This is a genomic window from Flavobacterium sp. FlaQc-52 (genome assembly GCF_044007495.1).
In the GTDB taxonomy this organism is placed as follows: domain Bacteria; phylum Bacteroidota; class Bacteroidia; order Flavobacteriales; family Flavobacteriaceae; genus Flavobacterium; species Flavobacterium cupriresistens.
The window spans coordinates 173,014-288,356 of record NZ_JBIPCV010000005.1 but is presented as its reverse complement, the minus strand read 5'-3'; the positions used below and the strand labels follow the sequence as shown (position 1 = coordinate 288,356).

Here is a 115,343-nt window from a genome sequence, read left to right as displayed (position 1 = left end):
CGTTCCCAACAAACCGACTTTTTTCAATCCTTGTTTCTTTATTGCATTTGCTGTGGCGGTCACTACATGTACAAATGGTAAATTAATTTCCTGCTCCAGTCTGTCTGAAACCGCATGAGCCGTATTGGCACACAAAACAATGGCATCGGCACCGCTTTTTTCGAGGTTTTTGCAGGCATTTAAAAGCAAATCAAAAGTGGCATCCCAATTTCCGTTGGTGTTATTTCTTTGAAAATCATCAAAATTCACCGAGTAAATAATGCATTCGGCGAAATTAAGTCCACCTAACTTTTCGTTGATGCCTTCGTTGATAAATCGGTAATAATCAATTGTCGAAATCCAACTGATTCCGCCCACAAGTCCTATTTTTTTCATAGTTGTATTTTTCAATTCTAAGGTTTTATTTTGGTTATTAAAATCGAGTACTCGCTAGATCGCTTTTCATTAACTGCAATTCACGCATCAAATTATTTCGTTTAAAATAAGCTGCGAGTTCGTTTAATCTTTTTTTGTTATCGTATTTTAAACCGGAATTTATTTTTTTCTGACAGTTTGAGCACAATCGGATAGAATGTTCGTCTGTCTCCGGTATGCTATTTGTTCCATTCATCACGCAATTGGCCTCAATACAATGCGCTAATCCAAACATGTGCCCGAGTTCGTGTGAACTTACTTTCAACAATCGCGATAAAAACAGATTAAAATTGGCTTCTGTTAATTTTTCATCCTGTAATCTATAAATGGAACTTACTCCTATTTTCTGTGTGTAAGATGCTAATCCAAAAACGTAATTCCAACTAGGGGAAGGAAATAAATCCAGTTCTGTCAATCCCATTACAGCAATTCGGTTTAAAGGCTTATCCTTTTTTAAAACACTGTCTAAAATATAACCTGCCAACAGCTCCTCCTGCTCTTCTCTTCCTATTCTTCTGGCATGAGCAGGAATAATATTATTTGAAGCGGTTTCCAAAATTTTGGTGTCCAATTGAAAATAGATTTGCAGATACTCCCTCGTCAATTCAATTTGTTTGGTTTGCAAAGCCGTAAAACTGCCAATTGGTTTTAGATAAATAATATTCGCCTCTTTGGTTGGAATAATGTGTTTTGATTTCATGAATTTTTCAAAACTCTGCCCTTTTTCGTCACGATCATACAACCAGTCACCGGGCGCAGGTGGAGCAAGCGCAACATCATTCTCTTTTATATCTTTAAAATAGGCATCCTCTTTATTTGAATTACAGGAATAAAAAAGTACAATAACTAAAAGAAAAAATTTTCTCATATAGGCCGTGGCATAAGGTTAAAGGATTGGAAATAGATTTACGGTTTATTTTTATAGCATTAAAGAAATAAAATAATTTTAAATTGACTGTTACCTGGCTGTTATGAATCATAAAAGCGCTTCCGAAATTCTATTCCGGGTCTTGGAATTCAAAAAGTAAATCTAGCTTTATTTATCAGAATTTGAATCATCAAAGTTGTCAAAATAGGTAAAATCCTGTGTTATTTTTCCTTTATCGATTGTAAAAATCTTGCAGATCGGAAGTTTGAATTTTGTGCTATCAGCAGCTGTACCTGTTGAGACAAGTTCTACAATTATATGTTGTTCATCTGAGGGATAAATTTTGACAATTTCACTATGCAAATCGGCAAACAGGGTATTTAGCTTATTGTATTTGTTAATGGTCTGTCTTCGGGTTTGAATGGTCATTTCAGGCCCAAATGACGGATCCTTAAAATCTGCTATTGGCGAATACAGCGTTGCCAGTTCGTTCCATTGGTGGTTATTGTAATATTCGAAATATTGTTTTACTATTTTTTCCTTCTTTGACGGATCCAAATTGGGTGTTTTTACCTGATCCTTGCAGGAGTACACTATAAAAATCATACTGAAAAGCAGTGCTACATTTTTCATACTAAAAGGATTATTTTAAGCCCGATCAACTTCTTCCTATTTAAATTAAAAATACTAAAAAACATTCAATAAATCTTCGTGTTATGAAATGTTTGCAGCCTATAATTCGATATTTACATCTTCAATTTTTAAATCTTTAAAAATTCGCTACTTTTTACTTTGTATCTTTGCCGCACAGAACTATTGAAGAAAAGAAATGCGAATTGATATTATAACGATTTTGCCGGAATTATTAAGAAGTCCGTTTGAGGCTTCTATTATGAAACGTGCTATTGACAAAGGTTTGGTCGAAGTACATTTTCATAATTTGCGTGATTATACGACAAACAAACAAAAAAGTGTCGACGATTATCCGTTTGGCGGTGGTGCCGGAATGGTGATGACGGTTCAACCTATTGATGCCTGCATCACACATTTGAAAAGCGAACGCGAATACGACGACATCATATATATGTCTCCGGATGGTGAAACTTTAAACCAAAAAATGGCCAACACCATGTCGATGTATGAAAACATCATCATTTTATGTGGTCATTATAAAGGGGTTGATCAAAGAGTTCGCGATCACTTTATTACAAGAGAAATCTCGATTGGTGATTATGTATTATCGGGTGGAGAATTAGGTGCTTTGGTTTTATCCGATGCTTTGATCCGATTAATTCCGGGTGTTTTGAGCGACGAAACCTCTGCATTAACAGATAGTTTTCAGGACAATTTACTTTCGGGACCTATTTATACCCGTCCCGCAGATTATAAAGGATGGAAAGTCCCGGATGTTTTAACCAGCGGTCACTTTGCCAAAATTGATAAATGGCGTGAGGATATGGCGTATGAGCATACTAAGAACAGACGTCCGGATTTGTTGGAGGAGAAATAGGTTTCACGTTTCAGGTTTCAGGTTTGAGTCTCAATCCTTGTCTCAGTTTACAAATAAAAAATACAAATGTCACGCTGAGCGAAGTCGAAGCGCTTCGCTCAGCGTGACATTAAATTAGTACTAAGCACTCGTGCTAAAAAACTTCAAAATAATTACTTGTACGTTTTTAGCTTTTTTCATACATTTATAAGATTGAATTACAGCAATTTAAAAAATAAAACTATGAAAAACGCACTACTAAAACTTACTTTTTGCCTTGTGTTTCTAATTTCGTCTGCGGGTATTGCACAGGCTTTAAACAAAAAGTCCTTAACCTCTGAATTAGGTAAAACAGAAGGAATTTCTTTAGATGCTAAACAGAAAAGCAGTTTTGACAAAGCCAATAATGACCTTGTTACCGGATTATTTGACATTGACAAAAAGAAACTCCCACAAGCAGACCGGGACAGTAAAATAGATGGTTTGTTTGACAAAAGAGATAAAAGCTTATCTTCTTCATTAGGAGCTGACAAATACACCGATGTGAAGAAAAAAACAGATAAAAACATCAAACAACTGAAACGAAAAGTTAAATTAGCCAAGCTGGTACTGTAATTTATCAATCAGGAAATTTCTTTGGCCGAAACGTTTGAGAACTAGTTTACAGTCTCAGTTCTCCGTCTCAGTTCACAAAATCAAAATTAACAACTGACAATCAGAACCTTACTCCTGATACACACTTAAAAATAGTGGCAATAAAAAAGTTGCAAATTAAAACTAAAGTTGTATTTTTGCAGCCGAATTAGACTAACCTCTGGCGAGATCCGTGAATGTTACTCTATAAAAAAACCATAATTAAAATTATCATGGCAGATTTAATGAAATTCGTTCAAACCGAATTAGTTGCTAAAAAAGATTTCCCTGTTTTCGGAGCTGGAGACACTATTACAGTTTTCTACGAAATTAAAGAGGGTGAAAAAACAAGAACTCAGTTTTTTAAAGGAGTTGTTATTCAAAGAAGAGGTTCTGGTAACACAGAAACTTTTACTATTCGTAAAATGTCAGGAGCTATTGGAGTTGAGCGTATCTTCCCAGTAAACTTACCAGCTTTACAAAAAATTGAAATCAACAAAAAAGGAGCTGTACGTAGAGCTAGAATTTTCTACTTCAGACAACTTACTGGTAAAAAAGCTAAGATTAGAGATAAAAGAAGATAATCATTTATCTTTTTGTCATAAAAAATCCGTTTCATATTATTTGAAACGGGTTTTTTTTATGCCTTCTTTTCAAATTAATAAAACCGTAATTTTTTAATATCAAAACGATCAATTTGATAATTTAAAGACTTCGAAATAACAATCTGATAATTTGTTTAATTCTCCTTAAAACGCAACCGTTTTCGGAGTGTTTTTATTATATTTGCTCCGCTCATTTTGAGCCGACTATACCTTTTAATTACCATTTCGCGGTAATACGATTATAAAAAAAAAGAAAATGACACAAAATTCAAAAATTTTTTACACCTTAACTGATGAGGCGCCATTGTTGGCGACTTACTCTTTTTTACCTATTGTTCAAGCGTTTACCGCAACGGCTGGTATTGCAATTGAAACAAGAGACATTTCGTTAGCAGGCAGAATTTTATCTAATTTTCCTGAGGTTTTGACAGATGCTCAAAAAACGGTTGATGCTTTGGCTGAACTTGGTCAATTGGCAACACAACCGGAAGCCAATATTATCAAATTACCAAACGTTTCTGCTTCAGTACCGCAATTAAAAGCGGCGATTACTGAATTGCAGTCACACGGTTATAACATTCCAAATTATCCGGAAGAGCCTCAAAACGATGCTGAAAAAGAAATCAAAGCTAAATATGCTAAAGTTTTAGGTTCTGCTGTAAATCCTGTTTTACGTGAAGGAAACTCTGACCGTAGAGCGCCAAGAGCGGTAAAAAACTTCGCAAAAGCAAATCCTCATTCCATGGGTGCGTGGTCTGCTGATTCTAAAACCAAAGTAGCTTCTATGTCAAATGGTGATTTCTACGGAAGCGAAAAATCACTTACTGTTACGGAAGCAAATGATGTAAAAATCGAATTCGTTGCTAAAGACGGTTCAACTACGGTTCTTAAAGCCAGTACTCCATTAAAAGCAGGTGAGATTATTGACAGTTCTGTATTACACTTAAAGGCTTTAAAAAGTTTTGTTGCTGAAACTATCGCAGAGGCAAAAAAAGAAGGTGTTTTACTTTCTGTTCACTTAAAAGCTACGATGATGAAAGTTTCAGATCCAATTATCTTTGGCGCTATCGTTGAAGTTTATTTTGCTGATCTTTTCAAAAAATACGAAACTTTATTCAATGAATTAAACATCGACACCAGAAATGGTTTGGGTGATATTTACGCTAAAATTGCAGGAAGACCTGAGCAAGATGAAGTAGAAGCTGCTATTGACGCTGCGATCGCTAACGGTCCTGCATTAGCAATGGTAAATTCTGATAAAGGAATTACCAACCTGCATGTTCCTTCTGACGTTATTGTTGATGCTTCTATGCCGGCAATGATTCGTACTTCAGGACAGATGTACAATAAAGAAGGAAAACAACAAGATACTATCGCTATTATTCCGGATCGTTCTTATGCCGGAATTTATACTGCAACTATTGATTTCTGTAAAAAACATGGTGCTTTTGATCCTAAAACAATGGGAAGTGTTCCTAACGTAGGTTTAATGGCTCAAAAAGCAGAAGAATACGGATCTCACGATAAAACTTTCCAAATGAAAGAAGAAGGTGTTGTTCGTGTAGTTGATAAAAACGGAACAGTTTTGATGGAACAAAGTGTTGAAGCAAATGACATTTTCAGAATGTGTCAGGCTAAAGACGCTCCAATTCAGGACTGGGTTAAACTAGCGGTAAACAGAGCTCGTTTATCTGATACTCCGGCTGTTTTCTGGTTAGACGAAAACAGAGCGCATGACAGAGAATTGATCGTAAAAGTTCAAAAATATCTTAAAGACTACAATACTGTAAACTTAGACATCCGTATTTTAAATCCGGTTGCTGCTACAGAATTTACTTTAGACAGAATTATCAAAGGATTGGATACAATCTCTGTAACAGGAAACGTTTTACGTGATTACTTAACGGACTTATTCCCAATTTTAGAATTAGGAACTTCTGCTAAAATGCTTTCTATCGTTCCGTTAATGAACGGTGGTGGATTGTTCGAAACCGGTGCAGGTGGTTCTGCTCCTAAACACGTTGAGCAATTTACAGAAGAAGGTTATTTACGTTGGGATTCATTAGGAGAGTTTTTAGCACTTGGAGCTTCGTTGGAGCACTTAGGTCAGACTTTAGACAATTCTAAGGCGCTTGTTTTATCTGAAACTTTAGATCAGGCCAACGACAAATTCTTGGCAAATGATAAATCTCCGGCACGTAAAGTAGGTCAAATTGACAACCGTGGTTCTCATTTTTACCTTGCTTTCTATTGGGCACAAGCATTAGCCGCTCAAAATAAAGATGCTGAATTAAAAGCGATTTTCACTCCAATTGCAGCTCAATTTGAAGCAAACGAAGCTAAAATTGATGCAGAGTTAATCAGTGCTCAGGGGAAACCTCAAACACTTGGCGGATACTATCAGCCGACTCCTGAATTAGTAAGCAAAGCAATGCGTCCGAGCGCTACATTCAATGCAATTCTTGCTGAAATAAAATCATAAGCAGTTTTAATTATATTGCTATTAAAGAAGACAACCTCAAACGGTTGTCTTTTTTTATTAACTCATATTTAACAATCGTTCGACACTATATTTTAATAAGAATTGTTAACTATGTATATCAAAACCACGACAATGATTCCAAAAAAAATTAACCTTTTTATTCTTCTTGTTCTAACGGCTCTCACTTCATTTTCTCAAGAAAAATTCACATTAAGCGGTACCATAAATGACTTTAAAAATAATGAAACCTTAATCGGGGTAAACATTTATATTCCTTCCTTAAAAATCGGAACTACAACAAATGAATACGGTTTTTATTCCTTAACCATTCCCTCCGGTAAACACGAAATCGAAATCAGTTATGTGGGCTATCAAACCATTCAAAAAACAATTGACTTAAATCAAAACACTAAAACTAATTTTTCGCTACAGGAAGGTGGTGAAGAACTTCAGGAGGTTGTAATTACGGATAACAAAGGGAAGATCAACATCAAATCGCCTGAAATGAGCACCAATAAACTCTCGATTTCAACCATCAAAAAAATGCCGGTTGTTATGGGTGAAGTCGATGTTTTGAAATCGATTTTGTTACTTCCGGGTGTTACCAATGCCGGTGAAGGTGCTTCGGGATTTAATGTCAGAGGTGGTGGAGCAGATCAGAATTTAATTTTGTTAGATGAAGCCACTATATTTAACTCTTCGCACGTATTTGGATTCTTTTCGGTTTTCAATCCCGATGCTATTAAAGATTTAAAACTATACAAAGGCGGAATTCCGGCACGATACGGCGGAAGAGCCTCCTCTGTCCTCGATATTTACCAAAAAGACGGAAGCAGCAAAGGTTTTCATATGAATGGCGGAATCGGATTGATCTCGAGCAGATTGCTGGCAGAAGGTCCACTGGTAAAAGACAAAGGTTCATTTTTGATTGGAGGAAGAGCTTCTTACGCCCATCTGTTTTTAAAATTATCCGAAGATCAAAAAGACAATTCTGCCTATTTTTATGATTTGAATACTAAATTGAGTTATAAATTAAATGACAACAACAGCTTGTATTTATCCGGGTATTTTGGTCGCGATGTTTTTAGTATTAATAAAAGTTTCTCGAATACTTACGGAAATACAACTTTAAATCTTCGTTGGAATCATCTGTTTTCCAGTAAAGTATTCTCCAATTTATCTTTAATTTACAGTGATTATTATTATGGTCTTGATTTAGATTTGGTAGGTTTCAAATGGGATTCCGGAATTAAAAACTACAACATCAAATACGATTTCAAACATTATATTTCAGATAAGTTCAAATTGAATTATGGTATAAACGGAATTTACTATGGATTTAATCCCGGAACGATCAAACCGACCGGTAACACTTCAGGAATTAATCCCGATCAGCTAGACAAAAAATATGCTTTTGAACCTGCTGTTTATATCGATGCCGAAAGTCAGTTTTCAAAAAGAATTACGGTTTCTTACGGATTGCGTTACAGCTTATTTTATCGTTTGGGCGAATCTACTATTAATTATTATGACAACGACAGTCCGGTTGTTTTTGACTCTAATACGCAGATTTATAAAAAAGGAACTCCAATCTCAACGAAGTTTTATGGCAAAAATAAGGTTATTCAGAGTTACGATAATCTGGAGCCGCGATTCGCAATTTCTTATCAATTAAACGATGATGAGGCCTTAAAAGCCAGTTACAACAGAATGGCGCAATACCTTCAATTGATTTCGAATACCTCATCACCTACTCCGCTTGACGTCTGGATGCCTAGTGACAATTACATCAAACCTCAAATCGCCGATCAGGTTGCCTTGGGTTATTTTAGAAACATCAACAACGGAGCTTACTCGCTTGAAGTGGAAGCGTATTATAAAAAAGTACAAAACCGTTTAGACTATATCGATGGTGCCGATCTGATTGCCAATGATGCTATTGAACAGGTTATTCTAAACGGACGTATGAGATCGTATGGTCTAGAACTAATGCTTAAAAAAAATGAGGGTAAATTTAACGGATGGGTTTCTTATACCCTGTCCAAATCAGAACAACAAACACCGGGAAGAACTCCTGAAGAAACCGGAATAAACGATGGTCGCTGGTACAACTCTGTTTATGATAAAACACATAATTTAGCGATTACATCGGCTTATAATTTAAACGAAAAATGGTCTTTTGGCGCTAACTTTACTTTACAGTCCGGACAGCCTGTTACCTATCCGAATGCGCAATACGAATATTTAGGAATAACGGTACCAAGCTACGGATTGAGAAATGAAAATCGTCTACCTGCTTACCATCACCTGGATATTTCGGCAACTTTGACACCAAGAAAAAACAAAGACAGAAACTGGAAGGGAGAATGGGTATTTAGTATTTACAATCTATATAATCGCCAAAATGCGGCCTCTATTAACTTCCGTCAAAATGTAGACACTGGTGCAAACGAAGCGGTGAAAACCTCCATTTTTGGAATGGTACCGGCAGTAAGTTACAATTTCAAATTTTAAAAATTATTTTCTTCCAAAGAAAAACAAAAGATAAACCATGAAAAAAGCAAGTTTTTTAATCGTACTTTTTATATCCCTTTTCTTCACAAGCTGTGAAGAAGTTGTTGATGTAGAATTGGATACTGCACCTCCAAAATTAGTAATCGAAGCTGCCATAACCTGGCAAAAAGGAACCTCCGGGAATCAACAAATTATAAAACTAACCACTACAACGGGTTATTTTCAAAACGTAATTCCAACGGTTTCGGGTGCTGTTGTGTCTATAAAAAATAGCAAAAACGAACAATTCAATTTTATAGAAAGCCCTAAAAAAGGTCAATATGTTTGTACCACTTTTAAACCTGAAATTGAGGAAAATTATACTTTGACAGTAGTTAGTGGCGGAAATACGTATACGGCGAGTGAGATTTTAAAATCGGTAGCTCCGATCACTCGACTGGAACAAAACAACGAAGGCGGCATTACCCGAAAAGATATTGAAGTAAAAGCTTTTTATACAGATCCTGGCGACGCAGAAAATTATTATCTATTTAAATACACCTATTCCAGCAAAGTAACGTCTACCTTTTATGCTTCCGAAGATAAATTTTACCAAGGAAATGAAATTTTCAGCAGCTCGGATGATGATGAATTAAAACCCGGAGATCAAGTTGAAATTGTCCATTACGGAATCTCAAAATCGTACTATAATTATATGAATATTTTAGTGAGTATTGCCGGTAATAATAGCGGTGGCCCCTTTCAAGCTCCTCCTGCAACAGTAAAAGGAAACATCATTAATACAACCGATAAACCGAATTATCCTTTGGGTTACTTTTCTCTTACCGAAACGGATTCAAAAAAATATACTATCGAATAACACCCAGACAAATGGAAGCCAGAATTGAAATTGCAGCAGAAAAGAAACTCATCGGAAAATACATTGCCATGTCTTTCCTGGACAATAAAACCTTTCAGTTGTGGTCGTCTTTCATGCCGCATCACAAAGAAATAAAAAACAAAATTGGAACTGATTTGTATTCGTTGGAAGTTTTTCCCGTCGGTTATTTTAATGAATTTGACCCCAAAAATGATTTTGAGAAATGGGCAGCGGTTGAAGTTTCTAATTTCAGTGAAATACCGTCAGGAATGGAAGATTTGGTCATTCCTTCCGGATTATATGCTGTTTTTATTCATGAAGGAGAAAATACGAAAGCCCATAAAACCTATCATTCTATATTTGTAGAGTGGTTACCAAACTCGACTTACACGGTTGACGATCGCCCGCATTTTGCCATAATGGGCGAAAAGTACAAAAAAGACGATCCGAATTCGGAAGAAGAAATCTGGATTCCAATAAAAAATAAAATTTAGAAACCATGTCAATCAAAACACTACAATCACTTTTTGAACGGGATCTTACTAAATTGAAACTCGAAATTGAATCGTATCAAGATGAATCTAAAATTTGGGTCATCGATAAAAACATTCTAAATTCAGGTGGAAATCTTTGTTTGCATCTTATTGGAAACATCAATCATTTTATCGGTGCGCAAATTGGCAAAACCGATTACATTAGAAATCGGGAGTTAGAATTTTCACAAAAAGACGTACCAAGAACCGTATTGGTTCAAAAAATTGAGGACACCTTAGCTGTAGTAAATCAAACTCTTGACACGCTGGACGAAGCTGATTTAGAAACCATTTACCCGCTAATTGTTTTTGAAAAAGAAATGACAACGGACTTTTTTCTGGTGCATCTTGCGACGCATTTAGCGTATCATCTAGGGCAAATCAATTACCACAGAAGATTGCTGGATACAGCGAAATAAAAAAAGATTTCGAAAAAAAATCTAAACCCTCAACCTATGTAAATGTTTTAAAAATTAGAATTAAGTAACCTTTGTCCTTCACAATTCTAATTTTTAAAACATGAAACATTTACTTTCAATCTTATTATTTATTTGCGGCTTATCTGCTGAAGCACAAACTTTCAAAAATCCTGAATCCCTATTTGACCCAACACCTTATGGTTTCAGTCATGCCTCTTCCGTAAAAGCAAATGGTAACCTCGTTTACATTTCGGGGCAAAGTGGCGGTCTAGGCAAGGAACATCTTTTGAGTTCCGATTTCAGAGAGCAAGTTCAAATTGCCTTAAAAAATCTCACAACGGTTCTGGACAGTTACCGTTTAAAACCGGAAAATGTCATGAAAGTGACTCTTCTGATCGTCGATCATTCTTCAGAAAAATTAAAAATATGGGAAGAAGAAGTTCGCAAAACATGGAAAAACAAACCCTTTCCTGCCAGTACCCTAATTCCCGTTACCAAACTGGCAATTGACGGAATGTTAATTGAAGTTGATGCCGTTGCTTTCCAACCAATAAAATAAATTGGTACCCAGTCAAAGCCTATAACTTTCGTACATTTGCAGCACATTTCAAATCAAAACGCTAAATGTCTTCACACCATATCGTACGCGACGACCAGGAACCGGCTTTAATCATTGCTAACGGAGCAGCTTGCCATCCGGAATTATTAGGACAACTGCTCGAATGGTCTCCATTGGTTATCGTGCTGGATTCTGCCATCGAAAGAGTGATTGAATTAGGCATAAAAGTCGATGTCCTTTTAGGCGATTTTGATCGTGGTTTTGATCCTGAAATTTACAAAACCACTCAATATCCGATTGAGATTGTACACACCCCCGATCAAAACAAAACCGATTTAGAAAAAGCTTTTGACTATTTAATTGATCGAAAAATCCCTGCAGCTAATGTTGTTTGGGCTACCGGAAAACGTGCAGATCATACGATAACCAACTTAACCAATATTGTTCGCTATCGAAATTTGCTTAAAATTGTTATTCTCGACGATCATTCCAAGATATTTCTGCTTCCGAATAAATTTGAAAAATGGTACACGGCCAAAACCCCCATTTCATTAATTCCGATTGGAGTTGTGAATGGTATTTTCTCCACTAATCTGAAATATCCATTAGAAAACGATACGCTTACAATTGGTTACAGAACCGGCAGCAGCAATTCTGTTGCAAAAGATGGGTTGGTTACGATTACACATTCCAACGGTGATTTATTGCTAATGGAATGTATGGATTAATTTCCTTTAAATTGCATTGCTTATGTTACTGTGCTAATTACCGCAAGGCTCGCAAAGTTTAATTATAACATTATGACTCCTTTTTAATTTAGGCCTAATTTTTTTTGCACGCAGATTTAGCAGATTGCACAGATTTTTTTTATAAGAGGCAAGGATCAGCCTAATCTGCTAAATCTGCGTGCAAAAGAAAACCTTTGCGAACCTTTACTTTATTTTAATTGCAAAGTTTAGTTATAGCTTTGCGAACTCTTTACTTTTAAATAAAACAGCAATAAAAATTCTTTGCGAACCTTGCGCTTAAATTTCCTAACCACAAAGCTTGCAAAAAGAAAACAAATGACCCGAAAAGCTTTAAAGAGTGGCTCTCTACACCATTATAAAGAAAACCTTTTCACAAAACTGACACTATTCTGTCAAGGCTAGGACAATCCTTTTCATAAGAGCATCTTCACAAAAAAGGAATGACTATCTTTGCACCCAAATTCACAAAATGAAAGCAATAGACAATTCCGAAAAAAACAATTTACATCCTAGAAATCTGCATCGCTCCCGATATGATTTCGAACTTCTTATTACCAATTGTCCGGAATTAAAAAAATACGTGGCCGTAAATGTTCACGGAGTAGAAACTATTGATTTCAGTGATCCAAAAGCTGTAAAAGCGCTTAATAAAGCATTATTACAAACCTACTACGACATTCAGAATTGGGACATTCCTTCTGATTATCTTTGTCCTCCAATTCCGGGACGTACCGATTACATTCACTATCTGGCTGATTTATTAGCCGAAACGAATAACGGAATCATTCCTGAAGGAAATTCTGTTTTAGGTTTAGATATCGGAACGGGAGCAAATTGCATCTATCCGATATTAGGGAACGCTATTTACGATTGGAGTTTTGTGGGTACCGACATTGACCTAAAAGCAATTCAAAACTGCAGTAAAATTATCGAAGCCAATCCAAAACTTATTGACGCGATAAGTTTACAGCAACAAACGGAATCCAGATTTATATTCAAAAACATCGTCACACCGGAAGATCGTTTTACATTTACCATTTGCAATCCTCCTTTTCATGCTTCTGCCGAAGATGCCAATCAAAGCACCGTTAGAAAAGTTTCAAATCTAAATCCGAAAGAAAAAAAGAAAACAAATCCTGTTTTAAACTTTGGAGGTCAAAATGCAGAATTATGGTGCGATGGCGGCGAAATAGGTTTTGTCACGCAGATGATTTATGAGAGTGCCAAATATCCAATGCAGTGTTTATGGTTTACAACTTTGGTTTCTAAAAGAGATAATCTTTCCAGTATTTACAGAACTTTAAACAAAGTAAATGCTGCTGCCATAAAAACAATAGATATGGCTCAAGGCCAAAAAACAAGTCGTATTATAGCATGGACTTTTTTGACTGAGGAACAAAGGAAAAACTGGAAAATTTAAATAAAATTCTTACAAAATAACTTTTGCTTTGATTTTTATTATATCTTTGTATTCAAATAGGTAATACCTGTTCAAACGTGGCGGTGAAACATCTACCATAAATGTATTGCTAATACATCGTTCACAGGGGCTATTTTTTAACAAAAATATCTAAAAGGGCTTAGGCCCTTTTTTTTATACAGATGAAAATATACATAGATGAAAGTGGTGATTTGGGATGGACTCTTGATAAACCAAATAGACATGGAGGTTCAAGTAAGTACATTACAATTACCGGAATTCTTATTTCTGCTAATGAGGAAAAATATATTTCGCGTTTCATCAATGATATTTATAAAAAATACAACTTAACACCTAACATCGAAAAAAAAGGAGCCAATTTTATCCCCGAACACTCCTCTTATATCACTTCTCAATTAACTACCAAAATAATCAACAAAAGCACTTCGTTTAAAATAATCTCGATTACCGTAAATAAAACAAACATATACGAATCACTACAAAAAGATAAAAACATATTTTACAACTATGTTCTTGGATTACTATTAAAACCAGAAATTATTCAACATAATACAATTGAAATTATACTGGATCGGAGAACGATAAAAGTCAGTCAGGGTGAAAGTTTTCCGGATTATATAAAAACAGAAATTTGGGGACAAGGCCATAATATAAATATCACATGTGAATTTTTAGAAAGCAGCAAGAATAAAATGATTTGGCTTGCAGATTGGTACGCTAATTTTATTTGGCGAAAACATGAGGATAATGAATCCAGTTCATATGAGCAATTAATAAATTTTCCCAAAGAACGATTTTTAGAGAAAAAACTCTTTTTTGAACTAAAACACACAAAGCATAAAAAAGTATAATTGTACTCCTAAAACCTTATAATTATGATAGTTTAAAATAAAATTCTAATACTATAATCCGTTCCATCAGCGTAACTTTATAGGATATTGAATTTTTCATTATGCTAAAACTATCTCTACAATTTGCGTTATTATTTTTATTGGCCGGCTGTGCTTCTTCCAAAAAAATAAAATTTGATGATTATATTTTTCAAACAAAAACGGAAAAGGGCGCTTACATCAACTCCTACGACAAAGCTTTAAAACTTTGGGATGTCCCGTATACAGAAGAAAATATTCAAACTGATTTTGGAATTGCTCATATTATAGTAGCCGGACCCAAAAATGGAAAAAATTTAGTTTTGCTACACGGCATGGATGCCAGTTCTACCATGTGGTATCCAAATATAAAAGCTTTAGCAAAAACACATCGTGTCTATGCCATCGACTTTCTGATGGAACCCGGCAAATCAACTTTAACGACAAAAGCGCTTTCATCAGAAGAGATAGTGATTTGGTACAATCAGATTTTCACTTATTATAAATTAAAAAACTTCGATATTGTCGCCGCTTCACGCGGGGGCTGGACGGCAACATTATTAGCTACTCAAAAAGAAAATTCAATTGATAAAATAGTTTTACTAAGTCCTGCACAAACGTTTAAATCTATTGATAAAATGAGAAAAACGACTTCTGCCTTACTGCTTAAGCTGTTCCCAAACGAAAAAAGATTCACTAAAACACTAAACACCTTTGCTACACATCCCGAAAACATAAATCCTGCTTATAAAAGACAATTTTATCTGGCGAATAAATATGCCAAATCGAATTCAAATATGCTTAATATGCGACCTTTTTCGGATGACGAATTGAAGTCGATTCAAAATCCGGTTTTAGTTTTAATTGGAGATCATGACGTTATCAATTCTGATGAAAGTTTAAAACGTGCACAGAAATATTTAGTTAATAGCAAGACCAAAATCATCAAAGATGCCGGACATTTCTTAAGTACTGATCAGCCTAAAGTTGTAAATGAGGCTGTTACTGACTTTTTAAATGATAAAAAACCTACTTCAAATCTCTAAAAAAAAATATTTTTAGCAACATAAAATAGAAATATGTGTCAATAGTCTAAAAATCAATCGTTTTCTTATACTAAGCAAGAATTTCAATACGAAATTACATACTTTTACAAATACAGTATAAACTTTTTAGAAGTTCGCTAAATAGAGCGAAGTATACCACCTCAATCTGCTGTAGATTAAATCAGTCACGAATTAGAAAAGTGACAATTACAATATTAGGTCAGAGACTTATTGAATAAAAATTCCAAAACAAATTCAAATCCAAAAATAATTTATAGTAGTCCCATCTTCTATTTAAAATTATTTTTTTGCTTTCATATTAATTAACCAAACTAATATAAACCAAGATTATGAAAAAGAATTTATTCAAAAACCAACTGTTTTTACGACTCAAAAAAGCGTCGCTTACACCATTTGTACTCGCTATTATTTTAGCAAACAGCAACAATCTTAACGCTAGTGAGACTTCGAAAAACGGAAAAAACACCATTCTAACAAATCAAAACAAAGAGATTGATCTGGTCAGAGGAAAAGTTGTTGATGACACAGGATCATCTTTACCGGGAGTTACGGTATTGGTAGTAGGTACCAAAAAAGGAGCCGTTACAGATATTGACGGAAACTATACTATTGAAGCCAAAGTTGGTGACGTACTACAATTTTCGTACGTAGGTTTACAAACCAAAACCGTAACAGTTGACGGACCAATCGTAAATGTTACGCTATCGGGAGGTAGTGGCGAAACGTTGGAGAATATCGTTATTATTGGATCACGTAATCCTACCCGAACTGTTACAGAATCTGCAGTTCCTATAGATGTTATTGCAATGAAAGATATTGCTACACAAGGTGCACAAACCAACCTGAATCAGATTTTGAACATGGTGGCGCCTTCCTTTACCTCCAATACCCAAACAGTAGCCGACGGAACGGATCACCTTGATCCGGCCCAATTAAGAGGTTTAGGCCCCGATCAGGTATTGGTTTTAGTAAACGGTAAAAGAAGACATACCTCCTCTTTAGTCAACATAAACGGAACACCGGGAAGAGGGTCTGTTGGAACTGATTTGAATGCAATTCCTGCTTTCGCTCTCGAAAAAATAGAAGTACTTCGAGATGGAGCTTCCGCTCAATATGGTTCAGACGCTATTGCGGGAGTAATTAACCTTAACATAAAAAAAGATACCAAAAAATTAGATGTCAATCTCTTTTCAGGAAGTAATTTTTCAAGAAATGCAAACGATCACAGAGGTGGAAATGATGGAAACCATTACCAAATGGACCTTAATTACGGAACTAATTTAGGCAAAGAAAAAAGTTTTATTAACCTGACTGGAAGCTTACAACTAAGAGATGCTACAAGCAGAGCTGATGATGCCGCAGGTACGATCTACAATGCTTATAATGCGATTGAACAAAGAGCTTCTGAAGACGGAATAAACATAAATTCTATGTTTGGAAATATTAATAACACCCCTAATTCTACTCAAATTTTAAACTTAATAAAAGGCTATGCTCCGGGGGTAAGCTATTTTACCTCTGCTCAACAAACCTCTATTGCCGGAGCAAATTCGTTATATGACGTTAAAGACAATCAAGGCAATATAATAACACCAGGACTACAAAGCATCTTAAATTTTGATGCCACAGACGGAGAGTTGGCTTACAGAAAGCTTGAGAGAAAAAACTTTAACATGAGAGTAGGTCAATCTGCATTTAAAAGTGTTCAGTTCTTTTTGAATGCTGCTTACCCTATTAATGATAAATTAGAAGTTTATGTTTTTGGAGGAACCAGTTACAGAGAAGGGGAATCTGCCGGTTTTTTCAGAAGACCGAATCAGTCCAGATCGTACACCGGTTTATACTTAAATGGTTTCTTACCCGAAATCCATTCTACCATTAATGATATTTCTGCCGCGACGGGACTTAGAGGTACCATTTTTAAAGATTGGCATTTTGATTTGAGTAACACCTACGGTCGAAATGCTTTTGATTATAATATAGAAAATACGGTAAATGCTACACTAAGAGAAGGCTCTCCTACTGAGTTTGATGCGGGAGGCTTACGTTTTGCTCAAAATACGACAAACTTTGATATGAGCAAAAAAATCAATACCCTAAACATCGCTTTTGGTGCCGAGTATCGCTACGAACTGTACGGTATCAATGCCGGAGTTCCCGATTCTTATAGTCAATACGACATTAATGGAAATGTAGTAACCGGTACGACACCTGCCAACATAAGAGTTACCGATTTCTATGGCGCAGCCAGACCTGGTGGAGCGCAGGTTTTCCCTGGATACAGAGCAGAAAATGCAAAAGATGAAAAAAGAAACAGTGTTGCTGTTTATACCGATTTAGAGCTAGATGTAACCGAAAAATGGTTGTTAAACGGAGCTGTTCGTTTTGAAAATTATTCCGATTTTGGAAGCACTACTAATTTTAAAATCGCGACCCGTTATAAACTTACAGACAACATCAATTTACGTGGTGCTTTCTCAACAGGATTTAGAGCTCCATCTTTACATCAGATTTATTACGAATCGACTGCAACGCAATTTACAGGTGGAGTTCCTTTTGAAGTAGGAACTTTTAGCAACGATTCCAGAATAGCACAATTACTTGGAATTCCGAAACTAAAACAAGAAGAGTCAACCAGTGTAAGTGCCGGATTTACTGCCAAAATTCCATCAGCCAACATTACAATAACGGCAGATGCTTACTATATAAAAATTGATGACAGGGTGGTACTTACCGATCAATTTACCCCAACACCTCTCACCCAATCTTTGTACGATGCAGCAGGTGCGAATGCAGCAACTTTTTTTGCAAATGCAATTGACACCGAATCCAAAGGAATTGATGTCGTAATTACCAACAAACTAAACTTAAATGAAAATCTGACTTTAAAAAATGATTTATCAGGTACTTTTTCAAAAACACGCAAAGTAGGAAACATCAATGCATCACCAATACTAGAAGCTGCAGGACAGGTAAATACTTATTTCTCAGAGTCTTCAAGAGTTTATTTGGAAGAAGCAGTACCAAGAGTAAAAGTAAACTTGACGAACAGCCTTACCTACAAAAAATTCGATTTCTTTTTAAGAAACGTCTATTTTGGAGAAGTAACAGATCCAAACGTTGCTGATGTAAATGGTGATGGCTTGGTAGGCGCCACTATTGTAAATGGAAAAGCAGTAGAAAACGAACACCCGGTTTGGGGAGGAAGAGTGATTACTGATATGTCGGTAGGTTTTAAAATTAGTTCTATTACTAAAATTATAATTGGTGCAAACAATGTTTTTGATATTTATCCGGACAAAAACCTGGGCCCACAAACGGCTAGAAGAGCAAATGGTGTTGATGCAAATGGAAATATAACCTATGCAGCAGCTCCGACTTCTATCGATTTATCCAATCAAAATCAATTTGTATATTCCAGAAATGTATCACAATTTGGTCAAAACGGACGCTTTGTTTTTGCGAGATTAAGCTTTAGTTTCTAAATCAATCCTGATTTTTTACTTCTTCAGAAAAGTCGTTAACATTAGTTTGTTAACGGCTTTTTTTGACTTCTACTTTGAGCCAAAAAAAGAAATCAAACTCGTATATTTGTAAATAAGAACTTTTATTATACGAAATGGATTTTAAAGTAGTTTCCGATTATAGTCCAAAAGGCGATCAGCCGCAAGCCATTCAAAAACTCACACAAGGAGTTGTTGATGGCGAAAAATATCAAACTTTATTAGGAGTTACAGGTTCAGGAAAAACGTTTACTGTAGCCAATGTTATTCAGGAAGTGCAGAGGCCTACTTTGGTTTTAGCGCATAACAAAACTTTGGCCGCTCAGTTGTATTCCGAATTCAAGCAGTTTTTCCCTGATAATGCGGTTGAATATTTCGTTTCCTACTACGACTATTACCAACCCGAAGCTTTTATGCCGGTAACCGGAGTTTTCATTGAAAAAGATTTATCTATCAATGAAGAACTGGAAAAAATGCGTTTAAGTACTACCTCTTCCCTGCTTTCAGGTCGACGAGATATTTTGGTTGTGGCATCCGTTTCTTGTTTATACGGTATCGGAAATCCGGTTGAATTCCAAAAAAACGTAATTGCAATAGAAAAAGATCAAGTTATTTCCCGAACCAAATTATTGCATAGTTTGGTTCAAAGTTTATATGCCAGAACTGAAGCCGATTTTACACCCGGAACTTTCAGAATCAAGGGTGACACTGTTGAAGTTTATCCGAGTTATGCTGATGATGCTTTTAGAATTCACTTTTTCGGAGACGAAATCGAAGAAATAGAATCTTTCGATGCCAAGACTTCTCAAGTAATAGAGAAATTCAATAAACTGACGATTTATCCCGCCAACATGTTTGTGACTTCTCCGGATGTTTTGCAAGGTGCTATCTGGGAAATTCAACAAGATTTAGTAAAACAAGTCGATTATTTTAAGGAAATCGGAAAACATCTGGAAGCAAAACGCTTAGAAGAACGTACCAATTTTGACTTAGAAATGATTCGCGAATTGGGTTATTGCTCGGGAATTGAGAATTATTCGCGTTATCTTGACGGAAGAGATGCCGGAACAAGACCTTTCTGCTTACTGGATTATTTTCCAGACGATTATTTAATGGTAGTGGACGAAAGTCACGTAACGGTCTCGCAAGTTCACGCCATGTACGGAGGCGACAGAAGCCGTAAAGAAAATTTGGTAGAATACGGTTTCCGATTACCCGCTGCAATGGACAACAGACCTTTGAAATTCGAAGAATTTGAAGCCATGCAAAATCAGGTCATTTATGTTTCTGCAACTCCGGCCGATTATGAGTTACAAAAATGCGATGGTGTTTATGTAGAACAAGTTATTCGTCCGACAGGACTGTTGGATCCTATTATAGAAATTCGTCCAAGTTTGAACCAGATTGATGATTTAATCGAAGAAATTCAGGTGCGTTGTGAACTAGACGAAAGAGTTTTGGTCACTACTTTAACCAAAAGAATGGCCGAAGAATTGGCGAAATATTTAACCAAAGTGAATATTCGTTGTCGCTACATTCACTCCGATGTTGACACTTTGGAACGTATCGAAATCATGCAGGATTTGCGAAAAGGTATTTTTGATGTTTTAATTGGAGTCAACTTACTTCGTGAAGGATTGGATTTACCTGAAGTTTCGCTGGTTGCGATACTTGATGCTGATAAAGAAGGATTCCTGCGCAGTCACAGATCGTTGACACAAACTATTGGTCGTGCGGCAAGAAATCTAAATGGTAAAGCCATTATGTATGCGGATAAAATCACTGCCAGTATGCAAAAAACAATTGACGAAACCAACTATCGAAGAACCAAACAGATCAATTTTAATACAGAAAACAACATTATACCACAGGCCTTAAAGAAAAAAATCGAAAGTGCCTTTACTAAAAATCCGTTGGTGGAATATGAATTGGGGCATACTCTGACTACTGCAGCAGAACCTAATACGGCTTATATGTCTAAGGCTGATTTAGAAAAAATGATTCGCGAGAAACGAAAATCAATGGAAAAAGCAGCCAAAGATCTGGACTTTTTACAAGCAGCCAAATTGCGTGACGATATCAAAAAACTACAGGAACAATTGCCTTAATTGTGTTGTTCCTGAAAAACTTTTAGCAACACTTTAGGGTCAATCAAAGCGTTTGGTGCTTTTTGCATCAGATCTAAAATTCGTTTTGTTGCAATTGGATTCAAACCCATCTCAATTGCGATCTGTTGTATTGCTGATGCTTCCTTTTCGTGTAAAACGCCATCACAATGCATAATCAAAGCCAATCTGTAAAATTGCTGAATACGCTGAAACTCCGATTTTATGGCTAACGGTGAAGTTTCCTGATGAAATAAATCCTGAAATTCTTTTTTATCGATATTCAATTCCTGCGCTACCAGCCACAAAAACTCCAATTCGCGTTTGTGCAACTGACCATCAACTGTTGAGAAAGCGATCATTTCTAAAAGTAAACTTCTCTTTTGTTCTTCGGTATTCATCAATTTATTATTTTTAGCTAAATTATTGTTTTTAAATCTAAAACACAAAAAAACACATGATTCGGCTATTCTTCTTTTTCGTATTCCTTGGAACAATCTTTAGCAGTACTGCGCAAGAAAGCACGGCATCAAAAAATGTTTCGACTTTCACTATTGAAGCTCCTCAGCTAAAAACCACTAAAAAAATATGGATTTATTTACCTGAAAATTATTCCACTTCAATAAAGAAAAAATATCCGGTATTCTACATGCATGATGCTCAAAATTTGTTTGACTCCAAAACTTCCTACGCAGGAGAATGGAATGTCGACGAAAAACTGGACAGCCTAAAAGCCCAAGTGATTGTTGTTGGAATTGAACATGGAAATGACAAACGAACAGACGAGCTAACGCCTTATAAAAATGAAAAGTATGGAGGTGGAAATGCCGATAATTACCTTGAATTTATCGTTAAAACCCTAAAACCGTATATCGATAAAAACTACAGAACCAAGCCCGATGTTAAAAACACCACTATTATGGGAAGCTCCCTTGGTGGATTGGTATCGTATTATGCGGCATTCCAATATCCGAAGGTGTTTGGGAAAGCAGGCGTTTTTTCACCTTCCTTTTGGTTTTCGAACGACATCTACACTTTAACAGAAAAAGCACCAAAAATAAAGACCAAATTTCACTTTTTATGCGGTGACAACGAAGATGAAGATATGGTAAAAGATATGACTAAAATGGAGCGGTTATTGGACAAAAACCGTTGCTACTGTCTGCATCTTACGCGATCAAAAATTGTGAAAGGCGGCCAGCATAATGAAAAACTCTGGCGGGATAATTTTGTGACCGCTTTTTTATGGTTGAATTAAAAAAACACAGCATATGGAATTGATTTTAAGAGCATACGATCTAAAACTAAAACACACCTTTACCATCTCCAGAGAGTCAATTGATTTTCAGCCATCGTTGATCGTTGAATTAAAAAGTGATGGTTTTTCGGGTTTTGGAGAAGCAACTTCGAATCCGTATTACAAAACGACAGTTCCTGTAATGATAGCGGATTTAGAAAAAATAAGACCTGTTATCGAAGCCACAGAAAACGAAACTCCCGAATTATTTTGGGCAAAAATATATCCTTATCTAAAACAGGATATGTTTGCTTTGTGCGCTTTAGATTTGGCTTATACGGATTTGTATGCCCGTAAAAAAGGCAAAAAACTCTACGATTTATGGGGCTATTCTATCGACAAAAACCCAATGACAGATTACACAATCGGGATTGCTTCTATCGAAAAAATGGTCGCCAAAATGCAAGAACTTCCATGGCCAATTTATAAAATTAAACTGGGAACTAAAGAAGATATTGCCATCGTAAAAGAACTTAGAAAACACACCGATGCCATTTTCAGAATCGATGCCAACTGCGATTGGGACATCGACGAAACCATCAATAATTCGATCGAATTAAAAAAATTAGGTGTTGAATTTCTCGAACAACCCATAAAAGCCGATAATTGGGAGGGCCACCGAGAGATTTTCAAACACTCAGCCTTACCCGTAATTGCAGATGAAAGCTGTATTCTTGAAGAAGATGTAGCAAAATGTCACCATCATTTTCACGGAGTAAATGTCAAATTGGTAAAATGTGGCGGACTAACTCCAGGGAAACGTATGATTGAAGAAGCCAAAAGACTAGGCCTAAAAACAATGGTAGGCTGTATGACCGAATCTACTGTCGGAATTTCTGCTATTGCGCACTTATTGCCACAACTGGATTATGTTGATATGGATGGGGCATTGCTTTTAGCACAAGATATTGCCACCGGAGTAACTATAAAAGAGGGTGTTATTCATTATTCTGAGCTCAATGGAACTGGTGTAAAGTTAATTCGTTGAACATACTAATTTAACACATAGACCCATAGCTTTTATGAATTTATAAAAAGACATTTCACTTGTTTGGAAGACACATAGCTGTATGTTCGAAAGAAGCATGTTTTTTTCACTAAATCGCCCAAGAAATCAACTAAAATATAAAGTTTAATGAAAGTCAATCAATTTCCGGATCGAATTATTGAGATAGACCAAGAATCGTATTTGTATTTTGGCGGCACGGCTTATTTGGGTTTATCTGTTCATAAAGCTTTTCAGGACTTGGTGATTAAAAACATACTGAAATGGGGCACCACTTATGGAAGTTCCCGAAATGCAAATGTTAAACTTACTGCTTATGATAACGGTGAACTTTTTTTGGCGAAACATATTAAAGCTGAAGCTGCCGTAACAGTCTCTTCCGGAATGTTGGCCGGAAAAATTGTAATCGATGAATTGAATAAAGAAACGGATTGTTATTTTCACTTCCCGGATGCACACCCTGCGATTAAAGCCCATAACAGCCTTCCTGTTTTTATTGATGCAAAAATCAATCCGAGATTAGCAGATGCAACGCCGGAACGCATTACGATTCTTACGGATGCAGTTCCTTCTTATCAGACAAAAGCGATTGACTTATCGATTTTAAAAGAAATCCCAAATCATAAAGCCATTACTTTGGTTGTCGACGAATCACATTCTCTTGGCATTTTAGGCAAAAATGGCTCTGGAATTTACTCTGAAATACAACTTCCGGTTAAACGCAAAATTTTGGTTTCTTCTTTAGGAAAGGCTTTTGGTTTGACGGGAGCAGTCATTGCAGGTGATTCATCATTCATCAATCAAATAAAAAAACTGGACACTTTTATTTCAGCCGCCGGAATGAATCCTGCTTTCGTACAAACGCTAGCGGAAGCTGCTGGAATTTATCAAAGTCAGCATCAAAAACTTTTAGAAAATCTGAGTTATATTGATTCCAAACTCCTTAAAAACGAAACGATAAAGTTCAACAAAACCTATCCTTTATTATACATCGAAATTGACAGAATAACGGAAATTCTTAAGGAAAATAAAATTATTATTGCCAATTTCAAATACCAGGAACACGCTAAAGACATCAATCGCATTGTGATTACGGCCAATCATTTGAGATCAGACTTAGACCGGATAATTAATGTTTTAAACGACTATAACTCTTATTCAAAGTAAAAAAGAGTTTGACACGAATTGCACGAATTATCACTAATTGCGTTGCGCTTAAAATTTAATTCGTGATAATTCGTGTAATTCGTGCAATTCGTGTCAAAAAATCATAAGCCCAATTCAATAAATTGCAATCTGATTGTTTTTAAAACGTACCTTTGTAAAAAATTAAACGATGACGAACAACGATATCCTAAAAAAACTTCGTGTAGCTTTAATGCTACGTGATGACCAAATAGTTGAGATTTTAGAATTAGTAGATTTTAGAATTTCAAAATCAGAATTAGGTGCTTTTTTTAGAGCCGAAGATCATGAGAATTACATGGAATGTGGTGATCAGGTTTTACGTAACTTCTTAAACGGATTGGTAATTCATTTAAGAGGAACGAAAGAAAATCCGAAAAATCCAAACGACGTTTTAGCGAAACATAAAGCTGAAATTCCAAAGAAAGAAAATACTAAAGACAGACCTGAATTTAAGGCTGCCCCGAAAGACAGTGAAAGAGCAAGAGGTGATCAAAAACCTTCAAAAACCGGAGCTGCTAAAAAGCCTTTCAAGAAAAACAACACCAAAACTGCTCCTAAAGTACAGGTGGTAGAGAAAGTAATTTACAAAAACGGGAAGAATAAAAATTCTTAGATTTGTGAGCTGTGAAATGTGTTTCTTTTTGCGTTTTACAGATGATTTCAAAAAAAATCCATTCGTTCAGCGAATGGATTTTTTTTTATATTTTATTTTCTTCTATTTTCTCAAAAAAAGCTTCTTTAAAAGTCGCTCCAATTGGCAGTTCTTTACCATTCATGAAAACCGAAAAACTATCCGTAGATTCAATGTGTTTTAAAGCTACGACATAGGATTTATGAATTTGAATAAAGTCATTTCCGGGCAGTGATTCCACTACATTTTTTAGAGACGAATGCGTAATAATCTGTTCCTTCGAAGTATGAATACAAACGTAATTCTGCAAACTTTCGACATACAGCATATCGCTCAGAAGTACTTTTTGGAACTTATTTTTTCCATCCGTTTTTACAAATATAAATTCCTTCTGATTATTAGGTACAATTTCTGTTTTAACCTCAGCATTGAGTTTTGAAACGGCTTGATAAAAACGTTCAAAAGCGATTGGTTTCAGTAAATAATCTACAGCATTCAATTCAAAACCTTCTAATGCAAAATCAGGATATGCGGTTGTAAAAATCACTTTTACCTCTTTAGAAATAATTTTGGAAAGCTGTAATCCTGTGAGTTGAGGCATTTGAATATCCAAAAAAATAACATCTACTTTATTGGAATTCAGAAATTCTAATGCTTTTAAAGAGTCATTAAAAATTCCTGCTTCCTCCAAAAAAGAAACTTTCTCCACATAATTTTTAAGAATTCGTGTTGCAGGCGGTTCATCATCAACAATTATACACTTAAAAGCCATAACTATTTTTTTAAAGGGATTTTCAGATACACTTTAAAGGTATCATTATTTACTGTTTTTTCGAGTATAAATTTGTCTTTATAAGCATATTCCAAACGTTTCATCAGATTGTCAAATCCAATTCCTGTAGAATAGTAATTTTCTCCTTCAATGCTATAATTAAAGGTTTCAATTTCTAAAAAATCTTCTTTTATTGCAATCGAAATTATCGCGCTTTTCTCGGGATCATTTAATTTCCCATGCTTGAAAACATTTTCAATAAAATGAATTAAAACAGATGGCAGAATCTTCTCAATTGTATAATCACCGTTGACAGAGAATTTCAAATACAACTGATCTTCAAATCTTTTTTGCTGCAAATGAATGTAGTTTTTAATGAATTGCACTTCTTTTGAAAGCAAAACTTCTTCTTTATCCGTCTCTGTGATAACATAACGAAGCAAATCCGATAACACCAAAACATCTGAAGCCATTTCGTCATCTTTCCCGATTAGCTGGCTGTAAAACGAATTTAGCGTATTAAACAAAAAATGCGGACTAATTTGGGATTTCAGTATTTGAAATTCGGCTTTTTTGTTTTCCAAAAGCAATTCTTGGTTTTGTTTCTGTGTCTCCTGAAACTGCCAGAACAAATAACTAAAAAAACTTAAAATCACTGCCGGTGAACCAAAGAAAAAATTGTCTCTGATGTAAAACCCTACTTCTCTTGATTCTTCTACATAATTATGAATCCCGGTAATTTCAAAAATAATTATTTCCTCAAACACATATCGAACTCCTGAAAAAAGAAGCAAGGAAACCGGAATGGTCAACAAATAAAAAAAGAATCTTTTTTTATTTAAAAGCCAAGGACAAAAAATATAGAAATTTAAAGTATAAATGGCAAAAACAGCCAACAAGTCACTGAACGAGAATAAGAAAAGCATCTTATCAAATATAAAAGTTTCGTATTTCTTGCCGACACCAATATCCCAGAGGTAAAAAGTGAAAAACAAACCCAAAAACAAAACAATATGATAATAGAAAGGGACTTTTAGTTTCATAACGACTTTTTAATAGCTCCAAAAATACAATTATACCTTTTAACGAAGTCATTATTTATATGAAACTGCCATTTCTAATGACGAACCTCTAAAAACGTTATATGACTTTTTTGTGACCTCAATTCGACTAGTTGGTAATTCAGAATAACCTGTTCATCAAAAATTAAAAAACTGGTTGTACATCCCGTCTACTTTTGCATCGAATTTAAACCAAACCATCATGCAAAAAATCATTTTATTAGCCATTTTTCTTTCATTGAATCTTATTACGGCTCAACCAAAAAAGAAACAAATCTTATTAATTGGAACCTTCCATTTTGAAAACCCGGGTCTTGATGTAGCTAAAATCAATACTTTCGATGTAATGAGCGAAAAAAGCCAAAAGGAATTGGAAAACATCACCAATAAAATTAAAGAATTTGGTCCGGATAAAATTTTCGTCGAATGGGGTTATCAAAAACAGGACAAACTGGATAAATTCTATGCTCTAAACACGGACAGTTTACTTCATAAAAAAGCGGATGAAAGAGTACAACTAGCCTTAAGAGCAGCTAAAAAACTAGGTCATAAAAAATTATTTGCCATTGATTATAATCAAACTCGTTTTCCTTACGATAGTTTAACCAAAGGTATGAAAGAAGCCAATCAACTGGATTTATTAAAAAGCAATGACGAGGAAATGAAACTTTTCGAGCAATCGCAAAACGAAAAAATGAAAAAATACAGTCTAACGGAACTTTTAGTAGACATAAATTCAGATAAATCAAATAGAGAAAATGTAGAATGGTATCTTGGAACAGCAAACAGAGCCGGGAAAAACGATAATTTCGTAGGTGCCTTTTTGGTTTCTGAATGGTATAAAAGAAATCTTTATATGTATTCCTTAATTCAAAAACTAACAGAAAGTAAAGATGATAAGATAATGGTCTTACTTGGAGCGGGACATACTGCTATGATTCGCGAGTTTATAAAATACGACCCTAATTTTGAAATTGTAGAACTGGCTACGATTCTGAAATAACAGACAGCGGGGGCTTTTAACCGCAAAGTGCGCAAGGGTTTTATTTTTATTTTGAACGCAAGGTTCGCAAGGCTATATCAATCATCATGGCTTTGCGTTTTTACGTAGAGATGCAGTAGAGATGCACAGCAGTGCATCTCTACATTACATATATAACATAAAAAAAACCATTCGCAGAACGAATGGTTTTTCTATTTTTATCGATATTGTTGCCGTGGAGATGCACTGCTGTGCATCTCTACAACGGACGATATTGTATTATTTAGATAATGCAGCCTTAACTTGGTCAGCAGCTTCTTGGAATTGAACAGCTGATAAGATTGGCATACCTGAATTGTCAATTAATTCTTTTGCAATTTCAGCATTTGTTCCTTGCAAACGAACGATAATTGGCACATTGATAGCATCACCCATATTTTTGTAAGCGTCAACAACTCCTTGCGCCACACGGTCGCAACGAACGATTCCACCAAAAATATTGATCAAAATTGCTTTTACGTTTGGATCTTTTAAGATAATACGGAAAGCAGTTTCAACACGTTTTGCATCAGCAGTTCCACCAACGTCTAAGAAGTTAGCAGGCTCAAATCCAGCGTATTTAATTAAATCCATAGTTGCCATTGCAAGACCAGCTCCGTTTACCATACATCCAACTGTACCGTCAAGATCTACGTAATTTAAACCTACTTCTTTAGCTTCTACTTCAATTGGATTCTCCTCACGGATATCACGCATTTCAGCATATTTAGGTTGTCTGTACAAAGCATTATCATCGATATTTACTTTAGCATCAACAGCCATAATTTTGTTGTCAGATGTTTTTAAAACCGGGTTGATTTCAAACATAGAAGCATCAGAACCAATGTAAGCATTGTATAAAGCATCGATGAATTTAATCATTTCTTTAAAAGCATTTCCTGAAAGACCTAAATTAAAGGCAATTCTTCTTGCTTGAAAACCTTGTAATCCAACATTAGGATCAACTTCTTCAGTAAAGATTAAGTGAGGTGTGTGCTCAGCAACTTCTTCAATATCCATTCCACCTTCAGTAGAATACATAATCATGTTACGACCTGTAGCTCTATTTAATAAAACAGAAACATAAAATTCAGACGTTTCACTTTCACCAGGATAGTATACATCTTCTGCTACTAAAATTTTGTTTACTTTTTTACCTTCAGCAGAAGTTTGAGGTGTAATCAATTGCATTCCGATAATTTGTTCTGCAATCTCTTCAACTTGTTGTAAGTTCTTAGCTAGTTTCACTCCACCACCTTTTCCACGGCCACCTGCGTGAATTTGCGCTTTAATCACGTGCCATCCTGTACCAGTTTCGGCAGTTAATTGTTTTGCAGCAGCTACAGCTTCAACTGCATTGTTAGCCACAATTCCGCGTTGAATGCGTACTCCGTAACTCGCTAAAATTTCTTTTCCTTGATATTCGTGTATGTTCATAATATAGAATTTGTCTGGTTCTGAATTTATTTCAGAATAAAAGTGCGACAAAAATAGCAAAATTCAACTGAATAGTAAAATCTTTTTCAATTAAAAATGTCTCAAATTTATATTAAGGAGTTATTCCTTTTTAAAGCAAATTAATCGTTAAACAATTGCTTATAAATTGTGAAGAGAAAAATACTATATCGTTTGAGTTTTAACAAAAATACCAACGGTATCAATAGCTTAGCGACGATTTTTCTTAAAATATCTTAAAGCCGATTATGATTTTGATAATTCGCAATGCTTTAAATAATAATATTGACATTTTAGAACCCTTTTTCTAATATTACAACAAAAATGTAAGTCAAAAAACTAATTCAATGAATTATATTTAACGAAATCTTTATTTTTGTAGAAAAAATATCAAGAATGAGAGTTAAAGAACAAGGGCTTTATTTGCCTGAATTTGAACACGACAATTGTGGTGCAGGATTTATTTGTAATTTGAATGGTATTAAATCTAATGACATCATTCACAAAGCATTGGATATCTTAATAAAATTAGAACACCGTGGTGCCGTTAGTTCTGATGGAAGAACCGGAGACGGAGCCGGAATTTTATTTGACATCCCACATGATTTTTTTAAGAAAGTATGTGATTTTGAAATCCCTGAAACACGTGAGTATGCAGTAGGAATGGTTTTTTTGCCAAAAAGTAAAAACCAGGTTTCTTTTTGCATGAATGCGTTCGAAGCAACTATTAAAGATCAAAATTTAAAGATCTTAGGTTGGAGAGATGTACCCGTTGACGTTGAAAATTTAGGGCAGATTGCCGCAGAAAAAGAACCAACCGTTAAGCAGGTTTTTGTTAGCAAAAACAATCAGGATTTAACGGAACAAGAATTTAATGCAAAACTTTTTGCAGCTAGAAAAATTGCCGAACATGCGATAAGAGGATCTAAAACCTCCGAAAGTCATATGTTTTATTTTACTAGCCTATCGACCACTACTATAATATATAAAGGTCTCTTGATGCCGGAAGACATCAGCCGCTATTATATTGATTTGAAAGATCCCGACTTGGTGACACGCCTAGCGTTAGTACACCAACGTTTCTCTACCAATACTTTTCCTTCCTGGGATTTGGCACAACCCTTCAGATACATGTGTCATAACGGGGAGATTAATACCCTTCGCGGAAATGTCAGCAGAATGCGTGCCCGTGAAGAACTAATGGAAAGCAAAATTTTTGGTGATGATATCAAAAAATTATTCCCGATTATCTTAGAAGGAAAATCAGATTCTGCTTCGATGGATATGGTTGTTGAACTTTTATTAATGACCGGTCGTTCCTTACCAGAAGCCATGATGATGGTCGTTCCTGAAGCTTGGGAAAAACACCAGTCTATGTCGGAGGAAAAGAAAGCTTTCTACGAATACAACGCTTGTATCATGGAACCTTGGGACGGCCCTGCTTCTATTCCGTTTACTGATGGAAATGTAATTGGAGCATTACTGGACAGGAATGGTTTGCGTCCTTCCCGTTATACTTTGACAAAAAGTGGTTTCGTAATCATGTCATCAGAAATTGGTGTTCTTGATATCGAGGCGGAAGACGTAATTCAGCACGGTCGTTTAGAACCGGGGAAAATGTTCCTGGTTGACATGAACGAAGGTCGTATCATTGAAGATGAAGAGATCAAAAAAGCCATCGTAACCAAACGTCCTTACAAAGAATGGGTTGAGGCCAACTTGCTTCCTTTGTCTAAAGTTCCTTATACCAACAACCCTACTCCGGTTGAGAAATTGGATTTCCAGACCAGACAACGTTTGTTTGGTTATACGATCGAGGATTTAAAAACAATTATCAACCCAATGGGATCCGATGGCGCTGAAGCGATCAGTTCTATGGGTAACGATACTCCATTGGCGGTTTTATCAGATCAGCCGCAATTATTATACAACTATTTCAAACAATTGTTTGCTCAGGTTACCAACCCGCCTTTGGATGGTATTCGTGAGGAGATCATTACCGATATTAGTTTAGCCATTGGTGGTGATTTTAATATTTTTGATATTGAAGCAAAACAATGCAAAAAATTAAAAATCCAAAATCCTGTTATCTCTAACGAGGATTTAGATAAAATTAAAAATATAGATCACGAAGATTTCAAATCGTCGACTATTTCTACCTTATATAAGATCGAAAAAGGAGTTAACGGTTTAGAGCGTGCTTTAGAAAAATGCGTTCAGGCTACTTACAAAGCGGTTTCTGAAGGCCATAACATTATCATTCTTTCTGACAGAGGTGTTAGCGAGCAATTAGCTCCAATCCCGATGTTGCTGGCTTGCTCTTACATTCACCATTCTTTAAACATTTTGAAAGTTCGTTCTAAATTCGGAATCATAATTGAATCTGCAGAACCACGCGAACCGCATCATTTTGCTTTATTGTTCGGATATGGAGCCAGTGCAATCAATCCGTACATGGTGAATGAGATCATTCACGATCAGGTAAACCAAGGATTTATTACCAAAGTTAAAGCTGATTATGCGATTATCAACTACAACAAAGCGATTGCAAAAGGGATTTTAAAAATCATGAATAAAATTGGAATCTCTACTTTACATTCGTACAGAGCGGCTCAGATTTTTGAGATTTTAGGTTTAAATAAAACATTCTCTACGAAATATTTCCCTTACACTCCTTCCAGAATTGAAGGAATTGGTCTGATGGAAATTGAAAAAGAAGTAAAGAAAAGATTCCAGAAAGCATTTCCAAATTCAAAAATCGCCAACTTATTGCCTTTAGAAATTGGAGGTATTTACAGATGGAGAAGATCTGGAGAGAAACACATGTTCAATCCGACTACGATTTCTAAATTACAACAAGCCGTTCGTTTGAACAGTCCGGAAAGCTATAAAGAATACTCCGATATGGTCAACGAGCAAAGTGAAAACTTAATGACCATCAGAGGTTTATTCGAATTCAATAATTTAGATCCGATTTCTATTGATGAAGTAGAACCTTGGACCGAAATTGTAAAAAAATTCAAAACCGGAGCAATGTCTTACGGATCGATCAGTAGAGAAGCACATGAGAACTTAGCTATTGCAATGAACCGAATTGGCGGAAAAAGTAATTCTGGAGAAGGTGGAGAAGATCCAAAACGTTTCCAGAAAGAAATTAACGGTGATTCCAGAAACAGTGCGATCAAACAAGTCGCTTCAGGAAGATTTGGTGTTTCGATCAATTATTTGACAAACGCTAAAGAAATCCAAATTAAAATGGCTCAGGGTGCTAAACCTGGTGAAGGTGGACAGTTACCGGGAGAAAAAGTAGTGCCATGGATTGCTGAAACCAGAAACTCTACCCCTTATGTAGGTCTGATTTCGCCACCGCCGCACCACGATATTTATTCTATTGAAGATTTATCGCAACTGATTTATGACTTAAAAAATGCCAATCGTGAAGCTCGTATCAACGTAAAACTAGTTTCTGAAGTAGGCGTTGGAACCATCGCTGCCGGTGTAGCCAAAGCCAAAGCGGACGTTATCTTAATCTCAGGTTACGACGGAGGAACAGGTGCAGCACCATTGACTTCTTTACAACATACCGGTATTCCGTGGGAACTTGGCTTGGCCGAAGCACAACAAACTTTAATCTTAAATGACTTAAGAAGCCGTGTGGTTTTAGAATGTGACGGACAGTTAAAAACAGGTCGTGACGTTGCTATCGCAGCATTATTAGGTGCCGAAGAGTTTGGTTTTGCTACCGCTCCATTAGTAGCCTCCGGTTGTATCATGATGAGAGCTTGTCACTTAAATACTTGTCCGGTTGGTATTGCCACTCAGGATCCTGAATTGAGAAAAAATTTCAAAGGAACTCCGGAGCACGTAATCAACTTCATGTATTTTATTGCTGAAGAGCTAAGAGAAATCATGGCACAATTAGGTTTCAGAACCTTAAAAGAAATGGTCGGTCAATCGCAAAAATTAAATGTCAATAAAGCGATCAAACACTATAAAGCAAATGGTTTAGATTTATCATCCATTTTATACAAACCGGAAAAAGCCAAAACGGTTCCAAATCACAATACGACAGAACAAGATCACAACCTTGAAAACGTATTGGATTTCGAAATCATCAAAGAGGCAATTCCGTCTATTTACAGAAAAGAAAAAACAAGAGTTACCTTTAAAATTAAAAATACAGACCGTTCTGTAGGTGCCATTTTGAGTAATGAAATCTCAAAAATATATGGCGCACAAGGTTTACCCGATGACACTATTTTAGTTGATTTTGAAGGTTCTGCCGGACAAAGTTTTGGTGCATTTGCAACAAACGGATTGTCATTTAAAATTCACGGAAACTGTAATGATTATTTAGGAAAAGGACTTTCGGGAGGAAAATTAATTATCAAAGTACCTCCTACTGCGACTTTCAAACCTGAAGAGAATATCATTATTGGTAACGTTGCCCTTTACGGCGCTATTACCGGAGAGGCTTACATCAATGGTATGGCCGGAGAGCGTTTTTGTGTGAGAAATTCCGGAGCAACTGCGGTTGTAGAAGGAATTGGAGATCACGGATGTGAGTATATGACGGGTGGTACAGTCGTAGTTTTAGGAAAAACAGGCCGAAACTTCGCAGCAGGTATGAGCGGCGGTGTGGCTTATGTTTACGATCCGAAGCAGCAATTTGATTCGAAATCCTGCAACATGGAAATGGTCGCTTTTGACCCAATCGAAACTGCCGATATCACAAAACTAAGACGACTGATTAAAAACCATTCTTTGTACACCAACAGTCCATTAGCCAAAAGAATTTTAGCAGATTGGGAGAATCAACAAAACCACTTCGTAAAAGTAATGCCAACTGATTACAAAAAAGCATTACAAAGAATTGCAGAAGAAAAGAAAATAGAAGAATTAATAGCAGATTAGATGATTTTAGAATTCAGATTTTAGATTTTAGATTTTAGATTATTTCAAATTTAACCACACCGCTTTGCTAGTCTTGCGGTTAAAAATTTTGGAATTTGGAATTTAAAAAATTGGAATTTGGAATTCAAAAATTGGAATTTAAAGAAAAAGTCATGGGTAAAATAGGCGGATTTAAAGAATATAGAAGAGCCGACGAAAGTAATATTGAAGTTATAGAACGTGTTAGCAACTATAATGAATTTACGATTCCGTTAGCAAAAGAGCAAATAAAAGAACAAGGTTCTAGATGTATGGATTGTGGTATTCCTTTTTGTCACAGTGCCTGTCCGTTAGGAAATTTAATTCCTGATTTTAATGACATGGTGCATCAGGAAGAATGGCAAAGCGCTTTAGAGATTTTACAATCAACGAATAACTTTCCGGAATTTACAGGTCGTTTATGCCCTGCTCCGTGTGAGAAATCATGTGTATTGGGAATCATAAAAGAGCCTGTTGCGATCGAAAATATTGAAAAAAACATTATCGAAAGAGGTTTCGCAGAAGGCTGGATCAAACCACAGACTCCTAAAAAAAGAACCGGAAAAACGGTAGCCGTTATTGGTTCCGGTCCTGCAGGTTTGGCAGCAGCACAACAATTAAACAGAGCCGGACATACGGTAACTGTTTTTGAAAGAGATAATGCCATTGGAGGTTTATTGCGTTACGGGATTCCGAATTTTAAATTAGAAAAAGGAATCATCGACAGACGTGTAGCGATCCTTGAAGCAGAAGGAATCACTTTTAAAACCAATGTTAATGTTGGCGTAAACTTTAGCGTAGACGAACTAAATGCTTTTGATTCTATCGTATTGTGCGGCGGAGCAACCGAAAGAAGAAGTTTGCCTACTAAAGGAATCGAAAGCAAAGGCGTTGTTCAGGCTATGGATTTCCTGACGCAGCAAACCAAAGTATTGTTCGGAGAATCAATTCCGGATCAGGTAATGGCAACCGGCAAAGATGTTATCGTCATTGGTGGTGGAGATACCGGTTCAGATTGTATTGGAACTTCTAACCGACACGGTGCCAAATCGGTTACTAATTTTGAAATTTTGCCAAAACCACCCGTTGGAAGAAGCGAAACAACCCCTTGGCCTTTCTGGCCGTTGCAATTAAAAACTTCCTCTTCTCACGAAGAAGGCTGTAACAGAAACTGGTTAATCAACACCAAAGAGTTCTTAGCAAACGAAAAAGGAGAATTGGTTGGATTAAAAACAGTCGAAGTGCAATGGAAAATGACGCCGGGACAAAGACCTGAATTAATCGAAAAAGAAGGTTCAGAAAAAATCTGGCCTTGCGATTTGGCTTTATTAGCCTTAGGCTTTACAGGTCCGGAGAAAACATTAAGTGAACAACTAGGCCTTGAAATTGACATGAGAAGCAATTATAAAGCTAAAAATTATCAAACCAATGTTCCTCATATTTTCACAGCCGGAGACATGCGTCGCGGACAATCTTTAATTGTTTGGGCTATTTCTGAAGGTCGTGAAGCAGCAAGAGAGGTAGATTTATTCCTAATGGGTTCTACTAATTTACCAACCAAAGGAAATGGCGATTTACCAAGTTTATAAATCATAAACGAATCTATTTTATAAAACAAAACCCCCTTTTTCAAAATTAAAAAAGGGGGTTTGTTATTTAATATCGGAAATTGATCCTAAAAAATAGGCTGTTTCTAAGCTGTGACGCTACTTAGAACTTAACTTCCATACCTAAACGGATTGTTCTTCCAGGTACCGGCATTGTGATCACAGTACCTACATCATAAGTATAACGATCTGTTACGTTGCCAATATTCAAATTCATAATAAAATTATCATTAAAACGATACATTCCGTACACATCCAAAATATAATCTGCCGGAATGGTCGTAGCAACAGAAGAAGCACCTGTACCTTCTAACCAGTCTTTTGGATTTTCTTTCAAACTGTGCCATCTTAATCTACTTCCAACGGTTAGTTTTTTATCCTCTGTACTTCCTCCAATTTCAGCCATAAAAGATTGTTTTGGCGGGATTCTTGCCGGTAAAAGACTCCAGGCAAAACCAAGTGAATTGGTTGGATTTGTTCCATCCTGAGCACCCAAAATATTAGAAGTTACTACTGCATCTCTATACAAAACAGCAGAAGCATTTAAAAAGAATTGACGGGAAATATACCCCATTGCCAATTCCAGTCCTTTTAATTTAAAACGATCATAATTTAAAAATATAAAATCATAATCCGGCATCATGGTTGCCGCTGAGATATATCCTCTTGTATTATTCTGAAAAACAGTGGCACCAAAATTAAAGTGATCATCCTCCAAAAGCAGGTTGTCAAAATTGCTCTCAAACCCAAGTTCAATAGTGGTTGTTCCTTCTGCTCTTAAAGGGTATTTTTCATTATAACTAAAAGTCTGAATTGATTCTGTCGATTCATATAAACTTGGGTTACGGTACGTATTAGACGCTTTTGCGAATAGGTTAAGTTGTTGGATTGGTGTATAAATCACTTTTCCTCCAATGTTCAATTTGGCATCGTATTTCAAATCTCTATCAGCATTGTAATCGGATACTTTTGTTTCATGCACTCTCATATTGGCCTGAAACAAAAACTTATTTACTACTAAGTCTCCAGCTACAAATGCGCTGTATTCCTCTCTCTTACCATTACGCGAAGATCCCGTTCTACCCTCAGGTACATCTTTTGGAACAATTTTTTCTATCTGTGTATTGATACCGTATTGCAGCGTAAGTGGAATTCCGGAAAACTTGGTTTGATTTGAAATCAATGCTCCTTTTCTATCATTTGTAAAACGATGTAAATACTGATCCCCATTGCCCGCACCCGGCGTTTGAATTAAACCGTTACGTTGAAAAAAATTAGCTTCATTAGCAAATACCGAAACATTTAAGTGAACCAAATCATTAGGGTTAAAGGTGTAATTTACGGTATAATTATTCAATTCAGCAGTACCCAATGCCCATTGCGGCACACTTTCTACATCATCCGGAAGATCCTTAAAATTTTTGTCATTGTTGTTTTTATACCAATAAGCCGCTAATACTTCACCTGCTTTTTGCTTGTGGTAACGGTAATTAAACTCCACACGATGGTGTGGTGCAATATTCCATCCTAATTTTGCAAGAGCCGACTGACTTTGATAACTGGTATTTACGACCTCTTCTCCGGGTTGTATTACCGGTTTTTTATATTTATCACTATTTTCAGGGTCAAAAGTATCGTAGTAAATTGGATCGTAGCCATATCGGTCAGCACCGTTTTCTCCTGCAAAATAATTTCCTTGTGTATGCACATTATAAGCAACAAGTGCGTCAAATTTTTTGTCCTTAAAAGCTATTGCAGCTGTAGCACTTCCGTTATTAATTCGGTCACGTTTAGAATTGTCCTGCAAAATATAATATACCTGATCGTCCTCATCCTTTGGAATAGTAGGAAGCTGGCTGTTATTAAAAATATTCCCTTTTATATATACTCCAAACTTCTTATTGCCCGATACTACATCTTCAGCGTCGATTGTTTCCATTTCAACAAATCCGCCGATAGCACCAATGGCGTTAGGATTAGTACTTGAGCCTTTGTCTACTTTGATTTTTTTAACCAAATCCATATCGATATACGTTCTGTCGCTAGACCCCATATATCCTCTGAAGGTCTGTGCAGATTGTAAACTTCCATCTACCATAATAGGCACCCTTCCATCTCCTTGCAAACCACGGATACCAATATCCAAAGCACCGGCTTCGTTTCGTATGTTGTTTACGGAAATACCCGGAATACCGTTCAAAACATCTCCATTGGCAGTACCTCTGTTTCTATTGATTTCGTTTTTCCCTATTTCTATACTCCCTGATGTTTTTTTTGATCCTGTAACAACGACTTCTTTCAATTTTTTCGCTTCTACACTCAATTGCAGATCTAACGTTGTGGTTTCGTTTTTCTTAATTTGAAATTTGTGTGTAACGATTTTATAGTTTAACATCGAAACATGTAAAGTATACTCCCCTTCTTCTAAATTTTCAAACTGATAAAAACCATCTCCATCCGTAATACGATGTTTCTTTAACTCATTAATATAGACCGAAACTGAGCCCGCTGGTGCTCCGTCGCTTGTTGTTATGTGACCGCTTAGTGTGCCTTTATCTTTTTCATTTCCTCCTTCATTTTCATTTTCTGCCGCCGAGGCGATCATAAATGAGGTCATGAAGCAGGCTCCAATTATTGTTTTTAGCAATTTTTTCATTCTTTAGTTTTAGTTGTGTTTAATTTGTATTCGTAATTATAGGGTATTATAAATTTTACAGACCTTAGTTTTTATGCTATGAATTTCAATCTGTATTTATCTTTATTTTCTTAAAAAATCCTGTTATTTTTTCAAAAAAGACAGTAAGAAACTACCCCGGAACTGAGTTCCGAGGTAGTAAGTCTAAAAAGTTGTTTATTGTAGTGGTAAAATCTCAGGTTTTCAAACAGTCCTGATTCAAAACAGTATTTTGAAGATTAAACCTGAAAGAAATTAAAAGTTGTATTGAACTTGTACGGTAGCACGTCTTCCGGGAGCGTTAACAAAATCTTTGTCTCTCGCTTGCCACCATGCCATATTTGGAGAATAATCTTTATTAAATAAATTCTCAACCCCTAATCCTAATTTTAATGCTTTGCCAATAAGATAAGAACTGCTTAAATTAAAAACAGTATATTTTTTTACAGGCCCTTCGTTAACACTATACAAATTTGTTGTTGGATTAGGATCAAATCGGTTTCTTTCAAAATTATGCAGACTGCTTAATTCCACATCTAATTTTTTTGTTGGACGTACTTGAATATAAGTTGTAAGTTTTGGAGCCATTATACGAGAACCGTTAATGTACTTTTCGTATGTTCCGTTATTATCATTATCCACTTTACCTTCTAACCAAGCGAAGGCTCCTCCGAAACTTAAAACCTCCAATGGTTTCAAATTTAAGACTGCCTCATATCCCCAAATATTCTCCGGAGCACGCTGCATCGCAAAAGAACCATTTGGCAACTGAACAGAGGTCGCTCCCAGTTTTGAAGTACTCCAAAAACTCGTTAATTCATAGTTAATCCATTTTTTAATAGTTCCCGCCACACCCATTTCGTAATTATTTACGATGATCGGATCAGTTGGTAATTTTGAAATAACACTTTCTGTAGAAGTTCTCAAAATACGTCCTACTTCATTGATCGAAAAAGACTGAGAGTAACTGGTAAAGACATTTACCTCCGGCATAATATTATATCGTAAACCAATATTGCTCACAAAAGCATTATATTCTAAATCACCCCCTTGTACAAAAATACTATTGTTGTAGGTATTGTTTTTAGCATTAAGTACTGGTAGTGTATAAAAATCATCTGCTTTAACTTTGATGTTTTCGTATCGCGCTCCCGCTTTCAAAGTAAACTTTTCCCAGGCATCAAATTTAATTAAGACGAATGGTGCCGTATTTTGCATTTTCATTTGTGGAGTCCAGAAACGCCCATCTTCTAATTTTTGAACAGTCTCATCCTGAAGAATATCTACTCCATAAATCAAATCTGCTTTATAAGTATCATTTGAAAAAAGACGGGAATCAAAATTCATCCTAAGTCCTAATTTCTTTGAAGCCACATTGGACTGTCCACCATTTAAAAATTGATCTCTGTCATACCCGTAGACCGTTCTGAAATCCTGTGAATAGATGTTTACATTTAATGCTGTATTGTTCCAAATCTCTGAATTGGTATAAGAAAGTCTAAAATTATGATTTCTTGGAGTTCCCTCCGGAGTTCCTAATCTTCTTTCGGACTCAACTCCAATAGTAGGAATCTCGCCCCACTTACCAATCTTAACATCCTGATCTAAAAAAGACCTGGAAGCATACCCAATATACGAGAACTCGAATCTTTGTTTATCGGTTAATTGATAGCCAATTTTTAATAATCCGTTGTACGTATTTAAATTAGACAAACTGTAAAAAGGAGAAGTATTAACCGAATTAGCATCTTTTATTACTCCTGTTCTTTCTTTAGTAAACCCGACAACATAATCAAATCGCTCTATCTTTCCTGTAAAAGAAAGCGATGCTCTGTATCCAAATGATTCTGCAAACGTTTTGGGTTGTGATATAAGACCTAATTGTGCAGAACCTGAAAATGGCCTTTCCTTATGGTTTTTCTTTGTAATATAATTGATAATCCCTCCATCGGCTCCATTACCGTAAATGGATGTTGCTCCTTTAATTACTTCGACTCTTTCAACAGAAAAAGGATCAATGACCTGTAAATCTCTTCCTCCGTTTCGCAATGGCGTAGATTGAGGCACTCCGTCAATCATAACCAAAAAAGGTCTTCCTCTTAAAGTCTGTCCGTAATTTGAAGTTTGATTTCCGGCAGTAGCTAAACTTGGAACCGTATATTGTAGAATATTGCTAATATTTGAATTAATTATAGTCTGGCTTTGAATTTTCTTTTCTCCTACTATAGTAATCGAAGAAACAACTTCTTTTATGCTCTCTTTTTTCCGGCTTGCCGTTACAATAATATCATCTAAATTATTTGTCGCTAAACTGTCTTTCGTCTTTTCTTGAGCAAATCCTATTGAAACTATAAGGTTTAATAGGCAAAATGTAGTAATTTTTTTCATAAATAATGATTAAAATGCAATTTTTGGGCAAATATAATCTTTATTTATTCTAAATAAGAAGTATTTATGTCGAAAAGTTACATTTTATTCAATTGTTGGTTTTATAACAAATTGTTATGATTTGTTATTTTTCATTTTAAAATTTGTCAATCCCCAAAAGAGTAATAAGTTTGCCAAAAATAGTTTACAAATGCAAGCAAAAGATCTACTGCAGTTAGCAGACCAATTTGGAAGTCCATTATACGTTTATGATGCCGAGAAGATTCAGTCTCAGTACAATCGATTAACTAAAGCTTTCTCTAAGGTAGAAAACTTAAGAGTTAATTATGCTATGAAAGCATTGTCTAACGTTGCCATTCTCCAGTTATTAAAAAACATGGGATCTGGCTTGGATACCGTATCCATTCAAGAGGTTTTATTAGGGCTTCATGCCGGTTATGACCCTGAAAAAATCTTTTTTACACCAAACGGAGTTTCTTTGGAAGAAATCGAAGAAGTTGCCGCAATGGGTGTACAAATCAATATCGACAATTTATCTATTCTGGAGCAATTCGGAACAAAACATCCTCATATACCAGTATGTATTCGTATCAATCCACACGTAATGGCGGGAGGAAATGCTAATATTTCTGTAGGACACATTGATAGTAAATTCGGAATTTCTGTACATCAGATACCCCATATATTGCGAATTGTTGAAAACACAAAAATGCATATTGTAGGTATTCACATGCACACCGGTTCTGATATTTTAGATATCGAGGTATTCTTGTATGCGGCCGAAATTTTGTTCGATACTGCAAAACACTTCAAAGAATTAGAGTTCTTAGACTTCGGAAGTGGTTTCAAAGTACCTTACAAAAAAGATGATATCGAAACAGACATCGAAGAATTAGGTAAAAAATTATCCAAAAGATTCAACACTTTCTGTGCTGAATATGGCAAAGATTTAACCTTGATTTTCGAACCTGGTAAATTCTTAGTGAGTGAAGCCGGATTCTTCCTGGCTAAAGTTAACGTAGTAAAACAAACAACGTCAACCGTTTTCGCCGGAATCGATAGTGGTTTCAATCATTTAATTCGTCCAATGTTTTATGGTTCTTCCCATCATATTGAGAACATCTCCAACACAAAAGGGAAAGAACGTTTCTACTCTGTGGTAGGATACATTTGCGAGACCGATACTTTTGCAAACAACCGCAGAATCCACGAAATTACCGAAGGTGATATTCTTGCTTTCAGAAACGCAGGAGCTTATTGTTTCTCAATGGCTTCCAACTACAACTCCAGATACAAACCTGCTGAAGTATTGTGGATGAACGGTCAGGGAATCTTAATCCGTGAGCGCGAAACCTTCGAAGATTTGCTTAAAAATCAAATTTCGTTACCACAAGAAGCCGCGGTAACGGCTTAAAATAAAAAAATATCATGCTAAAAATCCCGTTTCTTAATTGAGACGGGATTTTTTTATTGTAGATTTTAGAGTTCAGATTTTAGATTTATAACCGTCTGTCAGGCTGAGCGAAGTCGAAGCCCTCCCGTCGATTCGTGGAAATTCGTTCAATTCTTTGCGATTACTTTACATATAAACACGCAGATTAAGCAGATTAAACAGATTTTCACTGATCTTTTCTTCTACCCTCTTTTGTCAGGCTGAGCGAAGTCGAAGCCCCATTTTTGTGTCCTTTCGACGAAGGAGAAATCTTCGTTTGCTGAATCTATAATCTGATACTTTCTTTGTAGAGCTACTTGTGAAGATTTCTCCTTCGTCGAAAGGACAAGATTGCGGACGATTGAAATGGAAATGTACTGTCGTTTCTCTAAACTGCGTACTACCACGCTAATCTGTCGATTCGTGGAAATTCGTGCAATTCGTTGCGATTACTTTACATATAAGCACGCAGATTAAGCAGATTTTCACTGATCTTTTCTTCTACCCTCTTTTGTCAGGCTGAGCGAAGTCGAAGCCCCATTTTTGCGCCCTTACGACGAAGGAGAAATCGCATTCTATATTCCATAACAGTGCGTGCTCAACTTGTGTGATTTCTCCTTCGTCGAAAGGACAAGATTGCGGATAATTGAAATCGAAATACACTATCGTTTGTCTAAACCGTGTACTATCACGCTAATCTGTCAATTCGCGGAAATTCGTGCAATTCGTTGCGAAAATTTCATTCCATAAATCAAATAAAAAACCTATTTTAGCTTACCAAATCAAACCTAAAAACCATGAAACTTACGATTCCCCTGTCGACACTATTCCTTTTACTTACTACCAATTTATTCAGTCAGACGATCGAAGACTTAAAACTAAAAAACAAAGAAATTCCCAAAAGTTATATCGTAAACCAAGGCAATGTTTGTATTTCTCCTCAGGCTTGTACTTTTTATAATGATATTGAAACCTACAGCAACATTGTTGGAAAATTAAAGAGCAAACAAATTCAAAGTTTTAAAAGTAAAACAGACAGTGGGTCTATTATGTATTTCGAATTTGAACAAGTATTCAAAGGCGACAGGTTCCTGCAAGGAATGTTATGGAGAAAAGACGGTGAACCAACAGTGGAACATCCGGAAGAGTATCTTGCAAAAGGAAAATTTCTAATCATATGGAGTTTTCATTCTGACAGTCCAATTAAGGAAAAATCAGAAACCAAAGTAGAGACTCTTTTACAATAAACAATATAACCGTCACTCGTGCCGGCATAAAAGCCACAGTCGATCAAATCACATAACCATCAAACAATCCTATACAATTTCGATTAAAGGGAAATCACATACAACAGTTCGATAGTATTATATATTTTACCGGTGCCGCTCTCTTTCATCGAAAATGATAAAATTGTAAAAAATGGCAGACTGAAAAAAACAATATCCTAATCTTAGCTTCATCTTTAATTTGTAATTTCGACAACTTAAAAAACATAAAAATGAAACCACAAATACGAATCCTAATTTATTCTCTATTATTCTTCACTTATAGCTTTTCGACTTCGTTATTACTCGAACTAGGCGAAAAACTAAAGGATCACAGATTTATAACTTTAGGCTGCGGTTTCCTTCTTATAAATCTCATTTTTTCATTTTTTGTATTAAAATGGAGTCCTTTATTAAATATAGTCTCTTCCATTTTAATTGCAGTTTTAGCGCTATACTTGGCGTTAAGGATTGGAGATTTGCACCTGTTTAGAAAATATGATGCTTATGGGATCAAAACCGCATTAATGGCCAATGCCCTTTTTTCAATTTTATTTTGGGAAATTGTTTACCAGATAAGGCGTAGAAAACAATAGTAGAGACGCACTGCTGTGCGTCTCTACTATGAATTTAATCCCTCGATCAAAAATTCAGCTTAATGAATATCGAATAAGTACCATTACGGAACGAATTTTAATCTCTGAAAAAAGGCATCTCATCAAATTTTCTGATGAAAAATAAATTTCTAATCTAGCCCCGATAGAGCCGGTATCCTCGAAGTGAAACGCAGAGATAAAGGCGAAAGCGGGACTGCGGGTCATTTTGAAAACAAAAATTTCTGCTTCTGAAATTTGAGAAAAATCAAAAATTAATTTCCAAAAAAAGGTATAGTTGTTGAAAGTTAAAAGAGATATCTTTACACCTTCAAAAGTTACACCCATGCAAAAAATTACATTACTTGTTTCTATTTTATTTCTGGCGTTCTCTTGTGGCGTAAAAACTACACAATCGCTGATCAGTGACGGGGATTACGATGGTGCTATAAATCGTGCTGTCGACGCATTAAGAACGAAAAAGGATTCTAAAGGAAAGCAGGATTATGTGTATTTACTCGAAGAAGCTTATGCGAAAGCCAAAGACAGAGATTTACGCAATCTTGAAATGATGGATAAAGAGAAAAATCCCGCCAACTTAGAGCGCATCTACAATACTTATGTACAGTTAAATAATCGTCAGGAGAAAATCAGACCTTTATTACCGCTTCCTTTATTAAAGCAAGGTAAAAATGCCAGTTTTCCATTTGACAATTATTCCACTCAAATTGCAAGCAGTAAAATTGCTTTGTCAAAATACTTGTATGATAATGCGCAAATTCTTCTAAAATCAAAAAACAAACTGGATTCCAGAAAAGCTTATGATGATTTGGCTTTTATCGAAAGTATCAATCCAAATTACAAGAATGCGAAAAAATTAATGGACGATGCACAGTTTAAAGGAACTGATTTTGTAAACGTTTACGCTACAAACGAAACCAATATGATCATTCCGATACAATTGCAGAATGATTTATTAGATTTCAGCACTTATGGATTAAACGACAAATGGACGGTTTACCACAGCGTCAAACAAAAAAACATCACGTATGACTATGGTTTGATCCTAAATTTCAGAGACATTTTTATTTCACCTGAACAGATTAAAGAGAAGGAATTTATTAAAGAAAGACAAATTAAAGACGGCCTTAAAACGCTTTTAGACAGTAGAGGAAGACCCGTAAAAGACAGTTTAGGGCGTGCCATAAAAGTAGATAATTTTAAAACACTCAAAGTTAACATCTACGAATACAGACAATTTAAGTCTTGTGAGGTAACGGCGAAAGTAGATTATGTTGATTTAAAAACCAATCAACTTATGCAATCCTTTCCTATTACTAGTGAGTTTGTTTTTGAGAACATTTATTCGACCTATCGCGGAGACAGAAATGCCTGTGACGAAAATTATTTAGGCTATTTTAACAAACGTGCCGTGCCGTTTCCTAACAATGAACAAATGGTGTTTGATACCGGAGAAGATCTAAAAGCCAAATTCAAAAATATCATTGTCCGAAACAGATTCAGATAATCCGTTAAAAACAACATTCCGATCCCATTTGTTCAAAGCAAATGGGATTTTTTATTGCGTTTTTCGCACCAAAATTCCATTCCAAATAGCTCTATTTTCTATTCTCTTTCTTCTATTTTCTATTCTCTATTATCTTATCCTACTACTCTTCAATAAATCCGGTTAAAGGTTTTTTTTGATCTCAACTTCTTATTTAATCCTAAATTTAGAATCAAAAATAACTGCTGCAACGTCAACAGATAACAGCCGTATTGCAAGTATTCGAAGTAGGAATAGGTAAACTCAAAAAGAGATGCTAAAGCTATAACACATAAAAAAAACACCTTTTTATAGCGGTACTTATAAAAGTAAACAAACTGTAATAAAATAGAAACCGGCAGTGCCAAAACGATAAGAATACCCAGAACTTCTATATACGGAAATCGGTATGGAGGCTTGAAATTGCTAATAAAATTGTAACAATCCTGAAAATAATTAACGGAAAAAGAAACTGAATTATTGTCGGCATTATTTACATTTCCGATCTGATCGGAAGCAAAAAGGAAATCCATCGTAAACGGAAGAAATAACAATAAAAATCCACCTAAGATAATTAGAAGGAACCCTTGTCTATATAAAAACTCATTTTTAATCATCTTGTTTTTTTGCCTAAAAATGACCTAAAGATAAGGTATTAATTCACAATTGCCATCATCAAATTCATATCAAAACTCTTTAGCGATTAAAAAAAAAAGTTAAAAAAATAACGCGAAACCAAAAAGTTGCATATATTTGCAACTGATTGATTGCGTATTTAAACAAATAAAAATGAAACGAGATGTTTTTCAGGCCATTGCCGACCCAACCCGAAGAGCTATATTAGTATTAATTTCTTCCAGTGCATTAACCCCAAATGCAATTGCAGAACAATTTAATACTACAAGACAAGCCGTTTCTAAACACATTAAAATCCTTAATGAATGCGAATTATTAGAGGAAAAGAAAATGGGAAGAGAAATCTATTATCAGCTTAAAATTGACAAAATGAAGGAAATAGATAAATGGTTAGAACAATTTAAAGAGATCTGGGAAAATCGTTTCAATCAACTGGATCAAGTATTAATGAATTTAAAAGCTAAAGAAAATGAAAACTAATCTTTTAATGGATTTTACCGTTGACAAAGAAAATTGTACGGTAAACGTAAAACGCGAATTTAATGCTTCAATTGCAAACGTTTGGTCTGCCTGGACAGAAGCTGAAATCTTGGATCAATGGTGGGCGCCTGCTCCATACAAATCCAAAACAAAAAGCATGGATTTTAAAGTTGGAGGCCATAGACTATATGCAATGGTAGACCAGGAGGGCAAAGAAGGTTGGGCTTTGGTTGATTATATCTCGATTTCGCCAAAAAGCAATTTTAAAACTCTCGGAGCATTTTGCGATAGTGAAGGGAATATCAATCCTGATTTTCCTCGTTCTAACTGGAGTGTCTCCTTTTCTCAACAAGGTGATATTACAATTGTTGATGTGGTTATTAAACACAAACAATTGTCAGATATAGAAAAGTATATTGCAATGGGTTTCAAAGAAGGATTTACAAGTATTCTTGAGAATTTGGATAAAATCTTTGAAGCAAAAAAATAATTGCACATGCAATCCGTGGAGATGCACTGCTGTGCATCTCTACTGTAAAATAAATTTGTGGAATATCATTAAATAAGTTCCAACAGTTTTGTACATAGAAGCTTTGTTTTTCTTAAATTCGTTTACGTTACTAATTTTAAAAAAAACGTAATATGAATTCAAAACTAGTCAAACTCTTTTTACGTCTTGCGATCTCGGCAGGATTTCTTTCTGCTGTTGCGGATCGATTTGGATTATGGAGCAAAGAAAATTCGGTTTGGGGAAATTGGGAAAACTTTCTTGCATACACAAAAATATTGAATCCACTGATTCCAGATAGCTTGTTATCACCTGTCGGAGTTATTGCAACTGCACTTGAAATCATTTTTCCGGTTTTTCTTTTAATTGGTTTTAAGACCGAATTGTTTGCCAAACTGAGCGGGTATTTACTATTGCTTTTCGGATTATCAATGGTATTTTCTGTCGGAATAAAAGCACCTCTTGATTATTCGGTTTTTACCGGTGCCGCCGCCTGTTTTGCATTGAGTTTACTTAAAGAAAAGTATCTGGAGCTTGATACTGCGATTGCAAACAGATAAAAATGTTTCCGTTTTTTTTGATTACTGATCCCTTAAAACTAAATCATGAAAGCCAACAAAACAAGCCGAACTGCACAATATATGGCACTGTTCAGAGCATTAGAAAGTCAGCGTAATTTAAATGACAGGCTATTTTCTGATCCTTATGCCATTCATTTTTTGGATCCTAAACTTAGACTAACTGTACATTTATCTAAAAACAAACAGGTTAGTAAGTATATCAGTACTACGATTCAGAATAAAATTCCGGGTGCCTTTTCGTCGGGATTGGCGCGGACAAAATATATTGATGATTTACTTCAATCTACTATTTTGGGAGGTGTTACGCAAGTCTTCATTTTAGGTGCTGGTTTTGACACCAGAGCTTTACGTCTTGATTTTCTAAAATCCGTCTCTGTTATAGAAATCGATCACCCCAACACCTCAAATTTTAAAATTGGCACCTTCAAAAAACGAATTGGAAAACCGCTGGAGAACATCACCTACTGCCAAATTGATTTCAACAAACAAAGTCTTGATGAATTGGCAGTACAATATCATTTTGATTTCACAAAACCGACAACCCTGATTTGGGAAGGCGTTACCAATTATTTAACGGCAGAAGCAGTAAGCAATACATTTGCTTTTATTTCTAAATTTCCAAAAGGCAGCTCTATTATCTTTACTTATGTACACCAGGAAATCCTTACCAACCCCTCTTCTTTTTTAGGAGGCGAAAAACTTTTAAAAGATTTAGAAAAACTGGAAGAGCATTGGACATTTGGTTTTCTTCCGTCTGAACTGCCCGATTACTTAAAACAATTTAATCTGAACCTCATCGAAGATTTAGGCGCAAAAGAATATCGCGAAAAATATCTGCCCAATCGAAATGAAAAGGGCTATGAATTTTATCGTGTTGCTATTGCAAAAAAATAAGTACTTGTCAACGCACCAGCATGGTGCTTTTCAGATTTCAGAAAAACATTTGTATCTTTGCAGCAATTAAACTAAAAAGGTAATTCTTATGTGAAAAATAATTTCTTCCGGAAAAAATAGATAGAAAACCCAATGCGGTTCGCTATGATTATTCACCCCTAAAGAAGAAATTATGCTTACTTTACAAAACATTTCATACCTACATACGAACAAGGACTTACTGTTCGATAAAATTAGTTTTACAGCCAACCGTCAGGACAAAATTGCTTTAATTGGCAATAACGGCAGTGGAAAATCTACCTTATTAAAAATTATTTCAGGCGAATTACAAGCGTCAGAAGGCTTATTGAAATCTGATTTAAAGCCCTATTATGTTCCGCAGATTTTTGGGCAATTTAATCATCTTTCCGTTGCTCAGGCCTTACAAATTGACGATAAACTAAATGCTCTCAATGAAATTCTTCAAGGAAATGTAACCGAAACCCATCTAAACATTCTTGGTGATGACTGGACCATTGAAGAGCGTTGTACCGAAGCGCTTCATTACTGGCAATTACAAAACTTAGATCTAAATCAAAAACTGGAGCATTTAAGTGGCGGTCAAAAAATTAAAATTTTCCTTGCCGGAATTTCAATTCACAAGCCCGAACTTGTGCTGCTGGATGAGCCAAGTAATCATTTAGATTTGGCAGGACGAACATTGTTATATAATTTCATTCAGAATACCTCATGCACCTTAATTGTGGTAAGTCATGATAGAAAGTTATTGAATCTGCTGGACATGGTTTATGAATTAACCAAACGCGGCATTACGGTTTACGGAGGTAATTATGATTTTTATGCCGAACAAAAACAGATCGAAAACAATGCCTTAAATCAAGATATTCACAGTAAAGAAAAAGCGTTACGAAAGGCAAAAGAAAAGGAACGTGAAACTTTGGAACGTCAGCAAAAACTCGATGCACGTGGAAAAAAGAAACAGGAAAAAGCCGGAGTTTCCCGTATCATGATGAATACCTTGCGGAACAATGCTGAAAACAGTACTTCAAAAGTCAAAAACAGTCATGCCGAAAAAGTCAGTGGTATTTCCCGGGAGTTACAAGAATTGCGTTCAGGGGTAGCCGAAATCGATAAAATGAAATTCGGATTTGACACCACTAACTTGCATAATGGCAAAACATTATTTACCGCAATCGACATTAATTATATTTTTAAGAATCGGTATCTTTGGAATAAGGATCTGAACTTTCAACTTTTAAGTGGTGAACGAATTGCTTTAAAAGGAGCAAATGGCTCCGGTAAAACAACTTTAATTAAAATAATCACCGGAATGTTGATTCCGCAGCAAGGAACTATTTACAGGACGGAATGCAAATCCGTTTATATTGATCAAGATTATTCTTTAATTGACAATCGCCTTTTAGTTTATGAAATGGCCGAGAAATTCAATACTTCGGGTTTGCAGCAACACGATATCAGGATGAGACTTAATCGTTTTTTATTTTCTCAAAATGAATTAGACAAACCTTGCAGCGTACTAAGTGGAGGAGAAAAAATGCGCTTACTGCTTTGTTGTCTGACGATAAACAATCAATCGCCTGATCTTATTATTCTGGATGAACCGACCAATAATTTAGATATTCAGAATATCGAAATTCTTACCGCTGCCGTTAATGAATATCAGGGAACTTTGATTGCGATCTCACATGATGACTCTTTTTTAGAACAAATAAACATTCAAAAGACAATTGATCTTGACCACCAAAAAACTCGTATTTAATTTTTAAATTTGTTTGAATTAGCCGAAATTAACCTTAACTATTTTGAAGATGAGTGTAAATAAAGAAACCATAGAAGAATATATGAACGCCTTCAAGGTGAGTGATCACGATAGAGTTCTTGCTTGTCTTACTGACGATGTTGTCTGGGAAATGCCCGGGATTTATCAGCATGTTGGCAAAGAAGCATTTGATAAAGAAATTGAAAATGAAAACTTTATCGGCAGTCCAACGATTCAGATTATAAAACTGATTGAAGAAAACAATATCGTAATTGCAGAAGGCGCCGTACAAGGCATGATAAAAAACGGAAATATACTAGATGCTGTTTTTTGCGATGTTTTTGAAATGGAAAAGGGAAAAATAAAAAAGCTAACCTCTTATCTCATGTCAAAGAATGCTTCTCTTAAATTCGAATAACAAAGAAATGCAAATTCCAAATTTTTTAAATTCCAAATTCCAATGTTGGGGTTAACTGTTGGGGGCACAAAGCTAAAACTTTGTTTTATTTGATACTAAATAGTTGTCTTTTTGTAATGTAAAGCCTTTTTTCGAACTTAAAATATTCACAAAGTATTTCAAAAAACAACCTTGCGAACTCCTATGTTTAACTAGGCAAACATAGGAGTTCGCAAAGGTTTGACCTAGATTTAAATAAAAAAATCTAAAGTCTAAAATCCAAAATCTACAATCTAAAATCTAAAATCCAAAATCTAGAATCTAAAGTCTACAATCTAAAATCTGCAATCTAAACCCCTACCCCAGCCAACCTTCTCTATCCAGACTTCGGTACTGAATTGCTTCGGCTATGTGGGACGAAATTACGGTTGGTGCGGCCTCTAAATCGGCGATTGTGCGTGCTACTTTCAGGATCCTGTCGTAGGCACGGGCAGAGAGGTTAAGGCGTTCCATCGCTGTTTTTAATAATAGTTTTGATTGTTCGTCGAGTGCGCAAAATTCTCTGATTTGCTTGGTGTTCATTTGAGCATTGTAATGAATATTAGGCAGCTGATCAAAACGAATGGATTGTAGTTCACGCGCTGCGGTCACACGTTTTCGAATTTCGACACTGCTTTCTGCTTTTCTGTCGTCTGATAATTTTTCGAAAGGAACAGGAGTTACTTCTATATGAATGTCAATCCGGTCTAATAAAGGACCTGAAATCTTACTCAGATACCGTTGCATTTCATGCGGTGACGAAGTATTTGGCACGCTTGGATCGTTGAAAAAACCACTTGGACTTGGATTCATACTCGCCACCAGCATAAACGACGACGGATAAGTTACCGTAAACTTAGCCCGTGAAATTGTTACTTCACGATCTTCCAGCGGTTGACGCATCACCTCGAGAACGTCCCGTTTGAATTCAGGTAATTCATCCAGAAATAGAACACCATTGTGCGCCATCGAAATTTCACCGGGCTGCGGATAACTCCCTCCTCCAACTAAAGCTACATTAGAAATTGTATGATGCGGACTTCTGAAAGGCCTTTGATTCATTAGCCCCGCTTCTTTTAATTTTCCTGCAACACTATGAATTTTAGTCGTTTCTAAAGCTTCACGCAAAGTCATGGGTGGCAGAATACTGGGTAATCTTTTGGCCAACATTGTTTTTCCTGCACCGGGCGGGCCGATCAAAATAATATTATGTCCCCCTGAAGCTGCAATTTCCATACATCGTTTTATGCTTTCCTGTCCACGGACGTCTGAGAAATCAAATTCAGGAAAATCGAGTGTTTTATAAAATTCAGCTCTGGTATCAATTGTGGTGGGTTCAAGCGTGCCTTTTCCTTCAAAGAAGTCAATTACTTCTTGCAGGTTTTCAACACCATAAACATCTAAACCTGCTACAATTGCAGCTTCTTTTACATTTTGTTTTGGCAGGAAAAAACCTTTATATCCCTCTTCTTTGGCTTTTATGGCAATTGGTAAAGCTCCGTTTATAGATTGCAAACTTCCGTCAAGCGAAAGTTCTCCCATAATTATATATTGATCCACATCAAGTGCTTTTATCTGATGTGATGCTGCCAAAATCCCAATCGCGAGTGTCAGGTCATAGGCGGAACCCTCTTTTCGTAAATCGGCCGGTGCCATATTAATAGTGATTTTTTTTCCCGGAAAAGTATATGCATTGTTCTTTAAAGCCGCCGCAATGCGATAACTGCTTTCTTTTATGGCATTATCGGGTAAACCAACCAAATGATACCCGATTCCTTTATCCATATGAACTTCGACCGTAATTGTTGTAGCTTCTACTCCAAAAACGGCACTTCCGTAAACTTTTACTAACATAAACGCTTTTCATTAAATGTTTTTAAAGCTAATGAAAACAATTTAATTGTAGCTTTTTTATTACATATTTATTTTTTTTTTAATTTGCGATTTGATTTCATCTTAAAAAATAAGGTCTCAAACAATTTAAAAAAAAGCCCTGTAATCAGAGCTTTTGTATATGATGATACCAAATTTTTAAATTGAATCGACTAAATGACGATAATCGTACTTTTCATACTCTTTAGTATTAGCCTTTTCCTTATTTAACTCCATCATTTCATTTTTTAGTTGAACCTTATACCATTGTTCGGGTTTAGTATGAGAAAATGTACTAAGCTTTAATACTAACTTTGCATTCAATTTTCTCTCTCCGGAAAGATATTTATGAAGATTACTGTCTTTCATATCAAAGTAAGTTGCCAATCTTTTTTTCGAAAGATTAAGTACTTTCAAATACATCTTAACAAAATCAAGGATTTTTAAAATCTCTGTATCATTTTCATTCTGAATATAGTCTTCTAATTTGTATTGAATAGAAAGTAATTCATTCTTTAATACCTGCTCTTTTGATTGTTTAGAAGAATGAGATACTATAATTTTCTTTAAATCATCTTTCTTTTTATCATTCCAAATGTCATTGATTTGAATTTCTTTATTTCTCATATCTTTTAATTTAAAAACTCGGTAATTAATTTCTCTCCTCCTTCGGGAACTATTATCATAGTTGTTTCACCGTATCTTAGTGCGTTGTACTTGATTGAATATAATGCCATTAATTTAACTTCATCTTCTTTATTCTCCTCTAAAACATCAAATACCAAATAGCCTTTGTACGGCTCATTCGCTTTAATAAAACTTAACCTGCAAGCAAATGCAATCAAACAACCAGCAATTCTTTCATATCTTTTAATAGAATCTTTATTATGAGGTGCTACTTCAATAAAAGCCATATAGGGTTCTACTTTGCCTTTCATTTCAAAAATCAAACAACCTTCAATTATATCAGGTGTTTCATCCGACACTAAAATATAAGCTTCATGATTATACTCTTTTGCCTGTTTTTTAAAATTAAATCTCCAGCCGTCACTTATAGAAGGCAAATTTAATTTTGTTGATTTTGCATTTAAAATCTTAGCGTCAACTAACTCATTTTTGCTAATTCTTAATATTCTCACATTCATTAGTCCGTCATTCAAATATACTAAAAATAATTATACATTTTGTATAATAAATTCACATTATTAATATGAATTTACTATACCTTTATTTAAGTTTATTTGACTTATTAATGCAGATACTTTTTCTATAAACCATATTCATTAAATGTTTTTAAAGCTAATGAAAACAATTTAATTGTAGCTATTTAATTACAAATAAACATTCAGAATATTTTGCATTTAACTTTAACCTCTGCATTTTCTACAAACTCATGCAAATCTCAATTGTTCTGTTATATCCGAAATCATTCTTCTATTACCTCTTATCTACGAACATCCGTTATGTATAGTAGCAAACTGGCTTAACAAAAAAAAAAATCGATAAATCACTAAATAACAACTCACTCTGCTATTTTTTTATCAAAAATTTGTAATAAAATTCTATATTAGCACTATCCTAAAAAATCCAAAAACCACTATGAATCACACCTCAAAACCAATTCAAAACAAGGCTTTTTCTTTTAGTCGGCAGCTTGTTTTTATGCTACTTCTATCTTTTGGTATTGCCCTGCAAGTAAACGGCCAGCAAAAGAAAATAACTGAAAAGTTTAAAAAGGAAACTGTTTTAAAGATAGATTCCCTTCTTCAAAAAAACTATATCTTCCCTGAAAAGGCAAAATTGATCGGAGCCCATTTAAAAGGGGCATACAGAGACGGTAAATTTAAAAAATACGAACTGTTAGATTCTTTTTCAACAGCACTGACAAAAGAGGTAAGATTCATCAACGATGACAAACATCTGGGAATCAAGCCGATATTTGTTCCCACAAAGGAAAAAATAGAATCAAACCAGGATTCTTATGAAATTTACCTTCATAATTTAACCGATAATCGTAAGCTGGCAAATGGTTTTAGAGAAGTCAAAATAATAGACGGTAATATCGGGTATCTTAATTTTAATTTTTTCATACACGAAACGAATCAAACCATTGATTCCTATCTGTATTTACTAGAAAAAACGGACGCCATCATTATTGATTTAAGAACCAATGGCGGCGGAAGTCCAAAAACGGTTCAATATTTATGCAGTTATTTTCTTAAAGCTCCTTTACTATTAAATACATTGTATTTTAGAAAAGACAACTATACAGAAGAGTTTTGGGTAAAAGAGGTAAACGGAAAAAAGAGACTTGATGTTCCTTTGTTTATTATTACCGGCGCAAAAACCTTTTCGGGAGCTGAAGAATTCAGTTACAATATGCAAACTCAAAAAAGAGCAACATTAATCGGTGAAACAACCGGTGGTGGCGCCAATCCCGCTGAGTCATTTGAAATTAATTCCCTGTTAGAAATATTCATTCCTACCGGAACTGGTATTAACCCCATTACAAAAACAAACTGGGAAGGAATCGGTGTAATCCCGGAATACAAAACAACCAAAGACATGGCCTACGATAAAACTTTAGAATTAGCCACTAAAGCAGCCGAAAACTACAGAAGCAAAAACGCAGCGGAATCGAAAAAACTGTATCAGGAACTACAGACCTCTATTGACCAACAAACAAAACCACTCAACGAAGGTGATTTGGCTAAAATGGATCAGCAACTATTCCAGGTGATAAAAAAAATGACCGAATCTGATTTATTTAATGAGGATGCTGTCGATGTTTTATCAACTGATTACACCAAAACGAAACCATATATTGCAGAGTCCATTTTAAAAAGCAATGCCGAACTACATCCAAAATCTCCTATTGCCTTTTTAAAATATGGAGATCTTTTGGAACAAAACGGAAAAAAAGGCGACGCAACAGCTGTCTTAAAAAAAGCAGTAGAAGTCGCAACAGAAATCAAAGCGCCTTATCTGGAAGGATTAAAAAATCGCTATGAAAGCATTTTAAAATAAAAAACAAAACTTAGAATAAAACAGTCCAAAAACATTCAAAAACGACAAGCCAAAAAAGCCAGTACCTCGCTCAGTAGCTTGTAATGCCATAATTAGTATAATTTTTAATTTAAAACTTGTTCAAATATTAATATTTGTTATTTTTATTAAAAATTATACTAATTATCCATGAAAAAAACCTTACTACTGTTCTTTTTGACTGTTTTTTTAACAAAAACACAGGCACAAAGCTATTTCCCCGTTAACGAAAGTGTACAAAACAAAAATAAAAACTACACGGTTTTTACTAATGCTACCATTTATGTTACCCCAACACAAAAAATCGAAAAAGGAACTTTACTTGTCCAGGACGGCAAAGTCGTTGCGGTAGGCAATGCTGTTTCGATTCCTAAAAACAGCATTGTTGTTAATCTTGAAGGCAAAACTATCTACCCTTCCTTTATTGATATTTATACCAGTTTTGGAATTGAAAAACCAAAAAGAAATCTAAGCTCAGGAGGCGACCGTAGCCCGTTATATGATACCAAAAGAGTCGGCTACTACTGGAATGAAAGTGTTCGCTCTGAATTAAACGGTTCAGAAACGTTTAAATACGATACTGCAAAAGCAGAGGAATTATTAAAAGCCGGTTTTGGTGTTGTCGGTACCCATATTCCTGATGGAATCGCACAGGGAACCGGAGTATTAGTTGCTTTGAACAATACTGAAAACAGCAAACAAATTATAGCAGATAAAATTACCAATCACTTTGCTTTTACCAAAAGTAACGTGACCAACCAAGCCTACCCTAGTTCTTTAATGGGTTCGATGGCCTTATTGCGTCAGATGTATTTAGATTTGGACTGGTACAAAAAAGGAAATTCTGAAACCAAAGATTTATCCTTAGAAGCATTGGCTGCTAACGAAAAACTAATTCAAATATTTGCTGCAGAAGACAAACTAAACAGTTTGAGAGCTTCTAAAATTGCAAAAGAATTTGGATTGAACTACGTTTTGAAAGGAAGCGGAAATGAATTTGAAAGAATTCAGGAAATTAAAAACACGAATGCTAAATTTATTATTCCAATTAGTTTCCCGGAAGCTTATGATGTTTCTAACCCTTATTTATCGAATCAGGTAGAATTAACAGACATGCGTTTTTGGAATCAGGCACCGACCAACCTTAAAGTCCTTTCAGACAATGGAGTCGTTTTTGCTTTGACAACAGACAAACTAAAGAAAACGGAAGACTTTAAAACTAATTTATTAAAGGCCATAAAATTAGGCTTTGATAAAACAAAAGCTTTAGAATCATTAACGACAATTCCTGCTGCTATTCTAGGAAAAAGCAATGAAATTGGAAGTTTAAAAACAGGCGCTTATGCCAATTTTGTAATTACATCAGGTGAAATTTTTGATGAAAAAACAATTTTGTATGAAAACTGGGTTCAAGGAACTAAATACATCGTTAATGATATCAATGCAAAAGATATTCGTGGCAACTATGATTTAAACATTGGAAACGATACCTACAAATGGAAAATTGCAGGAACTGAAACGACTCCAAAATCTGAAGTTACTACAGCTGCTGCTGCCAAAGTAAACAGCACTTTAAACGTTTCTAAAAATTGGATTTCTCTTGTCCTTAAACCAAGTGATACAACGAAATCTAACTACACCCGTTTAACCGGATTTGTAGAAAACACGGAAAATCTATCCGGAAAAGCAGTCCTTTCAAACGGAAATGAATTGATTTGGAACGCAAAAAGAACAAGTCCTTTTACAGCTGTAAAAGACTCTTCCAAAGTAGAAAAACCAAATGTAATTATTCCGACCACCTACCCTAACGTTGCTTTTGGTGACTCAAAAAAATTAACGGCTCAAACCCTGCTTTTCAAAAACGCTACGGTTTGGACGAATGAAAAAGAAGGAATTTTAACGGAGACCGACGTCTTAATCAAAAACGGAAAAATTGCTGCCGTTGGTAAAAATCTTTCTGATGCAGCTGCGGTTACTATCGATGCCAAAGGAAAACATATCACCAGTGGTATTATTGACGAGCATTCGCATATCGCTATCTCAAAAGGGGTAAATGAAAGCGGACACAATTCGACTGCAGAAGTTACGATTCAGGATGTTGTAAATTCGGAAGACATTAATATCTACAGAGATTTAGCCGGAGGAGTTACAATTTCACAATTATTACACGGATCTGCAAATCCAATTGGAGGACGTTCTGCTATTATAAAATGGAAATGGGGTTCTTCACCAGAAGAAATGCTGTATAAAAACCAGCCTAAATTTATCAAATTTGCTTTAGGAGAAAACGTAAAACAAGCCAATTGGGGCATTCAGAACCCTACTCGTTTCCCACAAACCAGAATGGGAGTTGAGCAGGTTTTCACTGATTACTTTCAACGTGCCAAAGAATATGACGAAAGCTGGAAGACTTTTAATTCCGGTTCTAAAAAAGGAAAAGCACCAAGAGTTGATCTTGAATTACAGACTTTAGCCGAAATCATTAATAAAGACCGTTTTATTACTTGTCACTCTTATGTTGAATCGGAAATTTTGATGTTGATGAATGTTGCGGAGAAATTCAACTTCCGTGTCAACACATTCACTCATATTCTTGAAGGCTATAAAGTGTCTGATAAAATGAAAGAGCATGGCGTTGGAGCTTCGACGTTTTCAGACTGGTGGGCTTATAAGTTTGAGGTTAATGATGCCATTCCATTCAATGGTCCAATCATGCACAACCAAGGTGTCGTAGTTGCTTATAACTCTGATGATGCCGAAATGTCCCGAAGATTAAATCAGGAAGCAGCAAAAGCTGTAAAATACGGAAATATTTCTGAAGAAGATGCTTGGAAATTTGTTACTCTTAATCCAGCAAAATTATTACATATCGATGATAAAGTAGGAAGTCTTAAAGTTGGTAAAGATGCCGATGTGGTCTTATGGAGCGATAATCCTTTATCTATTTATGCTAAAGCAGAAAAAACAATTATCGAAGGAGTTGTTTATTTTGATATTGAAAAAGATGCCGACAAACAACTTGCAATCACTAAAGAAAGAAACATCCTGATCGGTCAAATGTTACAAGAAAAAAACAAAGGAGCAAATACTCAGAAGCCTACTAAAAAAGAGAAGATAGAGTATCATTGTGACACTTTAGAACAATAATCAAAGCACCTTTAAAAAACTTGTAAAGTTAAAAACAGATAAAATGAAAAATAAAAACATCTATATATTGCTGCTCTTATTTTGTGCATCATTTCAAATAAAAGCACAGCAAATACCAGCACCAAAACAAACAAAATCAATTTTAATTTTAAACGCAACAGCACACTTGGGTGACGGAACCGTGATTCAAAACAGCGCCGTTGGATTTAAAGACGGCAAAATCACTTTAGTAGCAGATGCCACCACGATACGATTGGCTGCTGATGCCTACGACACTACGATCGATGCCAGTGGCAAACATATCTATCCGGGCTTTATCGCTCCAAACTCTACTTTGGGTTTAGTAGAAATTGATGCGGTAAAATCTTCCGATGATATGGAAGAAATTGGAAGTTTTAACCCGAATGTAAGAAGTATTATTGCTTATAATTCCGAATCAAAAGTGGTTGAAACCGTACGTCCAAACGGGGTTTTAATAGCGCAGATAACGCCACGAGGAGGCACTATATCAGGAACTTCTTCTGTTGTTCAATTAGACGCATGGAGTTGGCAAGATGCTATTTTAAAAGAAAATGACGGAATCCATCTTAATTTCCCTTCCAGTTTTAAAAGATCAGGATCTTGGTTTGAACCGGGCGTAATTGAACCTAACAAAGACTATCCAAAACAAGTTGAAGAGATAAATGCTTTTTTGGTCAATGCTAAAGCTTACAATCAAACTGCTGCAAAAGAAAGGAACGTAGTTTTAGAAGCTACCAAAGCTCTTTTTGAGGGTACGCAAACACTTTACATTCATGCAGATGAGGAGAAACAAATTATAGACGCCATACAACTTGCCCTTAACAACCAAATTAACAAGATTGTTATTGTGGGTGGATTTGAAGCTTATAAATCAGCCGATTTATTGAAAAAGCATAATGTTGGTGTATTATTAAGACGCGTTCATGACATGCCAACAAACGACGATCAGGATGTAAACTTGCCCTATAAAATGGCCAAGATCTTAACAGACAAAGGCATTATTGTTGGTCTTGAAAACAGCGGAGATCACGAACGTATGAGTGTTCGAAATCTGCCTTTCCTGGCAGGAACCTGTGCTGCTTTTGGTTTAGATAAAGAGAAAGCTTTACAATTGATAACTTCAAATACAGCCAAGTTATTAGGCATTGAATCTACCTGTGGCACCTTAGAAACAGGTAAAGATGCCACGTTATTTATTTCTGAAGGTGATGCCTTAGACATGAGAACAAACAAACTGACAGCTGCTTTTATTCAGGGAAGAACAATTAATTTGGAAACCTTTCAAACCAAATTGAATGATAAATTTAAAGCAAAATTCAATCAGAAATAATTAGATTAATTCTAATAAGTTTAGGCGCCAATTGAGAAATCAGTTGGCGCTTTTTTTAATTAAAAGTTTTCGGTAAAAAGCCGTATTGATAGGCAGGCATATAACCTGATTTTTCCCAACGAATGGAAAATACGTCTTCACGACCTTTGAATAAGGAACGGAACTGATTGATGTCGTTGGGAGTAAACTCATTCATCATTACTAATTTTCTTCTTTGTGGTTTATCTACTACTCTTCTAAATCTTGGTTGGGTCTCGACAGTTTTCTCCAAATGCTGTGAGCTAACTCTATTTCCTTATTTATCAAGATTTGTCAAGCCGTAATGTTATTTTTAGATTACTTCGTTAATGATTTTTATAATTTCTTCAATGTCCGTTTTATTACCAATATTCACTAAATCCCTCTGAAATATTCTGATGGGTCGTGAGTATTAATATATTTAAATGTCTTTTTAATTCATTTTAATCGCTATCCTTCTCTTCAAAACTCTCCAGCTCTTTATTTACCTCATCCAAAAGCTGTTTTTCAGTTGGCAGGTAAAGTGTATACTGGCTGGTAATAATTTGTTTTTGCTCTTCTGGCAGCGTGAATTTTACTACCGCATCATTTTTATTTGCACAGAGCAAAATACCAAGTCTACAAAAAACTCATCGCCATCAATATGTATTCTTTTCTGCCTTGCTACAAAAGAAAACCCGTTACCCAATTCCAATAAAAAGTCTTGCAAATGTGTGATAATGGCACTTTCCAAGTCCTTTTCGTAGTATGACGCTTCTCTTTTTAACCCCAAAAACTCCAAATACATCAGGTCTTTAATAATTTCTTTAGCATCGGAAGGTTGTTTTTCATTTTGGGCTACTGCCAATACATTTTCTTTATCATTACTCAATAAAAGGCGCTCATACAAACTGCTATAAATTTGCCTTTCCAACTGCCTTACTGTCCAATTATTCTTTACCGTTTCGGCAATATAAAAAGCTATTTTATCTTGATTATCAATCCTTATGAGTAATTTATATTGGCTCCAACTCAATTGCGAATACAGTGTATTCGTAATTGGGAAATTGCGATAAAACTGCCGAAACAGTTCTAATTCCTTGCATCATCCAGCTTTTAACTGCAATACCAAAAAACGAAAAACAATTGTAAATCCTTTATTTGCAACTGTTTTACCTGTAATATATCCTTGATGTGTTTTATCTAATACTTTATTTAAAAAAAATCATTTTTTGCAGAAAAACTATTAAAGATTTCTACGCAAAAAGATTTAAAGTCAGATTATTTCTCTTTTTTTATGTTAAGATCACCTCAATATACCTCATTTCGCAGCTTTCAAATTAACAAATTGAAAATTTCACCACTTCATAAAGATTATACACTAAAAAATAGGGGGTCAAAATAAAAAATTAGCAAAAATAAAGAGCATAACCCTATTTTTTATACGGGTATTGAATCATTTTATATTTTTATAAAAAATTTAAAACGAATTAACTATGCGAAAAATTATTTTAAGTGTGATTCTTATCACTATTTTAGTACTAACCTTTGTCTCGAATTTTATGCTATCAGATAACCCAATTCCTGCTGAAGCTGTAAAGTTTGACACAGGAGATACAGCCTGGATGATTGTAGCAACTGCCTTTGTATTGCTTATGACACCGGGATTAGGATTTTTCTACGGAGGTATGGTCGGTAAGAAAAACGTAATCAGCACCATGCTACAAAGTTTTATGGCCATGGTTATTGTTACTCTCCTATGGGTATTCGTTGCTTTTGGACTGGCATTTGGCCCAACTATTGGAGGAATTATCGGTGATCCAATGCCTAATTTATTCTTTCAGGGGGTTGGTACTAATACCGCATGGAGTCTTGCTCCTACGATTCCTTTTATGTTATTCGCATTATTTCAGGCTAAGTTTGCCATCATAACCCCTGCTTTAATTACAGGTGCTTTTGCAGAACGCGTACGTTTCTGGGCTTATTTATTATTCATGGTTTTATTCATATTACTTATATATGCCCCATTGTGCCACATGACTTGGCACCCGGAAGGTATTTTCTTTAAGATGGGCGTATTAGATTTCGCCGGAGGAACAGTTGTACATATGAGTGCCGGCTGGGCTGCATTGGCAGGAGCCATCTTTTTAGGCAAAAGAAAAATTCAAAAAGTAAATCCCGCAAGAATTACCTATGTATTATTAGGGACTGGTTTATTGTGGTTCGGATGGTTTGGTTTTAATGCCGGTTCTGCTTTAGGCGCAAACGGATTAGCAGTACAGGCTTTAGGAACCACAACTGTCGCCGCAGCCGCAGCCGCAATGGCTTGGGTTTTCCTTGACAAAATTCTGGGTCATAAATTATCTGCTTTGGGAGCTTGTATCGGAGCTGTGGTAGGACTTGTTGCCATTACACCTGCTGCCGGTTTTGTAAGCATTCCGCATGCTATCTTTATTGGTCTATTTGCTGCTATTGTGAGCAACCTGGTTGTCAGCAAATTTCCTAAGGGAAAAATTGATGATGCACTGGATGTTTTTGCTTGTCACGGTGTAGGTGGTATGGTAGGAATGTTGTTAACCGGAGTTTTCGCTTCTAAAGCCATCAACCCTGCTGTTGGAGATAATCAGGGCCTAATTTTCGGTTCACCTACCTTGTTCATAAACCAATTAACTGCTTTAATAGTAGTTTCGCTTTTTGCTTTTGTAGGTTCATATGTACTATTTTTCGTTGTAAATAAAATCACTCCGCTAAGAGTCACAGAAGAAAAAGAAGAACTAGGTTTGGACATCTCTCAACACGGAGAATTTTTATAACAATTAATCCCTTCATTTTCCTAAACAAAAAATCCCTCCAGGTTTTAAACCAGAGGGATTTTTACTTTGAATTAATTCAACCTAATACTATATTTTCCTGTTCTCAGAACAAACAAACTCTTATTTAAAATTAGCGATTCCTCCTTTTAACCAATTCAAATACTCATCAGCCCCCACATAACTAATAGTTGGTTTATCATTATGTAAATTTTTACCATTTAAATCTGTAATAATGTATAATGGCTGTGTATTGGTTTTATACTTTGAGATCATAAAATCGGTCCATTTATCACCAACTGTAATTATTTCATCACCTGAAGCTGTTGTAAACTGTTCTTCTTTTGGTAATTCTCTTTTATCATCAACATAAAGAGAGATCAGAACCACATCATTTTTTAAGATTGGCAAAATTCTTTCATCAGACCAAACATTGTTTTCCATTTTTCGGCAATTTACACAAGCATAACCGGTGAAATCAAGCATTATAGGTTTGTTAACCAATTTTGCAAACGCCAATCCATCCTCGTAATCGTGAAAAACCATGATGCCATGAGGTCCCAATTCTGCTCCTTCCGGTAATCCTTCTTCCGATCCTGCATTAGAACCTGCTGATCCTCCAACACCAAATGGACTTTCACTATACTGTGGAGGTGGTGGAAACGCACTAATTAATTTTAAAGGCGCACCCCAAAGACCCGGAATTAAATAAAATGTAAATACCAAGGTAAGCAATCCTAAATACAATCTTCCTACTGAAATATGTTGCAATGGACTATCGTGAGGTAAAGTAATTTTCCCAAACAAATACAAAGTCAACGCTCCAAAAATGGCGATCCAGATTGCTATAAAAACTTCTCTTTCTAAGAAATGCAGCTGTAAAACTAAATCGGCATTTGATAAAAACTTAAAAGCCAAAGCCAATTCTAAAAATCCTAAAACCACTTTTACCGTATTCAACCATCCACCCGATTTTGGCAATGAATTTAACCATCCCGGAAACATCGCAAATAACATAAATGGTAAAGCCAAAGCTAATGAAAACCCTAGCATTCCAACAATTGGAGCAATTCCTCCATTTGAAGCTGCTTCTACTAATAAGGTCCCAACAATCGGTCCCGTACAAGAAAATGAAACAATTGCCAGAGCCAATGCCATAAACAATATCCCTATTAATCCTCCTCTGTCGGCTTGCTGATCGGCTTTATTTGCCCATGAATTTGGCAACATAATTTCAAAAGCCCCTAAGAAAGAAGTAGCAAATACAATAAGGATAACGAAGAATATCAAATTAAACCAAACATCTGTAGACAACGCATTTAATGCATCGGCTCCAAATATTTTAGTCACAATCAGTCCCAAAATAACATAAATAGCAATAATTGAAACACCGTAAATAATAGCATTTCGAATCCCTTTTGCTCTGCTTTTACTCTGTTTTGTAAAGAAACTCACTGTCATCGGAATCATTGGAAAAACACAAGGCGTTAACAATGCTGCGAAACCTGATAAAAATGCGATGAAAAAGATAGACCACAAACTTCTTTTCGAAGCCGGAGCCGGCATTTCTGCTTTTTCTGTTGTTGAAGTAACTTCTGTTTTTACGTTTTCTGTTGCAGGTCCCACTACCTCTTTTGTTAAGGTATCAACAGCCAATCCGGCGTTTTTAGTTTCGTCCAATTTTGATTCCGATACTGTCGCAACTGCCTCCATTTTAAAGGATGCCGGAATTACAATTGAGAACTTTTTACTGGAATTGATACAAACTTCTTTACAAACCTGAAAGTCAAAGTCAACATCAACTGTTTTTAAATCCGGGTTTGTAATTGTGATTTCCTGTTCGATATGTGCCTTCCCTTCAAAGAAAGTTTCATTCACACCAAAAATATCATTAAAAGCCGTTTTGGTTTTACCCTCTTTGGCTTTGCCAACTAAAGTATAATTCCCTTTTTGATTTTTAAACGCAATTTCCAACGGAAGCGGGCCTCCATCTGGCGTAAATTGCGAATACATATGCCACTCTTTTTCTATCACACCATCAAAAATCAAAACTGCATTACTTCCTGATTTCTTTTCAATTTTAGCCGTCCATTTTACCGGTTCTAAAATTTGAGCATTGCCTTTTGCAAAAGCAAAAATGAAAAATAACAAAAATACAATGGTTTTATGCCAACCATTTTTTGAGATAATCGTCTGATAAGATTGATTTGAGTTCATTATTGTAATTCTATTTTAAGTATTTTAGTAGTTGTGTTTTCAATTTTAAATCGTTCGTCCTGGCGGATTCCAACAACCCAGACAATTTGGTTGTCAGAACACAAAATCCATGTTTTTTCTTTTTCAAGCAGAGACAATTTTTCATCTTTAAAGAGTTTGCTCACTTTCTTAGATTTGCCCTGCATTCCAAAAGGATAGAAAAGATCTCCCTCATTCCATTTACGTAAAATCAGAGGAAACCGGATTTTTTCGACAGCAACAAATATAGCCTTATTTGAATCTATAGTAATGTCATCTACCTGACAAAGCCTTAATTTTAAGGGAAAATTAACGTCTGTATCTGTTTCATTAATTATATATTCCTCATTTTCACCCTCTTCTAAAATCGGGGATAAAATCAATGTATTTCTGTTTTTCAACAAGCGAAATTCCGCTGCAAAAACTTGCTTTCCGGATTGTCCATCCACTAAGTCATAAATATCATTCCAGGCAACAAATCCAAATTCATTCAACCATTGGTACAGATATGATTTATAATTGGGTAACTTTTTAAGCTGAACTAAATCAAAATGAATATCATCCTCCATTTCTTTGGCCACCTGTTGATAAATCATAATCGAAGCGTCTTCAACCATCACCTGTGCTTCCTGCAAAAAAGATTGTGTCTTTTGAAAAGCATTCAGAAAGTTAGGATTGATTTCTTTTAAAATCGGAACTAAATCATGGCGAATTTTATTTCTGAGGTATTTATTAGAGGCATTACTGCTGTCTTCTCTCCATTGGATATTATTTTCTTGAGCATACTTCAAGATTTCCTCTCTTGAAAAAGGCAAAAGCGGACGAATAATTTTATCATTTTCTTCCGGTATTCCGGTTAATCCATCCAATCCCGTGCCTCTTGCTAAGTTGATAATAAAAGTCTCCAGATTATCATCGGCATGGTGCGCTGTTAGAATATAATCGAAATTTTCGGTTTCCAAAAGCTCATAAAACCAACTGTAGCGCAACTCACGAGCCGCAACCTGAGTCGAAAGTTTATAGTCTTTCGCAAAAGCCTCCGTATCAAACTGTGTTATAAAAATAGGGATTTTATTTGTGTCGCAGTACTCCTGGATGAAATTCTGATCGCCAAAACTTTCTAAGCCACGAAGTTGGAAATTACAATGCAAAACCGCAATTTCATATGGTAATTGTTTGAGCAAATGCAGTAAAACCATACTGTCTAAACCTCCACTAACGGCAAGAAAGAGCTTTTTATCTTCTAAAAAAGAAAATCTGGAAGCGACATGATTTTGAAACTTTGAAAGCATTCGATAAAGATAAAGATTAAAATTTTATTAATTTTCAAATGAAATGTTAAGCGCGATAAAAATATTTACTTCCGTTCAAACGACAGATAAAAAACAGGTGAAGCAAGCTACAAGAATTACTTTTTATGCAGATTAGTTTTTTTTGCCACTGATTAAAGGATTAAAAAGATTAAAAAAAATCTGTGCAAATCTTTTTAATCTATGGCTATATTTTTTTTGACACGAATCTTCGCGATTTTTTTGATTTAATTTTTTTTAAAATTAGCAAACAACAAAACATTAATTAGTAAACATTAGTGTAATTCGTGGCCACTCATTTTTATTGCAAAACCTCATGCATCGCCTTAGCTTTCAGCAAACATTCCTCATATTCTTTTTCCGGAACGGATTGTGACGTAATAGCACTACCAACAGAAAACGAAACATACTTATTTTCCTGATTGTACAAAATACTTCTAATAACGACATTAAAATCAAAATCACCCGAAGGTGTAAAATATCCAACGGCACCACTGTACAAACCACGTTTGGTTTCTTCCAGATTTTCAATAATTTTCATTACAGAAATCTTTGGCGCTCCCGTCATACTTCCCATTGGAAAAGTGGTTTTTAAGACATCAATTGGGGTATATTGGGCATCTAGTTTTGACGTTATAGTCGAAATCATCTGATGCACTTGTAAAAACGAATAAATAGCGCAAAGCTCTGTAACTTCAACGGAACCTTTCTGGGCAGTATGCGACAAATCATTTCGAACCAAATCGGTAATCATGATATTTTCGGCACGCTCTTTTGCATCCTTCCTAAGATACTCCTTTGATTTTTCGTCTTCTGTAAAATCTGAAAAACGTCTTGAAGTTCCTTTTATGGGTTGAGATAGTAACGTATCTCCAACCTTTTTCAGATACCGTTCGGGTGATGCGGAAAGTAAAAATTGCTTATCATTTTTAAAGAAAACCGAAAAAGGCGCTTGTGAAATCTCATTTAACTTTTGAAATTTCTCTATAGGATTTATAATAGCATCCTCAGCAAAAAACTCCATGCAAAAATTAGCTTCGTACATATCACCTACGTGAATGTGCTCCAGCATTTTTGTCACTTTTTCGACATAAGATTCTTTTGAAATTCGTTGCTGTACTTCGATTGCGCCCAGTGTCTCAAATGATTGAGAATGACTGTTCGTAATTTCTTCAAAATCAAATTCAACCTCATCATCACAAAGAAACAGGTATTGAATTTCAAGCTGATTTCCTTTCAATAAAAATATTTTTTTAGGTTGAAAAAAAAACAAATCCGGAAAATTCAATCCATCAAAATTGGACGATTTTAATCTCTCAATATTATTTTTTAAATCGTAAGCTAAATATCCAAAAAGCCAATCTTTCGTGGTCGATTGATATTGTTTCAAATCATCGAAAGCGTTATGAAAATCTGTTTTCACAGAAGTAAAAGCATCTACAGCAAGCAGGCAATCAAAGCTTGAATATTCTTGTGGATAGGAATTACTGTCCAAAAAAATAACCTCACGGAATTGTTGCGACCAAATTAAAAGCTGTTGTTTAAGTTGCTCCGGATTGGCAATAGGTTTATGAATTGTAACTCTCAAAAGTGGTATAATTTAGACTTCAAAATTACGACAAAAAAAATCCTTCAATAAAATAATACCGGAAAAAATATTGGCATGCTTTTTAGTATACGAGATTAATACCAATCCTTAAAGCTGTTTCTAACAATAAAAACGGTTTACATCGTGTAAATCCATAACTAATCCTCTTTTAATCTTTTAATCCTTTATGAAAACAATTACAAAAGTAAGTTTAACTACACTGGCAACTATTACATTGCTATATTCCTGCAAAAAAGCAGATGATGCATCACTCAACGATCAGACCGCAGATTATGCAACTGCAGTTGCAGACAGCGCCACAGTCTCTTCTTCTGCCGCAGTAGAGAAAAAAGACAGTAAGCAAAAGTTCATCAGAACAGCCGATATTAAATTTAAAGTCAAAAATGTTGCTAAATCAACTTATGCGATTGAAAATACAGTTCAGAAATTTGGGGGTTTTGTCACCTATACCAACTTACAAAGTAATATTCAGGAGCAGATTAAAACCAAAATTAGTCAGGACAGCACTTTAGAAACTACAAAATATACGGTTGAAAACAATGTTACGATTCGTGTACCAAATACGCAATTGGATACCGTAATCAAGACCATTGCCAAACAAATTGATTTTCTGGACTCGAGAGTCATTAAAGCGGATGATGTTTCTTTAAAATTGTTATCCAATCAACTGGCACAGAAAAGAAATGTGGTTACCGAAAAAAGAGTCGCAAAAGCAATTGATACCAAAGGCAAAAAAATGACCGATATCATGCAAGCCGAAAATGCTTTAGCCACCCAAAAAGAAGCAAAAGACAATACTATAATTGACCAACTGTCGATGGAAGATCAAATCAACTTTAGCACCATTACGCTACAGCTTTATCAAAAGGAAACGACAAAACAGGAAATTACAGCCAGCGATAAAGACAGTAACTCTTACAAGCCGAATTTGGGCATTCAGATCATTGATTCTTTAAAAAATGGCTGGTACATTCTTGAAGCCATATTTGTCTTTATTCTTAATCTATGGCCTTTTATTCTGATGGGTTTTGGTGGCTTCTTCCTCTATAAAAAATACGTAAAGAAATAAGCTAAAAACTGTTAATTAAGTAACAATTTTATAAGAAAAAATTCGTTATATTTGATATAGCATTCTATTAATCTTAAAATAGATTGTTTTGATTGTAAAATCCTCAGTAAAATAAGGTTTAAAATTGATTTTCATTTTATACGAGAATTCAAATTATATCAAGCACATAATTATTTTTTTCAACCTCTTAAAAATCCTAAGTATTATGAAAATTGCTACTATTATTATTCGAGTTTTGATTGGCCTTTTGTTGCTCTTTGCTTCAATCAGTTTTTTCTTTAAGCTGGCTCCTGAACCGGAAGTTACAGGAAATTTTAAAGCTTTTAATATGGGCTTAGTGGCCTCAACTTATTTATTGCCATTGGCAAAATCAGTAGAGTTGCTTTGTGGAATTGCTTTTTTAACGGGTCGTTTTGTAACATTGGCTAATATTCTAATCTTGCCAATTACAATCAATATTTTGTTTATTAATTATTTCATGGCTCCGGAAGGTTTGCCGATAGCAGGACTATTATTCTTAGCCAATTTATTTTTGATCTACAGATATTGGGATAACTACAAAACTGTTTTTACTCCTTAATTTATTATCAAACTTCAAAAAAATAAACCCGACAGGTTTCAAAAACCTGTCGGGCTTGTTTTTTTACTACCTTAGTAAAAAGGACCAAAAAATGAGACTCTTAGCACCCCAACATCGTCTTTTTTGACAAATTTGGCTTTCCCGATACTTTGTTCCCACTTGTCTTTTTTGACATCATAGTCCCTGTTATCTTCTTTTATTGTATATGCTGTAACGAATTCTGCAGTTATAATAGTTTTATTTTTTCTCTGTCTAAAATCAAATCCAAGAAATCTGGTTATTTTCCGGATATATAATTTCGCTCTATTGAAGTTTCCAAAATCCTTATTTGAATAAAGATTGTACCAAGCAAAAAGAATAATTTTCTCTTATAAAGTTACGAATCAATATTTTAAAAAACAAAAAAAACCGCCAGAATGTAAATTCTGACGGTCAAATATAGTTTCGTACTAAATTATACGTGTAATGCTCTGTTATCTGTAGCCGCTAATGCTGCTTCTTTGATCGCCTCAGCAAAAGTTGGGTGTGCGTGACTCATTCTTGAAATGTCTTCAGCAGATGCTTTAAATTCCATTGCAGTAACTGCTTCAGCAATTAAATCAGCTGTACGGGCTCCAATCATGTGAACTCCTAAAACTTCATCTGTTTTGGCATCAGCAATGATTTTTACGAAACCGTCCAAATCTCCACTTGCTCTTGCACGTCCTAAAGCTTTAAATGGAAAACTTCCCACTTTATATGCTGTTCCTGAAGCTTTAACTTGCTCTTCTGTTTGTCCAACAGCAGCAACTTCCGGCCAAGTGTAAACAACACCAGGAATTAAGTTATAATCAATATGCGGTTTTTGACCTGCTAAGATTTCAGCAACCATAACACCTTCTTCTTCCGCTTTGTGTGCTAACATCGCTCCACGAACAACATCTCCGATTGCATAAATATTTGGAACATTTGTTTGTAAATGATCGTTTACTTCAACTTGTCCTCTGTCTGAAATTTTTACTCCAGCTTTGTCTGCGTTTAATCCGTCAGTGTACGGACGACGACCAACAGAAACTAATGAATAATCTCCTTCAAGTGTAATAGTCTCTCCTTTTGCATTTTCAGCCTGAACCACAACAGCATCACCGTTTCTTTCTACTGATTTTACTTTGTGAGAAACGTAGAATTTCATTCCTTGTTTTTTCAATACTTTAGTCAATTCTTTAGACAAAGCACCATCCATTCCCGGAATAATTCTGTCCATGAATTCTACTACAGAAACTTGCGCTCCTAAACGTAAATAAACCTGTCCTAATTCGATACCGATAACTCCACCACCAATAATCACTAAGTGTTTTGGAACTTCTTTTAAAGCCAAAGCTTCAGTAGAAGTGATGATTCTTTCTTTATCAATTTTGATGAATGGCAAAGAAGACGGTTTAGAACCAGTTGCAATAACAGTATATTTTGCTTCAATAGTTTCAGAAGTTCCATCAGCTTTAGCAACTGCAATGTGTGTTGCATCAACGAATGAACCTAAACCATTAAAAACAGTAATTTTATTTTTATCCATTAGGTAGTTGATTCCACCTACGGTTTGATCTACAACTCCTTGTTTACGAGCGATCATTTTTTCTAAATTAACTTTTACATCTCCCGAAACTTCAATCCCGTGATCTGCAAAATGAGCAATCTCTGCATAATGATGCGAAGAAGACAATAATGCTTTTGATGGAATACAACCCACGTTAAGGCAAGTTCCTCCTAAAGAAGTATACTTTTCTACGATTGCTGTTTTGAAACCTAATTGCGCGCAACGAATTGCTGAAACATATCCTCCGGGACCTGAACCTATAATGACTACGTCAAATGAACTCATAGTATTTGATTTAAATTTTTTTAGCGGTTACAAAATTAAGGAATTAAGTTTTGTCTGAAGTTTAAATTACAATGTTTTTTGTGTGAAATTTGAGGGATGATTAACTGCAAGGGGCGTTAGGAGTTATGTGGAGGGGTGGTGTGTTTTTTTTGTTTCAGGTTTCAGGTTTCAAGTTTCATGCTTCAGGTTTTTAAACTTTGTGTTTTACAATAAAAGCCTAAAACCTCAGAATCTTAAAAAACTTTGCCTCTTTGAACCTTTGCTCCTAAAAACTTAGAACCTCAGCAACTCAGAGACTTTAAAAAAACCATACTTAGCATTCAGGCGGTTTTCCACTTCTTCCCAAGAACCTGCCTGACTTTCTCCCGAAAGATATTTTTCTCTTTCTTCTGAAACTAAATCATAGTGTGAATCCGAAACAATAGATTTTTTTTCATCAAGGTTTATGGCATCAAAAACGCTTTCTAAAATTTCTAATTTCGAATCGTCTTGAATAAATTTTCCAAAATCATTTATAAGCTTACGTCTTAATTCTTTAGTTTCCATATCCGTTGAATTTAATTCAAATTTAAATCTTTTTAGTTTTGGATTGTGTTAATCTATTGAATTTAACAGCAACGTAAACCCCCGATTTGAAACAAAGAAACTGAAACACAAAACCTTTGTACCCTACATAACTTTGTTTAAAAAACTCTATTTAGCTATCAAACATAATTCTTTCGTTTTACTTTGCTTTTACTTCATTTAAAACTATTCTAAGTGGAGAACAATTATATCAAGATTTTTAGGTTCTAGTGCGCTGAATCAAAGATTCTCCAAATTTTATAAAATTAAATAATTTTTCCACTGCCCAACTAAGCTCATCTTGATTACAACAGTAATCCTTAATTTCACCCAGTTTATTATAATTTGAGATATTAAATCCTTCTTCAATATCATTATACCAAATAATTTTATCCCCACAGAGAGCTACTACCCAAAAACCTCCTCCTTCATCACCATAATCTTTCTCAGACCATTTTATTGGATCAATTTTAATTGATTGCCAAAAATTCGATAACTCTTCACTCAAATCAGGTTCTGATTTTTGAATTTCATCACTAAGTTCATTAAATGATATTGGCTCCCACTCTTCCATAATCTGTATATTATTATCTTGATAAATACTGTCTATACCAATCTAAAAAATTCATAGGCATTTACTTTTAACGCAGAAACAAAATTTGGCTAAAGCCTTTTCCATGTCCTAATTTAAATCTCCAGCTAAAGCTGGAGGCAATTCATAAATAAAGCCCTGCGATATCAACAACTCGAAATCTTAGCAACTTAAAAAACCTTTAAACCTCTGACCCTTTACCCCTAAATCTTAGAACCTCAGCAACTCAGAACCTCAGCAACTTCTAAAAAGAAATCACCGTAGAATTCTTCACCTCACTAATCATAAACATACTCTGCGTACTTCCAATGTGCTGTAGTGAAGTTAGTTTGGTTACCAAAAACTCCCGATAGGCCTCCATGTCTTTTACGAGTACTTTCAAGATGTAATCATAATCACCGCTTACGTGATGGCATTCTAAAACTTCGTTGAGCTGAATAACTTCACTTTCGAATTTGGTTAAAAACTCTTTGGTGTGTTGAATCAGTTTCAAATGACAAAAAACGACAAACCCCTTTTCGATTCTGGATTTATCGACCAAAGCCACATAATTTTTAATAATCCCTTCGCGCTCTAACTTCTTGATGCGCTCATAAACCGCAGTTACCGAAAGATTGAGCTTTAAGGACAATTCTTTGGTTGTCTTTTTACTATCGGTTTGTAACAAAACCAATAGCTTTTTGTCTGTAGCGTCTAAAGTCATTTTTTGTAAGTTTTTAGGAATGAAAGAAAATCTATTGCAACTTCATTTATTAACCAAATTTAAACAAATAATCTACAAATAATCATAATTATAGTTTTAAAATCTAATTATAACAACAAGTATTGACTTATTTTCTAATATAGATTTATTTTGAAAAATAATTCCAATCGTAGGAATCAATTTCAAAGATCAATATCAATGACAGATATCAATTTGAAAAAATAAAACTAACTTAAAAACAACTCTAATGAACGATTTTAATCCGGCAGACAAAATTCAGGATTTACAATATTTTGGTGAATTTGGTGGTGTCAATCCGTCCATTTCAGATTCTTCTACCTATACTTTTCTTTCCGCTAAAACCATGTTTGATACTTTTGAAGGCAACATGGAAGGCTGTTATTTATATTCCCGTCATTCGTCACCAAGTAATTTGTATCTGGACCAAGCTTTGGCTGCTATGGAAGGCACAGAAACAGCAAATGTCTCAGCTTCGGGAATGGGTGCCATTACACCTACTCTACTGCAATTATGTGGTGCGGGAGACCATATCGTTTCCAGCCGTACCATCTATGGCGGAACCTATGCTTTCCTTAAAAACTTCACACCTCGTTTTGGCATTGAAACGAGTTTTGTAGACATCACAAAATTAGATGTTGTAGAAGCCGCCATCACCTCAAATACAAAAGTTTTGTATTGTGAGACCGTGAGCAATCCATTACTTGAAGTGGCTGATATTGCTGGTTTGGCAAAAATTGCTAAAAAGCACAATTTAAAATTAGTTGTTGACAATACATTCTCACCACTATCTGTTTCTCCTGCAAAATTGGGTGCTGATATTGTAATTCATAGTTTAACAAAATACATTAACGGAAGTAGCGATACTGTTGGTGGTGTCACTTGTGCTTCTAAAGAGTTCATTAACGCTTTAAAAAATGTTAACAGTGGAGCCAGCATGCTTTTGGGACCAACAATGGACAGCTTACGCTCTGCCAGTGTAATGAAAAATCTTAGAACGCTTCATATTCGTATCAAACAACACAGCCATAACGCTCATTTTTTAGCGGATCAGTTTGAAAAAGACGGCTTAAAAACGGTTTATCCGGGACTAAAAAGTCATCCGAGTCATGCGCTATACAAAACAATGATCAATCCGGAATATGGTTTTGGAGGTATGATGACCATTGATGTCGGAACTTTAGAAAAAGCCAATGAACTGATGGAATTGATGCAAACCAGAAATTTAGGGTATCTGGCAGTAAGTTTAGGTTTTTACAAAACACTTTTCAGTGCACCGGGAACCTCAACTTCAAGTGAAATTCCGTTAGAAGAGCAAGCGGAAATGGGATTAACGGATGGGTTAATTCGTTTTTCAATTGGTTTAGATAACGATATTCAGAGAACTTACGAAATGATGAAAGCTTGCATGGTCGAGCTTGGTATCTTATAAAAGCAAAACAATTCTTTATAAATAAATTTGCAAGATTTTTTTTTAGTTTGTTTAAATCCGCTGGAGATTCTTCTTTTAGCGGATTTTTTTTGTTGCCACTAATTGCACGAATTTGCGCGAATTAAGATTTAATAAATTCTTGCCATTCCTGACGGAAATGAATCCGCTTGAAAATATTTTACCAAAGATTAAAAGCATTAAAATGATTTTTTATTGCACGCTGATTTAGCAGATTTGAGCAGATTTAATTTTTCAACTTAATGATAAAATAATCTGCGCTACTCTTTTTAATCTGTGGCAAAAAAACAATTAGTACAAATTCGGGCAATTCGGGCAATTCGTGGCAAAATGAAATCTGCTAAATCTGCGTGAAAAAATACTTAGTCATTTTTACCGCACGCAGATCTAGCAGATTTAAACAGATTCCATATAAAAATAATCTGCGCTAATCATTTTAATCTGTGGCAAAAATTAATTCGTGCAAATTCGCGCCATTCGTGGCAACAAAAAAACCGTTCTGAACAATCAGAACGGCCTTCATTTATATTAGAATTAATGATTTATTACACTTTTTCTACCAAATTCAATTTACTGTTTTTTCTACTAAAGCCAAAGTAAATACAAAGACCAATAAGCAACCAAACAGTGAAATAAATCCAGTTCCAAACACTCAATTCAGCCATCATATACAAACAACAGATTAAACCTAAAAGTGGGATCAATGATAGTTTTTGTCTGAATGCCCATACCGTTAATCCACCTAAAACCAATAAGAAAATCCACATTGGAATTTTGTGTTTGAATAAACTTAATCCGCTTTCGTATTTTAAGGAATCATTGATTGGCAAACCTTTTACAACCTCAGCATATTTTACTTCATCATCTTGGTATTGACTCAATAAATGCTCTAAATCGGATGTTTCAGAAGTTTTATTCTGAACATCTATACTTTTCAGATAATTGAAAACTTTTTCGGAATCATTTTTATCAAGTGACGTAATAATATCAGCCGAACTATTGATTTGAGTTTCATTTGTAATAAAACTCATTGTTGCTTTTTTATTATATCCAAAAGCAAAAATCAATCCGATCGCTAAAAAAGCCGGCATTATATATTGTGAATTGACATAAGGCGTTTTGAATTTCCCTCTCGGGATCTCCGGTTTGTTTTGTAAAACCAAAACTCCGGCACAAACCAAAACGAATGCAAATAAGGTTCCAATACTACATAAATCTGTTACCATAGTAAGATTCAGAAACAAAGCTGGAACTGCCACCACAAAACCGGTAACAATAGTAGCGTAAGAAGGTGTTTTGAATTTTGGATGCACTTTTGAGAAACGTTTTGGCAACAATCCGTCACGACTCATACTCATCCAGATACGTGGTTGTCCCATTTGAAAAACCAATAAAACACTCGCCATTGCTACTACCGCACTTACGGCAATAATTCCTGACATCCATTTTAAGTCTAATTTCTCGAACACAAATGCTAACGGATCACCAACATTTAATTCATTATAACGCACCATTCCAGTCAGAACCAAAGCAATTGCAATGTATAATAAGGTACAGATGATAATCGCCCACATCATTCCGCGTGGTAAATCTCTTTGTGGGTCTTTACATTCTTCCGCAGTTGTAGAAATGGCATCAAAACCGATATAAGCAAAAAATACCGCTGACACTCCTTTTAGTACTCCACTTACTCCATTTGGTGCAAACGGATGCCAATTGGTTGTATCTACATAAAATATACCAACTGCAATAACCAGAAGTACGATACAAAGCTTTACAACAACCATGATATTACTCGCATTACGGGATTCTTTCATTCCGCGGTAAATCAATGCTGTAATTAAAATAATAATCAACAAAGCCGGAAGATCGGCAACGAAGTGAAAAGAACCAAATAAGACCGGAGAGGTATTCCAGGCCGTATAAGCCGATTGTAAAGCCGGCTCTAAGTTCTCGAATGTTTTTCCGCTGTGCATTAAAGCTGTTGCGTTATTGAAGCCGTTTGAAGCGGTCAAATAATCCATTTGAACCCATTGCGGGAGATGAATGCCTCCGCTGGCGAGGAGTCCTGTAAAATAATCACTCCACGATATGGCGACGGTTATATTCCCGACCGAATATTCCATAATTAACGCCCAGCCAATTATCCAGGCTATAATTTCTCCAAAAGCAACATAAGAATACGTATAAGCACTTCCAGAAACCGGTACCATCGATGCAAACTCTGCATAAGCAAAAGCGGCAAAGCTACAGGCAACTGCTGTAAAAAGGAATAGAAAAATTACTGCTGGTCCTCCATCGGCACTGGCTTTACCGATTGTACTAAAAATTCCTGCTCCAACAATTGCAGCTATACCAAAAGCGGTTAAGTCACGAGCAGTCAAGTGTTTGCCTAATGCATTATGACCGTCTGCATCATTTTTTGCAACTTGTTTTAGAATTTCCTGTACTGTTTTTTTTCGAAATAAACTTGAAAATGCCATATAAGGTTTTACGATTAAAAATTAATATATTTCGGACTTTATGCTTTTATTTTACAAATAATGCAAATTTTATCCTGAAATCAAATATATAAAACGATTTTATTTTATTTGGGTTTCGTGATTCTTTTTTTGAACACAAATTGCACGAATTTCCACGAATTGTTTTTTTTGCCACTTATTGAAATGATTCGAACTGATTTAGGATTCTTTCTCGCCACAAATTGTATTAATCTTCACGAATTATTTTTTTGCCACAGATTATTTAATCTTTTTAATCCTTTGCATCTGTGGCAAAATATTTTCTCATCACGAATTTAAAAAATTTTAATTCGTGCAAATTCGTGTAATTCGTGTCTAACTTTTTTGGCCACTGATTAAAATGATTCACACAGATTATTTAATCTTTTTAATCCTTTTAATCTGTGGCAAAATATTTTCTCATCACGAATTTAAAAAATTTTAATTCGTGTAAATTTCGTGCAATTCGTGTCTAACTTTTTTTTTCACCATCAATTACGCAAACTAAAAATTCCAATTCGTGAAAATTCGTGTAATTCGTGTCTAACTTTTTTACTTCAGACAACTCTTCAAAATACTCACCGGATGTTGTGCTTCCCGGCTTGTTCCGTCGTAGATTTGATGGCGACAACTTGTTCCTGCAGCAGCTATTTTTACATTTTCGGCTGTTGAGCGTACTTTTGGGAACAGGGTGTCTTCTCCCATTTGCATGCTTACTTTATAATGCTCTTTTTCATAACCAAAAGATCCCGCCATACCACAACAACCCGAATTATAAATCGTAACCAGATTGTTTTTCGGCAGATTCAGCATCGCGAACGTAGCCTCGATTGAACTCAATGATTTTTGATGACAGTGCCCGTGAATCTTGATTTCTTTTTTCTCTTCCGAAAAGGAATCGGCTGTAATTTTCCCTTTTAGAATTTCTTTTTTAAAGAATTCTTCAATTGTAAATGCATTTTGAGACACTTTAGCAGCACTTTCTTTATCATCTGCCAGACGCAAATATTCATCCCTAAAAGTCAAAATTGCAGAAGGTTCGATTCCGATTAACGGTGTGTCCTCTGAAACTAATTCTTTAAAAACCCCAACATTTATATTGGCGATCTTTTTAGCTTCTTCGAGGAAACCTTTAGACAGATAGGTTCTGCCGCTTTCTTCATGAGCTACAACCAGAACTTCATACCCTAATTTTGTTAAGAGCTCAAAAGCATCGATTCCGATATTAACGTCGTAATAATTAGTAAATTCATCATTAAACAAATACACTTTCCCATTCGGAAAAGCATTGCTTTTTGATTTCTGACTGTCGTACCATTTCCTGAACGTTTTTTTGGCTAATAACGGGACTTGTCTTTCGGGAGCAATACCCATGCTTTTTTTGACCAAAGATTGATTCGAAATAAAATTCGTAATCGACGGAAAAACGCTTCCCATTTTATTCAATTTTGCATTGTGGGCAAAAATCTTATTTCGGGTCGAAAACCCGTTGGCTTTTTGGTATTGGTATAAAAATTCCGCTTTCAAAGTTGCGACGTCAACATTACTTGGACATTCACTGGCGCAGGCTTTACAGCTCACACACAACTCAAAAACTTCGTATAATTCTTTTTGATCGAATTTGTTTTCTTTTTCAGAATACGTCAAATATTCTCTCAGTGCATTGGCTCTGGCACGTGTGGTTTCTTTTTCATTTTTTGTGGCGCGATAACTCGGACACATTGCTCCTCCTGCCGATGGTAATTTTCGACAGTCTCCGGAACCATTACATTTTTCAGCAGCACGTAAAATCCCTAAACTGTCTGAGAAATCCTGAAACGTTTTAATATCCGGTTCTACTCTGCCTGAAATTACACGATGATTTTCATCCATTTTAGGAGCATTTACAATCTTCCCGATATTCAAAACTGAATTGGGATCGAAAGCCAATTTGAGCCTTTTCAACAACTCATAATTTTTTTCTCCCACCATAAATGGAATAAACTCTCCTCGCACCATACCATCGCCATGCTCACCACTCAAGGAACCACGATATTTCTTTACCAAAATAGCTACTTCGGTTGCAATCGTTCTAAAAAGAACCAAGTCCTCTTTTTTCTTTAAATTTAGCTCAGGGCGCAAATGCAATTCTCCGGCTCCGGCATGTGCATAGTAAATTGCTTTTTGTCCATATCTCTCCATCATGGCCGTAAAATCGGCTATATAATTGGGCAAATCGCTCAATTCTACCGCTGTATCTTCAATAGAATCGGCTGCTTTATCATCACCAACAATACTTCCTAGAAGACCAAGACCTGCTTTTCGTAAATCAACAACTTTATCTATATCTGCTCCGTAAATTTTAACAGAAGCGTACCCAAAATTATTCTTCACCAGATCAGCAATTAGAGCCTCTGCTTGTAGTTCTGCATCTTCCATACTGTGAGAAGCCAACTCAAACATCATAATCGCTTTTGGTTCTCCCACCAGAAAAAACCTATTTTTAGCTTGCTCTCTATTTGTTTTGGTACATTCTAAAATAATATCATCAATCATTTCGCAAGTGTACAAATGATGTTTCATTGCGACTACAACAGATTCCAGAGATTCCTGAATGCTGTGATAATGCGCCACCACCATAATATTCTGCGTTGGCGGTAAATCATCTACTTTTAGCGTGACTTGTGTAGTAAAAGCTAAAGTTCCTTCACTACCACAAAGCAGTTTCCCCAGATTAATCGTAGGTTCTGTTCCTCCAAACAAATCCGATTTTAATAAAAGATCTACTGCATAACCCGTATTTCTTCTGTGTATTTCAGGTTTTGGAAATTCATTTATAATTTCCTGCTGTGCCGCTTTATCGGAGAGTTCTTCGAAAATATTTTTGTATATTTTATTTTCTAAAGTATCACCTTTGGTCTTTTCGATAAATTCTGCAGAGGTAATTTCATTAAAAACCACTTCGGAACCATCACTCAAAATTGCATTAATAGTTACAATTTTATCACGGGTTACTCCATATCGAATCGAAGTTGTTCCGGACGAATTATTTCCGACCATTCCACCAATCATACATCGGTTTGAAGTCGAAGTATTGGGACCAAAAAATACACCGTGAGGTTTTAGAAATAAATTCAATTCATCCCGAATCACTCCGGGCTGTACGGTAACCGTTTTTTTAATCGGATCAAAAGCCAGAATCTTGGTAAAATTCTTAGAAACATCTACCACAATTCCGTCACCGACGGTTTGTCCTGCCAAAGAAGTTCCGGCAGTTCTGGGCGTAATCGAAACATTATGTCGCGCCGCAAACCGAATCAGCTTACTTATATCTTCATTGGTTTTAGGTAATGCCACCGCTTTTGGTCTCATTCTATACACCGAAGCATCGGTCGAATAAAGCGTTTTATGAAGATCATCATATAAAAGTGTACCTTCTAATGATTCTGCTAATTGCTGCAACTCCTTATGTATTGACATAAAATCTTGATTTATTATCTATTCTAAACTACAAAAATACTTCTTTTTGAGGTTCTGAGTTTTTTTCATTAAAAACAAATTTTTAACGCGCAAAACCAAGTTTTCAAGCTGTACACTTGCTTTATTTTACGTTAAAAAAACTTTACCCCTCTACACCTCAGCACCATAAAAACCTACAAAACAGTAACCCCGGCCTCAACAAAGTTTTTAACCTTAGGGCTTTTTGGATTCAAATCGGTAATTACGGCATGTAGTTGTTCTAAGCCGCAGACTTTGTGCATCATTTTTCCGTTAATTTTATCGGAGGTTGCCATGGCAATCACTTTTTCAGAAACTCTGATCATTTCTTTTTTAACTACTGATACTTCATAGCCCATTTCGGTAAGTCCTTGATTTTCGTCAATACTACTGACTCCCAAAAAGCAAATATCAGCTTTGATTTTAGACAAAACGTGCACCACATCGATACCAATGGTCACCATTGCGTTTTTCTGCAGTTTTCCACCGATAAAAATCAGTTCAATATTGGGGTGCTGCGACAATTGCATCGCGATTGGGAGACTATACGTATATATGGTAGCGGAAAAATCTATTGGAATTAATTTGCAAAAAGACAGGTTTGTAGTTCCACCACTCATGATGATTACCTGTCCTTCTTTTAAAAAAGCCAAGGCTTTTTGACCTACAACTATTTTCTTTTCTTCGTTGATTATGGCAATATCAAAAACGTTTTTAGAGTTGCATTTCACCAGAAAAGCGCCACCATACACTTTGTTAATCAACCCTTTATTATGAAGTTCATTAAAATCTCTTCGGATGGTATCCTCAGAAATATGAAGTTCAATGGCAAGATCGATGGTATTAATTTTTTCAGTTTCCTGAAATTTATCCATGATGTACTGATGTCTTTCTCGTTTCAACATTTACTCTAATTTTTTTTCAAATATAAAACTTAGTCTATTAGAATCCTCTTAAAAGAAAAGTCTCTTTTAAATCAAAAAGGGAATGTAAAGATATAAAAAAATCGCAAACTGTTTGCGTTATTATGCGTTATTTTACACAAAAACAAAATTTAACGCATAAATTTGCAATTTACCAAAATATTTTATACATTTCAACTCTCTAACCAATCCAAAAAACCTTAAAATGAAAAAACTACTATTTATTTTATTTGGAGTTCTTTTGTTTGCGCAGCCACTTTTTGCACAGACAAAAACGGTAACCGGTACTATTATAAGTACAACCGACAACCTTCCTTTACCCGGCGTGACAATCCTTATTGAAGGAACTTCCAAAAGTGCAATCACCGATTTAGACGGAAAATTTAGCATTGCGGCAAACGAAAATGACAATTTGATTTTCAGTTTTATTGGCTTTGCTTCAAGAACAATTAAAATTACCTCAGCCACTACTTCGTTAAACATCAAAATGAAAGAGGAACTCAACACACTTTCTGAAGTTGTAGTTTTAGGATCAACCGTACGTGCTACCCGAAAAGAGTTGGGGAATGCTGTAACCAGTATCAAAGCAGAAGATTTAGTAAAGGCACAACCCGGAGGTTTATCTACTGCCCTGCAAGGTAAAATTGCCGGAGCTCAGGTTTCTCAAAACTCGGGAGATCCTGCAGGAGGATTTAGTATCAAACTGAGAGGAACATCTTCTATCTTGGGTTCTTCAGATCCTTTATATGTTATTGATGGTGTGGTATTAAACAATGCCACAACAAACGTTACCAATCTAAATGTTACGACAGGTAACTCGAACATGCAAATTGGTCAAAACAGATCAGCAGATATTAATCCGAACGACATTCAGAGCATTGAAGTTTTAAACGGTGGTGCTGCGGCAGCCATTTATGGTTCAAGAGCAGCAAATGGAGTGGTTCTTATCACGACCAAAAAGGGAGTTGCAGGAGAAACGAGATATACTTTTTCTACCAGTTTAACTTCTAATACCATACGCAAAAAAGTAGATGTAAATCTATCTAACAAACAATTCGTAAATGCTTCTCCTGCCCTGTTCCCAATTCAGGGAAATCCGGCAAGTCCAACTACCGTAAATGTACTGAGCAGAAATTTAGAGACCAGAACGATAGACGTACAACGTTACGATTACCAAGATGATATTTTCACCACCGGAATTGGTACAGATACTTATTTCTCTGCCCAGGGTGGTGACGAAAAAACGAAATTCTTTGCTTCGTTAGGCTATCTGACAAACGAAGGAATCGTAAAAAACACTGATTTTAAAAGAGGTGGTGCCAAGATTAGATTAAAACATGACTTTAATTCTAAACTATCGGCTACAATGGGTTTAAATTATGTGAATTCGGCTTCGAATGAAAAACCGGATGGAAACGTTTTTTGGAGTCCAATAAATTCCATAAATATTACAAACAACACCTATGATATCAATCAGAGAGACAACAACGGAAACTTATTGGCTGTAGATCCAAACAGAATTAATCCTTTGTCAATTATAGAGACTTTTAAAATCAAACAAAATACAGATCGTATTATTTCTGATTTGCAATTGAACTATGTTCCTTTTAAAAACTTCAATGCCGATTTGATTTTTGGTATTGACAATTACAATCAGAGAGGAAATGTGTACATTCCGAGATATCCTTATGTGGTCAATCCTGCTTATTATAACGATGGTTATGTTTCGGAAGCTACTAATAGAGTGGTTCAATTTAATAATGATTTGAACTTAAGATATGTTTGGAACGTTAATTCGAACTGGAAAGCAACCACTTTTGGAGGTTACAACATTCAAACTTACAGAGACAACTTCGCAGCTATTGAAGGTCGAAACTTAAAACCTTTTGTTGAGTCCATTAATGCTTTTAATACCTTAATCGCAGGTTCACCAAGCGCCAGTCAGTCCAAATACAATTTATGGGGTTACTATTTACAGGAAACTATCGGATACAAAGAAAAGCTGTACCTTACTTTGGCGGGAAGACAAGATGCTTCGACTATTTTCTCTAAAGACAACAGATCTCAGTTTTATCCAAAAGCGAGTTTGAGTTATGTCCTTTCTGACGAGCCTTTTATGCAGCACATAGACAACGTACTGAGTACTGCCCGTTTGAGAGCTTCATGGGGAAAATCGGGAAGTTTAACCGCGATCAGACCTTATGCGCGTTTTACGAACTATTCTACAGGAACACTTCTTGGTAATACCACCTTTACACTCGAAGGTTTCAAACAAGGAAACCTGGATTTGAAACCGGAAAGAAGTGCTACTTATGAAGTCGGCGGGGATTTTGGTTTCTTAAAAGATCGTCTAAATTTATCTTTTAGTTACTATAATGCCGATATCGAAGATTTGCTTTTACCGGTGCAACTGGCGGCTTCACAAGGAGCAACCAATACAATTCAGAACATTGGTCAAATGAACAATAAAGGTTTTGAATTAAATCTTAGATACGATGTTATCAAAAAAGAACATCTGACTGTTGGCGTATTCGTTAATTATAGCACGAACCGCAACAAGGTAACCGGATTACCTCAGCAGCGTTTTAAACTGGACAGCAACCTTGCCGGAGCGCCTGTTTTTGTTGAAATGAACAGACCAATTGGTATTTTCTACGGCACTTATTTTGCCAGAAATCCGGACGGAAGTTTATTACTTACACCAACCGGCTATCCACAAACCGAAAAAGGAGATGTAAATACCGGAACACCACAGCGTGATCCTTCAGGACAACCAAAGGGGACAATTTTAAACAAAGAAATCGGGGATCCGAATCCGGATTATATCATTTCGTTTGGAGCGAATTTAAACTACAAAAAATTCGGTTTCTCGATTCTTTTTGATGGTGTTCAGGGAGGTGATGTATTTGATGCCGATTACAGAACCAGACAAGGTGTAGGATCAGGAACTATTGTAGCACAAGAACTTAATGGTGAATTACCTCGTGGCTATATCTGGTCGGTTTATAATATTGAAGAATTCAGAGTTGTTGATGGAAGCTATCTGAAACTAAGAGAGGTTTCGCTTAATTATTCGTTTGGAAAATTAAACAGCTTTTTTGATGATTTGACGGTAACTGCAAGTGGAAGAAACTTAATTTCCTGGGACAATTTCACCAGTTTTGATCCGGAAACCAACTCCGGCGGACAGTCTTCTGTAGCGAAGTACAACTTTGGTACGGTGCCAATTCCGAGCAGTTATTCAGTAGCATTGAAATTTCAATTTTAATTAAAAAAGAAAACATCATGAAAAAGATATTCATCCCTATAATAAGTCTTGCCCTACTTTTTACGAGTTGCAACGAAGAGTATTTAGACCCGACAAAACCATCGCAAAATATGGTTTTAAGTACCCGAGACGGAATTATTGGCGCCTCAAATGGTTTGCAACAACTTTGGACAATTGACAGAATAAGCCCTGTGTACAATACAGTAACGGGCAACGGATTCACCACATTGGAATTGCGATTACTAAATGCCGGAAATGTTGATGAAGGAGAACTTTCTATTGGTGGCGAAGTTTTATCAACCAAAAACACGGTTGTAAATAACCTTTGGTCACAATGTCTTATCATAAACTCCGAATCGCAAAAAATACTCGACAACGTGAATGTGCTGACTTCAGAAACGGAAAGAGCAAGTGTCTTGGTGCATGCTTCTATTTTTAAAGCTTTAGCACTTTCTACCTTAGTACAGTATTTTCAGAACGTTCCTTTGAGAACCGAAAAAAATGCGGCTTTCAACACCCGAACCGAAGTCCTAAATGCTGCAATTGCTTATTTAAAAGCCACAGAACCTTCCTTAGACAAAGCAACAGGTTTTGCAGGTTTGGTCAATACGATCAATTATAAAAATACGGTTTATGCGCTTTTGGCCAGAATGTATATGATGACAGGCGATAATGACAACGCTTTAAAATATGCCGGATTGGTTGACTTAAGCGTAAAATCGGTTTTTGGATTTGATGTGATCAGTAACAATCCGATTGCTTTTATTTCGATTACGACTAACAATGTTTTTCAACCGGTTAATTTAACATTAGGATTACCGGCAAGTCTGACCCCTAGTGCTTCAGACGAAAGATTAAACTTTTACATCAAACCGGGTTCAAATCCTACAGTGGCTACAGGTTTCTTTGATACTAATACAAAAGCGATTCCGGTGTATTTACCCGGAGAAATGATGCTTCTAAAAGCGGAAGCCTACGCAAGAAAAGACAATGTACCTCAAGCTATTATCGAATTAAATAAAGTTTTGACAAAAACCACCGCTACAGATGCTTACGGAATTGGAGCCAACTTACCTCCTTATGCCGGAGCAGTTACCAAAGATGCTGTTTTGGAACAAATCTACAGAAACCGTTGTATCGAAATGTACATGTCAAGTTTAAAACTGGAAGACAGCAGAAGATTCAATCGTACGGGTGCCGGTCTTACCGGAGCCGAAAGAAATCGCAATTGGTATCCTTATCCGGATTCGGAAAGAAATAACAATACCAACACTCCTGCTGATCCGGCAATATAATACTCAAAAAGCCAAGGCATTTCAAACGAATTCCCTTGGCTTTTATTCCCTAAATTTAATTCATTTAGTATGAAAGATAAAAACCCTGAAACGGAACGAGAATCATTATATCAAGATTTAGATCAAATGAGTGTTCTGGAACTGCTTACGAACATTAATACGGAAGATCGGAAAGTACCTCAAATTGTAGAACAACAAATTCCAAAGATTGAAAAATTGGTAAAAGGCATTGTAAAAAAAATGCAACTTGGCGGAAGATTGTTTTATATAGGCGCCGGAACTTCGGGCAGGATTGGTGTTTTAGATGCTTCTGAGTGCCCTCCTACTTTTGGTGTTCCGCCCGACATGATCATTGGCATCATTGCCGGTGGCGATACCGCTATCCGAACAGCGGTTGAAAATGCGGAAGATGATGTAAATCAGGCCTGGAAAGATCTGGAAAAATATCAAATTTCGAGTTTGGATTTTATTATCGGAATTGCTGCTTCGGGAAACACTCCTTACGTATTGGGCGGTCTTAAAAAAGCAAAAGAAAACAAGGTCAAAACAGGAAGTATTTCCTGCACCAGCACGGGACTTATTGCCCGAGAAGCCGATTACCCGATTGAACTTGTTACAGGACCCGAATTCCTTACGGGCAGCACCCGAATGAAAGCCGGAACAGCTCAGAAATTAGCTCTTAATATGATCTCGACTTCGGTCATGATTAAATTAGGAAAGGTAAAAGGAAACAAAATGGTAGACATGCAATTGTCTAACGAAAAACTGGTAAAAAGAGCCATCAAAATGATCATGGAGGAGCTAAACATCGAATATGATTTGGCTGCAACATTACTTCAAGAACACAAAAGTGTACGAGCCGTTTTATTAGCAAACAACAAAATATAACAATCTCACAAACACCCCCTAAAAGATGTCATCAGGTACAATTCTAATTTTTATCGTAGTCTATTTTGGTCTTTTGTTTTTTATATCGCATACCATTAGCAAAAAAGGACAAGACAATGACTCCTTTTTTAAAGCGAATAAAAACTCCAAATGGTACTTAGTGGCTTTTGGAATGATCGGGACTTCGCTCTCGGGACTTACTTTTATTTCCGTTCCCGGTGAAGTTGGATCACCAAACGGAGAACAATTCAAATATTTTCAGTTTATAATGGGACAAGCCGTTGGTCTTATCATTATTGCCAAAGTATTGCTTCCGTTATACTATCGAATGAACCTTACTTCAATTTACAGTTATATCGAAAAAAGAATGGGGCCAAACAGTTACAAAACGGCAGCCTCCATTTTTTTGGTAAGTCGTACCGTTGGTTCTGCTTTGCGTTTTTATTTGGTTATTCTGGTCTTACAACGCTATGTTTTTGACCACTATCACATTCCGTTTCCGGTTACTGTTTTTTCAGGTTTAGCTTTTGTTTTTTTATACACCTACAGAAGCGGTTTAAAAACCATCATTATAACCGATACCTTGCAAACGTTCTTCTTGGTTTCCTCCGTTTTTATTACCATTTATTTTGTTTTGAATAGTTTGGATTTAACAGCCTTTGAATCGATTTCCGCCATTCGAAACAGTAATTATTCCAAAACATTTTTCTTTGATGATTTCCTGACAAACAAGTATCATTTTGCCAAACAATTCTTAGGCGGATTGTTTATAATGATTGCTATGGTTGGACTTGATCAGGATTTAATGCAAAAAAACATCAGTTGCAAAAACATCGGCGAGGCACAAAAAAACATGTATACTTTTACAGTTATCTTTGTTACGATCAGTCTTCTATTTTTAAGTTTGGGAGCCTTATTGTATATGTACGCCGACAAAAACGGCATTACAGTACCGCTGGATTTGGTAACAAACAAACCCAGAACGGATCTGCTTTTCCCTGAAATTGCACTGAATCATCTGTCAATAGTTCCCGCTTTTGTATTTCTATTAGGAATTGTTGCGGCTACTTTTGCTACAACGGATTCTGCTTTGACGGCTTTGACTACTTCTTTTTGCGTTGATTTTTTAGGAATGGACAAATCGGAAAACATTTCAAATCCTAAAAATGTAAAACGCAGACATTTGGTTCACCTGACTTTTGCGTTTTTATTCTTTTTGGTCATTATTGTATTGAATTCTTTTAATGACAGCTCGGTTGTAGCCTTAGTTTTTAAAGCTGCTTCTTATACTTACGGCCCATTATTAGGTTTGTATGCCTTTGGATTATTGCAAAAAAACAGAATCGTGAACGACAAATTAGTGCCTTGGTTCTGTATCCTAGCTCCAATCTTGACATATTTATTAAGTGAAAACTCTAAAGCCATTTTCGGTTATGTTTTTGATAATGAATTGATAATCGTAAATGCCTTAATCACTTATGTCGGACTTTATTTCACCAGCAAAAAATCAAGCGAAAAAATATACTTTTAGACCAATTAACAGCAAAATAATCTAATTTTAGTCCTTGCAAATTCAACAAAAAAACAGCTTCCTTAAATTTAATTGTAATGAATCAGAACATCAGTAATCTCTACCAAATTGCACAGAAAGAAACGCGTACCATTATCGGATTAATGTCCGGAACTTCTCTGGACGGGCTTGATATTGCTTTATGCGAAATTTCAGGAAGCGGAAAAGAGACGGTTGTTAGGTTGCGTGAATTTGTAACGGTAGATTATACCGAGGATATAAAAATCGAAATCAGAAAAGTCTTTGCTAAAAAAACAATTGATTTTGAACACCTGATTTTACTAAATGAATGGATCGGCATTTTACATGCTCAAATGATCAACGATTCCTTAAAAAAATGGAACATTACTTCAACTGCTGTCGATTTGATTGCATCACACGGACAGACGGTTTTACACGCTCCGAAATTTCTGCACCGACAAGAAAAATTCACCAATGCCACTTTACAAATTGGCGATGGGGATCACATAGCTGTCAAAACAGGAATCATAACACTTTCTGACTTTAGACAAAAACATATAGCAGCAGGCGGAGAAGGTGCGCCATTGGCTGTTTATGGTGATTACTTTTTATTTGGGGAAAAGGGTGAAAATCGTATTATGCTCAACATGGGTGGCATTGCCAATTTTACGTACCTGCCCGCCTCTCTAAATGCTGACGAAGCTTTTGTAACCGACACCGGAACCGGAAATACTTTAATCGACCTTTTTGTAAAGCATAATTATCCTGAAAAAAGTTACGACAAGGATGCCGAAATTGCTCAACAAGGAACCGTAAACCAAATATTGTTAGATCATTTAAAAGACAACGAATTCTTTCGTCAGGAATTTCCAAAAACAATTGGTCCTGAACTTTTTGGTTATCATTATGTTGAAATGGCTTTGTCCAAAAGTGGTCAAAATCAGATTACCGTGCCGGATTTATTAGCGACTTTAACTCGTTTTAGTGCTGAAACTATTGCTGAAGCTATTGAAATCTCGGTAAAAAATACGACTCATAAAATTCAGGATTTTAAAATTTATATTTCCGGTGGAGGGGCTAATAATCCGTTATTAGTGAAATGGTTGAAAGAATTATTGCCTTGTCAGTTTCATAAAAGCGATGAATTAGGAATTCCGAGTGATGCTAAAGAGGCGGTTTTGTTTGCTGTTTTGGCTAATGAGACAGTTTCGGGAAAGGCTTTCGATTTCGGGACTAAAGAAGGAATTCCTTCTGTTACTATGGGGAAAATTTCATTTCCTGATTAGGGATGGTTTGTGCGGATTCGCTATTGCGTATAATTTTTTTAACACATAGAGACATAGATTTTTTTTTTATGTAAGACAGCTTAAGAAAATCATAGTTTTTATACATAGTCCTATGTGATTTATTTGAAGTGAAACGATCTTTTTTTAAGCTATGCAAACTATGAGTCTATGTGTTAAAAAAATAATCACAGCCAGTGAGTAAACAATAAGCAGTAAAAAAATATTCTAATGAAAGAACGCCTAATTTCGATTGATGTATTAAGAGGCCTCACCGTATTAATGATGACCATTGTCAATAATCCAGGGAGCTGGTCTACTGTTTTCCCGCCATTATTGCACGCCGAATGGAACGGTTGTACACCCACCGATCTCGTTTTTCCTTTTTTTGTTTTTATAATGGGAGCAGCGATTCCGTTAGCGATTCCGACCAAGAAATTCGATGGAGAAATGTTCGAAAAAATCCTGACCCGTTCCTTACGAATCATTTGTTTGGGATTGTTTTTAAATTTTTTCAATAGTATCGAATTCTTGGGACTTACCGGAATTTCGTTGTTAGTAATCCGACTACTGCTGACTTTTGCCGTGGGTTATGCTTTAATGGGCAATTTCTCTGCAAAAATAAAACTGATTCTCGCTTTGGTTCTTTTTAGCACCTTTCTGATTTTAGCTTATAGTGGTATAACTTCTTTTGCCCAAGTAAGACTTCCGGGTGTATTACAACGTATTGGAATTGTATATTTTTTTGCTACAATACTCTATTTACTAACTTCTACGAAAACGCAGTTTATCACTATTGCTCTACTTCTTTTAGGATACTGGGCTCTTATGACACTCGTTCCCGTACCCGGAATGGGTCATCCCAATCTGAACGCCGGAACCAATTTAGCAACTTGGATTGATACTCTCTTTCTCGAAAATCACATGTACATCGCTACTAAAACCTGGGATCCTGAAGGAGTTTTAAGTACCCTTCCAGCCATAGCTACCGGTTTATTGGGTGTTATAATTGGACAAACCCTAGGCAGTTCGGTGTCTCAAAATGAAAAAGCTAAAAAAATGGGTTTCATCAGTTTAATTCTAATCGTTTTAGGATTACTCTGGTCTATTGTCTTTCCGCTTAACAAATCGTTATGGACCAGTTCTTATGTTTTATTTACCGCGGGTCTCGCTACTTTGTTCCTCACGATTTTATACTACATAATCGACATCAAAAAAATACAAATAGGAACTAAACCTTTCCTGATGTGGGGCGTTAATCCGATGCTGGTGTTTTTTGCGTCAGGTATTATTCCGCGCTCCTTGGCTATGATTCAATTTCCAAATCCAAAACTCGTTGGCGAAACAATTAATCTTCAACGTTACTTGTACGAATTCTGGATCGCACCGTTCTTTTCCAACCCTATGATGGCCTCTCTTGCCGGAGCTTTGATCTATGTTTTAATCTGGCACGGTATTTTATATCTTTTTTACAAAAACAAAAGAATATTAAAAGTATAATACTAAATGAAAATTATACTTTTAATACCGTAATACTATGGTTTAATGTAGCTCCCTAAAAACAGTAAAATGAATAAGAAACAGCACCTTCTATTTTTAATTTTCTCTTTGTTGTTCTTCGCAGGAACAATGAATTCTCAAGAAAAAATAAGCCACCCTAAAAACGAATTTAGAGGTGTTTGGATCGCAACCGTTGTAAACATTGACTGGCCCAAAACCAACACCGACAATGTCGAAAAAGAAAAAGCAGATTATCTTGAACTTTTAGAGACGTATAAAAAACTAAATTTTAATGCCGTAATTGTGCAAATCAGAAGTGTTGGTGATGCTTTATATCCGACCGAACTGGCTCCTTGGTCACGTTTTTTAACCGGTAAAGAAGGTGTTCCCCCAGACCCGTATTATGATGCATTGGCCTGGATGATCGAAGAAGCGCATAACAGAGGTTTTGAATTTCACGCCTGGATGAATCCCTATCGTGCTACTTTCGACTTAAACAAAGAAATTTTGAGTCCTGCTCATGACGTTTTCCAACATCCCGAATGGATGATTGAATACGGCGATAAAATCTACTACAATCCAGCATTACCGGAAGTTCAGGAGCATTTAACCAAAATCGTAAAAGAAGTGGTCGATACCTATGATATTGATGCCATTCATTTTGATGATTATTTCTACCCATACGCCGTTCCCGGAAAAGTTTTCAACGATACCGATTCTTTTACTAAATATGGATCAGGCTTAACCCTTGATGATTGGCGTCGCAAGAATGTGAGCGATTTTATACACACGATTTCCACCACCATAAAAGCAAGTAAACCTTGGGTGCAATTCGGCATTAGTCCTTTTGGGGTTTGGCGCAATAAGTCAGTCGATCCGAAAGGTTCTGATACGCAAACAACTTCAACCAATTATGATGATTTATATGCCGATCCTGTTTTATGGATGAATCAAAATTGGATCGATTATATCGCACCGCAACTGTATTGGAGTATGAACAACCCAAGAGCTTCTTATTCGAAACTAGTGCAATGGTGGGCAGAAAATTCGAACAACACCCCTATTTATATTGGCCACGCGGCTTACAAAATTAAAGCCGATGCTGATAAAAGCTGGGATATTGCTACTGAAATCCCAACTCAAATTGATTTTTTAAGAGAATTCAAAAATATTAATGGCAGTGCCTATTTCAGCGCAAAATCATTCAACGGTAAAAACTACGATGTCGCCCGTCTTTTAGAAGAAAACCAATACAAATATCCTGCACTTCCGGCCGCTGTTCCGAATTTAAAAAGAAGCATCACTGCTGCTCCGACTGTAAATAAATTTGCGAAAAACAGCGCTACTTATACGTTTTCAATTCAATCGCCGTTGGATACTAAAGTTCGTTATATAGTCGTTTACGGAGCCAAACACCTTTCAAAAATCAATACTAATGATGCCACCCAAATTATTGACAAAATAGCGGTTCATGTAATTAATAACGAAATCACATTTTCGATACCTGCCCAAAAAATGAAACCTTATAAAGCTTGTGCTGTGACGTTTATCGATTATGCCGCAAACGAGAGTGCTCCAACCACAATTAACTTAAAATAGCAATTAAAAATTCATTCCATTGTTCCGTCAAATAAAAGCAGCTTTCAATTCTTCATTTTAAATTTTGTATGTTTTTGACAAGTGCAAAAGAATATTAAAAGTATAAAAAACAACAAAAAACACCCGATAAATATCCTCTAATTATAATTTCTTATACTCACCTAAAAAAACTATTTTTGGTACCTGTTTAAAAAAGATTAAAATGCATAAAAACCAGCACTTCATATACTCTATTTTGTTTTTATTGTTCTTTGGAGGAACGATGAATTCTCAAGAAAAAACAATGCACCCCAAAAACGAATTTAGAGGAGTCTGGATTGCAACCGTTGTAAACATTGACTGGCCCAAAACAAACACGGACAATGTTGAGAAAGAAAAAGCAGATTATCTTGAAATTTTAGACACTTATAAAAAACTAAATTTCAATGCGGTAATTGTACAAATCAGAAGCGTTGGTGATGCTTTTTATCCTTCTGAACTGGCTCCTTGGTCGCGTTTTTTAACAGGTAAAGAAGGTGTTACACCAAGCCCGTATTACGATACTTTGGCCTGGATGATTGAAGAGGCGCATAAGAGAGGTTTTGAATTTCACGCCTGGCTGAATCCCTATCGTGCTACTTTCGACTTAAACAAAAAACTTTTAAGTCCGACACACGACGTGTTCAAACACCCGGAATGGATGATTGAATACGCAGGAAAAATCTATTATGACCCTGCGTTGCCAGAAGTGCAGTCCCATTTGACTAAAGTCGTGAAAGAAGTGGTTGATAAATATGATATTGATGCCATTCATTTTGATGATTATTTCTACCCGTACACCGTTCCCGGAAAAACATTTAACGATGCCGCATCGTACAAAAAATATGGTGCAGGTTTAAGTCTTAGCGATTGGCGTCGTGCCAATGTGAGCAACTTTGTGCACACCATTTCTACCACAATTAAAGAAAGTAAACCGTGGGTTCAATTCGGAATTAGTCCGTTTGGGGTTTGGCGAAACAAATCTCAAGATCCAAAAGGTTCCGATACACAATCGACCTCTAATTATGATGATTTGTACGCTGATCCTGTTTTATGGATGGATCAAAAATGGATCGATTACATCATGCCGCAATTGTATTGGAGTATGAATAACTCGAGAGCTTCTTACTCAAAATTAGTAAAATGGTGGTCTGAAAATTCTAACAATACAGCGATTTATATTGGTCACGCGTCTTATAAAATCAGAGGTGATGCTGATAAAAGCTGGAATTTTGCCAATGAAATTCCAACTCAGATTAATTTTGCCAGAAGCTACAAAAACGTAACCGGAAGTGCCTATTTCAGCGCCAAATGGTTCACTAGTAAAAACTTTGACATCGTACGTCTATTAGAAGAAAATCAATACAAATATCCGGCACTTCCACCGGCTGTTCCGAATTTAAAACGAATTGTAATCGATATTCCGATTGTGACTGAATTTGTAAAAGACAGCTCTTTTTATACGTTTTCTATCAAAGCGCCACTCAATACAAGAGTCCGTTATATGGTGCTTTACGGAGCCGATCATATTTCGAAAATCAATACCAATGATGCCACCCAAATTGTGGATAAAATAACGGTTCATGAAATTGATAATCAAATTACATTCTCTGTACTGGCTCAAAAAATGAATCAGTATAAAGCTTGTGCTGTGACATTTATTGATTATTTTGCAAACGAAAGTACCCCAACCACAATCGACTTAAAAAAGACATTTAAAATCTATTCCCCAGCTCAACCAAATGAAAACAGATAATAAACCCTGGTTTTGGATTCCACTTCTTAATTTTGCGTCGGGCTTGCCTTACGCCGTAATTATCTCTGTTTCGGTACTGATGTACAAAAACTTAGGGATCAGCAATGAAGATATTGGTCTTTATACCAGTTTATTATACCTGCCATGGGTAATCAAACCTTTATGGAGCCCTTTTATCGACCTGCACGGGACAAAACGAAAATGGTTTTTAGCCATGCAATTTGTAATTTCACTTGCCTTTTTATTAGTTGGTTTTATCATTCCGTTGAATCACTTCTTTCTGATGAGTTTGGCTATTTTTTGGGTTGCAGCTTTTGCTTCTGCTTCGAATGATGTAGCCAGCGATGGATTCTATTTGTTGGTGCTACCAAAAGAACAACAGTCATTTTTCCTCGGAATCAGAAGTACTTTTTACAGACTCTCTATGCTAGCCGGAAACGGTTTAATCGTATTATTTGCAGGACATCTGGAAAATAAATACGGAGACAATACGAAAGCGTGGTCGTATACCATGATTGCAGTAGGTTTGCTAATGGCTTTTATTACAGCATACAATTTTATTTTTACACCAAATAGTGAAGTAAATACGGCAGGAACGGCTAAAGAAGCACACGAAAAAAGCTTCGGTTCTGTATTTGCCAGTTTCTTTAAGAAAAAACAAATCGGACTGGTATTGACCTTTATTCTCGTATTTCGTTTAGGCGAGTCACAACTCCTTAAAATGTTAAGTCCTTTTTTATTAGATGAAAAAAAATTAGGCGGAATGGCATTGAATACCGAATCTGTTGGAATTATATATGGAACATTAGGAATTCTTGCTTTAACAATCGGCGGAATTTTAGGTGGAATTGCCATTTCTAAACACGGCCTCACCAAATGGATGCTTCCGATGTTTCTGGCCATGCATTTACCGATACTTGGTTTTATCGGATTAGCACATTTTCAACCCGAAGAACTTTTTCACCTGCATATAAACGCCTACTTTTTTGAAATAAACTCCCCTCTAAATCTCTATACCTGCATTACAGTTGTATTAGAACAATTTGGTTATGGTTTTGGTTTCACCGGTTTCATGATGTATCTAATTCATGTTGCCGAGGGCGAATCTAAAACTTCACATTATGCAATTGCGACCGGTTTTATGGCATTAGGAATGATGCTTCCGGGAATGCTAAGCGGTTATATACAACAATTTTTAGGCTATCAAAACTTCTTTATTTGGGTTTTTATCGCCACTATTCCAGGTCTTATTTTATCCCGTTTTTTAATTTTCCCGAAAGATTTTGGGAAAAAAGCTGAAGAAGTTTAATCCCAAATCAAACATCTTACCTATGGAAACCAATGCGAATTTACAATCCGAACGCAATCTAAAAGGAGCTGAGTTCGAGAAAACAGGAAATCTTGAAAAAGCAGTTGAGTTATACGAAGAAAATGTTGCGGAAGGCTTTAAAGGAAATCATCCTTACGATCGATTGGCTACGATCTACAAAAACCAAAATGACATTGAAAACGAAATTCGGATTTTAGAAAAAGCAATTATTGTTTTTGAAGAAATCACCATCGAAGACCGATTAGAAGGTTTGCCAAAACTCTTTCGATTTAAAAACCGATTAGAAAAAGCAGTACATACCAAAACGCAGCTTGCCAAACAAAAGAAAAGCAAGCTAAAGTAAGAATAAATTTCACAGTACTTATATCATGAATAGCTTAAAAAGGACCAATTCAGATGATGCTGATTTCTTAAAACTGGTCGTTTTATTAGATCAGGATTTAAAAATAAGAGATGGAGAAGACCATGCTTTTTACAATCAATTTAATAAAACCGATACCATAAAACATGTTATCGTTTATTATGAAAATGGTATTGCCGTAGCTTGTGGCGCTTTTAGAGAAAAAACCAATGATACCGTCGAAATCAAACGCATGTATGTGCATTTTGAACATCGAAAAAAAGGTATTGCTTCTATCATTTTAAAAGAATTGGAGACTTGGGCTGCCGAAGTACAATACAAGTACACCATTTTGGAAACAGGAAAAAATCAACCTGAAGCAATTGCCTTATATCAAAAACAAAAATATACGATAACTCCAAATTATCCGCCTTACGAGGAAATGGATAATAGTGTTTGCATGAAAAAGACTTTATACTAATGAAAATGACAGCTGAAGCCTTAAAACAAAAAGTGGGACAATTCTTTTTTCCTGCCGTTTTTATAAACGATACCGAAGAAAACATTCAGGAAACAGAACGTTTGATAAAAGAACACAACATTGGAGGACTGACTTTTTTTCATAGTCGTGCCAGTGCTGCTACAAATTATGAGAGCAAGAAAAAAGTTGTTTTTAACGACGACAGCTACGAAAAAATTAAAGCTTTAATTGTACGGTATCAAAAATGCGCTCCTACTCCACTTTTAATCAGTATTGATGCCGAATGGGGTTTGGCCATGCGTATCGAAAAAACACCACAATATCCCTACGCAATTACGTTAGGTGCTTTACCGGAAAGCAAATCAGATCTGGTTTACGAAGTTGGAAGACAAATTGGGTTAGACCTTAAAGCTGCCGGAATTCATTATAATTTATCGCCTTTGGCCGACATCAACAACAATCCGAATAATCCGGTTATTGGCTACCGCTCTTTTGGTGAAAACAAAGAAAAAGTGGCCCATTTTGCTTTGGAATATTTAAGAGGAATGTCGGATGTTGGGATTTTAGGTTGCCTGAAACACTTCCCGGGACACGGAAATACTAATGTAGATTCGCATTTAGGATTGCCGGTTTTAAAGGAGAGTTTAGAAGAATTACTGGAAAACGAATTATACCCTTTCATCAAAGGAATCGAAAACAATGTCGACTCCATCATGATTGGACATCTGGCTGTTCCGAGTTTAAATGACGGAAAAGATACTTCAGCCACTTTATCAAAACCTATTATCGAAACGCTTTTGCGCGATCGATTGGGTTACGACGGATTAGTCATTTCGGATGCCTTAAATATGCACAGTGTTTCAAAACTATACGAAACAAAAGGCGAACTGGAATGGGAAGCTTTTAACGCCGGAAACGATGTTTTGTGTTTTGCTGAAAATGTGCCCGAAGGAATTCAGGAAATCTTAAAAAAAGCTAGTCCGGAACGCATCGAAGAAAGTTATAACCGAATCTTGAAATGCAAAGAGAAGGTTGGAATCTTATCTGAAAAAGAATTTGCTCACGGTGAATTAGATTTCGAAAAAGCAGCTGTTTTGAATACCAAAATTGCAGCAAATTGCCTGACCAAAATCATCGACACTTCGAATACGGAACAGGCTTTCGAAGCACATAAAAACAACCAATTAGCTAAATTGAGTTTGTATAAAAATACAGAAAATAGCTTTTTTAAAACCCTAAATTCAAAATTAGCTTCTCCCGAATTTGCTTTTGAAAATTCAGAAGATTCTAATACCGCTTCGATTAAAAAAGAACTGGAAGGTTTTGAAACCATACTTATTTCTTTATTTGTTCCGAAAGCAAAACCAATGAACAATTTCGAAATAAATGACGAAGTAATCGTTTTACTTTCCGATTTGCTTCAAACCAAAAAATGTATTCTTTATGTTTTCGGTAATCCGTATGTTTTGCCTGTAATTCCTAATCTTTCAAAAGCTTCAGGACTCGTTCAGGCGTATCAGGATTTTGAAGAATTTCAAAAAATTGCAGGAACGCAAATTCTTGAAAATGGCGCTTGCAATGGAACTTTACCCGTAAATATTGACATTCAATAACTTACAAAGCATTCAATACAAACAATAACAAAAACCTATCACTTAATAAATATTAATAATTACATCTTATTGCAAACACCCTTACTTATACCCTACTTTTGCACCGAAATAAATTTTTAATTTAAAACGAAAAATATGTCTTTAGTAGGAAAGAAATTCCCAAGTATTGCAGTAGATGCTATCTCAGAAATGGGTGATAATTTAAAAATCAACATTTTTGAAGAAGCAGTAAACAACAACAAAAAAGTACTTTTGTTTTGGTACCCAAAAGATTTCACTTTTGTATGTCCAACTGAATTACACGCTTTTCAAGCTGCTTTACCAGAATTTGAAAAAAGAAATACTATCGTAATTGGAGCTTCATGTGATACAAACGAAGTACACTTTGCTTGGTTAAACACTCCAAAAAACAACGGTGGAATCGAAGGTGTAACGTACCCAATCTTAGCTGATACAAACCGTAACTTATCTAACATTTTAGGTATTTTAGATATCGATGCTACAGAATACAGCGAAGAAACTGATTCAGTAATCATCGAAGGTTCAAACGTAACTTTCAGAGCTACTTACCTAATTGACGAAACTGGAAAAATCTTCCACGAAAGTGTTAACGATATGCCATTAGGACGTAACGTAAACGAATATTTACGTATGGTTGACGCTTATACTCACATTCAAGTTAAAGGTGAAGTTTGTCCTGCAAACTGGGAAGCCGGAAAAGAAGCTATGAGTGCTGACAGACTTAGTACTGCTGAATACTTAAGCGCAAACTAAGAATATTAAATTCCAAATTTTTTAAATTCCAAATTCCAACGGATATAAATCAGTTTTATAGCAAATTGGAATTTGGGTTTTAAATCCACAGATTTCCCTTCACAAAAATTCAATAACAATTTCAATAATCAAAATTTCAAAGTTCCCACCAAAAAGTTTGGAATTTGGAATTTAAAACATTGGAATTTAAATCAAACAATATGTTAATCGACTTAAACGAAGATACGTTAGCAGATTTAGTTGCTAAAAACGAAAAGGTAGTAGTACAATATTCAGCATCATGGTGTGGAAACTGCCGTATTATGAAACCAAAATTCAAAAAATTAGCAACAGAAAATGACGCTATCACTTTTGTTTTGGTTGATGCTGAGAATTCTCCGGAATCCAGAAAATTGGCTAATGTGAGTAACTTACCAACCTTTGCCACTTTTGTAAACGGTAAATTGGTAAACGAAACACAAACCAACAAACAAGAAGTTTTAATCGAATTAGTGAACGAAATTGTTTAATTGATTTAACAAACAATCGATTTAACGAATAAACAGACAAAACATGAAATTACCCGTAATAAAACAATTAACGCAGTTTATAGAAGAAAATGATCAGGATTACATCATCGAAACGATTGAAGTTCTTGAGGCCATGACCGAAATTCCATCCCTAAAAGATGAAGAATTAGATGTAATTGGTGAACTAATTTCTAACATGTACGGTGCGTTAGAAGTACATAAAATGGTAGTTCAGGGAACAGATAAAAAAGAAGCTTTAAACGCATTCATGAAACGTGTCCTGGGTTCTATCGACAAATAGTCGGCCTCTCTCAAAAAAAACAAAAAAACATGACTGAAAAGTGCTTTCTTAATTTAGGGAGCACTTTTTTTTATGCACTCTTTTTTAGTAGTCAGTCTCAGTAGTCAGTCACAGTTTAGTCCTCGTTTACAATCTTAACCTAATAACATTGTTTTGCAATTAATTCACAACCGATGTCTCCTTAATCGGAGTCGAAGAGCTTTATCACTTAACAGGTCTTCGACTTCGCTCAGACTGACACACAAAAAATCTAAAACACCATCATTGTCCTCCTGAGCGGAGTCGAAGGGCTTTATCACTTAAAGGGTCTTCGACTTCGCTCAGACTGACACCAAAAAAATCTAAAACACTAACATTGTCCTCCTGAGCGAAGTCGAGGGGCTTTATCACTTAAAGGGTCTTCGACTTCGCTCAGACTGACACACAAAAAATCTAAAAACACCATCATTGTCCTCCTGAGCGGAGTCGAAGGGCTTTATCACTTAAAAGATCTTCGACTTCGCTCAGACTGACATTCCGAAAAACTAAAATCTCCCGTTTGTCCCCCTGAGCGAAGTCGAAGGGCTCATTTTATTGTTCCCACAACCCATAACAAATACTTTTACATTCAAATATTAATCCTTACTTTTGAACCTCATTAATTTAAACAAAAATCATGGCTTCAATAACATTAGGAGGAAATCCGGTTCATACTTCAGGCGAATTACCAGCAGTTGGTTCACAACTAGCTGATTTTAAATTAGTACAAAACGATTTATCAGTTGCTTCTTTAAGCACTTTTGCTGGTAAAAAATTGGTTTTAAATATTTTTCCTAGTGTAGATACAGGAACTTGTGCGACTTCTGTTAGAAAATTCAACGAAAGCGCCAGTACTTTAGAGAATACTACCGTTTTATGTATTTCAAGAGATTTACCATTTGCTCAAAAACGTTTTTGTGGTGCTGAAGGATTAGAAAATGTGGTTAACTTATCTGATTTTCAAGCAGGTGATTTCGGTAAAAGCAATGGTTTAGAAATCGTTGACGGACCATTAGCCGGTTTACACTCAAGAGCCATTATCGTTGTAGATGCTGATGGAAAAATTACGCATACAGAACAGGTTGCTGAAATTGCAAACGAACCAAATTACGAAGCCGCTTTAGCAGCACTATAAATCACAGAATGGAATTCCAAAAAGACAATACATTTGTTAAAGGCCGACTTAAAAGCGTAACTTACGCTTTTAAAGGCGCCTTAAAATTAATCACTACCGAACACAGTGTTATGGTACAATTTTCATTAGGAATACTAATGACTATTGCTGGTTTTTATTTTCATATTTCTCATGAAGAATGGCTTTTTCAGACCTTAGCAATTGGTCTTGTATTAAGCGTAGAAGGTTTAAACACTGCTGTAGAAAAAGTAGCTGATTTTATTCACCCAAATTACCACGAAAGAATCGGTTTTATTAAAGATATTGCTGCCGGAGCGGTATTTTTTGCCGCAATGACAGCGATCGCAATAGGACTGATCATTTACATCCCAAAATTCATATAGGCAACAGGAAACGCAAGAATGGCAAGAACAACAAAAAAAGAAACTTTAGATAAAAAAAACGAGCCAAAGGCTGAGACTTCAAGACACTGGAGACCAAACAAACAACAACGGTTTGTTATAGGCTGCCTTCTGGTCTTGTTTTCTATTGCATTACTAGTTGCATTTATTTCCTTTTATATTAATGGACAATCGGACCAAAGTGCCGTTAGTGAACTCGGCGACCGCTCTGAGGTAGTGCAAAACTGGCTGGGGAAATTTGGAGCCTTTTTATCCGACATCATCGTTTACAAAGGATTTGGATTAGCCGCTTTTATTTTTGTACGACTCTTTTTCCTGACCGGAATGTTTTTAGCCTTAGAATTATCTTTGAAAAAACTAAAAAACATTTGGTTCTGGGATTTGTTTGCCATCATTATTGTTTCTGTTTTATTTGGATTCTTTGCTACTTCTGCACCCGAATTGGGCGGAACTATTGGTTATGAATTGAATTTATTTTCACAAGATTATATCGGAAAAACAGGTACTTTACTCGCCTTGCTTTTTGGATTAATTATATACCTGATTTTCAAAATAAAACTGTCTCCGGAAAAAATTCAATCTTATTTTGATTCTACAAAAAATGAAATCAAATCTGAATTAAATGCTCTTAAAACTCAGCCTAAAACGGAAAACGCCTACAATCTGGAGGAATTTGCTGTGGAAGAACCTGATGAAGAGTTAGATAACATTCATTTAAAAACAAATGAATCTCAATTTGAAATTAACAAAGAAGCGTTAAAACCAACCATTTCAAATTCTTCTGAAATTGATTTGAACCCGGTTGTGAAACCGCTTCAAATGAACATCAACCCAACAACAGAAACACTGGTACATGCCGAAGAATTTGTTATTGAAACTCCTGAAGAAGAAGACATCATCGAAGAAAATCTGGCTTCCCGTCTTGTAGCTGATTTTGGTTTATTTGACCCTACTTTAGATTTGTCGAATTATAAATTCCCAACTATCGATTTATTAAAAGAATATTCGACTGGCGGAATTACCATTAATCAGGAAGAATTAGAAGAAAATAAAAACAAAATTGTAGATACCCTTCGTAACTACAAAATTGAAATTGCTCAGATCAAAGCAACGGTTGGTCCATCGGTAACTTTATACGAAATTGTGCCGGAGGCCGGAATCAGAATCTCTAAAATCAAAAGTTTAGAAGATGATATTGCCTTGTCTCTGTCTGCATTGGGAATCCGTATTATTGCACCAATTCCAGGAAAAGGAACTATCGGTATTGAGGTTCCGAACAAAAACCCTACAACTGTATCGATGAAAAGTGTAATTGGTTCTGCTAAATTTCAGGAAGCTGAAATGGAACTGCCAATTGCTTTAGGAAAAACCATTTCTAACGAAACTTTTGTTGTCGATTTAGCGAAAATGCCTCACTTATTGATGGCAGGAGCTACAGGACAAGGAAAATCGGTTGGACTGAATGCGGTATTGACTTCTCTTTTATACAAAAAACATCCGGCTGAAGTAAAATTTGTTTTGGTCGATCCGAAAAAAGTAGAACTTACTTTATTCAATAAAATCGAAAGACATTATTTAGCCAAACTTCCTGATACCGAAGATGCTATTATCACTGACAATGCAAAAGTAGTCAACACTTTAAACTCTCTTTGTGTTGAAATGGACAATCGTTATTCGTTATTAAAAGATGCGATGGTTCGTAATATTAAGGAATACAACGATAAATTTAAAGCCCGAAAATTAAATCCGGAAGCAGGACACCGCTTTTTACCGTACATCGTTTTGGTGGTAGATGAGTTTGCCGATTTGATTATGACTGCCGGAAAAGAAGTCGAAATTCCGATTGCGCGTTTGGCACAGCTGGCACGTGCTATTGGTATTCACTTAATTATCGCCACACAAAGACCATCTGTTAACGTTATTACAGGTTTAATTAAAGCCAACTTCCCTGCAAGAATCGCTTTTAGAGTAACTTCAAAAATTGACTCGAGAACAATTCTTGACACTCAGGGTGCAGATCAATTAATTGGACGAGGAGATTTATTGTATACTAACGGAAATGATGTGGTACGTGTTCAATGTGCTTTCATCGACACTCCGGAGGTTGAAAAAATCACTGATTTTATTGGTGGACAAAAAGCGTATGCCACTGCTTATTTACTTCCTGAGTTCATTGGGGAAGAAAATGGCATTAATCTTGATATGGATATCTCCGAAAGAGACACTTTATTCAGAGAAGCTGCTGAGATTATTGTCAATGCTCAGCAAGGTTCCGCTTCCTTATTGCAAAGAAAACTAAAACTAGGTTACAACAGAGCGGGTCGTTTAATCGATCAACTGGAAGCAGCCGGTATTGTTGGACCTTTTGAAGGCAGTAAAGCACGAAGCGTAAACATCTCAGATTTAAGTGCTCTTGATCAATTTTTTAATAATGAACAAAATTAACCCCATCATGAAAACTAAAATTCAGGAAATCCACAACAACTCTATCAAAAGCACGACTAAAAAGTATTTTCAAATGGCATTTTTATTGCTTTTGAGCTTCACTTCTATGCAGGCTCAGGATAAAAAAGCCAAAGATTTATTGAATCAGGTGACGGCTAAAATAAAAAGCTACAACAATATTGCTATTGATTTTAAATATTCTTTGAACAACGCAAAAGAAAACATCAATCAGGACAGCAAAGGAAATGTAATCATGAAAGGCAATCAATATGTATTAAATTTCATGGGTGTTACTAAAATCTTTGACGGGCAAAAAACATACACTATTGTTCCGGAAGATGAAGAAGTTACTATTTCTAAAGTAAACGAAAAAGACGATAACGCAATTACACCATCAAAAATGCTTACTTTCTTTAATTCAGGTTATAAATATAACATGGATATTGTTCAGAATGTTAAAGGCAGAAAAATTCAATACGTAAAATTAGCTCCAACTAATACAAAAGATCAAAGAAAAGAGATTCTTTTAGGGATTGATGTGCAAACAAAACACATCTACAATTTAATTGAAACCGGAAAAAATGGAACAAAAACCACTTTGACCGTTAATTCTTTTAAAACCAACCAGCCTTTATCAAAAAATCAATTTACATTTGTAGCGAGCAAATATCCAAAATACTACATCAACAAATTAGACTAATTACAAGGTTGAAAATTTTAGACAAATACTTACTAAAAACATTCTTAGTTACATTTACCACGGTATTTGTAATTCTTTTTTTCATATTCATTCTCCAAACGGTTTGGCTCTTTATTTCGGAACTTGCCGGTAAAGACTTGGACTTGATATTGGTTGTGAAATTCCTGCTTTTCTCGATGCCTCGAATAATACCATTGGTTTTACCGCTATCGGTTTTATTGGCATCTATTATGACTTTTGGTAACCTGGCAGAGAATTACGAGTTTGCTGCTATGAAATCTTCAGGGATATCCTTACAAAGAGCCATGCGGGTTTTGATAATTTTTATCTGTTTCCTAAGTATTATTGCGTTTTGGTTTGCCAACAGTGTAATCCCGTATGCGGAATATAAATTTGTCAATTTCCGAAAAAATATCGCTCAGGCCAAACCAGCCATGGCAATTGCTGAAGGTCAGTTTAACGATGTTGGAACGTACAATATTAAAGTAAATAAAAAATCCGGTGAAAATGGCAACATCTTGACCGGAGTTACTATTCACGAAAAAACCAATAATTATGGTGAAAATAAAACTGTAATTAAAGCAAAAGACGGTGAACTAATCAGTAACGAAAAATCAAGTATATTAAAACTGGTCTTAAATGACGGGTATTATTATCAGGATGTAACGCCAAAAGATTACGAAGACCGTGCGAAATTACCTTTCATTAAGGGAAAATTCAAAAAGCAAATCATCAATATAGACTTATCCGAACTGAACAAAACGGATGACGATCAGGAAAACGTCGGAAGTACCTACGGTATGCTGAACGTTAACGAATTAAGCTATACTTTAGACTCCCTAAACAAGAATCTAAACAATGAAATCATCTCGTTTTCAGAAAACATCAATCAACGCGTAGGGATCAAAACTTCACCTAAACCGTTAAAAACGGAGAAAAAGAAAAAACCATTACCGAACAATCTTTTGTCTTTATATACCAATAAAGAGAAATCAGACATTCTAAAAATGGCAGCCAGTAATGTGACGAGCAATATTTACGCTATCGACTCGACTCAAAAAGATTTAAAAGACAAACAAAGAGATATCAACAAACACATGACTGCTTTATATGAAAAGTTTGTCATTGCTTTTGCCTGCTTCTTAATGTTTTTTATTGGCGCTCCTTTAGGCGCTATTATCCGAAAAGGTGGACTTGGTCTGCCAATTGTATTTGCCGTTTTGATTTTTATCACGTTTCACTTTATCAACACCTTTGGAAAAAGACTGTCTCAAGAAGGCGGAATGACTCCGTTTGTTGGTTCATGGATGTCATCATTTATCTTATTGCCGTTGGCCGTATTACTTACCTACCGTGCGACAAATGACAATGGATTAATCAATTTTGACGCAATTACAACTCCTATTTCACAACTATTTCAAAAAATTTCTGAACGGTTTTTCCCTGTTCAAAATAAACAATAACTATGTCAACAACTAAAATACAATTGAATACCATTGAAGAAGCTATAGAAGATATTCGTCAAGGTAAAGTAATCATTGTAGTCGATGATGAAGATCGTGAGAACGAAGGTGATTTTTTGGCTGCAGCCGAAAAGGTAACTCCTGAAATGATCAATTTTATGGCAACTCACGGACGTGGATTAATTTGTACGCCTCTTACGGAAAGCCGTTGCAAAGAACTTGATTTACGTGCCATGGTTAGCAACAATACCGATCATATGGAAACTGCTTTTACGGTTTCTGTCGATTTAAAAGGAAATGGCGTTACCACGGGAATTTCTGCCGCCGACCGATCTAAAACCGTTCAAGCCTTGGTTGATCCTAACACCAAACCACACGAACTTGCGCGTCCGGGACATATTTTCCCTTTAGTAGCCAAACAAGGTGGTGTTTTAAGAAGAACCGGACATACAGAAGCTGCGATTGACTTTGCAAGACTTGCGGGTTTTAAATCTGCCGGTGTTATCTGCGAAATCTTAAACGAGGACGGAACAATGGCCCGTTTACCTCAACTTATAAAAGTGGCTAAAAAATTCGATTTGAAATTAGTTTCGATTGAAGATCTAGTCGCCTACAGAATGCAACACGACAGTCTGATCGTTAAAAAAGAAGATTTTGACATTGAGACTCGTTTTGGAACTTTTAGATTAAGAGCTTACGAGCAAACCACAAACAAACAAATTCATATTGCTTTAACCAAAGGAACGTGGAATCTTGGAGAAACGATTCTGACCAGAATAAATTCTTCACAAGTAAACAACGACTTACTTGGTACGCTGACTAACAATGCTGAGCAACAGTTAGACGATATGTTTAAAGTGATCAATGAAAACGAAAAAGGTGCGGTTATCTTTATCAATCAAGATATGCAGGCCGTAAATTTATTGAATAGAATTCAAGAGCTTAAAACACTACAGGCTGAGGGAACAATGAAAGCGCCAAAAGTAATTATCGACAGTAAAGATTACGGAATTGGAGCTCAAATCCTTCATGATATTGACATTTCTAAAATCAGACTGGTATCGAATACCGAACAAACCAAACGTGTAGGAATGATCGGTTATGGTCTTGAAATCACTGAATACGTAAGCTATTAAGATATGGGAACATTAGAAGAAAGAATTGCAAAATCGGAAACTCATATTTTTAAAGCCGTTTTTCCTAGTACAACGAATCATTATGACACTTTATTTGGAGGTACTGCCCTGCAGCTCATGGATGAAGTTTCATTTATTTGTGCCACTCGTTTTAGTCGAAAAAAAGTAGTAACGATTTCCACAGGTCAAATTGACTTCAAAAAAGCAATCCCGGCCGGAACTTTAATCGAATTGGTTGCCAAAGTAATTAGTGTCGGAACAACAAGTTGTAAAATTCACGTGGATATTTTCATGGAGCAAATGTATTCAGAACTCCGCGAAAGTGTTGTTTCAGGAACATTTTCGTTTGTTGCGGTTGATGAAAACAAAAAACCGGTAGCTATTTTAGACCACCTGGCATAAAAAAAGTAAAAATTATCTTTTCATAAATACTGATACTTAAACACTTAAAATAACAGCAAAAAAAAGTTCAAAAAAAGTGCTTCAAAAGTTTTTATAATCGAAAAAGCGCACTATATTTGCACTCGCAATCAGCTAATGAAAGCGACATACTGGAGAAATGGCAGAGCGGTCGAATGCGGCAGTCTTGAAAACTGTTGACTGTAACAGGTCCGGGGGTTCGAATCCCTCTTTCTCCGCGGAAATTTAAAACCTTCAACTTTTGTTGAAGGTTTTTTTGTTTTTACTGCATTATGTTTTTCGAATACCAGCTCTTAGGTTCTTTTAAAAAACAAATTTTATTTACAACCTCCCCACCCGCTTTTTCATTAACATAAAATACTTCCCCTTCATCCCTTAAGACAAAAAAAAATCTCAACCAACTCATTCCAGTTCTCAACATTCAAAAAAAACACTATCAACCAAATTTTACCGCCTTAGCAGTAAATAATTATAACCATGCCTTAAAGAATAAAATAAGTATTGCACCGGGAAGGATGTTTTCTTTACAAAATCAATTTCAAAATTGTATGCGGCTTTGTATGGGGTTGCCGTGGATTGAAGATTTGAAATTAAAATTAAAACAACTTGGAAATTTAGCTAAAATGATATAATTCAATACGCTGCTGCTACCAAGAACCTGAACCTGATTCTAAACAAAAAATGACAACTATTTTTAGGACGAAATACCCAATAAAAAAAGACTGTTTCAAATTAATGAAACAGCCTTTTATATTCTGTAAAAAGAGCCCTAATTTAATTTTTAATATAAATAATTCAGAGCTGTAACGTCGTTACTATTGAAAGCTCCAGTCTCATTTGAACCGAAACATGCTCTCATATAAGAAGTTGAATCATATCCTGTAGGAGTTCCTGGAATATGAATTGCTCCAACACCAGCTGTTCCTTCATTTGAATTCTGTCCACAACTTTGACGGCTAAAATAGTCCGTATGACGTAAACCAATACAGTGACCAATTTCGTGCGCAGCTACGTGTGCATTAACATTTGTAGAATAGCTTTCTAATCCTGAATATAAAGTAACAGAATTAAAAGGTGCTCCTCCTGAAGGGAAACCAGCTACTCCACCGGCACCTCCAACTTGTCTTCTTACAACAATGTTTGCACCTGAAGTACTTGAGCTAAAAGTTAGTGTAAAGTTAATAGACAATCCTAAATTATTGTATCTGTTTATAGCCGCTTGTAATCCAGCGCGCATGTTTGTAGTCAGAGCAGTTGTACCTGTTCCTGACAATCCAACAACTTTAATAGTTCTTGGAGCAGATACTAAATTAGTCGTGCGGTATTGTTCTGTTGTAATACCACCGTGAATATCCATTTTGTTTAATTGATCTTGTGTTATAACAATATCTCCTTCGACCAAGAATGCATCTTCAGTTGTACCATCTAACTTCGTATTCTTAATCGCTTGAACATCTGTATTGTTTAATGCAAGTGCACTAATTTTTTTCAACACTTCTGGTGTTACTTTAAGAGATTCTTGATTGGCTTGTTTTGTCTCATCTTCTTTGTTACAAGAGAACAGCGTTAACACTATAAACGATAAGGCTAAAATTGTTTTTATTTTTTTCATTTAAAAGGGGTTTTGGTTAGTAAAATAAGCTAATATTATAGGGGTTTTTACAAAATATTCGTACTATTTACTGCCAAATCTATATAATTTTACTATTAAAATACTCATAAAAACAATAATTTAACAAAATTAATACTTTTTGTTAAATTATTTTGTTATTATTTTTAATAATATTTATCTGATTATTCCCGCAAGCCCAGTAAAATCAATAATTAAATATAAATCAGCGCGTTACAATAAAAAATAGTACACACTGGCATCTATCTTCAATTTTGTTAAATTGAGTACTAAAAATGATTTTGCAATTTTTTATTCCATTTAAAATGAAAAAAGGGTACTAAAAAGAGTATTTTACTCTTACAAATTTGGAAGATTCTTAACGAAATAAAAACTCATAAAATTTTTACAAATATTTTAATAACTTTGACTTATCAACAAGAGATAAACATTTCAAATAGAAATCATTAAGAACCAATTTTATTTTTGCTTTATCTAAATTAAAAGGTGATGAGCGGTCACACTAGTCGATTTTTTGTCTAACATGTATAAAAATGACTAAAACTCCCCAAACAACTACAGTAAATGAAGACACAAATTACCTTCCTCCTTTTTATGATAACAACAATTTGTTTCGCTCAAAGTCCTGAGAAATGGAAACACTACATCAAAAAAGAAAAGGAAATAAAATTTGAGAAATATTACTTTACAACTTTAGAAAATGCACAGCAGAACAAATACAAGATTGTAAAAAAACTGGATAGCGCTTTTTGTATTGTTGAAAATGAAAATTTAAAATCTAATCCGTCTTTAAAAAAAACACTTCCAGTCACTAATTTATGGAAATTGCCTTCCAATTTTTCAAATCATAAAAAAGACAAACCGTACATTATAGCGACTGATACCATCGAATCACTACTTGCCGATTTGAAATCAATGCATATTTCTGATGTCAAAATACTGGATAACAATCTGGTCATCATAAAAAGTGATTCCAAAAAAATTATTGAAGAGATCATTGATTTAAACAGCGTGTCTTCCATTTCGCAAGAATCGTTACAACCAAAAGGCGAATCTAAAATAACAGATCAAAATTTCAGCATCAATTCTATCAATAAAGCCAATACTAATTTTCCTCTATTAACTGGCGAAAATCAAATTGTAGGGATCAAAGATGATTTTTTTGATGTAAATGATGTTGATCTGTTAAGTAAACATGTTCCTTCCTCAACACAATCTGCTACGATATCAAGCCACGCAACTGCCATGGCCACTATCGTTTCGGGATTGGGAAATAGTTCTGCCTTAGGAAAAGGAGTCGCTCAAAAAGCGAAGATACAATCGTCTGATTTTTTGAATATCTATCCTGATGAAGTAGCTACTTTACAAGGCGTTACCACTCAAAATCACTCGTATGGTACCGTGATTGAGAATTTTTATGGTTCACTCGCTAATGCTTATGACGCTCAATTATTCGCAAATACTGATTTGACACATTGTTTTTCCTCCGGCAATAGTGGGCTCGAAGGGTATAAATCTATTACGGGTAATTTCAAGCAATCCAAAAATAGTATCCTGTTGGGGTGTATTGATCAAAACGAGGTAGTTATGTCGTTCTCGTCAAAAGGCCCGGCTTATGATGGCCGAATAAAACCGGAACTCGTAGCCTTTAGCACACAAGGAACTTCAAATTCAACAGCAGTGGTGACAGGAATTATTACGCTTATGAAGCAACATTATAAAACCATAAACAATACCGCTCTGACAAATACACTAACAAAAGCAATCTTAATTAACAGTGCAAAAGATTTAGGCAACATTGGTCCGGATTTTACCTATGGTTACGGCAATATCAACGCTGATAAATGTCTTAAAACGATCAGCGAAAATAGAATTATTTCAGGGAATTTGACATCGGGTCAGACCAATTCGCATACTGTTACGCTTCCGTTAAATGCAAAAAACTTAAAAATCACAGTAGTCTGGAACGATTTGGCAGCTTCCATCAATACTAACATCAGTTTGGTAAACGATTTAGACCTGGCAGTTATTTCGGCCGACAACACTACTTTTTTACCCTGGATTCTTAATCCCGATGCTCCTCAACAACTCGCTACAAGAGGAAAAGACAAACTAAATAACGTAGAACAAGTGACTGTTGAAAACCCCGCAGCAGGCTCCTACACTATTACTGTTAATGGTGCATACATTTCAAATGCGTCTCAGGATTATAGCATTGCCTACGAATATGAATTACAAAATCAATTTGAATGGAATTACCCTGTCAACAATGATAATTTTCCTTACGATGGAAAAACTATTTCCCCTTTCAAATGGAATTCGTCTTTTTCCGGTAATCTTGGTCAATTGTCAATTAGTTACGATAATGGACAGACTTGGGAAATAATCGCAAATGGTATAAATCTGGATAGTGAACAATTTACTTTTACTCCAACAGAGCAAAAATTTTCTAAAGCAAAATTAAAAATGACCATTAACACTACCGACTACATTTCGGATAACTTTACAATCTCTTATGATTTAAATATCAGTACCAGTCTGGTTTGTGATGGCACAACCGAAATTAATTGGGACAAACCTGCCAATGTTGCTACATTTAATATTTACCAACTGGCAGGTGATCATTTGGAATTTAAAGAACAAACAACAAAAACCAGTTATGTTTATACAGATGAAAAAATCCACACCATTATTCCTGTATTTGACAATAGCGAAGGAATAAAAAGTGAGTCAACCCTACAGTATGCTAAAAACTCCAATTGTTATTTTGAATTGAGTTTGGCGGAAGTATTTGAAGAGGACAAAGTTAAAGTTAGTGCCAGTCTTTTTAGTTTGTACAATATCAAAAGAATAGAGTTGGTAAAACTAAATAATACTGTCGAAAGTATTATTAGTACACTAGATGATATCAACTCGAAAACATTCTCTTTTTTAGATGATGCTCCAATAAAAGGCAGCAATAAGTATAAAATAAATATAATTTTAGAAAACAATACGGTAATAAGTTCCCTAATTCTTGATACTAATTATTTAGGCAATGATTCGTTTTTTGTCCACCCCACACTGCTAAGAAAAAATGAAGAATTAAATATTGAAGCCAAAAAAGAGGAAACCGCTACTTTTTATTTGTACAATATGAGTGGGCAAAACACTTTTACTTCCTCATTGCTTTCTAAAACCAATAGCTTCAATCTGAAAAATACGGCTTCAGGAATTTATATCTACAAAATAGTAACCAGTTTAGGCCAAACACAGACAGGTAAAATTGCCGTTTTTTAAGCTATTCTAAAATATGTTTTTTAGGAAAATCAAACACCAATATTCCCCAGTCCAAAGAAAAAAAAGCCATTTAATTCTATCTAACTCTTTTTAAGTTATTAAAAACAAGTTGTTTAGACCCCTCTTTTTCACAACCTTCTTCATCATTTTGCCACGAATTTCACCAATTGGCACGAATTATTTTTTGCCACTGATTAAAAGGATTTACACAGATTTTGTAAATCATTTTAATACTTTAATCTGTGGCTTTCTTTGCTCATAGGCTTGTAAATAATGCTAAAATAAAATAGCACGCAGATTCAGCAGATTTGGCGGATTTTGCAAAAAACAAGACTAAAAAAAGTCTGCTCAATCTGCCAAATCTGCGTGAAAAAAAACCATACCTTTTTAATCTATTTCTTTATCTCGGTATTTCCGGACGTTCCATTTTGTATTGTCTGCCTGATAAAGTTTTAATAAACGAAACCAGGGAAACGATTTCATCATCCGTCAGATTCAGGGGCTGCATCAACACATCGGTTTTTGGGAAAAAAGGATCTGCAGCTTTTTCATTTTCGTCGGGATCAATCATGTGCATTCCGCTATTGTACATATTTACAACTCCCGTGATATTATCAAACAAACCGTTATGCATCCACGGGCCCGTATACATGACATCACGCAGAGAAGGGGTTCTGAATTTCCCAACATCTTCCGCTTTTTTGGTAATAGTAAAGAGTCCTAAATCTTCATATTCCCTTTTGTAATACGTAAGTCCAATATTATGAAAGGATTCATCCGTAAAATATTTCCCCGAATGACAATTCATACAACGTGCCTTGGTACGAAAAAGATGTAGTCCCTCGATTTCCTGATCCGATAACTGACTGTAGTCGCCATCTATAAAAGCATCAAAACGGCTTCTTTTACTTTGTATTGTTTTTTGAAAATCGGCCAATGCATGCAGAATTTTGTCGTAGGTAATCGTACTACTGCCGTAAGCCTTTTGAAATAAAACAGCATAACCCTTAACTTTTGCCAGCTTTTTAGCCAGACTTTTAGATTCCATATTCATCTCATGATGGGCTGTAATCGGGCCTTGCGCCTGCTCTTCTAAAGTCGTAGCCCTACCATCCCAAAAGAAAGATTTTCTGGCTCCAATGTTGTACAAAGAAGGCGTATTTCTTTTCCCTCGCAAATGATCATTACCAAGTGATACTTCTCTTGCATCACCCCAAGCTAACTCAGGATCATGACAACTACTACAGGAAATTTGATTGGAACCGGAGAGTTTTGGATCAAAAAAAAGCATCTGACCTAAAACAACTTTAGGATCGTCTCTGGTTTCGTAATAATTGGTATCAATCGCCAGCGATTCAAATTCTTGCCAAAGAACATCCTTGTCTACATTTGGTTTTGGCCATTCCTTTACCGGTTTACTATACAGTTCACGCCAGCTCGAACTTGTAATTGTTTCACTAAGTCTGACACCGAAACTCAAGAGCGAGTACACAATACCAATAGAGAAAATAAAAAAAAATAGTTTTAGTGAAATAGACTTCATTATAAAGTAATAGAAAATTTGAACTACCGGTTAAAATGTCAAACCCAATGACATTTGACCATAAGTATTGTTTATGTTTTTAGAATAATTATAATAATCCAGATCTGCTTTGATAAAAAAGTTAAGATCTGCCTGATATTTATAATCCCATCGTACTGTACCGTTTATTTTGGTGTAAGCAGCCGATAAATAAGCGAAATTATGATCCAGCATTTCAAAAATCTGATTTGTTTTTGTGCGATCCGTTAATTTCATTTTTGCATCCAAAGCCCAACTGTATTCCA

General features: G+C 35.5%; 87 protein-coding genes, 1 tRNA gene and 3 pseudogenes (2 of these 91 only partly in view). 64 read left to right on the top strand and 27 right to left on the bottom strand.

The features are described 5' to 3' along the window. The 3 genes and pseudogenes from ACHRV5_RS11615 to ACHRV5_RS11605 all read right to left on the bottom strand — a co-directional run. Positions 1 to 375: the 5' portion of an aspartate/glutamate racemase family protein gene (locus tag ACHRV5_RS11615; RefSeq protein WP_230004984.1), read on the bottom strand. It extends 324 nt beyond the left edge of the window; the window shows 375 of its 699 coding nt (coding positions 1–375); its start codon is at positions 373 to 375; its stop codon lies beyond the left edge, outside the window. A gap of 37 nt (positions 376 to 412) precedes the next feature. Then, entirely contained in the window at positions 413 to 1,282 is an 870-nt protein-coding gene (locus tag ACHRV5_RS11610) for an archaemetzincin (RefSeq protein WP_395426856.1), read from the bottom strand. A gap of 168 nt (positions 1,283 to 1,450) precedes the next feature. Then, a pseudogene (locus ACHRV5_RS11605) lies at positions 1,451 to 1,753 on the bottom strand (nuclear transport factor 2 family protein); the annotation flags it as partial. A gap of 358 nt (positions 1,754 to 2,111) precedes the next feature. Between ACHRV5_RS11605 and trmD the strand changes: the two are divergent. From trmD to uvrB, 15 genes are all read left to right on the top strand, one after another. Then, positions 2,112 to 2,792 (top strand): tRNA (guanosine(37)-N1)-methyltransferase TrmD, encoded by a 681-nt coding sequence (gene trmD / locus ACHRV5_RS11600; RefSeq protein ID WP_395426855.1) that lies wholly within the window; start codon positions 2,112 to 2,114, stop codon positions 2,790 to 2,792. 222 nt (positions 2,793 to 3,014) lie between these two features. Next, positions 3,015 to 3,386, top strand: coding sequence for a hypothetical protein (locus ACHRV5_RS11595; protein ID WP_395426854.1), 372 nt, complete (start codon positions 3,015 to 3,017; stop codon positions 3,384 to 3,386). 251 nt (positions 3,387 to 3,637) lie between these two features. Then, positions 3,638 to 3,988 carry a 50S ribosomal protein L19 gene (gene rplS / locus ACHRV5_RS11590; protein ID WP_047775758.1) on the top strand — a complete coding sequence of 117 codons (351 nt, stop codon included), beginning with the start codon at positions 3,638 to 3,640 and terminating at the stop codon, positions 3,986 to 3,988. A gap of 277 nt (positions 3,989 to 4,265) precedes the next feature. Continuing rightward, positions 4,266 to 6,491 carry an NADP-dependent isocitrate dehydrogenase gene (locus ACHRV5_RS11585; protein ID WP_395426853.1) on the top strand — a complete coding sequence of 742 codons (2,226 nt, stop codon included), beginning with the start codon at positions 4,266 to 4,268 and terminating at the stop codon, positions 6,489 to 6,491. Between the two features lie 132 nt (positions 6,492 to 6,623). Further along, entirely contained in the window at positions 6,624 to 9,005 is a 2,382-nt protein-coding gene (locus ACHRV5_RS11580) for a carboxypeptidase-like regulatory domain-containing protein (protein WP_395426852.1), read from the top strand. Between the two features lie 37 nt (positions 9,006 to 9,042). After that, positions 9,043 to 9,864 (top strand): DUF4249 domain-containing protein, encoded by an 822-nt coding sequence (locus ACHRV5_RS11575; RefSeq protein ID WP_395426851.1) that lies wholly within the window; start codon positions 9,043 to 9,045, stop codon positions 9,862 to 9,864. Positions 9,865 to 9,875: 11 nt separating this feature from the next. Next, complete coding sequence (locus tag ACHRV5_RS11570; RefSeq protein ID WP_047775426.1) at positions 9,876 to 10,358, top strand: GyrI-like domain-containing protein; 483 nt, start codon at positions 9,876 to 9,878, stop codon at positions 10,356 to 10,358. Between the two features lie 5 nt (positions 10,359 to 10,363). Beyond that, complete coding sequence (locus ACHRV5_RS11565; protein ID WP_047775424.1) at positions 10,364 to 10,816, top strand: DinB family protein; 453 nt, start codon at positions 10,364 to 10,366, stop codon at positions 10,814 to 10,816. Positions 10,817 to 10,916: 100 nt separating this feature from the next. Beyond that, the gene (locus tag ACHRV5_RS11560) at positions 10,917 to 11,375 is read left to right on the top strand and encodes a RidA family protein (RefSeq protein ID WP_395426850.1); all 459 of its coding nucleotides are present in this window, start codon (positions 10,917 to 10,919) and stop codon (positions 11,373 to 11,375) included. Between the two features lie 65 nt (positions 11,376 to 11,440). Beyond that, complete coding sequence (locus tag ACHRV5_RS11555; protein ID WP_395426849.1) at positions 11,441 to 12,103, top strand: thiamine diphosphokinase; 663 nt, start codon at positions 11,441 to 11,443, stop codon at positions 12,101 to 12,103. Positions 12,104 to 12,593: 490 nt separating this feature from the next. Further along, complete coding sequence (gene rlmF, locus ACHRV5_RS11550) at positions 12,594 to 13,544, top strand: 23S rRNA (adenine(1618)-N(6))-methyltransferase RlmF (protein WP_230004973.1); 951 nt, start codon at positions 12,594 to 12,596, stop codon at positions 13,542 to 13,544. Between the two features lie 182 nt (positions 13,545 to 13,726). Next, positions 13,727 to 14,416, top strand: coding sequence for a DUF3800 domain-containing protein (locus ACHRV5_RS11545; RefSeq protein ID WP_395426848.1), 690 nt, complete (start codon positions 13,727 to 13,729; stop codon positions 14,414 to 14,416). A gap of 101 nt (positions 14,417 to 14,517) precedes the next feature. Further along, positions 14,518 to 15,480 carry an alpha/beta fold hydrolase gene (locus tag ACHRV5_RS11540; RefSeq protein ID WP_395426847.1) on the top strand — a complete coding sequence of 321 codons (963 nt, stop codon included), beginning with the start codon at positions 14,518 to 14,520 and terminating at the stop codon, positions 15,478 to 15,480. 350 nt (positions 15,481 to 15,830) lie between these two features. Continuing rightward, a complete protein-coding gene (locus ACHRV5_RS11535) occupies positions 15,831 to 18,986 on the top strand; it encodes a TonB-dependent receptor domain-containing protein (RefSeq protein WP_395426846.1) in 3,156 nt (1,051 codons plus the stop codon). A gap of 134 nt (positions 18,987 to 19,120) precedes the next feature. Then, a complete protein-coding gene (gene uvrB / locus ACHRV5_RS11530) occupies positions 19,121 to 21,112 on the top strand; it encodes an excinuclease ABC subunit UvrB (RefSeq protein ID WP_047775413.1) in 1,992 nt (663 codons plus the stop codon). Here the strand turns inward: uvrB and ACHRV5_RS11525 are convergent. Beyond that, positions 21,109 to 21,510, bottom strand: a complete 402-nt coding sequence (locus ACHRV5_RS11525; RefSeq protein WP_047775411.1) for a TerB family tellurite resistance protein — start codon at positions 21,508 to 21,510, stop codon at positions 21,109 to 21,111. The genes uvrB and ACHRV5_RS11525 overlap by 4 nt on opposite strands. 56 nt (positions 21,511 to 21,566) lie before the next feature. Here ACHRV5_RS11525 and ACHRV5_RS11520 point away from each other — a divergent pair, with 56 nt between their 5' ends. The 4 genes from ACHRV5_RS11520 (at position 21,567) to ACHRV5_RS11505 (ending at position 25,213) form a co-directional block, all read left to right on the top strand. Continuing rightward, positions 21,567 to 22,367, top strand: a complete 801-nt coding sequence (locus ACHRV5_RS11520) for an alpha/beta hydrolase (protein WP_395426845.1) — start codon at positions 21,567 to 21,569, stop codon at positions 22,365 to 22,367. A 13-nt stretch (positions 22,368 to 22,380) separates the two neighbouring features. Next, positions 22,381 to 23,394, top strand: coding sequence for a dipeptide epimerase (locus ACHRV5_RS11515; protein WP_395426844.1), 1,014 nt, complete (start codon positions 22,381 to 22,383; stop codon positions 23,392 to 23,394). Positions 23,395 to 23,541: 147 nt separating this feature from the next. Next, a complete protein-coding gene (locus tag ACHRV5_RS11510; RefSeq protein WP_395426843.1) occupies positions 23,542 to 24,579 on the top strand; it encodes an aminotransferase class I/II-fold pyridoxal phosphate-dependent enzyme in 1,038 nt (345 codons plus the stop codon). A 169-nt stretch (positions 24,580 to 24,748) separates the two neighbouring features. Further along, positions 24,749 to 25,213, top strand: coding sequence for a DUF1456 family protein (locus ACHRV5_RS11505; RefSeq protein WP_230004966.1), 465 nt, complete (start codon positions 24,749 to 24,751; stop codon positions 25,211 to 25,213). 85 nt (positions 25,214 to 25,298) lie between these two features. Here the strand turns inward: ACHRV5_RS11505 and ACHRV5_RS11500 are convergent, their stop codons facing one another. Together ACHRV5_RS11500 and ACHRV5_RS11495 are read right to left on the bottom strand one after the other, a co-directional pair. Next, positions 25,299 to 26,003 carry a LytR/AlgR family response regulator transcription factor gene (locus ACHRV5_RS11500; protein ID WP_395426842.1) on the bottom strand — a complete coding sequence of 235 codons (705 nt, stop codon included), beginning with the start codon at positions 26,001 to 26,003 and terminating at the stop codon, positions 25,299 to 25,301. Between the two features lie 2 nt (positions 26,004 to 26,005). Continuing rightward, positions 26,006 to 27,046, bottom strand: coding sequence for a sensor histidine kinase (locus ACHRV5_RS11495; protein ID WP_395426841.1), 1,041 nt, complete (start codon positions 27,044 to 27,046; stop codon positions 26,006 to 26,008). A gap of 220 nt (positions 27,047 to 27,266) precedes the next feature. Between ACHRV5_RS11495 and ACHRV5_RS11490 the strand changes: the two genes are divergently transcribed. After that, positions 27,267 to 28,067: a DUF5694 domain-containing protein gene (locus ACHRV5_RS11490; protein ID WP_395426840.1), complete on the top strand. Its 801-nt coding sequence runs from the start codon at positions 27,267 to 27,269 to the stop codon at positions 28,065 to 28,067. A gap of 258 nt (positions 28,068 to 28,325) precedes the next feature. On the opposite strand, the gene sucC is transcribed toward ACHRV5_RS11490, so the two are convergent. Next, complete coding sequence (gene sucC, locus ACHRV5_RS11485; protein WP_047775398.1) at positions 28,326 to 29,522, bottom strand: ADP-forming succinate--CoA ligase subunit beta; 1,197 nt, start codon at positions 29,520 to 29,522, stop codon at positions 28,326 to 28,328. Between the two features lie 414 nt (positions 29,523 to 29,936). Here sucC and gltB point away from each other — a divergent pair, with 414 nt between their 5' ends. Both gltB and ACHRV5_RS11475 read left to right on the top strand, forming a co-directional pair. Further along, entirely contained in the window at positions 29,937 to 34,454 is a 4,518-nt protein-coding gene (gene gltB, locus ACHRV5_RS11480) for a glutamate synthase large subunit (RefSeq protein ID WP_047775397.1), read from the top strand. Between the two features lie 152 nt (positions 34,455 to 34,606). After that, the gene (locus tag ACHRV5_RS11475) at positions 34,607 to 36,061 is read left to right on the top strand and encodes a glutamate synthase subunit beta (protein WP_395426934.1); all 1,455 of its coding nucleotides are present in this window, start codon (positions 34,607 to 34,609) and stop codon (positions 36,059 to 36,061) included. Positions 36,062 to 36,182: 121 nt separating this feature from the next. Here the strand turns inward: ACHRV5_RS11475 and ACHRV5_RS11470 are convergent, their stop codons facing one another. Both ACHRV5_RS11470 and ACHRV5_RS11465 read right to left on the bottom strand, forming a co-directional pair. After that, positions 36,183 to 38,735: a carboxypeptidase-like regulatory domain-containing protein gene (locus ACHRV5_RS11470; RefSeq protein WP_395426839.1), complete on the bottom strand. Its 2,553-nt coding sequence runs from the start codon at positions 38,733 to 38,735 to the stop codon at positions 36,183 to 36,185. A gap of 273 nt (positions 38,736 to 39,008) precedes the next feature. Beyond that, complete coding sequence (locus ACHRV5_RS11465; protein WP_395426838.1) at positions 39,009 to 41,141, bottom strand: TonB-dependent receptor; 2,133 nt, start codon at positions 41,139 to 41,141, stop codon at positions 39,009 to 39,011. 133 nt (positions 41,142 to 41,274) lie between these two features. Here ACHRV5_RS11465 and lysA point away from each other — a divergent pair, with 133 nt between their 5' ends. From lysA to ACHRV5_RS11415, 10 genes are all read left to right on the top strand, one after another. Further along, entirely contained in the window at positions 41,275 to 42,555 is a 1,281-nt protein-coding gene (lysA, locus tag ACHRV5_RS11460) for a diaminopimelate decarboxylase (RefSeq protein ID WP_255663877.1), read from the top strand. Positions 42,556 to 43,370: 815 nt separating this feature from the next. Continuing rightward, entirely contained in the window at positions 43,371 to 43,820 is a 450-nt protein-coding gene (locus ACHRV5_RS11455; RefSeq protein WP_395426837.1) for a hypothetical protein, read from the top strand. Between the two features lie 251 nt (positions 43,821 to 44,071). Continuing rightward, positions 44,072 to 44,434 (top strand): hypothetical protein, encoded by a 363-nt coding sequence (locus ACHRV5_RS11450; protein ID WP_395426836.1) that lies wholly within the window; start codon positions 44,072 to 44,074, stop codon positions 44,432 to 44,434. Positions 44,435 to 44,777: 343 nt separating this feature from the next. After that, complete coding sequence (locus tag ACHRV5_RS11445; RefSeq protein WP_395426835.1) at positions 44,778 to 45,959, top strand: hypothetical protein; 1,182 nt, start codon at positions 44,778 to 44,780, stop codon at positions 45,957 to 45,959. Positions 45,960 to 46,739: 780 nt separating this feature from the next. Further along, positions 46,740 to 47,093 carry a helix-turn-helix transcriptional regulator gene (locus ACHRV5_RS11440; RefSeq protein WP_255663875.1) on the top strand — a complete coding sequence of 118 codons (354 nt, stop codon included), beginning with the start codon at positions 46,740 to 46,742 and terminating at the stop codon, positions 47,091 to 47,093. After that, a complete protein-coding gene (locus ACHRV5_RS11435; protein WP_047778277.1) occupies positions 47,083 to 47,583 on the top strand; it encodes an SRPBCC domain-containing protein in 501 nt (166 codons plus the stop codon). The genes ACHRV5_RS11440 and ACHRV5_RS11435 overlap by 11 nt, the downstream gene beginning before the upstream one ends. A gap of 152 nt (positions 47,584 to 47,735) precedes the next feature. Beyond that, positions 47,736 to 48,161: a DoxX family protein gene (locus ACHRV5_RS11430; protein WP_230004954.1), complete on the top strand. Its 426-nt coding sequence runs from the start codon at positions 47,736 to 47,738 to the stop codon at positions 48,159 to 48,161. Between the two features lie 45 nt (positions 48,162 to 48,206). Continuing rightward, positions 48,207 to 49,076 carry an SAM-dependent methyltransferase gene (locus tag ACHRV5_RS11425; RefSeq protein ID WP_047778274.1) on the top strand — a complete coding sequence of 290 codons (870 nt, stop codon included), beginning with the start codon at positions 48,207 to 48,209 and terminating at the stop codon, positions 49,074 to 49,076. A 172-nt stretch (positions 49,077 to 49,248) separates the two neighbouring features. Continuing rightward, a complete protein-coding gene (locus ACHRV5_RS11420) occupies positions 49,249 to 50,856 on the top strand; it encodes an ABC-F family ATP-binding cassette domain-containing protein (protein ID WP_395426834.1) in 1,608 nt (535 codons plus the stop codon). 49 nt (positions 50,857 to 50,905) lie between these two features. Then, on the top strand, positions 50,906 to 51,274 hold the full coding sequence (locus ACHRV5_RS11415) for a nuclear transport factor 2 family protein (RefSeq protein WP_395426833.1): 369 nt from the start codon (positions 50,906 to 50,908) through the stop codon (positions 51,272 to 51,274). Positions 51,275 to 51,610: 336 nt separating this feature from the next. On the opposite strand, the gene ACHRV5_RS11410 is transcribed toward ACHRV5_RS11415, so the two are convergent. The 3 genes from ACHRV5_RS11410 to ACHRV5_RS11400 form a co-directional block, all read right to left on the bottom strand. Further along, complete coding sequence (locus ACHRV5_RS11410) at positions 51,611 to 53,146, bottom strand: YifB family Mg chelatase-like AAA ATPase (protein WP_395426832.1); 1,536 nt, start codon at positions 53,144 to 53,146, stop codon at positions 51,611 to 51,613. A gap of 177 nt (positions 53,147 to 53,323) precedes the next feature. Beyond that, entirely contained in the window at positions 53,324 to 53,791 is a 468-nt protein-coding gene (locus ACHRV5_RS11405) for a transcriptional regulator (protein ID WP_395426831.1), read from the bottom strand. 5 nt (positions 53,792 to 53,796) lie between these two features. After that, positions 53,797 to 54,309, bottom strand: a complete 513-nt coding sequence (locus ACHRV5_RS11400; RefSeq protein ID WP_395426830.1) for a hypothetical protein — start codon at positions 54,307 to 54,309, stop codon at positions 53,797 to 53,799. A 454-nt stretch (positions 54,310 to 54,763) separates the two neighbouring features. Between ACHRV5_RS11400 and ACHRV5_RS11395 the strand changes: the two genes are divergently transcribed. The 3 genes from ACHRV5_RS11395 to ACHRV5_RS11385 all read left to right on the top strand — a co-directional run bounded on the left by ACHRV5_RS11395 (position 54,764) and on the right by ACHRV5_RS11385 (position 60,707). After that, on the top strand, positions 54,764 to 56,191 hold the full coding sequence (locus ACHRV5_RS11395; protein ID WP_395426829.1) for a S41 family peptidase: 1,428 nt from the start codon (positions 54,764 to 54,766) through the stop codon (positions 56,189 to 56,191). A gap of 168 nt (positions 56,192 to 56,359) precedes the next feature. Beyond that, positions 56,360 to 59,356, top strand: coding sequence for an amidohydrolase family protein (locus ACHRV5_RS11390; RefSeq protein ID WP_395426828.1), 2,997 nt, complete (start codon positions 56,360 to 56,362; stop codon positions 59,354 to 59,356). 43 nt (positions 59,357 to 59,399) lie between these two features. After that, positions 59,400 to 60,707 carry an amidohydrolase family protein gene (locus ACHRV5_RS11385; RefSeq protein ID WP_395426827.1) on the top strand — a complete coding sequence of 436 codons (1,308 nt, stop codon included), beginning with the start codon at positions 59,400 to 59,402 and terminating at the stop codon, positions 60,705 to 60,707. Between the two features lie 55 nt (positions 60,708 to 60,762). Here ACHRV5_RS11385 and ACHRV5_RS11380 read toward each other — a convergent pair whose 3' ends face one another. Both ACHRV5_RS11380 and ACHRV5_RS11375 read right to left on the bottom strand, forming a co-directional pair. Continuing rightward, a complete protein-coding gene (locus tag ACHRV5_RS11380) occupies positions 60,763 to 60,978 on the bottom strand; it encodes a TOTE conflict system archaeo-eukaryotic primase domain-containing protein (protein ID WP_395426826.1) in 216 nt (71 codons plus the stop codon). 190 nt (positions 60,979 to 61,168) lie between these two features. Beyond that, positions 61,169 to 61,752 (bottom strand): annotated as a pseudogene (locus ACHRV5_RS11375) (PDDEXK nuclease domain-containing protein). 448 nt (positions 61,753 to 62,200) lie between these two features. On the opposite strand from ACHRV5_RS11375, the gene ACHRV5_RS11370 reads away from it, so the two are divergent. Beyond that, on the top strand, positions 62,201 to 63,517 hold the full coding sequence (locus ACHRV5_RS11370) for an ammonium transporter (protein WP_230004943.1): 1,317 nt from the start codon (positions 62,201 to 62,203) through the stop codon (positions 63,515 to 63,517). Positions 63,518 to 63,637: 120 nt separating this feature from the next. Here the strand turns inward: ACHRV5_RS11370 and ACHRV5_RS11365 are convergent, their stop codons facing one another. The 3 genes from ACHRV5_RS11365 to ACHRV5_RS11355 form a co-directional block, all read right to left on the bottom strand. Beyond that, the gene (locus ACHRV5_RS11365; RefSeq protein WP_395426825.1) at positions 63,638 to 65,731 is read right to left on the bottom strand and encodes a cytochrome c biogenesis protein CcdA; all 2,094 of its coding nucleotides are present in this window, start codon (positions 65,729 to 65,731) and stop codon (positions 63,638 to 63,640) included. Next, complete coding sequence (gene tilS / locus ACHRV5_RS11360; RefSeq protein WP_395426824.1) at positions 65,731 to 67,041, bottom strand: tRNA lysidine(34) synthetase TilS; 1,311 nt, start codon at positions 67,039 to 67,041, stop codon at positions 65,731 to 65,733. The genes ACHRV5_RS11365 and tilS overlap by 1 nt, the downstream gene beginning before the upstream one ends. Positions 67,042 to 67,360: 319 nt before the next feature. Next, complete coding sequence (locus ACHRV5_RS11355; RefSeq protein WP_395426823.1) at positions 67,361 to 68,647, bottom strand: anthranilate synthase component I family protein; 1,287 nt, start codon at positions 68,645 to 68,647, stop codon at positions 67,361 to 67,363. A 187-nt stretch (positions 68,648 to 68,834) separates the two neighbouring features. Between ACHRV5_RS11355 and ACHRV5_RS11350 the strand changes: the two genes are divergently transcribed. Both ACHRV5_RS11350 and ACHRV5_RS11345 read left to right on the top strand, forming a co-directional pair. Further along, positions 68,835 to 69,737, top strand: a complete 903-nt coding sequence (locus tag ACHRV5_RS11350; RefSeq protein ID WP_395426822.1) for a DUF4349 domain-containing protein — start codon at positions 68,835 to 68,837, stop codon at positions 69,735 to 69,737. A 205-nt stretch (positions 69,738 to 69,942) separates the two neighbouring features. Next, positions 69,943 to 70,317 (top strand): DoxX family membrane protein, encoded by a 375-nt coding sequence (locus ACHRV5_RS11345; RefSeq protein ID WP_047778248.1) that lies wholly within the window; start codon positions 69,943 to 69,945, stop codon positions 70,315 to 70,317. Between the two features lie 454 nt (positions 70,318 to 70,771). Here ACHRV5_RS11345 and lpdA read toward each other — a convergent pair whose 3' ends face one another. From lpdA to ACHRV5_RS11325, 4 genes are all read right to left on the bottom strand, one after another. Further along, positions 70,772 to 72,175, bottom strand: coding sequence for a dihydrolipoyl dehydrogenase (lpdA, locus tag ACHRV5_RS11340; RefSeq protein WP_047778247.1), 1,404 nt, complete (start codon positions 72,173 to 72,175; stop codon positions 70,772 to 70,774). 273 nt (positions 72,176 to 72,448) lie between these two features. Then, entirely contained in the window at positions 72,449 to 72,721 is a 273-nt protein-coding gene (locus ACHRV5_RS11335; protein WP_395426821.1) for a hypothetical protein, read from the bottom strand. Between the two features lie 238 nt (positions 72,722 to 72,959). After that, positions 72,960 to 73,313, bottom strand: coding sequence for a hypothetical protein (locus ACHRV5_RS11330; protein WP_047778243.1), 354 nt, complete (start codon positions 73,311 to 73,313; stop codon positions 72,960 to 72,962). 262 nt (positions 73,314 to 73,575) lie between these two features. Next, a complete protein-coding gene (locus ACHRV5_RS11325) occupies positions 73,576 to 74,034 on the bottom strand; it encodes an Lrp/AsnC family transcriptional regulator (RefSeq protein ID WP_047778239.1) in 459 nt (152 codons plus the stop codon). A gap of 247 nt (positions 74,035 to 74,281) precedes the next feature. Here ACHRV5_RS11325 and ACHRV5_RS11320 point away from each other — a divergent pair, with 247 nt between their 5' ends. Then, positions 74,282 to 75,484, top strand: coding sequence for an aminotransferase class I/II-fold pyridoxal phosphate-dependent enzyme (locus ACHRV5_RS11320; RefSeq protein ID WP_395426820.1), 1,203 nt, complete (start codon positions 74,282 to 74,284; stop codon positions 75,482 to 75,484). 563 nt (positions 75,485 to 76,047) lie between these two features. On the opposite strand, the gene ACHRV5_RS11315 is transcribed toward ACHRV5_RS11320, so the two are convergent. The 3 genes from ACHRV5_RS11315 to ACHRV5_RS11305 all read right to left on the bottom strand — a co-directional run bounded on the left by ACHRV5_RS11315 (position 76,048) and on the right by ACHRV5_RS11305 (position 82,385). Beyond that, positions 76,048 to 77,985, bottom strand: coding sequence for an amino acid permease (locus tag ACHRV5_RS11315; RefSeq protein WP_047778234.1), 1,938 nt, complete (start codon positions 77,983 to 77,985; stop codon positions 76,048 to 76,050). 570 nt (positions 77,986 to 78,555) lie between these two features. Next, positions 78,556 to 81,462 carry an FAD-binding and (Fe-S)-binding domain-containing protein gene (locus ACHRV5_RS11310; protein ID WP_395426819.1) on the bottom strand — a complete coding sequence of 969 codons (2,907 nt, stop codon included), beginning with the start codon at positions 81,460 to 81,462 and terminating at the stop codon, positions 78,556 to 78,558. A gap of 173 nt (positions 81,463 to 81,635) precedes the next feature. After that, positions 81,636 to 82,385 (bottom strand): DeoR/GlpR family DNA-binding transcription regulator, encoded by a 750-nt coding sequence (locus ACHRV5_RS11305; protein ID WP_047778231.1) that lies wholly within the window; start codon positions 82,383 to 82,385, stop codon positions 81,636 to 81,638. A gap of 223 nt (positions 82,386 to 82,608) precedes the next feature. On the opposite strand from ACHRV5_RS11305, the gene ACHRV5_RS11300 reads away from it, so the two are divergent. From ACHRV5_RS11300 to ACHRV5_RS11185, 24 genes and pseudogenes are all read left to right on the top strand, one after another. After that, positions 82,609 to 85,671, top strand: a complete 3,063-nt coding sequence (locus tag ACHRV5_RS11300; RefSeq protein ID WP_395426818.1) for a SusC/RagA family TonB-linked outer membrane protein — start codon at positions 82,609 to 82,611, stop codon at positions 85,669 to 85,671. Between the two features lie 17 nt (positions 85,672 to 85,688). Next, complete coding sequence (locus ACHRV5_RS11295) at positions 85,689 to 86,966, top strand: RagB/SusD family nutrient uptake outer membrane protein (protein WP_395426817.1); 1,278 nt, start codon at positions 85,689 to 85,691, stop codon at positions 86,964 to 86,966. 69 nt (positions 86,967 to 87,035) lie between these two features. Further along, positions 87,036 to 87,854, top strand: a complete 819-nt coding sequence (murQ, locus tag ACHRV5_RS11290; RefSeq protein WP_395426816.1) for an N-acetylmuramic acid 6-phosphate etherase — start codon at positions 87,036 to 87,038, stop codon at positions 87,852 to 87,854. Positions 87,855 to 87,879: 25 nt separating this feature from the next. Then, a complete protein-coding gene (locus ACHRV5_RS11285) occupies positions 87,880 to 89,385 on the top strand; it encodes a sodium:solute symporter (protein WP_047778225.1) in 1,506 nt (501 codons plus the stop codon). A 77-nt stretch (positions 89,386 to 89,462) separates the two neighbouring features. After that, positions 89,463 to 90,671: an anhydro-N-acetylmuramic acid kinase gene (locus tag ACHRV5_RS11280; RefSeq protein WP_395426815.1), complete on the top strand. Its 1,209-nt coding sequence runs from the start codon at positions 89,463 to 89,465 to the stop codon at positions 90,669 to 90,671. A gap of 228 nt (positions 90,672 to 90,899) precedes the next feature. Then, positions 90,900 to 92,168 (top strand): acyltransferase family protein, encoded by a 1,269-nt coding sequence (locus ACHRV5_RS11275; protein WP_395426814.1) that lies wholly within the window; start codon positions 90,900 to 90,902, stop codon positions 92,166 to 92,168. A 69-nt stretch (positions 92,169 to 92,237) separates the two neighbouring features. Next, complete coding sequence (locus ACHRV5_RS11270; RefSeq protein WP_395426813.1) at positions 92,238 to 93,767, top strand: glycoside hydrolase family 10 protein; 1,530 nt, start codon at positions 92,238 to 92,240, stop codon at positions 93,765 to 93,767. A 202-nt stretch (positions 93,768 to 93,969) separates the two neighbouring features. Beyond that, positions 93,970 to 95,541 (top strand): glycoside hydrolase family 10 protein, encoded by a 1,572-nt coding sequence (locus ACHRV5_RS11265; RefSeq protein ID WP_395426812.1) that lies wholly within the window; start codon positions 93,970 to 93,972, stop codon positions 95,539 to 95,541. Continuing rightward, entirely contained in the window at positions 95,528 to 96,850 is a 1,323-nt protein-coding gene (locus tag ACHRV5_RS11260) for an MFS transporter (protein ID WP_395426811.1), read from the top strand. Before ACHRV5_RS11265 ends, ACHRV5_RS11260 begins: the two co-directional genes overlap by 14 nt. A gap of 22 nt (positions 96,851 to 96,872) precedes the next feature. After that, positions 96,873 to 97,214: a hypothetical protein gene (locus tag ACHRV5_RS11255; protein ID WP_230004925.1), complete on the top strand. Its 342-nt coding sequence runs from the start codon at positions 96,873 to 96,875 to the stop codon at positions 97,212 to 97,214. A gap of 25 nt (positions 97,215 to 97,239) precedes the next feature. Then, positions 97,240 to 97,692: a GNAT family N-acetyltransferase gene (locus ACHRV5_RS11250; protein WP_395426810.1), complete on the top strand. Its 453-nt coding sequence runs from the start codon at positions 97,240 to 97,242 to the stop codon at positions 97,690 to 97,692. Then, positions 97,692 to 99,305, top strand: coding sequence for a glycoside hydrolase family 3 protein (locus ACHRV5_RS11245; RefSeq protein ID WP_395426809.1), 1,614 nt, complete (start codon positions 97,692 to 97,694; stop codon positions 99,303 to 99,305). The genes ACHRV5_RS11250 and ACHRV5_RS11245 overlap by 1 nt, the downstream gene beginning before the upstream one ends. 135 nt (positions 99,306 to 99,440) lie before the next feature. Next, a complete protein-coding gene (locus tag ACHRV5_RS11240; protein ID WP_047778213.1) occupies positions 99,441 to 100,079 on the top strand; it encodes a peroxiredoxin in 639 nt (212 codons plus the stop codon). A gap of 200 nt (positions 100,080 to 100,279) precedes the next feature. Next, positions 100,280 to 100,588, top strand: a complete 309-nt coding sequence (locus ACHRV5_RS11235; protein ID WP_047778212.1) for a co-chaperone YbbN — start codon at positions 100,280 to 100,282, stop codon at positions 100,586 to 100,588. A gap of 43 nt (positions 100,589 to 100,631) precedes the next feature. After that, positions 100,632 to 100,889 carry a DUF6952 family protein gene (locus ACHRV5_RS11230; protein WP_017495510.1) on the top strand — a complete coding sequence of 86 codons (258 nt, stop codon included), beginning with the start codon at positions 100,632 to 100,634 and terminating at the stop codon, positions 100,887 to 100,889. Between the two features lie 655 nt (positions 100,890 to 101,544). Then, entirely contained in the window at positions 101,545 to 102,042 is a 498-nt protein-coding gene (gene tpx / locus ACHRV5_RS11225) for a thiol peroxidase (RefSeq protein ID WP_047778209.1), read from the top strand. A gap of 8 nt (positions 102,043 to 102,050) precedes the next feature. Then, entirely contained in the window at positions 102,051 to 102,425 is a 375-nt protein-coding gene (locus tag ACHRV5_RS11220) for a diacylglycerol kinase family protein (RefSeq protein WP_047778207.1), read from the top strand. Between the two features lie 18 nt (positions 102,426 to 102,443). Further along, positions 102,444 to 104,888, top strand: a complete 2,445-nt coding sequence (locus tag ACHRV5_RS11215) for a DNA translocase FtsK (protein WP_395426808.1) — start codon at positions 102,444 to 102,446, stop codon at positions 104,886 to 104,888. A 7-nt stretch (positions 104,889 to 104,895) separates the two neighbouring features. Then, complete coding sequence (locus ACHRV5_RS11210) at positions 104,896 to 105,588, top strand: outer membrane lipoprotein carrier protein LolA (protein WP_230004922.1); 693 nt, start codon at positions 104,896 to 104,898, stop codon at positions 105,586 to 105,588. Between the two features lie 8 nt (positions 105,589 to 105,596). Next, a complete protein-coding gene (locus ACHRV5_RS11205; protein ID WP_047778203.1) occupies positions 105,597 to 107,051 on the top strand; it encodes an LptF/LptG family permease in 1,455 nt (484 codons plus the stop codon). Between the two features lie 2 nt (positions 107,052 to 107,053). After that, the gene (ribB, locus tag ACHRV5_RS11200) at positions 107,054 to 108,187 is read left to right on the top strand and encodes a 3,4-dihydroxy-2-butanone-4-phosphate synthase (protein WP_047778201.1); all 1,134 of its coding nucleotides are present in this window, start codon (positions 107,054 to 107,056) and stop codon (positions 108,185 to 108,187) included. Positions 108,188 to 108,190: 3 nt separating this feature from the next. Then, complete coding sequence (locus ACHRV5_RS11195; RefSeq protein WP_047778199.1) at positions 108,191 to 108,589, top strand: acyl-CoA thioesterase; 399 nt, start codon at positions 108,191 to 108,193, stop codon at positions 108,587 to 108,589. Between the two features lie 151 nt (positions 108,590 to 108,740). Beyond that, positions 108,741 to 108,825, top strand: a tRNA-Ser gene (locus tag ACHRV5_RS11190). 252 nt (positions 108,826 to 109,077) lie between these two features. After that, a pseudogene (locus ACHRV5_RS11185) lies at positions 109,078 to 109,239 on the top strand (PLP-dependent aminotransferase family protein); the annotation flags it as partial. Positions 109,240 to 109,388: 149 nt separating this feature from the next. Here ACHRV5_RS11185 and ACHRV5_RS11180 read toward each other — a convergent pair. Next, positions 109,389 to 110,219, bottom strand: coding sequence for a M57 family metalloprotease (locus tag ACHRV5_RS11180; RefSeq protein WP_395426807.1), 831 nt, complete (start codon positions 110,217 to 110,219; stop codon positions 109,389 to 109,391). 582 nt (positions 110,220 to 110,801) lie between these two features. Here ACHRV5_RS11180 and ACHRV5_RS11175 point away from each other — a divergent pair. Next, positions 110,802 to 113,516, top strand: coding sequence for a S8 family serine peptidase (locus ACHRV5_RS11175; RefSeq protein WP_395426806.1), 2,715 nt, complete (start codon positions 110,802 to 110,804; stop codon positions 113,514 to 113,516). 400 nt (positions 113,517 to 113,916) lie between these two features. Here the strand turns inward: ACHRV5_RS11175 and ACHRV5_RS11170 are convergent, their stop codons facing one another. Together ACHRV5_RS11170 and ACHRV5_RS11165 are read right to left on the bottom strand one after the other, a co-directional pair. Further along, the gene (locus tag ACHRV5_RS11170) at positions 113,917 to 115,059 is read right to left on the bottom strand and encodes a cytochrome-c peroxidase (RefSeq protein ID WP_395426805.1); all 1,143 of its coding nucleotides are present in this window, start codon (positions 115,057 to 115,059) and stop codon (positions 113,917 to 113,919) included. Positions 115,060 to 115,089: 30 nt separating this feature from the next. Next, positions 115,090 to 115,343, bottom strand: partial view of a DUF6850 family outer membrane beta-barrel protein gene (locus tag ACHRV5_RS11165; RefSeq protein ID WP_395426804.1) — the 3' portion only. 1,258 nt of this gene lie beyond the right edge of the window; 254 of the gene's 1,512 nt are visible here — the last part of the coding sequence; its start codon lies off the right edge, out of view — the gene reads right to left on this strand; its stop codon occupies positions 115,090 to 115,092.

Bases quoted from the DNA above. Each gene is read 5' to 3' on its own strand.
- ACHRV5_RS11560 (WP_395426850.1), top strand. From the start codon at position 10,917: ATGAAACATTTACTTTCAATCTTATTATTTATTTGCGGCTTATCTGCT.
- ACHRV5_RS11435 (WP_047778277.1), top strand. From the start codon at position 47,083: ATGAAAACTAATCTTTTAATGGATTTTACCGTTGACAAAGAAAATTGT.
- ACHRV5_RS11580 (WP_395426852.1), top strand. From the start codon at position 6,624: ATGATTCCAAAAAAAATTAACCTTTTTATTCTTCTTGTTCTAACGGCT.
- ACHRV5_RS11575 (WP_395426851.1), top strand. From the start codon at position 9,043: ATGAAAAAAGCAAGTTTTTTAATCGTACTTTTTATATCCCTTTTCTTC.
- ACHRV5_RS11390 (WP_395426828.1), top strand. From the start codon at position 56,360: ATGAAAAAAACCTTACTACTGTTCTTTTTGACTGTTTTTTTAACAAAA.
- rplS (WP_047775758.1), top strand. From the start codon at position 3,638: ATGGCAGATTTAATGAAATTCGTTCAAACCGAATTAGTTGCTAAAAAA.
- ACHRV5_RS11330 (WP_047778243.1), bottom strand. From the start codon at position 73,313: ATGGAAGAGTGGGAGCCAATATCATTTAATGAACTTAGTGATGAAATT.
- ACHRV5_RS11540 (WP_395426847.1), top strand. From the start codon at position 14,518: ATGCTAAAACTATCTCTACAATTTGCGTTATTATTTTTATTGGCCGGC.
- ACHRV5_RS11610 (WP_395426856.1), bottom strand. From the start codon at position 1,282: ATGAGAAAATTTTTTCTTTTAGTTATTGTACTTTTTTATTCCTGTAAT.
- ACHRV5_RS11500 (WP_395426842.1), bottom strand. From the start codon at position 26,003: ATGGCTTTTAAGTGTATAATTGTTGATGATGAACCGCCTGCAACACGA.
- ACHRV5_RS11415 (WP_395426833.1), top strand. From the start codon at position 50,906: ATGAGTGTAAATAAAGAAACCATAGAAGAATATATGAACGCCTTCAAG.
- ACHRV5_RS11420 (WP_395426834.1), top strand. From the start codon at position 49,249: ATGCTTACTTTACAAAACATTTCATACCTACATACGAACAAGGACTTA.
- ACHRV5_RS11295 (WP_395426817.1), top strand. From the start codon at position 85,689: ATGAAAAAGATATTCATCCCTATAATAAGTCTTGCCCTACTTTTTACG.
- ACHRV5_RS11495 (WP_395426841.1), bottom strand. From the start codon at position 27,046: ATGAAACTAAAAGTCCCTTTCTATTATCATATTGTTTTGTTTTTGGGT.
- ACHRV5_RS11585 (WP_395426853.1), top strand. From the start codon at position 4,266: ATGACACAAAATTCAAAAATTTTTTACACCTTAACTGATGAGGCGCCA.
- ACHRV5_RS11170 (WP_395426805.1), bottom strand. From the start codon at position 115,059: ATGAAGTCTATTTCACTAAAACTATTTTTTTTTATTTTCTCTATTGGT.
- ACHRV5_RS11210 (WP_230004922.1), top strand. From the start codon at position 104,896: ATGAAAACTAAAATTCAGGAAATCCACAACAACTCTATCAAAAGCACG.
- ACHRV5_RS11570 (WP_047775426.1), top strand. From the start codon at position 9,876: ATGGAAGCCAGAATTGAAATTGCAGCAGAAAAGAAACTCATCGGAAAA.
- ACHRV5_RS11180 (WP_395426807.1), bottom strand. From the start codon at position 110,219: ATGAAAAAAATAAAAACAATTTTAGCCTTATCGTTTATAGTGTTAACG.
- murQ (WP_395426816.1), top strand. From the start codon at position 87,036: ATGAAAGATAAAAACCCTGAAACGGAACGAGAATCATTATATCAAGAT.
- ACHRV5_RS11270 (WP_395426813.1), top strand. From the start codon at position 92,238: ATGAATAAGAAACAGCACCTTCTATTTTTAATTTTCTCTTTGTTGTTC.
- ACHRV5_RS11405 (WP_395426831.1), bottom strand. From the start codon at position 53,791: ATGAGAAATAAAGAAATTCAAATCAATGACATTTGGAATGATAAAAAG.
- ACHRV5_RS11280 (WP_395426815.1), top strand. From the start codon at position 89,463: ATGAATCAGAACATCAGTAATCTCTACCAAATTGCACAGAAAGAAACG.
- ACHRV5_RS11595 (WP_395426854.1), top strand. From the start codon at position 3,015: ATGAAAAACGCACTACTAAAACTTACTTTTTGCCTTGTGTTTCTAATT.
- ACHRV5_RS11430 (WP_230004954.1), top strand. From the start codon at position 47,736: ATGAATTCAAAACTAGTCAAACTCTTTTTACGTCTTGCGATCTCGGCA.
- ACHRV5_RS11230 (WP_017495510.1), top strand. From the start codon at position 100,632: ATGAAATTACCCGTAATAAAACAATTAACGCAGTTTATAGAAGAAAAT.
- ACHRV5_RS11240 (WP_047778213.1), top strand. From the start codon at position 99,441: ATGTCTTTAGTAGGAAAGAAATTCCCAAGTATTGCAGTAGATGCTATC.
- ACHRV5_RS11305 (WP_047778231.1), bottom strand. From the start codon at position 82,385: ATGTTGAAACGAGAAAGACATCAGTACATCATGGATAAATTTCAGGAA.
- ribB (WP_047778201.1), top strand. From the start codon at position 107,054: ATGTCAACAACTAAAATACAATTGAATACCATTGAAGAAGCTATAGAA.
- ACHRV5_RS11505 (WP_230004966.1), top strand. From the start codon at position 24,749: ATGACGAACAACGATATCCTAAAAAAACTTCGTGTAGCTTTAATGCTA.
- ACHRV5_RS11215 (WP_395426808.1), top strand. From the start codon at position 102,444: ATGGCAAGAACAACAAAAAAAGAAACTTTAGATAAAAAAAACGAGCCA.
- ACHRV5_RS11515 (WP_395426844.1), top strand. From the start codon at position 22,381: ATGGAATTGATTTTAAGAGCATACGATCTAAAACTAAAACACACCTTT.
- ACHRV5_RS11260 (WP_395426811.1), top strand. From the start codon at position 95,528: ATGAAAACAGATAATAAACCCTGGTTTTGGATTCCACTTCTTAATTTT.
- ACHRV5_RS11490 (WP_395426840.1), top strand. From the start codon at position 27,267: ATGCAAAAAATCATTTTATTAGCCATTTTTCTTTCATTGAATCTTATT.
- ACHRV5_RS11555 (WP_395426849.1), top strand. From the start codon at position 11,441: ATGTCTTCACACCATATCGTACGCGACGACCAGGAACCGGCTTTAATC.
- ACHRV5_RS11255 (WP_230004925.1), top strand. From the start codon at position 96,873: ATGGAAACCAATGCGAATTTACAATCCGAACGCAATCTAAAAGGAGCT.
- ACHRV5_RS11520 (WP_395426845.1), top strand. From the start codon at position 21,567: ATGATTCGGCTATTCTTCTTTTTCGTATTCCTTGGAACAATCTTTAGC.
- ACHRV5_RS11220 (WP_047778207.1), top strand. From the start codon at position 102,051: ATGGAATTCCAAAAAGACAATACATTTGTTAAAGGCCGACTTAAAAGC.
- ACHRV5_RS11350 (WP_395426822.1), top strand. From the start codon at position 68,835: ATGAAAACAATTACAAAAGTAAGTTTAACTACACTGGCAACTATTACA.
- ACHRV5_RS11410 (WP_395426832.1), bottom strand. From the start codon at position 53,146: ATGTTAGTAAAAGTTTACGGAAGTGCCGTTTTTGGAGTAGAAGCTACA.
- rlmF (WP_230004973.1), top strand. From the start codon at position 12,594: ATGAAAGCAATAGACAATTCCGAAAAAAACAATTTACATCCTAGAAAT.
- ACHRV5_RS11510 (WP_395426843.1), top strand. From the start codon at position 23,542: ATGAAAGTCAATCAATTTCCGGATCGAATTATTGAGATAGACCAAGAA.
- ACHRV5_RS11250 (WP_395426810.1), top strand. From the start codon at position 97,240: ATGAATAGCTTAAAAAGGACCAATTCAGATGATGCTGATTTCTTAAAA.
- ACHRV5_RS11450 (WP_395426836.1), top strand. From the start codon at position 44,072: ATGAAACCACAAATACGAATCCTAATTTATTCTCTATTATTCTTCACT.
- gltB (WP_047775397.1), top strand. From the start codon at position 29,937: ATGAGAGTTAAAGAACAAGGGCTTTATTTGCCTGAATTTGAACACGAC.
- ACHRV5_RS11470 (WP_395426839.1), bottom strand. From the start codon at position 38,735: ATGAAAAAATTGCTAAAAACAATAATTGGAGCCTGCTTCATGACCTCA.
- tilS (WP_395426824.1), bottom strand. From the start codon at position 67,041: ATGCTTTCAAAGTTTCAAAATCATGTCGCTTCCAGATTTTCTTTTTTA.
- ACHRV5_RS11535 (WP_395426846.1), top strand. From the start codon at position 15,831: ATGAAAAAGAATTTATTCAAAAACCAACTGTTTTTACGACTCAAAAAA.
- sucC (WP_047775398.1), bottom strand. From the start codon at position 29,522: ATGAACATACACGAATATCAAGGAAAAGAAATTTTAGCGAGTTACGGA.
- ACHRV5_RS11235 (WP_047778212.1), top strand. From the start codon at position 100,280: ATGTTAATCGACTTAAACGAAGATACGTTAGCAGATTTAGTTGCTAAA.
- ACHRV5_RS11395 (WP_395426829.1), top strand. From the start codon at position 54,764: ATGAATCACACCTCAAAACCAATTCAAAACAAGGCTTTTTCTTTTAGT.
- ACHRV5_RS11285 (WP_047778225.1), top strand. From the start codon at position 87,880: ATGTCATCAGGTACAATTCTAATTTTTATCGTAGTCTATTTTGGTCTT.
- uvrB (WP_047775413.1), top strand. From the start codon at position 19,121: ATGGATTTTAAAGTAGTTTCCGATTATAGTCCAAAAGGCGATCAGCCG.
- ACHRV5_RS11425 (WP_047778274.1), top strand. From the start codon at position 48,207: ATGAAAGCCAACAAAACAAGCCGAACTGCACAATATATGGCACTGTTC.
- ACHRV5_RS11335 (WP_395426821.1), bottom strand. From the start codon at position 72,721: ATGGAAACTAAAGAATTAAGACGTAAGCTTATAAATGATTTTGGAAAA.
- lpdA (WP_047778247.1), bottom strand. From the start codon at position 72,175: ATGAGTTCATTTGACGTAGTCATTATAGGTTCAGGTCCCGGAGGATAT.
- ACHRV5_RS11175 (WP_395426806.1), top strand. From the start codon at position 110,802: ATGAAGACACAAATTACCTTCCTCCTTTTTATGATAACAACAATTTGT.
- ACHRV5_RS11320 (WP_395426820.1), top strand. From the start codon at position 74,282: ATGAACGATTTTAATCCGGCAGACAAAATTCAGGATTTACAATATTTT.
- ACHRV5_RS11325 (WP_047778239.1), bottom strand. From the start codon at position 74,034: ATGACTTTAGACGCTACAGACAAAAAGCTATTGGTTTTGTTACAAACC.
- trmD (WP_395426855.1), top strand. From the start codon at position 2,112: ATGCGAATTGATATTATAACGATTTTGCCGGAATTATTAAGAAGTCCG.
- ACHRV5_RS11265 (WP_395426812.1), top strand. From the start codon at position 93,970: ATGCATAAAAACCAGCACTTCATATACTCTATTTTGTTTTTATTGTTC.
- ACHRV5_RS11315 (WP_047778234.1), bottom strand. From the start codon at position 77,985: ATGGCATTTTCAAGTTTATTTCGAAAAAAAACAGTACAGGAAATTCTA.
- ACHRV5_RS11345 (WP_047778248.1), top strand. From the start codon at position 69,943: ATGAAAATTGCTACTATTATTATTCGAGTTTTGATTGGCCTTTTGTTG.
- ACHRV5_RS11310 (WP_395426819.1), bottom strand. From the start codon at position 81,462: ATGTCAATACATAAGGAGTTGCAGCAATTAGCAGAATCATTAGAAGGT.
- ACHRV5_RS11475 (WP_395426934.1), top strand. From the start codon at position 34,607: ATGGGTAAAATAGGCGGATTTAAAGAATATAGAAGAGCCGACGAAAGT.
- ACHRV5_RS11465 (WP_395426838.1), bottom strand. From the start codon at position 41,141: ATGAAAAAAATTACTACATTTTGCCTATTAAACCTTATAGTTTCAATA.
- ACHRV5_RS11455 (WP_395426837.1), top strand. From the start codon at position 43,371: ATGAAACTTACGATTCCCCTGTCGACACTATTCCTTTTACTTACTACC.
- ACHRV5_RS11400 (WP_395426830.1), bottom strand. From the start codon at position 54,309: ATGAATGTGAGAATATTAAGAATTAGCAAAAATGAGTTAGTTGACGCT.
- ACHRV5_RS11370 (WP_230004943.1), top strand. From the start codon at position 62,201: ATGCGAAAAATTATTTTAAGTGTGATTCTTATCACTATTTTAGTACTA.
- ACHRV5_RS11445 (WP_395426835.1), top strand. From the start codon at position 44,778: ATGCAAAAAATTACATTACTTGTTTCTATTTTATTTCTGGCGTTCTCT.
- ACHRV5_RS11365 (WP_395426825.1), bottom strand. From the start codon at position 65,731: ATGAACTCAAATCAATCTTATCAGACGATTATCTCAAAAAATGGTTGG.
- ACHRV5_RS11300 (WP_395426818.1), top strand. From the start codon at position 82,609: ATGAAAAAACTACTATTTATTTTATTTGGAGTTCTTTTGTTTGCGCAG.
- ACHRV5_RS11525 (WP_047775411.1), bottom strand. From the start codon at position 21,510: ATGAATACCGAAGAACAAAAGAGAAGTTTACTTTTAGAAATGATCGCT.
- ACHRV5_RS11195 (WP_047778199.1), top strand. From the start codon at position 108,191: ATGGGAACATTAGAAGAAAGAATTGCAAAATCGGAAACTCATATTTTT.
- ACHRV5_RS11275 (WP_395426814.1), top strand. From the start codon at position 90,900: ATGAAAGAACGCCTAATTTCGATTGATGTATTAAGAGGCCTCACCGTA.
- ACHRV5_RS11245 (WP_395426809.1), top strand. From the start codon at position 97,692: ATGAAAATGACAGCTGAAGCCTTAAAACAAAAAGTGGGACAATTCTTT.
- tpx (WP_047778209.1), top strand. From the start codon at position 101,545: ATGGCTTCAATAACATTAGGAGGAAATCCGGTTCATACTTCAGGCGAA.
- ACHRV5_RS11385 (WP_395426827.1), top strand. From the start codon at position 59,400: ATGAAAAATAAAAACATCTATATATTGCTGCTCTTATTTTGTGCATCA.
- ACHRV5_RS11545 (WP_395426848.1), top strand. From the start codon at position 13,727: ATGAAAATATACATAGATGAAAGTGGTGATTTGGGATGGACTCTTGAT.
- ACHRV5_RS11565 (WP_047775424.1), top strand. From the start codon at position 10,364: ATGTCAATCAAAACACTACAATCACTTTTTGAACGGGATCTTACTAAA.